90 protein-coding genes and 1 pseudogene (1 of these 91 running past the window's edge) are annotated in these 88,120 nt (G+C 66.2%); 56 read left to right on the top strand and 35 right to left on the bottom strand.

The window, feature by feature from the left end:
- On the top strand, positions 1-210 hold the 3' portion of the coding sequence (locus tag HMPREF2886_RS28735; protein WP_003116310.1) for a DUF488 domain-containing protein. 189 nt of this gene lie to the left of the window's left edge; only the last 210 of its 399 coding nucleotides appear in the window; its start codon lies off the left edge, out of view; the stop codon is at positions 208-210.
- A 10-nt stretch (positions 211-220) separates the two neighbouring features.
- Here HMPREF2886_RS28735 and HMPREF2886_RS28740 read toward each other — a convergent pair whose 3' ends face one another.
- Positions 221-820 (bottom strand): short chain dehydrogenase, encoded by a 600-nt coding sequence (locus tag HMPREF2886_RS28740; RefSeq protein ID WP_033976630.1) that lies wholly within the window; start codon positions 818-820, stop codon positions 221-223.
- 105 nt (positions 821-925) lie between these two features.
- On the opposite strand from HMPREF2886_RS28740, the gene HMPREF2886_RS28745 reads away from it, so the two are divergent.
- The 3 genes from HMPREF2886_RS28745 to HMPREF2886_RS28755 all read left to right on the top strand — a co-directional run bounded on the left by HMPREF2886_RS28745 (position 926) and on the right by HMPREF2886_RS28755 (position 6,180).
- A complete protein-coding gene (locus HMPREF2886_RS28745) occupies positions 926-1,840 on the top strand; it encodes a LysR family transcriptional regulator (RefSeq protein ID WP_003082110.1) in 915 nt (304 codons plus the stop codon).
- 98 nt (positions 1,841-1,938) lie between these two features.
- Positions 1,939-3,849, top strand: coding sequence for an ATP-binding protein (locus HMPREF2886_RS28750; protein WP_073649516.1), 1,911 nt, complete (start codon positions 1,939-1,941; stop codon positions 3,847-3,849).
- Between the two features lie 36 nt (positions 3,850-3,885).
- Positions 3,886-6,180: a tetratricopeptide repeat protein gene (locus HMPREF2886_RS28755; RefSeq protein ID WP_033969375.1), complete on the top strand. Its 2,295-nt coding sequence runs from the start codon at positions 3,886-3,888 to the stop codon at positions 6,178-6,180.
- A 76-nt stretch (positions 6,181-6,256) separates the two neighbouring features.
- On the opposite strand, the gene HMPREF2886_RS28760 is transcribed toward HMPREF2886_RS28755, so the two are convergent.
- The 5 genes from HMPREF2886_RS28760 to HMPREF2886_RS28780 form a co-directional block, all read right to left on the bottom strand.
- On the bottom strand, positions 6,257-6,958 hold the full coding sequence (locus tag HMPREF2886_RS28760; protein ID WP_003086389.1) for an ABC transporter ATP-binding protein: 702 nt from the start codon (positions 6,956-6,958) through the stop codon (positions 6,257-6,259).
- Between the two features lie 2 nt (positions 6,959-6,960).
- Positions 6,961-7,728: a high-affinity branched-chain amino acid ABC transporter ATP-binding protein LivG gene (livG, locus tag HMPREF2886_RS28765; protein ID WP_003082125.1), complete on the bottom strand. Its 768-nt coding sequence runs from the start codon at positions 7,726-7,728 to the stop codon at positions 6,961-6,963.
- Positions 7,725-8,978: a high-affinity branched-chain amino acid ABC transporter permease LivM gene (locus HMPREF2886_RS28770; protein WP_070748843.1), complete on the bottom strand. Its 1,254-nt coding sequence runs from the start codon at positions 8,976-8,978 to the stop codon at positions 7,725-7,727. Before HMPREF2886_RS28770 ends, livG begins: the two co-directional genes overlap by 4 nt.
- Positions 8,975-9,898: a high-affinity branched-chain amino acid ABC transporter permease LivH gene (gene livH / locus HMPREF2886_RS28775; RefSeq protein ID WP_024915109.1), complete on the bottom strand. Its 924-nt coding sequence runs from the start codon at positions 9,896-9,898 to the stop codon at positions 8,975-8,977. Before livH ends, HMPREF2886_RS28770 begins: the two co-directional genes overlap by 4 nt.
- A 260-nt stretch (positions 9,899-10,158) precedes the next feature.
- Positions 10,159-11,280, bottom strand: a complete 1,122-nt coding sequence (locus tag HMPREF2886_RS28780; RefSeq protein WP_033969371.1) for a branched-chain amino acid ABC transporter substrate-binding protein — start codon at positions 11,278-11,280, stop codon at positions 10,159-10,161.
- Between the two features lie 298 nt (positions 11,281-11,578).
- Here HMPREF2886_RS28780 and HMPREF2886_RS28785 point away from each other — a divergent pair, with 298 nt between their 5' ends.
- From HMPREF2886_RS28785 to fliJ, 37 genes are all read left to right on the top strand, one after another.
- Positions 11,579-11,896, top strand: coding sequence for a DUF2288 domain-containing protein (locus tag HMPREF2886_RS28785; protein ID WP_003086400.1), 318 nt, complete (start codon positions 11,579-11,581; stop codon positions 11,894-11,896).
- 66 nt (positions 11,897-11,962) lie between these two features.
- Complete coding sequence (locus HMPREF2886_RS28790; RefSeq protein ID WP_003111391.1) at positions 11,963-12,325, top strand: DUF5064 family protein; 363 nt, start codon at positions 11,963-11,965, stop codon at positions 12,323-12,325.
- A 251-nt stretch (positions 12,326-12,576) separates the two neighbouring features.
- Positions 12,577-12,984, top strand: coding sequence for a flagellar basal body rod protein FlgB (gene flgB, locus HMPREF2886_RS28795; protein ID WP_033969368.1), 408 nt, complete (start codon positions 12,577-12,579; stop codon positions 12,982-12,984).
- A gap of 5 nt (positions 12,985-12,989) precedes the next feature.
- Complete coding sequence (flgC, locus tag HMPREF2886_RS28800; RefSeq protein ID WP_033969366.1) at positions 12,990-13,430, top strand: flagellar basal body rod protein FlgC; 441 nt, start codon at positions 12,990-12,992, stop codon at positions 13,428-13,430.
- Positions 13,431-13,442: 12 nt separating this feature from the next.
- Positions 13,443-14,126, top strand: coding sequence for a flagellar hook assembly protein FlgD (gene flgD / locus HMPREF2886_RS28805; RefSeq protein ID WP_033969364.1), 684 nt, complete (start codon positions 13,443-13,445; stop codon positions 14,124-14,126).
- A gap of 27 nt (positions 14,127-14,153) precedes the next feature.
- Positions 14,154-15,542: a flagellar hook protein FlgE gene (gene flgE, locus HMPREF2886_RS28810; RefSeq protein ID WP_058016932.1), complete on the top strand. Its 1,389-nt coding sequence runs from the start codon at positions 14,154-14,156 to the stop codon at positions 15,540-15,542.
- A 218-nt stretch (positions 15,543-15,760) separates the two neighbouring features.
- Complete coding sequence (flgF, locus tag HMPREF2886_RS28815) at positions 15,761-16,510, top strand: flagellar basal-body rod protein FlgF (RefSeq protein WP_003082159.1); 750 nt, start codon at positions 15,761-15,763, stop codon at positions 16,508-16,510.
- A gap of 46 nt (positions 16,511-16,556) precedes the next feature.
- Positions 16,557-17,342: a flagellar basal-body rod protein FlgG gene (flgG, locus tag HMPREF2886_RS28820; RefSeq protein ID WP_003082164.1), complete on the top strand. Its 786-nt coding sequence runs from the start codon at positions 16,557-16,559 to the stop codon at positions 17,340-17,342.
- Positions 17,343-17,387: 45 nt separating this feature from the next.
- The gene (gene flgH / locus HMPREF2886_RS28825) at positions 17,388-18,083 is read left to right on the top strand and encodes a flagellar basal body L-ring protein FlgH (protein WP_003082166.1); all 696 of its coding nucleotides are present in this window, start codon (positions 17,388-17,390) and stop codon (positions 18,081-18,083) included.
- Between the two features lie 11 nt (positions 18,084-18,094).
- On the top strand, positions 18,095-19,204 hold the full coding sequence (locus HMPREF2886_RS28830; protein WP_003082169.1) for a flagellar basal body P-ring protein FlgI: 1,110 nt from the start codon (positions 18,095-18,097) through the stop codon (positions 19,202-19,204).
- A 10-nt stretch (positions 19,205-19,214) separates the two neighbouring features.
- On the top strand, positions 19,215-20,417 hold the full coding sequence (flgJ, locus tag HMPREF2886_RS28835; protein ID WP_070748845.1) for a flagellar assembly peptidoglycan hydrolase FlgJ: 1,203 nt from the start codon (positions 19,215-19,217) through the stop codon (positions 20,415-20,417).
- A gap of 18 nt (positions 20,418-20,435) precedes the next feature.
- The gene (gene flgK / locus HMPREF2886_RS28840) at positions 20,436-22,484 is read left to right on the top strand and encodes a flagellar hook-associated protein FlgK (protein WP_033969358.1); all 2,049 of its coding nucleotides are present in this window, start codon (positions 20,436-20,438) and stop codon (positions 22,482-22,484) included.
- Positions 22,485-22,522: 38 nt separating this feature from the next.
- Entirely contained in the window at positions 22,523-23,824 is a 1,302-nt protein-coding gene (flgL, locus tag HMPREF2886_RS28845; RefSeq protein ID WP_033969356.1) for a flagellar hook-associated protein FlgL, read from the top strand.
- A gap of 288 nt (positions 23,825-24,112) precedes the next feature.
- Positions 24,113-25,249 carry a DegT/DnrJ/EryC1/StrS family aminotransferase gene (locus HMPREF2886_RS28850; protein WP_033976638.1) on the top strand — a complete coding sequence of 379 codons (1,137 nt, stop codon included), beginning with the start codon at positions 24,113-24,115 and terminating at the stop codon, positions 25,247-25,249.
- Positions 25,250-25,303: 54 nt separating this feature from the next.
- The gene (locus HMPREF2886_RS28855) at positions 25,304-25,528 is read left to right on the top strand and encodes an acyl carrier protein (RefSeq protein ID WP_003086419.1); all 225 of its coding nucleotides are present in this window, start codon (positions 25,304-25,306) and stop codon (positions 25,526-25,528) included.
- Positions 25,529-25,530: 2 nt separating this feature from the next.
- Positions 25,531-26,571, top strand: coding sequence for a ketoacyl-ACP synthase III (locus HMPREF2886_RS28860; RefSeq protein WP_033969351.1), 1,041 nt, complete (start codon positions 25,531-25,533; stop codon positions 26,569-26,571).
- 25 nt (positions 26,572-26,596) lie between these two features.
- Positions 26,597-27,364, top strand: coding sequence for an SDR family NAD(P)-dependent oxidoreductase (locus tag HMPREF2886_RS28865; RefSeq protein ID WP_070748847.1), 768 nt, complete (start codon positions 26,597-26,599; stop codon positions 27,362-27,364).
- A 10-nt stretch (positions 27,365-27,374) separates the two neighbouring features.
- Complete coding sequence (locus tag HMPREF2886_RS28870) at positions 27,375-28,007, top strand: acetyltransferase (RefSeq protein ID WP_003120609.1); 633 nt, start codon at positions 27,375-27,377, stop codon at positions 28,005-28,007.
- Positions 28,008-28,024: 17 nt separating this feature from the next.
- Positions 28,025-29,155: an aromatic ring-hydroxylating oxygenase subunit alpha gene (locus tag HMPREF2886_RS28875; RefSeq protein ID WP_033969348.1), complete on the top strand. Its 1,131-nt coding sequence runs from the start codon at positions 28,025-28,027 to the stop codon at positions 29,153-29,155.
- Positions 29,152-29,766 (top strand): LbetaH domain-containing protein, encoded by a 615-nt coding sequence (locus HMPREF2886_RS28880; protein WP_070748849.1) that lies wholly within the window; start codon positions 29,152-29,154, stop codon positions 29,764-29,766. The genes HMPREF2886_RS28875 and HMPREF2886_RS28880 overlap by 4 nt, the downstream gene beginning before the upstream one ends.
- Positions 29,763-30,929, top strand: coding sequence for an FkbM family methyltransferase (locus HMPREF2886_RS28885; protein WP_083318636.1), 1,167 nt, complete (start codon positions 29,763-29,765; stop codon positions 30,927-30,929). The genes HMPREF2886_RS28880 and HMPREF2886_RS28885 overlap by 4 nt, the downstream gene beginning before the upstream one ends.
- A gap of 120 nt (positions 30,930-31,049) precedes the next feature.
- The gene (locus HMPREF2886_RS28890; RefSeq protein WP_070748851.1) at positions 31,050-34,556 is read left to right on the top strand and encodes a glycosyltransferase; all 3,507 of its coding nucleotides are present in this window, start codon (positions 31,050-31,052) and stop codon (positions 34,554-34,556) included.
- Positions 34,557-34,782: 226 nt separating this feature from the next.
- Complete coding sequence (locus HMPREF2886_RS28895; RefSeq protein WP_033969337.1) at positions 34,783-35,967, top strand: flagellin; 1,185 nt, start codon at positions 34,783-34,785, stop codon at positions 35,965-35,967.
- A 79-nt stretch (positions 35,968-36,046) separates the two neighbouring features.
- The gene (locus tag HMPREF2886_RS28900; protein ID WP_033969334.1) at positions 36,047-36,433 is read left to right on the top strand and encodes a flagellar protein FlaG; all 387 of its coding nucleotides are present in this window, start codon (positions 36,047-36,049) and stop codon (positions 36,431-36,433) included.
- 77 nt (positions 36,434-36,510) lie between these two features.
- Positions 36,511-37,947, top strand: coding sequence for a flagellar filament capping protein FliD (gene fliD / locus HMPREF2886_RS28905; protein ID WP_033969333.1), 1,437 nt, complete (start codon positions 36,511-36,513; stop codon positions 37,945-37,947).
- Positions 37,947-38,345 (top strand): flagellar export chaperone FliS, encoded by a 399-nt coding sequence (fliS, locus tag HMPREF2886_RS28910; RefSeq protein WP_033969331.1) that lies wholly within the window; start codon positions 37,947-37,949, stop codon positions 38,343-38,345. Before fliD ends, fliS (HMPREF2886_RS28910) begins: the two co-directional genes overlap by 1 nt.
- 58 nt (positions 38,346-38,403) lie before the next feature.
- On the top strand, positions 38,404-38,784 hold the full coding sequence (fliS, locus tag HMPREF2886_RS28915; RefSeq protein ID WP_003158217.1) for a flagellar export chaperone FliS: 381 nt from the start codon (positions 38,404-38,406) through the stop codon (positions 38,782-38,784).
- A gap of 25 nt (positions 38,785-38,809) precedes the next feature.
- Positions 38,810-39,103 (top strand): flagellar protein FliT, encoded by a 294-nt coding sequence (locus tag HMPREF2886_RS28920; RefSeq protein ID WP_003086445.1) that lies wholly within the window; start codon positions 38,810-38,812, stop codon positions 39,101-39,103.
- Positions 39,104-39,384: 281 nt separating this feature from the next.
- Positions 39,385-40,857: a transcriptional regulator FleQ gene (fleQ, locus tag HMPREF2886_RS28925; RefSeq protein ID WP_003086448.1), complete on the top strand. Its 1,473-nt coding sequence runs from the start codon at positions 39,385-39,387 to the stop codon at positions 40,855-40,857.
- Positions 40,858-40,969: 112 nt separating this feature from the next.
- The gene (gene fleS / locus HMPREF2886_RS28930; RefSeq protein ID WP_003109120.1) at positions 40,970-42,178 is read left to right on the top strand and encodes a sensor histidine kinase FleS; all 1,209 of its coding nucleotides are present in this window, start codon (positions 40,970-40,972) and stop codon (positions 42,176-42,178) included.
- 4 nt (positions 42,179-42,182) lie between these two features.
- Positions 42,183-43,607, top strand: a complete 1,425-nt coding sequence (fleR, locus tag HMPREF2886_RS28935) for a sigma-54-dependent response regulator transcription factor FleR (protein ID WP_033969326.1) — start codon at positions 42,183-42,185, stop codon at positions 43,605-43,607.
- A 246-nt stretch (positions 43,608-43,853) separates the two neighbouring features.
- Entirely contained in the window at positions 43,854-44,183 is a 330-nt protein-coding gene (gene fliE, locus HMPREF2886_RS28940) for a flagellar hook-basal body complex protein FliE (RefSeq protein WP_003140591.1), read from the top strand.
- A gap of 22 nt (positions 44,184-44,205) precedes the next feature.
- Entirely contained in the window at positions 44,206-46,002 is a 1,797-nt protein-coding gene (gene fliF / locus HMPREF2886_RS28945) for a flagellar basal-body MS-ring/collar protein FliF (protein ID WP_033969318.1), read from the top strand.
- Between the two features lie 5 nt (positions 46,003-46,007).
- Positions 46,008-47,024, top strand: a complete 1,017-nt coding sequence (gene fliG / locus HMPREF2886_RS28950; RefSeq protein WP_003082212.1) for a flagellar motor switch protein FliG — start codon at positions 46,008-46,010, stop codon at positions 47,022-47,024.
- 1 nt (position 47,025) lies between these two features.
- Positions 47,026-47,832, top strand: a complete 807-nt coding sequence (gene fliH, locus HMPREF2886_RS28955; protein WP_033969317.1) for a flagellar assembly protein FliH — start codon at positions 47,026-47,028, stop codon at positions 47,830-47,832.
- Positions 47,822-49,177, top strand: a complete 1,356-nt coding sequence (gene fliI / locus HMPREF2886_RS28960; RefSeq protein ID WP_033969315.1) for a flagellar protein export ATPase FliI — start codon at positions 47,822-47,824, stop codon at positions 49,175-49,177. The genes fliH and fliI overlap by 11 nt, the downstream gene beginning before the upstream one ends.
- 13 nt (positions 49,178-49,190) lie before the next feature.
- On the top strand, positions 49,191-49,634 hold the full coding sequence (fliJ, locus tag HMPREF2886_RS28965) for a flagellar export protein FliJ (protein WP_003086459.1): 444 nt from the start codon (positions 49,191-49,193) through the stop codon (positions 49,632-49,634).
- A gap of 4 nt (positions 49,635-49,638) precedes the next feature.
- Here fliJ and HMPREF2886_RS28970 read toward each other — a convergent pair whose 3' ends face one another.
- The 3 genes from HMPREF2886_RS28970 to HMPREF2886_RS28980 form a co-directional block, all read right to left on the bottom strand.
- A complete protein-coding gene (locus HMPREF2886_RS28970) occupies positions 49,639-50,352 on the bottom strand; it encodes a TorF family putative porin (RefSeq protein ID WP_003086461.1) in 714 nt (237 codons plus the stop codon).
- Between the two features lie 198 nt (positions 50,353-50,550).
- Positions 50,551-51,747 carry a diguanylate cyclase RoeA gene (roeA, locus tag HMPREF2886_RS28975; protein ID WP_070748853.1) on the bottom strand — a complete coding sequence of 399 codons (1,197 nt, stop codon included), beginning with the start codon at positions 51,745-51,747 and terminating at the stop codon, positions 50,551-50,553.
- 116 nt (positions 51,748-51,863) lie between these two features.
- Complete coding sequence (locus HMPREF2886_RS28980) at positions 51,864-53,021, bottom strand: multidrug effflux MFS transporter (protein ID WP_070748855.1); 1,158 nt, start codon at positions 53,019-53,021, stop codon at positions 51,864-51,866.
- An 89-nt stretch (positions 53,022-53,110) separates the two neighbouring features.
- On the opposite strand from HMPREF2886_RS28980, the gene HMPREF2886_RS28985 reads away from it, so the two are divergent.
- Entirely contained in the window at positions 53,111-53,890 is a 780-nt protein-coding gene (locus tag HMPREF2886_RS28985) for an AraC family transcriptional regulator (protein WP_033969454.1), read from the top strand.
- Between the two features lie 4 nt (positions 53,891-53,894).
- On the opposite strand, the gene HMPREF2886_RS28990 is transcribed toward HMPREF2886_RS28985, so the two are convergent.
- Positions 53,895-54,605 carry an rRNA pseudouridine synthase gene (locus HMPREF2886_RS28990; protein ID WP_070748857.1) on the bottom strand — a complete coding sequence of 237 codons (711 nt, stop codon included), beginning with the start codon at positions 54,603-54,605 and terminating at the stop codon, positions 53,895-53,897.
- 112 nt (positions 54,606-54,717) lie between these two features.
- Between HMPREF2886_RS28990 and hcuA the strand changes: the two genes are divergently transcribed.
- Complete coding sequence (gene hcuA / locus HMPREF2886_RS28995; RefSeq protein WP_057388870.1) at positions 54,718-55,341, top strand: hydrophobic compound transporter HcuA; 624 nt, start codon at positions 54,718-54,720, stop codon at positions 55,339-55,341.
- 92 nt (positions 55,342-55,433) lie between these two features.
- Positions 55,434-56,582, top strand: coding sequence for a hydrophobic compound transporter HcuB (gene hcuB, locus HMPREF2886_RS29000; protein ID WP_033969310.1), 1,149 nt, complete (start codon positions 55,434-55,436; stop codon positions 56,580-56,582).
- A 3-nt stretch (positions 56,583-56,585) separates the two neighbouring features.
- Here hcuB and HMPREF2886_RS29005 read toward each other — a convergent pair whose 3' ends face one another.
- Entirely contained in the window at positions 56,586-56,807 is a 222-nt protein-coding gene (locus HMPREF2886_RS29005) for a VF530 family protein (protein WP_003082243.1), read from the bottom strand.
- Positions 56,808-56,907: 100 nt separating this feature from the next.
- A complete protein-coding gene (locus HMPREF2886_RS29010; RefSeq protein ID WP_003109112.1) occupies positions 56,908-57,099 on the bottom strand; it encodes a hypothetical protein in 192 nt (63 codons plus the stop codon).
- 471 nt (positions 57,100-57,570) lie between these two features.
- Between HMPREF2886_RS29010 and hcuC the strand changes: the two genes are divergently transcribed.
- Positions 57,571-59,337: a hydrophobic compound transporter HcuC gene (gene hcuC / locus HMPREF2886_RS29015; RefSeq protein WP_070748859.1), complete on the top strand. Its 1,767-nt coding sequence runs from the start codon at positions 57,571-57,573 to the stop codon at positions 59,335-59,337.
- 2 nt (positions 59,338-59,339) lie between these two features.
- On the opposite strand, the gene HMPREF2886_RS29020 is transcribed toward hcuC, so the two are convergent.
- A complete protein-coding gene (locus HMPREF2886_RS29020; protein ID WP_033969303.1) occupies positions 59,340-59,675 on the bottom strand; it encodes a lysozyme inhibitor LprI family protein in 336 nt (111 codons plus the stop codon).
- A gap of 104 nt (positions 59,676-59,779) precedes the next feature.
- Positions 59,780-62,104 (bottom strand): LTA synthase family protein, encoded by a 2,325-nt coding sequence (locus tag HMPREF2886_RS29025; protein WP_070748861.1) that lies wholly within the window; start codon positions 62,102-62,104, stop codon positions 59,780-59,782.
- Between the two features lie 254 nt (positions 62,105-62,358).
- Here HMPREF2886_RS29025 and HMPREF2886_RS29030 point away from each other — a divergent pair, with 254 nt between their 5' ends.
- On the top strand, positions 62,359-63,198 hold the full coding sequence (locus HMPREF2886_RS29030) for a CvfB family protein (RefSeq protein WP_003082250.1): 840 nt from the start codon (positions 62,359-62,361) through the stop codon (positions 63,196-63,198).
- Between the two features lie 9 nt (positions 63,199-63,207).
- On the opposite strand, the gene HMPREF2886_RS29035 is transcribed toward HMPREF2886_RS29030, so the two are convergent.
- The 5 genes from HMPREF2886_RS29035 to yfiR all read right to left on the bottom strand — a co-directional run bounded on the left by HMPREF2886_RS29035 (position 63,208) and on the right by yfiR (position 66,884).
- Entirely contained in the window at positions 63,208-63,582 is a 375-nt protein-coding gene (locus tag HMPREF2886_RS29035) for a hypothetical protein (protein WP_057388873.1), read from the bottom strand.
- A gap of 106 nt (positions 63,583-63,688) precedes the next feature.
- On the bottom strand, positions 63,689-64,243 hold the full coding sequence (locus HMPREF2886_RS29040; protein ID WP_033969298.1) for a magnesium transporter: 555 nt from the start codon (positions 64,241-64,243) through the stop codon (positions 63,689-63,691).
- A gap of 274 nt (positions 64,244-64,517) precedes the next feature.
- Positions 64,518-65,027 (bottom strand): outer membrane lipoprotein YfiB, encoded by a 510-nt coding sequence (locus tag HMPREF2886_RS29045; protein WP_033969297.1) that lies wholly within the window; start codon positions 65,025-65,027, stop codon positions 64,518-64,520.
- Complete coding sequence (gene tpbB / locus HMPREF2886_RS29050; protein WP_039027140.1) at positions 65,002-66,306, bottom strand: small colony variant regulatory network diguanylate cyclase TpbB; 1,305 nt, start codon at positions 66,304-66,306, stop codon at positions 65,002-65,004. The genes HMPREF2886_RS29045 and tpbB overlap by 26 nt, the downstream gene beginning before the upstream one ends.
- Complete coding sequence (gene yfiR, locus HMPREF2886_RS29055) at positions 66,306-66,884, bottom strand: small colony variant regulatory diguanylate cyclase inhibitor YfiR (RefSeq protein ID WP_033969295.1); 579 nt, start codon at positions 66,882-66,884, stop codon at positions 66,306-66,308. The genes tpbB and yfiR overlap by 1 nt, the downstream gene beginning before the upstream one ends.
- Before the next feature lie 212 nt (positions 66,885-67,096).
- On the opposite strand from yfiR, the gene def reads away from it, so the two are divergent.
- Positions 67,097-67,636 (top strand): peptide deformylase, encoded by a 540-nt coding sequence (gene def / locus HMPREF2886_RS29060; RefSeq protein WP_033969294.1) that lies wholly within the window; start codon positions 67,097-67,099, stop codon positions 67,634-67,636.
- Between the two features lie 44 nt (positions 67,637-67,680).
- On the opposite strand, the gene HMPREF2886_RS35115 is transcribed toward def, so the two are convergent.
- Both HMPREF2886_RS35115 and HMPREF2886_RS29065 read right to left on the bottom strand, forming a co-directional pair.
- The gene (locus tag HMPREF2886_RS35115) at positions 67,681-67,812 is read right to left on the bottom strand and encodes a hypothetical protein (RefSeq protein ID WP_256562607.1); all 132 of its coding nucleotides are present in this window, start codon (positions 67,810-67,812) and stop codon (positions 67,681-67,683) included.
- A 108-nt stretch (positions 67,813-67,920) separates the two neighbouring features.
- On the bottom strand, positions 67,921-68,241 hold the full coding sequence (locus HMPREF2886_RS29065; protein WP_033969292.1) for a DUF2025 family protein: 321 nt from the start codon (positions 68,239-68,241) through the stop codon (positions 67,921-67,923).
- 230 nt (positions 68,242-68,471) lie between these two features.
- On the opposite strand from HMPREF2886_RS29065, the gene dgt reads away from it, so the two are divergent.
- Together dgt and HMPREF2886_RS29075 are read left to right on the top strand one after the other, a co-directional pair.
- Positions 68,472-69,968, top strand: a complete 1,497-nt coding sequence (dgt, locus tag HMPREF2886_RS29070) for a dGTPase (protein ID WP_033969291.1) — start codon at positions 68,472-68,474, stop codon at positions 69,966-69,968.
- Between the two features lie 13 nt (positions 69,969-69,981).
- The gene (locus tag HMPREF2886_RS29075; protein WP_033969290.1) at positions 69,982-70,734 is read left to right on the top strand and encodes an SIR2 family NAD-dependent protein deacylase; all 753 of its coding nucleotides are present in this window, start codon (positions 69,982-69,984) and stop codon (positions 70,732-70,734) included.
- Between the two features lie 6 nt (positions 70,735-70,740).
- Here the strand turns inward: HMPREF2886_RS29075 and HMPREF2886_RS29080 are convergent, their stop codons facing one another.
- Entirely contained in the window at positions 70,741-71,328 is a 588-nt protein-coding gene (locus HMPREF2886_RS29080) for a DUF4234 domain-containing protein (protein WP_070748863.1), read from the bottom strand.
- A gap of 93 nt (positions 71,329-71,421) precedes the next feature.
- Positions 71,422-72,411 (bottom strand): aldo/keto reductase, encoded by a 990-nt coding sequence (locus HMPREF2886_RS29085; protein ID WP_033969286.1) that lies wholly within the window; start codon positions 72,409-72,411, stop codon positions 71,422-71,424.
- Positions 72,412-72,545: 134 nt separating this feature from the next.
- On the opposite strand from HMPREF2886_RS29085, the gene HMPREF2886_RS29090 reads away from it, so the two are divergent.
- Together HMPREF2886_RS29090 and HMPREF2886_RS29095 are read left to right on the top strand one after the other, a co-directional pair.
- On the top strand, positions 72,546-73,457 hold the full coding sequence (locus HMPREF2886_RS29090; protein WP_003086503.1) for a LysR family transcriptional regulator: 912 nt from the start codon (positions 72,546-72,548) through the stop codon (positions 73,455-73,457).
- A 34-nt stretch (positions 73,458-73,491) separates the two neighbouring features.
- Positions 73,492-73,899 carry a FosA family fosfomycin resistance glutathione transferase gene (locus HMPREF2886_RS29095; RefSeq protein WP_033976670.1) on the top strand — a complete coding sequence of 136 codons (408 nt, stop codon included), beginning with the start codon at positions 73,492-73,494 and terminating at the stop codon, positions 73,897-73,899.
- Here the strand turns inward: HMPREF2886_RS29095 and HMPREF2886_RS35120 are convergent.
- Positions 73,896-73,988: pseudogene (locus HMPREF2886_RS35120) on the bottom strand (hypothetical protein); the annotation flags it as partial. The gene HMPREF2886_RS29095 and the pseudogene HMPREF2886_RS35120 overlap by 4 nt on opposite strands.
- A 452-nt stretch (positions 73,989-74,440) precedes the next feature.
- Here HMPREF2886_RS35120 and HMPREF2886_RS29105 point away from each other — a divergent pair.
- Complete coding sequence (locus HMPREF2886_RS29105; RefSeq protein WP_083318643.1) at positions 74,441-75,130, top strand: hypothetical protein; 690 nt, start codon at positions 74,441-74,443, stop codon at positions 75,128-75,130.
- A 9-nt stretch (positions 75,131-75,139) separates the two neighbouring features.
- On the opposite strand, the gene HMPREF2886_RS29110 is transcribed toward HMPREF2886_RS29105, so the two are convergent.
- From HMPREF2886_RS29110 to hchA, 3 genes are all read right to left on the bottom strand, one after another.
- A complete protein-coding gene (locus tag HMPREF2886_RS29110) occupies positions 75,140-75,490 on the bottom strand; it encodes a DUF7079 family protein (protein WP_003133878.1) in 351 nt (116 codons plus the stop codon).
- Positions 75,491-75,556: 66 nt separating this feature from the next.
- Complete coding sequence (locus HMPREF2886_RS29115; protein WP_070748867.1) at positions 75,557-75,970, bottom strand: thiol-disulfide oxidoreductase DCC family protein; 414 nt, start codon at positions 75,968-75,970, stop codon at positions 75,557-75,559.
- Between the two features lie 254 nt (positions 75,971-76,224).
- Positions 76,225-77,100, bottom strand: a complete 876-nt coding sequence (hchA, locus tag HMPREF2886_RS29120) for a glyoxalase III HchA (RefSeq protein ID WP_070748869.1) — start codon at positions 77,098-77,100, stop codon at positions 76,225-76,227.
- Between the two features lie 171 nt (positions 77,101-77,271).
- Here hchA and HMPREF2886_RS29125 point away from each other — a divergent pair, with 171 nt between their 5' ends.
- Positions 77,272-78,003, top strand: coding sequence for a PA1136 family autoinducer-binding transcriptional regulator (locus HMPREF2886_RS29125; protein ID WP_033969277.1), 732 nt, complete (start codon positions 77,272-77,274; stop codon positions 78,001-78,003).
- A 6-nt stretch (positions 78,004-78,009) separates the two neighbouring features.
- On the opposite strand, the gene HMPREF2886_RS29130 is transcribed toward HMPREF2886_RS29125, so the two are convergent.
- Positions 78,010-78,996: an NAD(P)H-quinone oxidoreductase gene (locus tag HMPREF2886_RS29130; RefSeq protein ID WP_070749012.1), complete on the bottom strand. Its 987-nt coding sequence runs from the start codon at positions 78,994-78,996 to the stop codon at positions 78,010-78,012.
- A 145-nt stretch (positions 78,997-79,141) separates the two neighbouring features.
- Here HMPREF2886_RS29130 and HMPREF2886_RS29135 point away from each other — a divergent pair, with 145 nt between their 5' ends.
- The 3 genes from HMPREF2886_RS29135 to HMPREF2886_RS29145 all read left to right on the top strand — a co-directional run bounded on the left by HMPREF2886_RS29135 (position 79,142) and on the right by HMPREF2886_RS29145 (position 81,335).
- On the top strand, positions 79,142-80,017 hold the full coding sequence (locus HMPREF2886_RS29135) for a LysR family transcriptional regulator (RefSeq protein WP_024915162.1): 876 nt from the start codon (positions 79,142-79,144) through the stop codon (positions 80,015-80,017).
- A gap of 90 nt (positions 80,018-80,107) precedes the next feature.
- A complete protein-coding gene (locus HMPREF2886_RS29140; protein WP_042167548.1) occupies positions 80,108-80,956 on the top strand; it encodes a CAP domain-containing protein in 849 nt (282 codons plus the stop codon).
- A 16-nt stretch (positions 80,957-80,972) separates the two neighbouring features.
- Positions 80,973-81,335 carry a VOC family protein gene (locus HMPREF2886_RS29145; protein WP_033976683.1) on the top strand — a complete coding sequence of 121 codons (363 nt, stop codon included), beginning with the start codon at positions 80,973-80,975 and terminating at the stop codon, positions 81,333-81,335.
- Between the two features lie 82 nt (positions 81,336-81,417).
- On the opposite strand, the gene HMPREF2886_RS29150 is transcribed toward HMPREF2886_RS29145, so the two are convergent.
- From HMPREF2886_RS29150 to HMPREF2886_RS29180, 7 genes are all read right to left on the bottom strand, one after another.
- Positions 81,418-82,254 carry a bifunctional allantoicase/(S)-ureidoglycine aminohydrolase gene (locus HMPREF2886_RS29150; RefSeq protein WP_003086528.1) on the bottom strand — a complete coding sequence of 279 codons (837 nt, stop codon included), beginning with the start codon at positions 82,252-82,254 and terminating at the stop codon, positions 81,418-81,420.
- A 136-nt stretch (positions 82,255-82,390) separates the two neighbouring features.
- A complete protein-coding gene (locus HMPREF2886_RS29155) occupies positions 82,391-83,293 on the bottom strand; it encodes a LysR family transcriptional regulator (protein WP_042167551.1) in 903 nt (300 codons plus the stop codon).
- A gap of 151 nt (positions 83,294-83,444) precedes the next feature.
- A complete protein-coding gene (locus HMPREF2886_RS29160; protein ID WP_070749013.1) occupies positions 83,445-84,272 on the bottom strand; it encodes a phytanoyl-CoA dioxygenase family protein in 828 nt (275 codons plus the stop codon).
- 81 nt (positions 84,273-84,353) lie between these two features.
- Positions 84,354-85,736 carry an amino acid permease gene (locus HMPREF2886_RS29165; protein ID WP_039027125.1) on the bottom strand — a complete coding sequence of 461 codons (1,383 nt, stop codon included), beginning with the start codon at positions 85,734-85,736 and terminating at the stop codon, positions 84,354-84,356.
- A gap of 273 nt (positions 85,737-86,009) precedes the next feature.
- On the bottom strand, positions 86,010-86,726 hold the full coding sequence (locus tag HMPREF2886_RS29170) for a UTRA domain-containing protein (RefSeq protein ID WP_003082314.1): 717 nt from the start codon (positions 86,724-86,726) through the stop codon (positions 86,010-86,012).
- 80 nt (positions 86,727-86,806) lie between these two features.
- A complete protein-coding gene (locus HMPREF2886_RS29175) occupies positions 86,807-87,460 on the bottom strand; it encodes an HAD family hydrolase (protein WP_070748871.1) in 654 nt (217 codons plus the stop codon).
- A 67-nt stretch (positions 87,461-87,527) separates the two neighbouring features.
- Positions 87,528-88,120, bottom strand: a 593-nt coding sequence (locus HMPREF2886_RS29180; protein WP_139148432.1) for an MFS transporter, incomplete at its 5' end; no start/stop codon positions are given.

Below are 88,120 nucleotides of genomic sequence, written 5' to 3' on the forward strand. Positions count from 1 at the left end.
CGCGAACACTACCGCGCCGAGTTGCAGGCGCACCCGGAACATTGGTGGGGCCTGCTCGACAGCGCTCGGGAGGGCACCTTGACGCTGCTCTATGGCGCCCACGACCAGCAGCACAACAATGCCGTGGTGCTGGCCGAGTTCCTCGAGGAAGAGCTGGACCGCCAGCAGCCCGGCAGTTCGCCGACCTGCTACGCCGACCGCCTCTCCTGAGAAATATCGCTTACCAGATGCGATACACCTGGCCGGTCTGCGCGCCTTCCACGCTGCGTGCGTAACCCAGCGCGGCGTCCGCCACCGGAACCGGCTTGAAGCCACGGAAGTAGGGCGCGTAGCCGGGCAGCGCCTCGCTGACCACGGTCGGGCTGACGGCGTTGATGCGCAGGCCGCGCGGCAACTCCAGGGCTGCGCCGCGGACGAAGCCCTCGACGGCGCAGTTGACCATGCTCGCCGAACTGCCGAAGCGGATCGGCTGCTCGGCGAGCACGCCGCTGGTGAGGGTGAAGGAGCCACCGTCGTTGGCGTACTCGCGGCCGAGCAGTACCAGGTTGACCTGGCCCATCAGCTTGTCGCGCAGGCCGAGCTGGTATTGCGCCTCGCCCATTTCCTCCAGGGCGCCGAAGTGTACCTTGCCGACCGCGGCGACCAGCGCATCGAAGCGACCGGTCTTCTCGAACAGGGCGCGAATGGAGTCCGCGTCGCTGATGTCGACCTGGAAGTCGCCGCTGCTGTGGCCTACACGGACGATCTCGTGGCGCTCGCCGAGTTCTTTGTCGATGCCCTTGCCAAGGGTGCCGCTGGCGCCGATCAGGATGATTTTCATACAGGCCTCTCGTTGCGTGAAGGTGAGTGGTTTCCAGTGTAGAGTCGCTTTTGTCATGGATAATCCTGTCAATCGACAACCTACCGTTTTCATAGGGAAACAATCGTGAAGGACCTGGACGATCTCGCCGCCTTCGCCGTACTCCACGACCTGGGCAGTTTCACCCGCGCCGCCGAGCGCCTGGGTTGCAGCAAGGGCCAACTGTCGAAGCGCATTGGCGTCCTCGAGCAGAAGCTCGGCGTGACCCTCTTGCACCGCACCACCCGCCGTCTTTCGCTGACCGCCGCCGGCGCCGCGCTGCTACCCGAGGCGCAGGCCTTGCTGGTGCAGGCCGAGCGCGCGCGGCAGGCTGTGGCGCGCCTGCAGGAGCGAGCGGAAGGACGGGTGCGGGTGACCCTCCCGGTCTCGTTGGGCGAGACCCTGTTCGATGCGCTGCTGGAGGACTTCCAGGAACGCCATCCGCTGCTGCGCGTCGAGCTGGACCTGTACAACGGCCTGCGCGACCTGGTTGGCGAGGGCTTCGACCTGGCGATTCGCTCTGGGGTCGAGCAGGACGCCCGGCTGGTGGCGCGGCCGCTGTTCGTCCTGCAGGAAATCACCTGCGCCAGTCCCGCCTACCTGGCGCGACACGGCGAGCCGCAACGCCCGGCGGAGCTGGCCGAGCGTGAGTGCCTGCTGAACTCGCACTACAGTGGCCACGAGGAGTGGCTCTATCACCGCCACCATCGGCTGGAACGGGTACGGGTTGCCGGCTTTCTCGCCAGCAACCACTACAGCCTGTTGAAGAAGGCCGCGCTGGCCGGCACCGGCATCGCCCGGCTGCCGTCATACATGGTCCACGACGAACTGGGCGACGGCCGCCTGGCCTGGTTGCTGCGCGACTACCAGACGCGCAGCACGCCGATGTTTCTCGTCCATCCGTTCCAAGGCGGCCTGCCGCGGCGCACCCAGGTACTCGCCGATTACCTGCTCGACTGGTTCGAGCGCAGCCGGCGACAATTGATCGGACTGGAGGGTTGAACATTTCGCCGCGACGCGGCTCTATTGCACTCCGGACCGCTTCCATGCGGCCTGAAGCTCATCGCGGGCACGCCGTTGCACAAGGATCGTGGCGGAACGTGGCAGAATCCCGCACCGGACCGCTCGCGAGCGAGCGGACGCCATTCATCGAACGCTTGGATAGGGACATGCAAAGCAGCTTTCCGCAATCGAACACTCCCCAGATCCGTCGCGCCGGAGTCGACCTCAACGGCGTGATGTCGGTGCTCAGCAAGCACCTCTATTCCACGCCCACCGTGGCGTTGCGCGAGCTGGTGCAGAACGCCCACGACTCGATCCTCCGTCGCCGCCTGGAGCAGCCCGACTGGCAAGGGCCGTCGCGAATCGAGGTGATCGGCGACAGCGCCAGCAACACCGTGCGCATCGTCGACACCGGCGCCGGGCTCACCGAGCACGAAATCCACGCCTACCTGGCCACCGTCGGCGTCGGCTACACCCGCGGACTGCGCCAGTCCGGGCACGAGGACAGCGGGCTGATCGGCATGTTCGGCCTGGGCTTCCTCTCCGCCTTCGTCCTGGCCCGCCGGGTCAGCGTGCGGACTACGTCCTACCAGCAGCCGGAACTGGGCTTCTGCTACGTCTCCAGCAACGCCGAGCAATACAGCGTGACGCCGATGCCGGCGCGCCCGGTAGGCACCGAGATCACCCTCGAACTGCAGGACGAATACAGTGCGCTGACCCAGGCCGCGCGCCTGCGCGAGATCCTCGAACGCTACTGCGTGCTGCTGCGCGAGCCGATCCACGTCGGCGGCGACGCCCAGCCGATCAACCCGGAGCCGCCGCCGTGGCGGCTGGCCGCCGACGCGGCACTGCATCCGCTGCAGCAACGGCGCCGCGACCTGGAGTTCGCCGCACGCTTCGAGCACGACTTCGAGCCGATCTGCTGCCTGCCGGTGCGCCCGGACGAGCGGGTCGATGTGCAGGGGCTGCTGTGGATCCAGGACGGCGGCACCTATGGCACCAGCGACAACCGCAATCTCTCGGTATTCCTTCGCGGCATGTTGCTCGACGATGACGCCCGCGACCTGCTGCCGTCCTGGGCCGGGTTCGTCGGCGGGGTGATCGAGTCGAACCGCCTGACGCCCACCGCCAGCCGCGAGGACCTGCAGCGTGACGACCATTACGCGGCGATCCAGCATGCGCTGGCCGAGGCGCTGATCGCCGGGCTCGGCGAGGTGGCCCGGCAGCAGCCGGAGGCCTGGCGACGGGTCCTGCTGCGGCACAACGAGGCCCTGCTGGGGGCGGCGTTGTGCGACGAGCGTCTGTTCGCGCTGATGATGGACAGCCTGCGCGTACCCACCTCCCAGGGCGACCTCCCGGCCTCCGAACTCCTTTCGCGCGGAGCGGTGCATGTGCTGCTGGACAACGACAGCGGCTTCGAGGAAATGCTGTTCCGTGCCATGGGCGTACCGGTGGCCCATGGCAATCGCTATGCGGTGGTACCCTTCCTCCGTCGCTGGGCGCAGGCCAAGGGGATGCGCCTGGTGGAGCTGGGCACCGAGCAGGGCAACCGCCAGTTGTTCCGCCTCGACCGACTGCCCGAGCGCGAGACCGGCTGGCTGGCCGAACACCTGGGCGGCGCCGAGGAGCAACTGGTGATCGCCCGCTTCAGCCCCGAGGAGCTGCCGCTCGTGGTGGTGCCCGACCGCGACGCCGAACTCAAGCGGCGTCTGGAGGACGACGAGGCCGACAAGCGTATTTCCACCGCGGCGTTGCGCCTGGCCCGGCAGTTCACCCGCAAGCTCGACAATCGCCAGCCGAGCCGGCTCTACGTCAACCTCGACAATCCGGCGGTGCAGGCGCTGCTTGCGGCCGTCGGCGAGGAACGCGGCGAAGCGGCCCATGCGGCGCTGCTGCTGCGCTCGTTCAAGGTGATCATCGCCGGACAGGGACGCGGCCAGCCCGCGACCTCGCTGAACCAGGCCCTGGCCGGACTCGCCGATTCGGTGAAGCGCCTGCTGGGGCAATAAGAAAATTCGCAACACGCCTGATGGAGACTGAAGCATATGGATATCTGGAACTGGGTGGAGAAGCTCCGCGCCGACCTGCGTGAGGCCGGCCAGGAGCAGAGTGCGCGGCTGATCGACGAACTCACCGCGTACGTCTGCGACCTCGAGGTGGAGCGCGCCGAGGCGCTGTTGCCGGAGGTCAAGGCGCTGAGCCGGACGTTGAACAACCCGTGGCTGGAAATCTTCGTCCGCCACTGGGAAATGCGTAACCGGGTCGGCAACCAGCTGGAGGGCGAGACCGCCCTGGCCGACGCCGTTTCCCTGTTCGAACTGGCCAATCGCGACGACACCCAGGCCTGCCCGCAGTCGGTCTGCGTGACCCAGGACCTGGCGTCGTGCTACGCCAACGTCGACGGCCCGGGTTGGGTGGAGGAGCGCATCGAGGTATGCGACGAGACCCTGGCGCGGATCGACCCGACCTGGGCCTGCTTCCACTGCCTGAGCAACGAGAAGGCCGAGGCGCTGCTCGACGACGGGCGCGGCGAAGACGCCCTGGCCTTCCTGGCCGAACAGGAGAAGAAGATCCTCGCCGCCGGCGAGGAGGTGTTCGACAGTCTCCTGGAGATGCGCGTGGCGATCCTGCTGAACCTGGGGCGCGCCGAACAGGCGCTGGCCCTGATCGGCGAGATGGAGGAGAAGGTCGAGGGCGCGGAGTGGAACAACATCAGCCAGCCGCGGCGTCTGTACAAGGCCCACGGCCTGGCGTTGCTGGGGCGCGACGAGGAGGCCCTGGAGGCGCTGCTGCCGTTCTCCGAGATTGCCCCGCGCTACCGTACGATCTGGCTGCGCGCCGTCTACCTGCTGCTGCAACGGACCCCGGAGCGCAACACCTGGGACTTCGGCGGGCGCCTGCAGCAAATGCTCGAACACTACTCGCAGAAGGGCGCGCACCGGGTGGTCATCGATGTTGCCAGCCAGGCCGTCCGCCTCGCGTTGCAACGCGGTTCGGTATGGAGCGCCAGGCGCCACCTGGCGCTGGCCGAACAGCATGCTCAACAGTTGCAGCGCGACCGGGGCGCCAGCCAGTTGCTCGCCGGGTTGAGAGAGGAGATCGATGCCGCGCCGCAGCAACAGGAGCTGCCGGTGCCGGCTGCGGAGTTGCTCGACTGGCTGGCTGCGCAGGGCAGCGAAGACGCGCCGCGCAACCCGGAAAAAGAAGTGCAGTGGCTGCTCCAGGCGCTGGCCGAGCGGCCCGACGACACCGCCTTGCGCGAAGTGGCCGCCTCGGCGCTACAGGCCTGCTCCGCTGACGACGAGGCCATCGACCTGCTCTGGGAGTACGTCGAGCGCCACACCGACGAGGAGCAGCAACTGGCCTACTACCTGCTCAATGCCTTGCTGGCGCGCGGCGAGTACGACCAGGTCAAGCGCCTCGGCCGGCTCTACGCCGACAGCGTGCCGCTGATCGCGCTGTGGAGCGAAGTCAAGCTGGCCGAGAAACTCAACGATTGGCCGGAGCTGGAGCGCGCCTGCCAATCGGTGCTGGAAATTTCCCCCGGCTCGCTGGGAGCACACAGCCTGCTGGGTAAGGCGCTGATGGAGCAGGATCGCTTCGCCGAGGCGGCGCTGGCCTACCAGCGTCTGGCCGGCAAGCTGGAGGAGCCGCAGTCGGTGCAGTGGGACCAGATGACGGCCGCCAGCGCCGCGCGCGACTGGACGATGCTGCGCGAGGTCGCTGCCGGCATGGGCATGGAGTTCGCCGCCGGCGACGGACCGATCGAGGAAGACTGGGGCTGGGTGATCGTCCGCTACATCGAGGATGGCGAAGCGCTCGACTACTACGCCCGGCGCACCGGCCCGGTGACCGCGCGGGTCCTCGAGAACGCGCCGGGCAACCGCAGCCAGCGGGTCGGTGACTGGGTGGTGTTCGACGCCGGGCTGATCTATCCGGCTCCGGAAGACGAGGAGGAACGCAAGCGTTTCGTTCCCACCTATGCGGTGGTGCACGTCCTCGAGAGCGGTGGTTACTCGCCGAGCTGGCTGGTGGACGGCGTGTATCCGGGCGACGAGGCCTTCGACGCCTTCCGCGAAAGGCTCGACGCGCGCGGCTGGAAGGTCTGGGTGCACAGCAACCGCGACTACCAGGTCACCGATGCCAGCAGCGGCGAGGAACTGCGGGCGATCTACTTCACCGTTGCGACACCCGCGCAGCAGGCGCCGCGCGACCTGCACCAGGCGTTGCAGGAGGCCACCGGGCAATGGCCGCACCGCATGTGCTGGCTGCGCCTGGCGGAAGCGGCGGAGGTCGACACCCAGCCGCACCTGGACGCTATCGAGCGCTACGGCCTGTAGCCGGTACGCCTCGGCATAAAAAAACGGCCCGTGAGGGCCGTTTTCGTAGGTGCTGAAGTCTCCGGCGGGACGGTGCTCAGCCGCCGAGGTAGGCGTCGCGCACCTTCGGGTTGGTCAGCAGGGCGGCGCCGGTGTCGTGCATGACGATCCGGCCGTTCTCCAGCACGTAGGCGCGATCGGCGAGCTTCAACGCCTGGTTGGCGTTCTGCTCGACGAGGAACACGGTGACGCCTTCGCGACGCAGCTGCTCGATGATCTCGAAGATCTGCTGGATGATGATCGGCGCCAGGCCGAGCGAAGGTTCGTCCAGCAGCAACAGCTTTGGCTTGCTCATCAGCGCGCGGCCGATGGCGAGCATCTGCTGTTCGCCGCCGGACATGGTCCCGGCGCGCTGTTCGTAGCGTTCCTTCAGGCGCGGGAAGAGTTCCAGCACCTTGTCCATCTGCACCTGGTAGTCGTCCTTGTCGGTGAAGAAGCCGCCCATCGCCAGGTTTTCTTCCACCGTCAGGCGGGAGAATACCCGGCGGCCTTCCGGGACCACCGCGATGCTCTTGCGCATGATGGTGGAGGAGGGCAGGCCGACCAGTTCCTCGCCTTCGTAGCGGATGCTGCCGCTGGCCGCCTGCGGCGAGCCGCAGAGCGTCATCAGCAGGGTCGACTTGCCGGCGCCGTTGGCGCCGATCAGGGTGACGATCTCGCCCTTCTTCACTTCCACGCTGACGTCGTGCAGCGCCTGGATCTTGCCGTAGTAGGTGGAAACCTTGTCGAAACTCAGCATGCTCACGCTTCCCCCAGATAAGCCTTGATCACGTCCGGGTTGTCGCGGATCTGCTCCGGCGTCCCGTCGGCCAGGGGGGCGCCCTGGTTGATCACCACGATATGGTCGGAAATGCTCATCACCAGCTTCATGTCGTGCTCGATCAGCAATACCGTCACGTTGTGCTCGCTGCGCAGCTTGGCGATCAGCGCCTTGAGGTCGTCGGTCTCCTTCGGGTTGAGGCCGGCGGCCGGCTCGTCGAGCATGAGGATCCGCGGGCGGGTCATCATGCAGCGGGCGATCTCCAGGCGTCGCTGCTGGCCGTAGGCGAGGGTGCCGGCGCTGCGGTTGGCGAACTCGGTAAGGTTGACTTCCTCCAGCCAGTGCGCGGCGTACTCCATGGCCTCGCGCTCGCTGCGGCGGAACGCCGGGGTCTTGAACAGGCCGGCGAGGAAGTTGGTGTTGAGGTGGCGGTGCTGGGCGACCAGCAGGTTCTCCACCGCGGTCATTTCCTTGAACAGGCGGACGTTCTGGAACGTCCTCACCACGCCCTTGCGAGCGATCTTGTGACCGGGCAGGCCCTGGATCTCCTCGCCATCGAGGCGGATCAGGCCGCCGGTGGGCTGGTAGAAGCCGGTCAGGCAGTTGAATACGGTGGTCTTGCCGGCGCCGTTCGGGCCGATCATCGAGACCACCTGCTTTTCCTCGACCTTCAGGTTGACGCCGTTGACGGCCAGCAGGCCGCCGAAGCGCATGGTCAGGCCGCTCACTTCGAGAATCGGTCGGCTCATGGCTTCAGCTCCAGGTGCGGGCGTTGCATCGGCAGCAGTCCCTGGGGACGCCAGATCATCATCACGATCATGGTCAGGCCGAAGATCAGCATGCGGTATTCGTTGAACCCGCGCATTTCCTGGAGCAGCACCATCACCACCGCGGCGAGGATCACGCCGAGCTGCGAACCCATACCGCCGAGCACGACGATCGCAAGGATCATCGCCGACTCGATGAAGGTGAAGGACTCAGGCGTCACCAGGCCCTGGCGGGCGGCGAAGAAGCTGCCGGCGAAACCGGCGAAGCTGGCGCCGATGGTGAAGGCGGAGAGCTTGACGATGGTCGGGTTGAGACCGAGAGCGCGGCAGGCCACTTCGTCCTCGCGCAGCGCTTCCCAGGCGCGACCGATCGGCATGCGCATCAGCCGGTTGATCACGAACAGGGCCAGCAGCACCAGCAGCAGGGCCACCACGTAGAGCAGGATGACCTTGTAGTTGGTGTTGTAGGCGATGCCGAAGAATTCGTGGAAGGTCTGCATGCCTTCCGGTGCGCGGCGTTCGAAGGTCAGGCCGAACAGGGTCGGCTTGGGGATCGAGCCGATGCCGTTGGGGCCGCCGGTGATCTCGGTCATGTTGCGCAGCAGGATGCGGATGATCTCGCCGAAGCCGAGGGTCACGATCGCCAGGTAGTCGCCGCGCAGGCGCAGCACCGGGAAGCCGAGGAGGAAGCCGAACAGCGCGGCCATCATCCCGGCGATCGGCAGGGCGGTCCAGAAGCCGAACCCGGCGTACTCGGCGAGCAGCGCGTAGGTGTAGGCACCCACCGCGTAGAAGCCGACGTAGCCGAGATCGAGCAGGCCGGCCAGGCCGACCACGATGTTCAGGCCGATGCCGAGCATCACGTAGATCAGGATCAGGGTGGCGATGTCCACCGCCCCGCGCGAGGCGAAGAACGGCCAGACGAAAGCCACCACGACCAGGGCGAGTACCGCCCAGCGCTGGGTCGACGGCAGGCTGAGGAAGTTCTTCAGGCCGCTGCCGTTGACCTTGTAGCCGACGCTGCGACCCAGCTTGAGCGGGATGCGATCGCGGAACAGTTGCCAGACGAACATGGCCAGGGCGGCCGCGGCGATGGTCCAGAGGGTCTGCGCGTCGGCGCCGAGGACCTCGAGCTTGATGCCGACGGTGCGCAGCTTCAGGCCGAGGATCGGATAGGACACCAGGATGACGAGGAGGGCGCTGAACAGAGCGCGCTTGAGAGACTGGCTCATACTTTTTCCACCTCCGGACGACCGAGGATGCCGGTAGGTCGGAACAGCAGCACCAGGATCAGCAGGCCGAAGGCCACCACGTCCTTGTACTGGTCGCCGAATACATCCGCGCCGAACGCTTCGGCGACGCCCAGCAGCAGGCCGCCGAGCATGGCCCCGGGGATGCTGCCGATGCCGCCGAGTACCGCGGCGGTGAACGCCTTGATCCCGGCGAGGAAGCCGATCCCGGGGTTGATCACGCCGTACTGCATGCCCAGCAGCACCGCGGCGACGGCGGCCAGGGCGGCGCCGATGACGAAGGTGAGGGCGATGATGTTGTTGCTGTTGATGCCCAGCAGGTTGGTCATCTTCAGGTCCTCGGCGCAGGCGCGGCAGGCGCGGCCCAGGCGGGAGCGGGAGATGAACAGGGTGAGGCCGAACATCACTAGGAAGGTGACGACGAAGATCAGGATCTGCATATAGGAGATCACCACGCCGTTCATGCTGCTTTCGCCGAGCACGAAGTTGCCGGGCAGCAGGGTCGGGATGGCTTTTTCCTTGGAGTCCTGCGAGAGCATCACGGCGTTCTGCAGGAAGATCGACATGCCGATCGCGGAGATCAGCGGGATCAGGCGGTTGCCGCCGCGCAACGGGCGGTAGGCGACCCGCTCGATGCTGTAGCCGAAGGCACTGGTGACGATGATGCTGGCGGCGAACGCGGCGAGCATCATCAGCGGAACGCTGTCCAGCCCCATCATCGCCAGCAGGGTGATGGCGATGAAGGCGATGTACGAGCCGATCATGTACACCTCGCCGTGGGCGAAGTTGATCATGCCGATGATGCCGTAGACCATGGTGTAGCCGATCGCGATCAGCGCATAGGTGCTGCCGACGGTCAGGCCGTTAACCAATTGTTGTAGGTAATGATAAATCTCGGGCATGGGACTCTCTCGCTAAACGCCCGCCGTTGTACGGCAGGTAGACGTTCGGCTCGCGGGTGTGGGGCCGGAACGCTGCTGAGACCCGTCACGATCCGGCGCGCGGCGGGCCGGCGGGAGGCAGGGGAAAGCCGTGCTCCCGTCCACCAGGAGTGAACGCTGCCGGTCTTCGCCCGCCCTTGCCGGGCCGCCGCTCGCGGAATCATGCGGGTACTAAAACAAAGCCCACGGTGGGTGACGTGGGCCTTGTACTGCAACGATGCTTACTTGACTTCGGTCCGGGTGGCGTCCTTGTGCCACTCGTAGACGGTGAAGTCGAAGTTCTTCAGGTCGCCCTTCTCGTCGAACCCGAGGTTCCCGGTGGGAGTCTCGAAGGTGTTGGCGCGCAGGGCCTCGGCGACCTTCTCCGGATCGGCCTCGCCGGCTTTCTCGATGCCCTTGGCGATCACGGTGACCGCGGAGTAGGCAGGCAGGACGAAGATGCCGCTCGGATCCTGGTTCTTCGCCTTGAAGGCGTCGATCAGGGCCTTGTTCTTGGGATCCTGCTCGAAGGCGCGCGGCAGGGTCGCCAGCATGCCTTCCGAGGCGTCCCCGGCGATCGCGGTGATCTCGCTGTTGCCGACCCCTTCCGGGCCCATGAAGCGCGCGTCCAGCCCGGCCTGCTTGGCCTGGCGCAGCAGCAGACCCATTTCCGGGTGGTAGCCGCCGAAGTAGACGAACTGCACGCCGGCTTTCTTCAGCTTGCTGATCAGTGCGTTGAAGTCCTTGTCGCCAGCGTTCAGGCCTTCGTAGACGGCGACCTTGACGCCGGCGCTTTCCAGGGTCTTCTTCACTTCGCTGGCGATGCCTTCGCCGTACTGCTGCTTGTCGTGCAGTACCGCGATGGTCTTGTCCTTGTAGCGTTCGGCGATGAACTTGCCGGCCACCGGGCCCTGCATGTTGTCCAGGCCGATGGTGCGGAAGATCAGCTTGTAGCCGCGCGAGGTGATTTCCGGAGCGGTGGCCGACGGAGTGATCATCAGCACGCCTTCGTCTTCGTAGATGTCGGTGGCGGGTTGGGTGGAGCTGGAGCAGACATGGCCGACCACGAACTTGACGCCGTCGTTGACCACCTTGTTGGCGACCGCCACGGCCTGCTTGGGATCGCAGGCGTCGTCGTAGATCACGCCTTCGAGTTGCGCGCCGTTCACGCCGCCTGCCTTGTTGATCTGTTCGATTGCCATCAGCGCACCGGCGCGCTGCATGTCGCCATACTGGGCTACCGGACCGGTGACCGGGCCAGCCAGGGCGATCTTGATGGTGTCGGCGGCCATGGAGTAGCTGGCGAACCCGGCAATGGCCATCGCGGCGAACAGGCGGGATAGACGCTGAGTACCCTTCTTCATAGTGCTCCACTCTTCTTGTGTGTTGTCATTGTTGTAGTCTCGCGGCCGCGGGGGCCGGAGGAGACCGGGTGATCGTCATGGACGGACCCCGGGAACTGTACCGGTACAGTGTAGAGCGGCGCTTCGTCGCTTGAAAAGCACGGCACGGCGAGCTCCCGTGAGTCGTGTCGCCTGGTTGACATAAACGTATAGAAAAACGGCGCGGGCCTGCCTCACCTCCCTGGGCCCGGTTTCCCTTCGGCTGTCGTGGGCTACCGGCGGGCGTTATCATGGCGCCCATGCAATCCAGGTAGATCCCATGACAGAACAAACTAGCACCCTCTATGCCAAGCTGCTCGGCGAGACCGCGGTCATTTCCTGGGCCGAGCTGCAACCGTTCTTCGCCCGTGGCGCCTTGCTCCAGGTCGATGCCGCTCTGGACCTGGTGGAAGTCGCCGAGGCCCTGGCCGGGGACGACCGCGAGAAGGTCGCCGCCTGGCTTTCCGGCGGCGGCCTGAGCAAGGTCGGGGAGGATGCGGCCAAGGACTTCCTCGAACGCGACCCGACCCTCTGGGCGGTGGTGGTGGCGCCCTGGGTGGTCATTCAGGAACGCGCGGAAAAAGCGACGTTGCACTGATCCAGGGCGGTTTTCTTTCGCTCGTCCCTGGCTAGACTGATTCCGGTTCCCACCAGGAGATTCGTCATGTTCGAACCAGGCCACCTCCATCTGGTCAGCCTGCCCGGCCTCGACCAGCAGGACATCAACATCCATATCCGCTACGAGGTGCGGCAGAACGCCGAATCCGGCGCCTATGTGCACTTCGACATGGACGGCGAGATCGACGGCAAGTCGTTCAGCGACTCCTTCGAGCTGCCGCGCGATACCGCCTTCAACTTCGCCAGCGATGCCACGCGGGTCGCCCAGAAGCACGGCCTGCACCCGAAGTTCGGCGCGATCACCCGGGTGCACAAGGAATACGATGCGATGTTCGAGGACATTCGCGCCAAGTTGCATGCCCATCCCGGCGAACCGGTGGATCTCGAGCGGATCATTCGCCACGAGTGAGCCGAGTCCCCTGCGGCCGGAAGCATGGGAAAGGCCCGATATCGACGATATCGGGCCTTTTTCGTTTGCCGAAGAAGCCGCTCCAGGGGCTTGCCGCCCTTGCCGGCAAGCGGAAACGGCTTGCCGCTTGCCGCTTCCGGGTTGCCCTGAAATAAACTCAAGTTATTGAATATAAAGGTTTTTAATAATTTGGCACGGGCCTTGCTCAAGTGTTGGCGACGAAAGCCACACCGGCAAACAGGTTCGCAGCCATGAGCATCAGTTTCGACAGAGCACTCGGTATCCACCAGCAAGCCCTCAGCTTCCGCGCCCAGCGCGCCGAAGTGCTGGCCAACAACCTGGCCAACGCCGATACCCCGAACTACAAGGCTCGCGACCTGGACTTCGGCGCGGTTCTCGCCGAGCAGAAGGACAAGGCCGCCAAGGGTACCTTCGCCACCCGCACCACCAACGAGCGGCATATCGCCGCCGAAGGTTTCGGCATGGGCGAGGGCAGCCTGCAGTACCGCATCCCGGTCCAGCCGTCGATCGACCAGAACACCGTCGACGCCCAGATCGAGCAGGCCAACTACGCCGAGAACGCCATGCACTTCCAGGCGTCCTTCACCTTCCTCAACAGCAAATTCAAAGGGCTGGTCAGCGCCCTGCGTGGAGAGTAACCGCCATGTCCCTCGCCAGTGTCTTCAACATTGCCGGTAGCGGCATGAGCGCCCAGAGCACCCGCCTGAACACCGTGGCCAGCAACATCGCCAACGCCGAGACGGTTTCCTCCAGCGTCGACAAGACCTACCGCGCCCGCCATCCGGTGTTCTCCACCCTGTTCCAGCAGGCCCAGGGCGACAGCGGCTCGCTGTTCGCCGACCAGGACAGCTCCGGCGCCGGCGTGCAGGTGCTGGGCATCGTCGAGGACCAGAGTTCGCTGATGCCGCGCTACGAGCCGAACCATCCGGCCGCGGATGCCAACGGCTACGTGTATTACCCCAATGTGAACGTGGTCGAGGAAATGGCCGACATGATTTCCGCCAGCCGTGCCTTCCAGACCAACGCGGAAATGATGAATACCGCCAAACAGATGATGCAGAAGGTCCTGACCCTGGGTCAGTGAGCGGAGTAGAGCATGAGCATCGATAACGTCAGCGGCACCGGCCCTGCCAAAGGCAGCGGCGCCACCGATACCGGGCAGAGCGTCAAGGGTAGCGGCAACCTGGGCAAGGACGAGTTCCTCAAGCTGCTGGTCGCCCAGTTGAAGAACCAGGACCCGATGTCGCCGCAGCAGAACGGCGAGTTCATCGCCCAGCTGGCGCAGTTCAGCACCGTGGAGGGCGTGCAGTCGCTGAACAAGAGCATGGAGAGCATCCTCTCCAACTACCAGTCGTCGCAGGCGTTGCAGGCCTCGTCGCTGGTGGGGCGCAAGGTCATCGTGGCGACCGACAAGGCGGTGGTGGACACCAAGGAGACCTTCAAGGCCTCCCTCAACCTGCCGGTCTCCAGCAGCAATGTCTGGGTCAACGTCTACGACGACAAGGGCACGGTGGTGAACCGCATCAACCTCGGCCAGCAGTCCGCCGGCAGCGTCAGCTTCATGTGGGACGGCAAGGACAGCAGCGGCAAGGTGATGCCGCCGGGCACCTACAAGTTCGAGGCGCAGACCTCGATCGACGGCAAGACCTACGGGCTCCAGACCTACCTGCCGGCCAACGTCGACAGCGTCACCCTGGGGCAGAACGGCGGCGAGCTGATGCTCAACCTCGCCGGCCTGGGCAGCATTCCCCTGTCCAAAGTACAGATCATCGGCCAGTAAGCCGGCGTTTCCGGCAAGGAGCTATCCATGAGTTTCAACATCGGCCTGAGTGGCATCCAGGCGGCCTCCAGCGGCCTGAACGTCACCGGCAACAACATCGCCAACGCCGGTACCGTGGGTTTCAAGCAGTCGCGCGCGGAATTCGCCGACGTCTATGCGGCCTCGGTCCTTGGCTCGGGCAGCAACCCGCAGGGCAGCGGCGTGCTGCTCTCGGATATCTCGCAGATGTTCAAGCAGGGCAACATCGACTCGACCAACAGCGTGCTGGACCTGGCGATCAACGGCAACGGCTTCTTCGTCACCAGCAACAACGGGGCGATCAGCTATACCCGCGCCGGCTATTTCAATCTCGACAAGCAGGACTACATCGTCGACAACAACGGCTACCGCCTGCAGGGCTACGCCGTCGGGCCGAACGGCCAGTTGCAGAACGGCGTGGTCTCCGATCTCAAGGTCGAGCAGGCCAACCAGGCGCCGAAGGCCACTTCGAGCATCCAGCAGTCCTATAACCTGGACTCGACCAAGAAGCCGCCGACCGTCACCCCGTTCGATCCGAGCGACGCCGCCACCTACACCTCGTCGTCCTCGCTGGGCATCTACGACAGCCAGGGCAATGCCCACACCATGAGCCAGTTCTTCATCAAGAACCAGCCGGACCCGAACGCGACCCCGCCGATTCCGGAAAACAGCTGGACCATGAAGGTGCTGATCGACGGGGTGAACCCGCTCGACCCGTCGAACAAGACGCCGATGAGCTTCAACGTCACCTTCGACGCCAGCGGTCAGATGACCTCGGTACGGGCGCCGGACGGCAGCACCAGTGGGCCGGGCTTCAGCATCGACGCGACCACCAACGTGATCCAGTTCAGCGCGGCCACCGGCAATCCGCCGACCCCGGGCTCCGGCTGGATCCCGGCGGCCTCCGACGGCAAGACCCCGCCGACCTACGCGTGGAACGGAGCCACCGGCTCAGACAGCGGCATCACCTTCGACATGCGCAAGACCACTCAGTATTCGACCGCATTCACCCAGAGCAACCCGATCCAGGACGGCTACACCACGGGCAAGCTGGCGGGACTGGAAATCGATGACACCGGGGTGATCTTCGCCCGCTACACCAATGGCCAGTCCAAGGTGCAGGGCCAGGTGGTGCTGGCCAACTTCGCCAACATCCAGGGCCTGACGCCGATCGGCAAGACCTCCTGGGTGCAGTCCGCGGAGTCCGGCGAGCCGGCGGTCGGCGCGCCGCGCTCGGGCACCCTGGGAGCGCTGCAATCCGGCGCGCTGGAAGCGTCCAACGTGGACATCTCCAACGAACTGGTGAACCTCATCGTCCACCAGCGCAACTACCAGGCCAATGCCAAGACCATCCAGACCGAGGATGCGGTGACCCAGACCATCATCAACCTGCGCTGATGACGGCGAGCCGGTGCCGTCCGGGCACCGGCAAGTCCCTTGCCGCCAGCGGCAACCCCGCGGCCAGGGGTTGCCCCCGAAGCCTCCGAAAGGAGGCTTTCTGTTTTATAAAACCCTTTTAAATCAATGTATTAATTGTTTTTTCGAATTCTGGCACGACGCTTGCTGGATAACCTGCAAGAAAGCCCGGCGGATTGTGCCGGTGCCTGGAGGATTCGATGGACAAGATGCTGTACGTCTCCATGAGCGGGGCCAGCCAGAACACCCTGGCGATGCGCGCTCATGCCAACAACCTGGCGAACATCTCGACCAGCGGCTTTCGTCGCGACTTCGAGCAGGCGCGTTCGATGCAGGTGTTCGGCGACAGCTTCCCGGCGCGGGTATTCGCCATGAGCGAGCGGCCCGGTACCGATTTCAGCCATGGCAGCCTCCAGGAAACCGGCAACGAGCTGGACATCGCCATCGACGGCGACGGCTTCGTCGCGGTCCAGGCGCCGGATGGCAGCGAGGCCTACGTGCGTACCGCCGGCATGCATATCGACGCCCTCGGCATGCTGCGCACCGGCGACGGCTTGCCGGTGCTCGGCAACGGCGGACCGATCGCCGTGCCGCCGGAGGAAAAGGTGGAGATCGGCCAGGACGGCACCATCAGCATCCGCGCCCTTGGCGAGAACCCCAACGTGGTCGCCGTGGTGGACCGGATCAAGCTGGTCAACCCGAACCTGAAGCAGATGGAGAAGGGTACCGACGGCCTGCTGCACTACAAGCCGCAGCCGGGCGAGCAGGCGCCGCTGGCCGACGCCAACGTGAAGGTGGTTTCCGGTTTCCTGGAAAGCAGCAACGTGAACGCGGTGGAAGAGATGACCGCGATCCTCTCGCTGTCCCGTCAATTCGAGCTGCACGTGAAGATGATGCGCACCGCCGAGGATGATTCGGCGGCCATGGCGCGGGTTTTGCAAATCAGCTAATCACTTGAGCGTGGTGCCATAAAACCGGCACCCGAGGAGCACGACGATGTTATCGGCACTGTGGGTCAGCAAGACCGGTCTGTCCGCCCAGGACATGAACCTGACCACCATTTCCAACAACCTGGCCAACGTATCCACCACCGGCTTCAAGCGCGACCGCGCGGAGTTCCAGGACCTGCTGTACCAGATCCGGCGCCAGCCGGGCGGCCAGTCGACCCAGGACAGCGAGCTGCCTTCGGGCTTGCAGCTGGGTACCGGTGTGCGCGTCGTCGGCACCCAGAAGATCTTCACCCCGGGCAGCCTGCAGACCACCGAGCAGCCGCTGGACATGGCGGTCAACGGGCGTGGCTTCTTCCAGGTCCTGCTGCCGGATGGCACCGTCTCCTACACCCGCGACGGCAGCTTCCACCTGAACTCCGACGGGCAGATCGTCACCTCCAACGGCTTCGCCCTGGAGCCGGCGATCGTGGTGCCCAACGAGACCCAGACCTTCACCGTCGGCCAGGACGGCACCGTCTCGGTGACCACCACCGGCAACGCCCAGCCGCAGGTGATCGGCAACATCCAGACCGCCGACTTCATCAACCCGGCCGGCCTGCAGGCCATCGGCAACAACCTGTTCCTGGAAACCGGCTCCAGCGGCGCGCCGCAGGTCGGTACGCCGGGTCTCAACGGCCTCGGCACGGTTGCCCAGAACACCCTGGAAAACTCCAACGTCAACGTGGTCGAGGAGTTGGTGAACATGATCACCACCCAGCGCGCCTACGAGATGAACTCCAAGGTCATCTCCACCGCCGACCAGATGTTGTCCTTCGTCACCCAGAATCTTTGACGGGCCCTGACCGGGCCCTGGCTGTACGCCGCGAGGTAGCTTGATATGAACCGGCTGATGATCGTCTCCCTGCTTGGCATCGCCACCGCCCTGGGCGGTTGCGTCAATCCACCGCCGAAGCCGAACGATCCGTACTACGCGCCGGTGCTGCCGCGCACCCCGTTGCCCGCCGCGCAGAACAACGGCGCGATCTACCAGGCCGGTTTCGAGCAGAACCTCTACGACGACCGCAAGGCCTTCCGCGTGGGCGACATCATCACCATCACCCTCAACGAGAAGACCCAGGCGAGCAAGAAAGCCAACTCCGATATCCAGAAGGACAGCAAGACCAAGATGGGGCTGACCTCGCTGTTCGGCAGCGGCATGACCACCAACAACCCGATCGGCGGCGGCGACCTCAGCCTCAGCGCCGAATACGGCGGCTCGCGCGACGCCAAGGGCGACAGCCAGGCGGGGCAGAGCAACAGCCTGACCGGCTCGATCACCGTGACCGTGGCCGAGGTGCTGCCCAACGGCATCCTCTCCGTGCGCGGGGAGAAGTGGATGACCCTGAACACCGGCAACGAGCTGGTGCGCATCGCCGGCCTGGTCCGCGCCGACGATATCGCCACCGACAACACCGTGTCCTCGACCCGCGTGGCCGACGCCCGGATCACCTATTCCGGCACCGGCGCCTTCGCCGATGCCAGTCAGCCGGGCTGGCTGGACCGCTTCTTCCTCAGCCCGCTGTGGCCGTTCTGAGGACGCTCGCGATGACCAAGTTCAAGCACCTGCTGGCCCTCGCCGCGCTGCTCCTGGCCGCCGGCGCGGCCCAGGCCGAGCGGTTGAAGGATATCGCCAGCATCCAGGGCGTGCGGACCAACCAGTTGATCGGCTATGGCCTGGTGGTCGGCCTGAGCGGCAGCGGCGATCAGACCACACAGACACCGTTCACCCTGCAGACCTTCAACAACATGCTGGCGCAGTTCGGCATCAAGGTGCCGGCCAACGTCGGCAACGTGCAGTTGAAGAACGTCGCCGCGGTATCGGTGCATGCCGACCTGCCGCCGTTCGCCAAGCCGGGCCAGCCGATCGACGTCACCGTGTCGTCCATCGGCAACGCCAAGAGCCTGCGCGGCGGCAGCCTGCTGATGACTCCGCTGAAAGGTATCGACGGCCAGGTCTACGCGGTCGCCCAGGGCAACCTGGTGGTCGGCGGCTTCGACGCCGAAGGCCGCGACGGCTCGAAGATCACCGTCAACGTCCCGTCCGCCGGACGTATCCCGGCCGGCGCCACGGTCGAACGCGCGGTGCCGAGCGGCTTCGACCAGGGCAACAGCCTGACGCTGAACCTCAACCGCCCGGACTTCACCACCGCCAAGCGCATCGTCGACCGCATCAACGAACTGCTCGGCCCGGGCGTCGCCCATGCGGTGGACGGCGGCTCGGTGCGGGTCAGCGCGCCGCTCGACCCGAACCAGCGGGTCGACTACCTGTCGATCCTGGAGAACCTCGACGTGCAGCCGGGCGAGGCGGTGGCCAAGGTCATCATCAATTCGCGCACCGGCACCATCGTCATCGGCCAGAACGTCAAGGTATCGCCGGCCGCCGTCACCCACGGCAGCCTGACCGTGAGCATCACCGAGGACCCCATCGTCAGCCAGCCCGGTGCCTTCTCCAACGGTCAGACCGCCGTGGTGCCACGCTCGCGGGTGAATGCCGAGGAGGAGACCAAGCCGATGTTCAAGTTCGGCCCCGGCACCACCCTGGACGACATCGTCCGCGCGGTGAACCAGGTCGGCGCCGCGCCGAGCGACCTGATGGCGATCCTCGAAGCCCTGAAGCAGGCCGGCGCGTTGCAGGCCGACCTGATCGTGATCTGAGGACGACGCCATGGATTCCCGTTTGCTCAGCGGTATCGGCGCAGGCCCCGACAGCGGCTCCTATACCGATCTCAACCGCCTCAACCAGCTCAAGGTCGGCAAGGACCGCGACGGCGAGGCGAACATCCGCAAGGTCGCCCAGGAATTCGAATCGCTGTTCCTCAACGAGATGCTCAAGTCCATGCGTTCGGCCAACGAAGCGCTGGGCGACGGCAATTTCATGAACAGCCAGACCACCAAGCAGTACCAGGACATGTACGACCAGCAGCTGTCGGTGAGCCTGTCGAAGAATGCCGGCGGCATCGGCCTGGCCGATGTGCTGGTGCGCCAGTTGTCGAAGATGAAGCAAGGCTCCAGGGGCAACGGCGAGAACCCGTTCGCCCGGGTCGCCGAGAACGGCGCCGGCCGTTGGCCGAGCAACCCCAATGCGCAGACCGGCAAGGCCCTGCCGATGCCGGAAGCCGGCCGCGACGACTCGAAGCTGCTCAACCAGCGGCGCCTGGCGCTGCCGGGCAAGCTGGCCGAGCGCATGCTTGCCGGCATCGTTCCCTCCGCCTCGCCGGCCGCCAGCCTGGCCCAGGGGCTTGGCCAGGACAATTACCTGCCGGCGCAGAGCTACCCGGCGGCCAGCCGCCGCGGCTTCTCCACCGACGGCGTCGACAGCCAGGGCAGCCGGCGCCTCGCCCAGCCGCCGCTGGCCAGGGGCAAGTCGATGTTCGCCTCGGCCGACGCGTTCGTCGCCACCATGCTGCCGATGGCGCAGAAGGCTGCCGAGCGGATCGGCGTCGATGCCCGCTACCTGGTGGCCCAGGCCGCACTGGAAACCGGCTGGGGCAAATCGATCATCCGCCAGCAGGACGGCGCCAGCAGCCACAACCTGTTCGGCATCAAGACCGGCAGCCGCTGGGATGGTGCCTCGGCGCGCGCCCTCACCACCGAATACGAAGGCGGCAAGGCGGTCAAGGAAGTCGCGGCGTTCCGCTCCTACTCGTCGTTCGAGCAGAGCTTCCACGACTACGTCAGCTTCCTCCAGGGCAACGACCGCTACCAGAACGCCCTGGACAGCGCCGCCAACCCCGAGCGCTTCATGCAGGAACTGCAGCGCGCCGGCTACGCCACCGATCCGCAGTACGCCCGCAAGGTGGCGCAGATCGCCAGACAGATGCAGACCTACCAGGCCGTCGCCGCCGCCGGCACGCCGCCTCTGGGTTGAGCAAGGAGGAACTGACCCATGTCCGACCTACTCTCGATAGGCCTGTCCGGCCTCGGCACCAGCCAGACCTGGCTGACCGTCACCGGGCACAACATCACCAACGTCAAGACCCCCGGGTACAGTCGCCAGTCCGCCATCCAGCAGACCCAGATCCCGCAGTTCAGCGGCGCCGGCTACATGGGCTCGGGCAGCCAGATCGTCGACGTGCGCCGGCTGGCCAGCGACTTCCTCACCGGCCAGTTGCGCAATGCCACCAGCCAGAACAGCGAGTTGAGCGCATTCCGTAGCCAGATCGAGCAGCTCGACGGCCTGTTGTCCAACACCACCACCGGCGTCAGCCCGGCCATGCAGCGCTTCTTCGCCGCACTGCAGACCGCGGCGAACAACCCGTCCTCGACCGAGGCGCGCGAGGCGGTGTTGGCGCAGGCCGAGGGGCTGGGCAAGACCTTCAACACCCTCTACGACCAACTGGACAAGCAGAACAGCCTGATCAACCAGCAGTTGGGCGCGTTGGCCTCGCAGGTCAATCACCTATCGCAGAGCGTGGCCAGCTACAACGACGCGATCGCCAAGGCCAAGTCGGCGGGGGCGGTGCCCAATGACCTGCTGGATGCCCGCGACGAGGCCGTGCGCAAGCTGTCCGAGATGATCGGGGTGACCGCGGTGACCCAGGACGACAACAGCGTCAGCCTGTTCATCGGCAGTGGCCAGCCGCTGGTGGTGGGCAATACCGTGTCGACCCTGAGCGTGGTGCCGGGGCTGGACGACCCGAGCCGGTTCCAGGTGCAACTGAGCAACGGCAACTCCATCCAGAACGTCACCGATCTGGTGTCCGGCGGCGAGATGGGTGGCCTGCTGGCCTACCGCAACAGCGCCCTGGACAGCAGCTACAACAAGCTCGGGCAGTTGGCGATCACCCTCGCCGACACCATCAACAAGCAACTGGGTAAGGGGCTAGACCTGGCCGGCAAGGCCGGCGCCAACCTGTTCGGCGATATCAACGACCCGGACATCACCGCTCTGCGGGTACTGGCGAAGAACGGCAACACCGGCAATGTCCACGCCAATCTGAACATCACCGATACCAGCAAGCTCAACTCCAGCGATTTCCGCCTGGACTTCGATGGCACCAACTTCACCGCGCGGCGTCTGGGCGACGATGCGAACATGCAGGTCACGGTCAGCGGCAGCGGCCCGTACACCCTGTCGTTCAAGGATGCCAACGGCGTCGACCAGGGTTTCAACGTGACCCTGGACAAGCTCCCCGACGCCGGCGACCGCTTCACTCTGCAGCCGACCCGGCGCGGCGCGGCGGACATCGAGGCGACGCTGAAGAACGCCTCGCAGCTAGCCTTCGCCGGTACCGCGCGGGCCGAGTCGAATACCGACAACCGCGGCACCGGCAAGATCGGCGCGCCGACCCTTACCGGCGGCCCGTCGCCGGTGGACCCGGCGGTCCTGCAGAACGCCTTCGGTCCCAACGGCATCAGCCTTGCCGCTACGCTCAGCGCCGACGGCAAGAGCTACACCCTGTCCTCGCCGCTGCCGGCCGGCTGGAGCTATGTCGACAAGGACGGCAACGCCCTGACCGGTAGCCCCACGCTGACCAGCGGCAATACCAATACCGTGCGCATGGCGTTCACCGACCCGAGCGGGCAGAAGTACAGCTACGAATTCGAGCTCAGCGGCGTACCGCAGAACTCCGACAGCTTCAAGGTCGGTTTCAATGACAAGGGCATTTCCGACAACCGCAATGCCCTCGAGCTGCTGGCCCTGCAGACCAAGCCGACGGTCGGCGGTACCGATAGCACCGGTTCCACCTATAACGAAGCCTACGGTGGCCTGGTCGAGCGGGTCGGCACCCTGACCGCCCAGGTGCGCGCCAGCAGCGAGGCCAGCGCCACGGTGCTGAAGCAGGCCCAGGACAGCCGCGACTCGCTGTCCGGCGTGAGCCTCGACGAAGAGGCGGCCAACCTGATCCAGTTCCAGCAGTACTACAGTGCCTCGGCCCAGGTGATTCAAGTTGCCCGCACTCTGTTCGATACCCTGATTGGAGCGTTCCGTTGAGTTCTCTCGACGGGGCCTAAGCCAGCGAGACCGCCACCATGCGCATTTCCACCATCCAGGCCTTCAACAACTCGGTCAACGGGATTTCCCGCAACTACGCGGACCTGAACCGTACCTTCGAGCAGATCAGCACCGGTAAGCGCATCCTGACCCCGGCGGACGACCCGGTCGGTTCGGTACGCCTGTTGCGCCTGGACCAGGAGCAGGGGTTGAACGAGCAGTACAAGACCGGCATGACCGAGGCGAAGAACAGCCTGAGCCAGGAAGAAACCATCCTCCGTTCGGTCGGCAACGTCCTCCAGCGCATCCGCGAGATCGCTGGCCAGGCCGGCGACGGCGCGCTGGACTCCAACGACAAGAAGGCGCTGGCCAGCGAACTGCGCCAGCGCGAGGACGAGTTGCTGAACCTGCTCAACAGCCGGGATGCCAGCGGCAAGTACCTGTTCTCCGGTTCGCAGGGGTCCGTGCAACCGTTCGTGCGCAACGAGGACGGCACCTACAGCTACATGGGCGACGAGAGCCAGCGCGAGGTGCAGATCGCCAGCAGCACGCGGATTCCGGTCAGCGACAGCGGCAAGGTGCTGTTCGAGGACATCGTCAACGCCGCTCGTCTCGATACCAAGGCGGCGGTTGGCAATACCGGCGATGGTCGCATCTCGGTCGGCCTGGTCGAGGACGAGCTGGCCTTCGACAGCCAGTTCCCGGCGAGCAATCCGCCTGCGGCAACCGACGGCTTCAACATCCACTTCGTCAGCGACAAGGAGTACGTGGTCTACGATCCGAAGAGCCTGCCTCCGGGCTATGACTGGACCACCTACGATCCGAATTCGCCGCCGGCCTGGCAATTGTCCAAGGGCGCCATCGACGACGACCCGAAGACCATCGACAAGGTGCTCTACGCCGGCGTCAGCGTGACTATCGATGGCACGCCGAAGGCGGGCGACGAGTTCAACGTCAACTACAAGCCGGGCAGCGAGAAGCGCAGCCTGCTGAACGTGGTGTCGGACCTGCGCAAGGCTCTGGAAAGCTCCACCGACAACCAGGCCGGCAACGACGCCATCCGCGATGCGACGGCGGTGGCCCTGACCAACCTCTCCGCCGTGGCTGCCGCCGTGGATGGCGGCCAGGGCAAGATCGGCGCACGCCTGAATACCGTGGAAAGCACCGAGACTTTCATCGACGATGTGAAGCTGGTGAATGCCTCGGTGATGTCGCAGATCCAGGACCTGGACTACGCCGAGGCGCTGTCGCGGCTGTCGTTGCAGTCCACCATCATGGATGCCGCGCAGCAGAGCTACGTGAAGATCCAGGGGTTGAGCCTGTTCAACTACCTGAAGTGACAGTCCCTCTGTGGAACAGGGCCCATGACTCCGTCATGGGCCTTTTCGTTCGCAGGGACTGGACCTGTGTCGCTGGACGGTATGTCCCGCAAGGTCTACGGAAACACGGGAGAATTTGTCAGAAGTTTGACTGCCGATTCGCGCCGCAGCGCCTGTGGAACAGCCAGGGGCCGCGCGACCAGGGGCTTTGACCTGCATCAGGCTCTCTGGGTACGGGCCTTGCATGGAGTGGCGGGCTCGGGTTTTTCGCCCTTTACTCGCCTGAGTATCCATTCATCAGGGCCCTACATGAACAACAAGACGATCCCGGTCACCAGCCCGCTTCTGCCGCCCCTGGAAGAGTTCATCCCCTACCTGGAAAAGATCTGGGAGAGCCGTTTCCTGACCAACGGGGGCGACATGCACCATGCGTTGGAAGAGGCCCTGTGTGAATACCTGGGGGTGAAGCACATCGTGCTCTTCGCCAACGCCACCCTGGCGCTCATCACCGCGCTGCAGGCATTGCGGGTGACCGGCGAGGTGATCACCACGCCGTACTCCTTCGTCGCCACCAGCCACGCGTTGCTGTGGAACGGGCTCAAGCCGATCTTCGTGGACATCGATCAGGACTCCATGAATCTCGATCCGTCGCGGATCGAGGCGGCGATCACCCCGCAGACCACCGCGATCCTGCCGGTGCATTGCTACGGCAATCCCTGCGATGTCGAGGCGATCCAGCGGATCGCCGATATCCACCACCTGAAGGTCATCTACGACGCCGCGCATGCCTTCGCCGTGCGCGACGCCGGCGGCAGCGTGCTGCGCCACGGCGACCTGAGCATCCTCAGCTTCCATGCCACCAAGGTGTTCAACACCTTCGAGGGCGGTGCGATCATCTGCTCGGATGAAAACACCCGGCAACGCCTCAACCACCTTAAGAATTTCGGCTTCGTCGACGAGGTCACGGTGGTCATGCCGGGTATCAACGGCAAGCTCAACGAAGTCGGTGCTGCCTTCGGGCTGCTGCAACTCAAGCACGTCGACCAGGCCCTGGAGCAGCGCAGGGAGATCGCCGAGCGCTATCGGCTGCTGCTGTCCGGCGTCCCCGGCATCCAGTGCCTCCGGCCTGGTACCCAGACCTTCGCCAACAACGCCTATTTCCCGATCCTGGTGGAAGACGATTTTCCGCTTTCGCGCGACGAGCTGTACCAGCGCCTGCGCGACAGGGATGTGCTGGTGCGGCGCTACTTCTACCCACTCATCAGCGACTTCCCCATGTACCATTCGTTGCCCTCGGCGGCGCCCGCCAATCTTCCGGTGGCGCGGTCGATTTCCTCGCGGGTGCTGTGCCTGCCGATCTATCCCGGGCTGGCCGCCGCGGACGTCGAGTTCGTCGCCGGCCTGATCGCTTCCGCCGCCATGCCGCGGCGGCGAGCATCAAGTTGAGCCCGTCGCGACCGATAACAGAATGAACAACCGCCTCACTCAGGTAGACAAGAAATGAGCCAAGCAAAATTCATCGAAGACTTCCTTTCCGCCACCGATTTCCAGAATCCCGTCGAGGTCAGCATGGACACCCAGCTCGAAGACCTGCCGGAATGGGACTCGCTGGCCGCGCTCGGGGTCATCGTCATGTTCGACATGGAATACGGCAAGACCATCACCGGCGAAGACCTGATCAAGGCCCGCACGGTGGGCGACCTCTACCAGATGCTCGGACTCTGATCATGGCCACCTCCACGCTGAAGAACGTCCGTTTCGCCGGGATGGCGACCTGCGTCCCCAAGCGCGTTATCTCCAACCTGACCGACTGCAAGCCGCAGCTGCGCGCCGAGCGCGAACGCCTGGTGCGCAACATCGGCATCGAGACGCGGCGCATGGCGCAGGAGTGGCAGTGCTTCTCCGACCTGGCCTTCGACGCCGCCGAGCGCCTGCTGGAAAGCCTGGAATGGAAGCGCGAGGAGATCGATGCGCTGATCGTCGTGACCCAGTCTCCCGACTACCTGGCGCCGGCTACCGCGATCATCCTCCAGGACCGCCTGGGGCTGCCGCATTCCACCGTGGCCTTCGACGTCAACCTGGGTTGCTCGGCCTATCCGTTCGCCCTCAACCTGCTGGGTTCGCTGATCGCCGCCGGCGGGGTGAAGAAGGGTCTTGTGCTGGTCGGCGACCGCGGCGCCAGTGTCAACGATCCGATCTTCTCTGACGCGGGCACCGCGACGGCGCTGGAGTTCTGCGAAGGCGCGCCGCCGATGCACTTCGACCTGAACAGCGACGGCAGCGGCTACAAGGCCATCATCCTGCCGGTGGGCGGCCATCGCGAGCCGGTCGGCGTGCAGCACCTGATGCCGTTCCGCGAGGACGAGAACGACCATTGGCACCGCGCCATCGACCTGCAGCTCGACGGCACCGCCGTGCTCAGCTTCTCCACCCAGCGCGTACCGCCGGCGGTGGAAAAGCTGCTCGACTATGCCGGTGCGAGCAAGGACGAGGTGGACTACTTCGTTTTCCACCAGGCCAACCGGATGATCAACGAGACCATCCGCAAGAAGCTCGGCCTGCCGGTAGAGAAGGTGCCTTCGACCCTGCGCGACTTCGGCAACACCAGCGGCGCCTCGCTGCCGGTGACCATGACCGCGCGGCTCAACCGGGAACTCGAGGCCGGCCGCAATCGCGTGTTGCTCTGCGGCTTCGGTATCGGCCTGTCCTGGGGTACCTGCCTGGTGGATATCGAAGGGGCGAAGTTCCCCGACCTGATCGAATCCTGAGTGCCTTGAACGCGGAATCAGCCAAGTGAACGACGAGACTTCCTTCAATCCCTTCAGCCTCTCGGGCAGGCGGATCCTGGTCACCGGCGCCAGCTCCGGCCTGGGTCTGGCCATCGCGCAGAGCTGCGCGCGGATGGGCGCCGAATTGATCGTCAGCGGTCGCGACCCACAGCGCCTGGGCGCCAGCCTGGAAGCGTTGCAGGCGATTTCCGATTTGTCGCACCAGGCGATCCAGGTCGATCTCACGGTCGCCGAGCAGCGTGCCGCCTTGGTCGCGGCGCTCGATGGCGAAATCCATGGGGTAGTGCATAGCGCGGGGATCTCCCGTCTATGTCCGGTCCGTATGATGAGCGAAGCGCACCTGCGCGAGGTTCAGTCGATCAATGTCGACTCGCCGATGCTGCTTACCCAGGCGCTGCTGAAGCGCAACCTGATCGCGGCCGGCGGCTCGATCCTGTTCATCGCTTCCATCGCCGCCCACATCGGGGTTGCCGGAGTGGGGGCATACTCGGGGACCAAGGTCGCTCTGATCGCCATGTCCCGCTGCCTGGCCATGGAAGTGGTGAAACGGCGGATCCGGGTCAATTGCCTGTCGCCGGCGCTGGTGGAAACACCGCTGCTGGAAGCTACGGCCCAGGTCGTGGGCTCCATGGAGACCGAGCGCAACAATTATCCGCTGGGCTTCGGCAAGCCCGAGGATATCGCCAACGCCGCTATCTTCATGCTTTCCGATGCCAGCCGCTGGGTGACCGGCACGACCCTGGTGATGGACGGCGGCCTGACCATCAGTTGAGGACGATGCAATGAAGAGGATCATCATCCTCGGCGCCGGTGGGTTGGGGCGTCAGGTGCTGGCCCAGCTGCAGGTCGACTACAGTCACGGCATCGACTGGGTGATCGGCGGGTTTCTCGACGAGCGTGGCCCCGAAGCGGTCGCGGAGTCGCTCTACTATCCGTGGCTCGGGTATCCGGAGAGCTTCGTCGCGGAGCCTGACCAATTGTTCGTCGCCGCGGTCGGGGATCCGCTCAGTCGCCAGAAGCAGGTCGCATGCCTGCTGGCGAAGGGCGCCGAGTTCGTCGCTATCCGCACCCGCTGCACCCTTGGCGTGCGGACCAGCTACGGCCCGACCTTCTTCGGCTACGACGTGAGCAGCGGCGTGGACTGCCGTATCGGCGCCTACGGTTTCATCGACCAGCAAACCATGCTCGGCCACGACGTGGTCATCGGCGACTATGTACACATCGGCCCGCGCTGCCTGCTGGCAGGCTACGTGAAGGTGGGCGACCGGGCGGTGATCAACTCCGGGGCGATGATCGCGCGTGATGTCAGCATCGGCGAAGACGCCGTGGTGGGCATGGGCGCGGTGGTGTTCAAGGATGTGGCGGCCGGACAGACCGTGGTCGGCAATCCGGCCCGGGTTATTTTCAGCAAGTGAAGGTTGTGGATGTGGACATGACTCGCCATGCGCTGGACGCAGCGCACTACACCGAGCCGCAGACGCTCGCGCTGGAGCGCGAAAGGCTGTTCGGCAGGCTCTGGATCTTCGTCGGCTTCAGTTCGATGGTGCGCGAGCGCAACCAGTTCTTCACCCGCAAGATCGCCGGCGTGCCGGTCGTGGTGCAGCGTACCGAGTCCGGCCTCCGGGCCTTTCTCAACCAGTGTCCGCATCGTCTGTCGGCGATCCAGACCGAATGCACCGGCCAGCGACCGCTGGTCTGCCCGTACCATGCCTGGTCGTTCGGCGCCGAGGGGCAGCTACAGGGCATTCCGAACTCCAGTCTGTACCAATTCAGTGTCGAGGAACGGGCGCGGATCGGCTTGCGCAAGCTGCACCTGGAAGAGGTGGGGCAACTGCTGTTCGTCAACCTGGCGGACGACCCGCTGCCGCTGCGCGAGCAGTTCGACGATGGATTCCTGGAAACCTTGCGGGAGGTCTCCTCGCACCTGGATACGCGGCTGATCTACAGCTGCCACAAGGTGCGCTACAACTGGAAGCTGAACATGGAGAACGTGAAGGACTACAACCACGTTCCTTTCGTCCATCCGAAGACCTTCCTCCCGGTGATGACCGCCCCGGTGCGCGGTCTGGTACGCGAGGCTGCGGTGCCGTCCGAGGTGCTGCGCCTGCTGCAGGAAGGCGAAACGCCGGAGCTGCGTTCGCTGAGCTTCCCCACCAAGGCGCCGATCCAGCCCTACAAGAGCTGGTTCTCCGACCTCTGCGAGGGCTACGGCGACGAGCACGCCTACTACAACTGGTTCATCTACCCGAACGTGAACTTCTGCAGCGTCCGTGGCGAGCACTTCCTGCTCCAGCAGTACGATCCGGTGGCACCCGGCGAGACCGACTACCACCTGTGGATGATGACTGCCCGGCGCAAGGATCCGAAGACCGATTTCAGCGCTTTGCTGAGCACCCTGATTCGCGGCGAGCGTAACGTGATCGGCGAGGACACTCTGGTCCTGGAACGCCTCCAGGAGGGGCTGGGCGCACATTCGCCGCCGTTCATGCACGGCGACTACGAGGTGCAACTGGTGCGCCAGCACCTGTGGTATCGCGCGCAGGTACTGGGGGAGAAGGCATGAAGCAGGCGATCATCGTCGGGGAAGGGCGCGCGCTCGAACGGGCGGACAGTACCGCGCGGGAACGGGGACTGGAACACCGGGTCCTGGAGCTGAATGCTGCGGATCGACACAACTTCGATATTGCGCCTCTGCTCGAACGCTATCCCGCTGCGGAAAGCGAAGTATTCGTAGCGCTGGACGAGCGGGCGGTGAACTACGCCCGCCACAAGCTCATCGCGGATATCCGCCTGGCGGGCTACCGGCTATTCGATATCGTCTCGCCTCGGGCCATCGTCGGCGAAGGCGTGCGACTGCTGGGCAACGTGTTCGTCGGCGCCGGTTGCGTGCTCGCCGGTCCTGCCCGCATCGGCACTGGCAGTTGGCTGGAGCTGCAGGTCCTGGTGGAGGAGGACTGCCGGGTCGGAACCTGTAGCACGCTGCTCGCTGGCGTGCGGTTGGGACGGCGAGTGGAGATCGGCCAGGGCAGCACGCTGGGTGCGGGCAGCGTCGCGCTCGCCGACACCCGGGTGGGGCGACACTGCGAATGGTTGTTGCCGGGCAGGCTTCCCCGGGAACTGCCCAATTACTCCTTTTACGATGAACTCATGCCTGATGGGGCGCGCATCCTATGAGCGGGGAGCTGTCGATGGTGGTGGGAAACGAGGTGACGCAGGCGGACTTCCTTTCGCGATGCGAACGGAGTGGATATCTATTGGTGCTGGTGCCTAGTTCCTACCTAGGAGGGGTGTTCCGCTCACAGGTGGTTGCCGGTTTGTCGCAGCGTCTGCCTGGGGTTCGCCTGATTGCTGTGGACGATGTGCTTTTCGCCAGCAATAGCGTTCCCGATGGTTTCGACCAGGTGATTCCTACCGCCCAGTTGAAGGATCCATGCCACGCAGGGAAACCCGCGGTGAATTGTGCCTATTCGCTGCCTACCTGGCTGGCGCTGGAGCATCTGGCGAAGACTGCGCAATGCATCACTCTCGATCTGCCCGCGCTTCTCTACCTGCTGGATATTCCTTTGGTCTACCAGACCGGCGCGCTGACTCGCGAATTGGCGATGAAGCATCACGCCGAGTTCGTCTCGCTGCGCGAGCGCCTGGCCGACGAGCGAAGCCGGAAGACCCTGGAAGCCATCATGCGTCTGCGTTTGGACGGCAGCCGCGCTGCGTTGCTGGACGTGTTGTGTCCGGGAGAGCAGGAATACTTTTCCCTGTACCGGGGCCCCGAGCACCCGATCGTCCTGCGAAGCGACGAGCATTACGTGGATATCGGCGCTTACGATGGCGATACGGTGAAGAAGTTCATGCTGGCGGCTCGTCATGAATATGCTTCGATCCATGCCTTCGAGCCCGATCCGGCGAATTACCGGCTCATGCATGCGTCACTTGCTGGAAGTGTCGGTCTCCATCTGCATAACCAGGCGGTGTCCGATACCGGCGGTCATCTCGCATTCGCAGCCCACGGCACCATGGGAAGCAGGGTCGAGATAGACGGCACCGTGCAGGTGCCATGCGTGCGGCTCGACGATGTCCTCGATATCATGACCTTGCTGAAAATGGATGTGGAAGGCCATGAGGCACGGGTTCTGCGGGGGGCCGCGCGGCTGATCGACGAGTGTCGGCCGCGCATGGCCATCACCTGTTACCACCATGTGCAGGACCTGCTGGACATCGTCGCCGCGATCGACGGGATCGCTACGGGAGCCCGACTGCGCCTGCGCCATTACTCGCTGTATTTCTACGACACGATCCTCTATGTCGACTGGCCCGATGCTCTTCGTGAAGGGCGCTGACGCGCTCCTCGGAGCAGATGCTCCGCCGCGGGGCGTCGAGTCCGGGAGCGATGACACGAAGGGCCATGGCCCGGCCCTTCCGATCACCATGCTCTGCACCAATTACTCAGGAATGGCTCAATGAGCGCGAATGTTCGTGTCAGCATCGTCATGCCGACCTACAAGCTGGAGTACTTCGAGGACGCCCTCGACAGCGTGCTCGGGCAGACCTATCCGGCCCTGGAGCTGATCATCTGCGACGACAGCAGCGACGAGCGGATTGCCACGCTGGTCGAGCAGAAGCGCGCCTCCGCGGCGTTCCCGATCCGCTACTTCCGCAACGAGACGCGCCTCGGCGAGCTGGGCAGCACGGCGAAAGGCATCCGCCTGGCGGAGGGCGAGTACGTCAAGTTTCTCCACGACGACGACGTGTTGCTTCCCGAATGCGTCGAGGCGCTGGTGGGCGCGATGGAGCGCGAGCCGAACGTGGTCCTGGCCTCGTCGCGGCGGTTGCGTATCGACGAGGAAGGGCAGCCGCTGCCGGACATCCTGGCGACCTGCTTCCCGTTCGCCGGCGACGTCCTGATCGACGGTCGCGAGCTGGTCTCGTTCCTCGCCGATCACACCATCAACTTCATCGGCGAACCCAGTTGCCTGATGGCCCGGCGCGATGCGCTGCTGCAGATCTGCGAGCGCCTGATGATGCTCAACGGCCGGGCCATCGACTGGATCGGCGACCTGGCCATGTGTGCGCAATTGCTGCAGCGTGGCGACCTGGCGTTCCTGTCGCGGCCGCTGACCCGTTTCCGCGTCTCCCGCCAGCAGTTCAGCCAGATCGGGCGCGATCAGCCCGGTATCGGCGAGCAGGGCCATGCCGACTTCCGCCTGGCTATCCGCGAACTGGGTTGGTATCGCCAGGCCGGCGACAACCGCTTCGTCCGGGTGGCACCGATCACCCGCCTGGACGCCCGGGTCTTCAAACCGGTCAACCTGCTCGCCGCGCTGAGGCGGGCGGCGGGCTTCGGTAGCGTCACGCTGTCGACCTGGCTGGAGGCGCGGCGGCCGGATGCGGTGCAGAAGGCGCTGATCGATCGATTCCTGCAGGAGCAGGGCGGTGGGCCGCGCTTCGCGGTGCTGGTGCTCGACGCCCATGGCGATACCGAGGCCGTGGAGCGCACCCTGCAGAGCCTGGAGCACGTCAATTCGTATCCACGTGTCGAGAGCCACCTGTTCGCGCCGCTGGGCACGAGTCCGCGCAACGGAGCGATGTTCTTCGATCCTGAGGCGGGGCCGGTGCCGACGATCAACCAGGCGCTTGCCCGGCTTGATACCGACTGGTTGCTCCTGGTCGAAGCGGGCGTCGAATTCACTGTCAGCGGCCTGCTGGTGGCGGCGTTGGACCTGCTGGCGGCACCGGAAAGCTGCCAGGCGGTGTACGCCGACGAACTCATGCGCCTGGATGACGGCGAGCTGGGCGCGGCGTTGCGCCCGGACCTGAATCTCGACCTCCTGCTCAGTTTCCCCGCCGGCCTGTCCCGGCACTGGTTGTTCCGCCGCGAGCCGCTGCTTGCCACGGGCGGGTTCGACGAGACCGCCGGCGAGGCTTTCGAGCTGGCCTACCAGTTGCGTCTCGTCGAGCAGCAGGGCCTGGGCTGTATCGGGCACATCAGCGAGCCACTGCTGTCTGGCCAAGCGCTGCGCCTGCAGGACAGCGCCGCCGAGCGTGCGGCGATCGAAGGCCACCTGCGCGCCCGTGGCTACGCGCAGGCGACAGTCGGAAGCCGGTTGCCGGGGCGCTACGAGCTGGACTACGGCCATGCCGGTCAACCGCCGGTCAGCATCCTGGTGCTGGCCGGGGAGCGCCTGGCGCAGCTCCAGCGTTGCGTAGAAACCGTGCTGGAGAATACCGCCTATCCCAACTACGAGATCCTTCTGCTGGAACAGGGTGGCGAAGCGGCCGACGTTCGCGAATGGCTGCTCGCCGTCGAGGGCATGGGCGTCGAGCAGGTGCGGGTGCTGCGAGGCGATGGGCAGTTGTCCCGTGGGGCTCTGCGCAACCTGGCGGCGTCCCGGGCGCGCGGCGAATTCCTGCTCTGGCTCGATGCCGGCAGCGGCATCCTCGACAAGGACTGGCTGCAGCAGTTGCTCAACCATGGCCAGCGTCCGGAAGTCGGCGCGGTAGGCGCCAAGCTCCTGGCGGCGGACGGACGGGTCTGCCACGCCGGCTGGCTGCTCGGCTTGAGCGGACCGGCCGGGCGGGCCTTCGAAGGGCGTTCGCACGAGGACGCCGGTTACCTGCAGCGCCTGCAGGTGGACCAGAACTACTCGGCGGTGGGGGGCGAATGCCTGTTGATGCGCCGCGAGTTGTTCCTCGAATTGGGCGGTTTCGACGAGGCGCTGACGCGCTGGGACGATGTCGACCTCTGCCTGCGGGCGGTCCAGGCGGGCTACCTGAACGTATGGACGCCGCGCGTGCGGCTGTTGCTCGATGCGCCTGCCACGACGGCGGCGAGCGTCGAGGAAGAAGATGCGCTGTACGCGCGCTGGCTACCGTTGTTGGCGCGCGATCCCGCCTATAACCCGGGCTTTTCGTTGCAGGCCGAAGGCGGTTTCAAGCTGGCCGACCCGCAACTGGCCTGGCGCCCTTTGCAGGGGTGGCGGCCCTTGCCCACTGTCCTGGCGCACCCCGCCGACCTGTTCGGCTGTGGCCATTACCGGGTGATCCAGCCGTTCAGCGCATTGCGCGAGTCGGCATCCATCGATGGTGCGCTGTCGATCGGCCTGATGCACGTGGCCGATCTGGATCGCTACGACCCGGACGTACTGGTGCTGCAGCGCCAGGTCGGCGAGGAGCGTCTCGAGGCCATGCGGCGGATGCAGGCGTTCTCGCGGGCCTTCAAGGTCTACGAGCTGGACGACTATCTGCCCAACGTGCCTCTCAAGAGCGCCCATCGCCAGCACCTGCCGAAGGACATCCTGCGCACGTTGCGTCGCGGGCTGGGTTACGTCGACCGCTTCGTGGTGTCGACGCCGGCCCTGGCAGAGGCCTTCGCCGGTCTCCACCCGGATATCCGGGTGATCGAGAACCGCCTGCCGGTGGGGTGGTGGCAGGGGCTGCGGGCGCAACGGCGGCGCGGCGAGCGGCCACGTGTCGGTTGGGCGGGCGGCTCGAGCCATACCGGCGACCTGGAACTGATCGCCGACGTGGTCCGGGAACTGGCCGACGAAGTCGACTGGGTGTTCTTCGGCATGTGCCCGCCGTCCATCCGTCCCTTCGTCAGGGAAGTGCATGCGGGGGTGCCTATCGAACGCTATCCGCGGGCATTGGCGGCTCTCGATCTGGACCTGGCGCTGGCGCCGGTGGAGCAGAACCTGTTCAACGAGTGCAAGAGCAACCTGCGCCTGTTGGAATACGGCGCCTGCGGTTTCCCGGTGGTCTGCAGCGACGTGCGCTGCTACCGGGACGATCTGCCGGTGATGCGGGTGAAGAACCGTTTCCGCGACTGGGTGGATGCGATCCGCATGCATACCCGCGACCTGGATGCCGCGGCCAGGGCAGGGGATAACCTGCGCGAACGGGTGCTGGCGGATTGGATGCTCGATGGCGAGCATTTGCGCGCCTGGTATCGCGCCTGGATGCCGGACTGAGCGGTCGGCGGGGCTTTCCGTCGCGCTGTCCGCAGCGCTCGGGAGGCCTTGCGCGAACCCCTCCGACGGGGCCGATGCATGAAAAACGAGGATGGTCAAAAAAAAACCTAAAGCTCCCCAGGGAAGCGCCGATAAAGATCACGAATGCGAACTTTAGGGGTGCCTGGGCGATGCCCACCCGAGGTCGCAAGCTCAGGCAAACATATCGTCCTTGGAGGGCATCAAGATGGCCTTGACCGTCAACACCAACATCGCTTCGCTGAACACTCAGCGGAACCTGAACAACTCTTCCGCGTCGCTGAACACTTCGCTGCAGCGTCTGTCCACCGGTTCGCGCATCAACAGCGCCAAGGACGACGCCGCCGGCCTGCAGATCGCCAACCGTCTGACCAGCCAGGTCAACGGCCTGAACGTGGCTACCAAGAACGCCAACGACGGTATCTCCCTGGCGCAGACCGCTGAAGGCGCCCTGCAGCAGTCGACCAACATCCTGCAGCGTATGCGTGACCTGTCCCTGCAGTCGGCCAACGGCTCCAACAGCGACTCCGAGCGTACCGCTCTGAACGGCGAAGTGAAGCAACTGCAGAAAGAACTGGATCGTATCAGCAACACCACCACCTTCGGTGGTCGCAAGCTGCTCGACGGTTCCTTCGGCGTCGCCAGCTTCCAGGTCGGTTCGGCCGCCAACGAAATCATCAGCGTCGGTATCGACGAGATGAGCGCAGAATCGCTGAACGGCACCTACTTCAAGGCTGACGGCGGCGGCGCGGTCACTGCTGCAACCGCTTCGGGCACCGTCGACATCGCGATCGGCATCACCGGCGGCAGCGCCGTGAACGTCAAGGTCGACATGAAGGGCAACGAAACCGCCGAGCAGGCGGCTGCCAAGATCGCCGCGGCGGTCAACGATGCCAACGTCGGCATCGGTGCCTTCAGCGACGGCGATACCATCAGCTATGTTTCCAAAGCTGGCAAGGATGGCTCCGGTGCGATCACTAGCGCGGTTTCCGGCGTTGTCATCACCGACACCGGCAGCACCGGCGTAGGCACCGCGGCTGGCGTAGCCCCTTCCGCTACCGCTTTCGCCAAGACCAACGACACCGTCGCCAAGATCGACATCTCCACCGCGAAGGGCGCTCAGTCCGCCGTACTGGTGATCGACGAGGCGATCAAGCAGATCGACGCCCAGCGTGCCGACCTCGGTGCGGTGCAGAACCGCTTCGACAACACCATCAACAACCTGAAGAACATCGGTGAGAACGTATCGGCTGCTCGCGGCCGGATCGAAGACACCGACTTCGCAGCCGAAACCGCCAACCTGACCAAGAACCAGGTGCTGCAACAAGCCGGCACCGCGATCCTGGCCCAGGCCAACCAGCTGCCGCAGTCGGTCCTGAGCCTGCTGCGCTAAGCTTCGGCGAGGTCAAGGTGAAGTCACGAGGGGGAGCGCTGGCGCGCTTCCCCTCGTATCTCATTGAGAGGTAGCGACGATGGACGTCAGCAATGTCAACAATTCGACGGCTGCTCCGGTAATCCGGCTGTTCGGCTCGGCGTCTTCTTCCGACGGCGCACGCCCGGCCGGTCAGGCCGGCGAGGTGGCCGCCAGCGCAAGCGCGCAACGGACGGGCGACGTCAGGATGGGCGACAAGGAGCAACGCGCTGCGGTCGAGGAGGCGGTTTCCTCCATCGAGAAGTTCACCCAGAGCATCCGTCGTGATCTGAGTTTCAGCCTGGACGACTCCTCGGGGCGGGTAGTGGTCAAGGTGACCGATTCGACTTCCGGAGAAGTCATCCGGCAAATCCCTTCCGAAGAGGCCCTGCGCCTGGCAGAGCGACTGGACGAGGCGCGCAGCCTGCTGTTCAAGGCGGAAGCCTGAGCGGAATTGGCACGTCTTTTGACTGTCTGTTGGAATTGGAAGGACAAAGCGTCAATGAGCTGACGAGGTGAAGCAAGATGGCGAACAGTACGACGATCAACGGCTACAACTCGGGCCTTGATATCAAGAACATCGTTTCCACCCTGGTGGCGGCCGAGAAGGCGCCGAAGGAGGCGCAGCTCAAGCGCCTGGAAAGCGACACCACCGCCAAGTTCACCGGCATCGGCCAGCTCAAGAGCGCGATCTCCGACCTACAGACCATCCTCAAGGAACTGAACAAGCCCGAGCTGTTCCAGAAGCGCTCGGCGAGTACCAGCGACGAGAAGTTCGCCACCGCCACCGCGACCAAGGACGCCCTGCCGGGTATCTACAAGCTCGAAGTGACCCAGCTGGCCAGCGTCAGCAAGGTGGCCACCGCGTCGTTTGCCGATGGCTACAAGACCACTTCCGGCGGCACCCTGACCATCAAGCAGGGCGCCGACGATGCCGGCGTCACGGTAAACGTCGCGGCGGGCGCGACCCTCGCCGAAGTGCGCGATTCGCTCAACGCGCAGCTGAAGGACAAGGGCATCACCGCCAACATCGTCAACAACCCTGGAGACGGAACCTCGCGACTGGTCTTCACCGGCAAGGATTCCGGCACCGGCAAGGACGTGTTCGTCCAGGGCAGTTCCGGCCTGGAGAACTTCAACATCGGCAGCGTCGGCGCCGATGGCAAGCTGACCCTGTCCCAGTTGGACGGTACCTCCTCCAGCAGCAGCGGCTATATCACCCAGGCGAAGAATGCCAAGTTCAGCATCGACGGCCTGACCCTGGAAAGTCCGACCAATACGGTCGACAAGGTCATCAACGGCGTTACCTTCGAGCTGAAGACGGTCACCGACACCAACAAGCCGATCACCATCTCGGTGGAGCAGGACCGTGGCGGCGTCAAGGACAATATCAAGAAGTTCGTCGAGGCCTACAACAAGCTGGTCGGCGTGACTTCGGAACTGACCGGCGTGACCAAGGTGGGCGACGACAAGGCTCCCGTGGTTGGTGCCTTGGTCGGTGACAGCAGCGTGCGCAACCTGCTCACCACCATGCGCAACGAGATGGTCCAGCCGGGGCAAGGTACCGATGTCCGCATGCTCGCCGACATGGGTATCACCACCAAGAAAGACGGCACCCTGGAAATCGACGACAAGAAACTCGACAAGGTTCTGAAGGACAAGTTCGAGTCGGTTTCCGCTCTGTTCACCGGCGATACCGGCCTGATGAAGCGTCTCGACGACAAGCTCACGCCTTACACCCAGACCGGCGGCGTGCTCCAGCAGCGCCTGGATGGTTTGCAGGACACCATCAAGTCGGTGGATACCCAGCGCGAAGCGCTCAATCGCCGGGTCGAGCAGTTGCAGGATCGTTTGCTCAAGCAGTTCACCGCCATGGACCAGTTGATCGGCCAGCTCAACCAGACCAGCGGACGCATGGCCCAGGCTCTTGGCAGCCTGCCTGGCCTTGTGAAGAAAAGCTGATGTCGCGCCCTATCGATACCTACCGGCAGGTAGGCAGCGCACAGGACGTCCCGCCCTACCAGGTGGTCAAGCTGCTGCTGGACGGCGCGCTCGAGCGCATCGCCCTGGCCCGGCGCGCGGTGCTCGAGCGTAACCCGGCGCTGCGCGGCGAAGCGGTAGGCACCACGTTGTCGATCATCGGCGCCTTGCAGGCTGGCCTCGATCACCAGCAGGGCGGCGAGATAGCCGGCAATCTGGATGCGTTGTACGACTACATGACCCGCCGCCTGGCTGGTGTCGCGCTGGACGACACACCGCGTCCGCTGGACGAGGTCGAGGCTCTGCTGGGCCAGATCAAGCAGGCCTGGGATGCCATTGGCAGCGGCGAAGCGCAGGGCGAAGACAGCGAACGGCGCTAAAGAATCGCGGTAGCCGACCGATATAGAGCGTATCAGTCACCGAACAAGGCAACCGTCGATGAACGCAATGGCAGCCATGCGGCAATACCAGAATGTCAGTACCCAGGCTCAGGCTATCGATGCCAGCCCGCATCGCCTGATCCAGATGCTGATGGAAGGCGGCCTGACCCGGATGGCGCAGGCCCGCGGCGCCCTGGAGCGCGGCGAAGTGGCGCTGAAGGGCGAGCTGATCGGCAAGGCCATCGCCATCGTCGGTGGCCTGCGCGAAGGGCTCGACTTCGAGGCGGGCGGCGAGCTGGCAGCCAACCTCGACCGCCTTTACGCCTACATGTCGATGCGCCTGACGGAAGCCAACTTGAAGAACGACGCGGGCAAGCTCGAGGAAGTTTCCGAGCTGTTGCGCAACATCAAATCCGGTTGGGATGCGATTGCCCCCTGAGAGGCATCCCCAGAGGGACCAAGCAATGAGTGCAGCTGTACAGATCCTTGAAGAAACCGGTAGCGCCCTGCGCGTTGCCCTGGCCAGCCAGAACTGGGAGGCCATCGGTGAACTCGACCAGCGTTGCCGCCAGGCCGTCGACGAGGCGATGCTCGATGTACAGGACGAAGCCACCTTGCGGGCACGGATGGAAGAGCTACTGGCGCTGTATCGCGAGCTGATCGATGTCTGCCAGGGCGAGCAGCGCAAGCTGGCCACCGATCTGATCCAGCTGAACCAGTCGAAGCAAGGCGCCAAGGTCTACCAGATGTTCGGATAAGTTTTTCATGGCTTTGTGCCGTTACTTTGGCGCAAGGCTTTTCGGAAAAATTTACATATCCCCCAAAACCCCTGCCAGTACTGCTTTCCATGCGGTCTGTAGGGGTTTTTTATTGCCTCTCCCTGTCGGAAACAGCAAAAAAAACACGCCATAAAATTGACTAATCGTTCACATTTGACTTAACTAGTGGCCAAATGCTGGCTGCTTATTAGAAATAGGCATTAGTCCCAGCCCTCTTTCGGGTCGAGCGAGACCCATTCGATGCAAGGCAGCTGATCAAAATGTGGCGCGAAACCAAACTCTTGCTGATTGACGACAATCTCGATCGCAGTCGCGACCTGGCAGTCATTCTCAATTTCCTCGGCGAAGATCAGCTGACCTGCAACAGCGAGGACTGGCGAGAGGTAGCGGCGGGCCTGAGCAACAGTCGCGAAGCCCTGTGCGTGTTGCTCGGCAGCGTCGAGTCGAAGGGCGGAGCGGTAGAGCTGCTGAAGCAACTGGCCAGTTGGGACGAGTACCTGCCGATCCTGCTGATCGGCGAGCCGGCCCCGGCCGACTGGCCGGAAGAGCTGCGCCGCCGGGTGCTCGCCAGCCTGGAGATGCCGCCCAGCTACAACAAGCTGCTCGACTCCCTGCATCGCGCCCAGGTCTACCGCGAGATGTACGACCAGGCCCGCGAGCGCGGCCGTTCCCGCGAGCCGAACCTGTTCCGCAGCCTGGTCGGCACCAGCCGGGCGATCCAGCAGGTGCGGCAGATGATGCAGCAGGTCGCCGATACCGATGCCAGCGTGCTGATCCTCGGCGAGTCCGGCACCGGCAAGGAAGTGGTGGCGCGCAACCTGCATTACCATTCCAAGCGCCGCGAGGGTCCCTTCGTCCCGGTGAACTGCGGGGCGATCCCGGCGGAACTGCTGGAAAGCGAACTGTTCGGCCACGAGAAGGGCGCCTTCACCGGTGCCATCACCAGTCGTGCCGGACGTTTCGAACTGGCCAACGGCGGCACCCTGTTCCTCGACGAGATCGGCGACATGCCGCTGCCGATGCAGGTCAAGCTGCTGCGCGTGCTGCAGGAGCGCACCTTCGAAAGGGTCGGCAGCAACAAGACGCAGAACGTCGACGTGCGGATCATCGCCGCGACCCACAAGAACCTCGAGAAGATGATCGAGGACGGCACTTTCCGCGAAGACCTCTACTACCGCCTCAACGTATTCCCCATCGAGATGGCGCCGCTGCGCGAGCGGGTGGAAGACATCGCCCTGCTGCTCAACGAACTGATCTCGCGGATGGAGCATGAGAAGCGCGGGTCGATCCGCTTCAACTCGGCGGCGATCATGTCGCTGTGCCGCCACGACTGGCCGGGCAACGTCCGCGAACTGGCGAACCTGGTGGAGCGGCTGGCGATCATGCATCCCTACGGGGTGATCGGGGTCGGCGAACTGCCGAAGAAATTCCGCCATGTCGACGACGAGGACGAGCAACTCGCCAGCAGCCTGCGCGAAGAGCTGGAAGAGCGCGCGGCGATCAACGCCGGGCTGCCGGGAATGGACGCGCCGGCGATGCTGCCGGCCGAAGGCCTGGACCTCAAGGACTACCTGGCCAACCTCGAGCAGGGCCTGATCCAGCAGGCCCTCGACGATGCCGGCGGAGTGGTCGCGCGGGCCGCCGAACGCCTGCGCATCCGCCGCACCACGCTGGTGGAGAAGATGCGCAAGTACGGCATGAGCCGGCGCGACGACGACCTGTCGGACGATTGACAGGTCGTTTCGCAACGCTTTGATTTTAAAATGAAAAAAATTTAGGCACGGGTATTGCTATATCTCCGTCGACCGACAGAACCATGACGTCGCGCCGACCGAGAGAAACGCAATGCAACCAGCCCTCAACGCCTTCCCCGAGCAGCCAGCCGATACGGCCGAGGCCACCAGCCGCGCCGGCCTCGAGCAGGCCTTCGCGCTGTTCAACCAGATGTCCAGCCAGCTCAGCGAGTCCTACAGCCTGCTGGAGGAGCGCGTTACCGAGCTGAAAGGGCAACTGGCCCTGGTCAGCGCGCAGCGCATGGAGGAGCTGGCGGAAAAGGAGCGCCTGGCCAACCGCTTGCAGAGCCTGCTCGACCTGCTTCCCGGCGGCGTCATCGTCATCGATGCCCATGGCGTGGTCCGCGAGGCCAACCCGGCGGCCCTGGGCCTGCTTGGCGAGCCGTTGGTGGGCATGCTCTGGCGCGAGGTGATCGCCCGCTGCTTCGCTCCGCGCGAGGATGACGGTCACGAGATTTCCCTGCGCGACGGACGACGCCTGTCCATCGCCACCCGCTCGCTGAACGGCGAACCGGGGCAACTGATCCTGCTCAACGACCTTACCGATACCCGCCGTCTCCAGGAGCAACTGGCGCGCCACGAGCGCCTGTCGGCGCTGGGGCGGATGGTCGCCTCGCTGGCCCACCAGATCCGCACGCCGTTGTCGGCGGCGTTGCTCTACGCCGGGCACCTCAGCGAGCAGGCGCTGCCGACCGACCAGCAGCAACGCTTCGCCGGGCGCCTGAAGGAGCGCCTGCACGAACTGGAGCATCAGGTACGCGACATGCTGGTGTTCGCCCGCGGCGAGCTGCCGCTGACCGACCGGGTGGCGCCGAAGGCGCTGTTCGACAGCCTGCGCGCGGCGGCCGAAGTCCATGTCCAGGGGCTCCAGGTGCGTTGGCAGTGCGAGGCGCGCGGCGGCGAGCTGCTGTGCAATCGCGACACCCTGGTGGGCACCGTGCTCAACCTGGTGGAGAACGCGATCCAGGCTTGCGGGCCCGAACTGCGCCTGAAGGTGCATCTCTATGCCCGCGCCGACAGCCTGCGCCTCAGCGTCAGCGACAACGGACCGGGCATGGACCCGGCGACCCTGGCGCGCCTGGGCGAACCCTTCTTCACCACCAAGACCACCGGTACCGGGCTCGGCCTGGCGGTGGTCAAGGCCGTGGCGCGCGCCCACCAGGGGCAATTGCAGTTGCGCTCTCGGCCGGGGCGCGGCACCTGCGCCACCTTGATCCTGCCGCTGATTCCGGCGGCGCCTCTTTCTGCGATTCAGGAGTAACCCCATGGCAGCCAAAGTCCTGCTGGTCGAAGACGACCGCGCACTACGCGAAGCCCTCAGCGACACCCTGCTGCTGGGCGGTCACGAGTTCGTCGCCGTGGACTCGGCGGAGGCGGCGCTGCCGGTCCTGGCCCGCGAAGCCTTCAGCCTGGTGATCAGCGACGTGAACATGCCGGGCATGGACGGACACCAGTTGCTCGGCCTGATCCGTACGCGCTACCCGCACCTGCCGGTGTTGCTGATGACCGCCTACGGCGCGGTCGATCGCGCCGTCGAGGCGATGCGCCAGGGCGCCGCCGACTACCTGGTCAAGCCGTTCGAGGCGCGGGCGCTGCTCGACCTGGTGGCACGCCATGCGCTGGGCCAGTTGCCGGGCAGCGAGGAGGATGGTCCGGTGGCCCTGGAACCGGCCAGCCGGCAGTTGCTGGAACTGGCCGCGCGGGTCGCGCGCAGCGATTCCACCGTGCTGATCTCCGGCGAGTCCGGGACCGGCAAGGAAGTCCTGGCCAACTATATCCACCAGCAATCGCCGCGTGCCGGCAAGCCGTTCATCGCGATCAACTGTGCGGCGATCCCGGACAACATGCTCGAGGCCACCCTGTTCGGCCACGAGAAAGGTTCCTTCACCGGCGCCATTGCCGCCCAGCCCGGCAAGTTCGAGCTGGCCGACGGCGGCACCATTCTTCTCGACGAGATATCGGAAATGCCCCTCGGCCTGCAGGCCAAGCTGCTGCGCGTACTGCAGGAGCGGGAGGTGGAGCGGGTCGGTGCGCGCAAGCCGATCAACCTGGATATCCGCGTGCTTGCCACGACCAACCGCGACCTCGCGGCGGAAGTCGCGGCGGGGCGTTTCCGCGAGGACCTCTACTATCGCCTGTCGGTCTTCCCGCTGGCCTGGCGGCCGCTGCGCGAACGCCCTGCGGACATCCTGCCGCTGGCCGAGCGTCTGCTGCGCAAGCACAGCCGCAAGATGAACCTCGGGGCGGTGGCGCTCGGCCCCGAGGCCGCCCAGTGCCTGGTCCGGCATGCCTGGCCGGGCAACGTAAGGGAACTCGACAACGCCATCCAGCGTGCGTTGATCCTGCAACAGGGCGGCCTGATCCAGCCCGCCGACCTGTGCCTCACCGCGCCGATCGGCATGCCGCTGGCGGCCCCGGCATCGACGCCAATGATGCCGGCAATACCGCCGGCCACTCCGCCGAGCGTCGAGATTCCGTCGCCGGCCGCGGCCCAGGATGCTACCGGTGCGCTGGGCGACGACCTGCGCCGCCGCGAATTCCAGGTGATCATCGATACCCTGCGCACCGAGCGCGGCCGCCGCAAGGAGGCCGCCGAGCGCCTTGGCATCAGCCCGCGGACCCTGCGCTACAAGCTCGCCCAGATGCGCGACGCGGGGATGGACGTGGAGGCCTATCTCTACGCCATCTGAGTGCTCGCCATGTTCCCCAGGCCCGCCTCGTGCGGGCCTTTTGCATCCACCGCCGGTCGTCGCCCGGGGCTGTTCGAGCGTGCGCGCCTGCCGATAACCGGAGCAGGGACGGACCCTGCAGCGGTCGCGGGCATTGGCGGCGAACGCCGACGCCGGGCCTTGGGGTCGACTTGGCACCCTTGTTGCTAACTCCTCTGCAAAGTGCCGGGCGGCGTCAAAAAAGCCGCGGCTGTTGGAGGAAGAGTCATGAGTCAGGGTGTCGAGTTCAATCGTCTGATGCTGGAAATGCGTTCCATGCAAATGGAAGCCATGGCCAAGGCCAAACCGGTTCAGGCGCCGGCCGAAGCGGGGGCGCCGAGCTTTTCGGAAATGCTCTCCCAGGCCGTGGACAAGGTGAACGAGACCCAGCAGGCTTCCACCGCGATGGCCAACGCCTTCGAGGTCGGCCAGAGCGGCGTCGACCTGACCGACGTGATGATCGCCAGCCAGAAGGCCAGCGTGTCGTTCCAGGCCATGACCCAGGTGCGCAACAAACTGGTCCAGGCCTACCAAGACATCATGCAGATGCCGGTCTGAGCGGCGCGAGGATAACTAGTTCATGGCCGATGCACTGATCGACAGCCAGGTTCCCGCCAAGAGCGGCGGTGCCGGGATGCTGAAGAAATCCTTCCCGGGACTGTCGTTCCTCGACAACCTTTCCGAGATGACCATGCTGCGCCAGATCGGCCTGCTGGTCGGTCTCGCCGCCAGCGTGGCGATCGGCTTCGCCGTCGTGCTCTGGTCCCAGCAGCCGGACTACAAGCCGCTCTATGGCAGCCTCAACGGGGTCGACGCGAACCGCGTAGTGGAAGCGCTGACCGCGGCGGACATTCCCTACAAGGTCGAACCCAACTCCGGCGCGCTGCTGGTCAAGGCCGACGACCTCGGCCGGGCACGCATGAAGGTGGCCTCCGCCGGCGTGGCGCCGACCGACAACAACGTCGGTTTCGAGATCCTCGACAAGGAACAGGCGCTGGGCACCAGCCAGTTCATGGAAGCCACCAACTACCGCCGCGGCCTGGAAGGCGAGCTGGCGCGCACCGTGTCAAGCCTGAACAACGTCAAGGCCGCCCGCGTGCACCTGGCGATCCCGAAGAGCTCGGTGTTCGTCCGCGACGACCGCAAGCCCAGCGCCTCGGTGCTGGTCGAGCTGTATCCGGGACGCAGCCTGGAGCCGAGCCAGGTGATGGCGATCGTCAACCTGGTCGCCACCAGTGTGCCGGAACTGGACAAGTCGCAGGTCACCGTGGTCGACCAGAAGGGCAACCTGCTCTCCGACCAGCAGGAACTCTCCGAGCTGACCATGGCCGGCAAGCAGTTCGACTTCACCCGGCGCATGGAAGGCCTGCTCACCCAGCGCGTGCACAATATCCTGCAACCGGTGCTGGGCAACGGTCGCTACAAGGCCGAGGTGTCCGCCGACGTGGACTTCAGCGCGGTCGAGTCGACCTCGGAGATGTACAACCCGGACCAGCCGGCCCTGCGCAGCGAGCAACGCAACAACGAGGAGCGGCAGAATTCGTCCGGCCCGCAGGGCGTGCCGGGGGCGCTGTCGAACCAGCCGCCGGGCCCGGCCACCGCGCCGCAGCAGGCCACCGCCAGCGCGCCGGCCGACTACGTCGCGCCGGGCCAGCCGCTGAAGGACGCCAACGGCCAGACCATCATCGACCCGAAGACCGGCAAGCCGGAGCTGGCGCCGTACCCGACCGACAAGCGTGACCAGACCACCCGCAACTACGAACTGGACCGCTCGATCAGCTACACCAAGCAGCAGCAGGGGCGCTTGCGCCGGCTGTCGGTGGCGGTGGTGCTGGACGACCAGATGAAGGTCGACGCGAAGACCGGCGAGGTCAGCCACCAGCCCTGGAGCGCCGACGAACTGGCGCGCTTCACCCGCCTGGTACAGGATTCGGTGGGCTACGACGCCAGTCGCGGCGACAGCGTCAGCGTGATCAACGCGCCGTTCGCCCCGGCCCAGGCCGAAGAGATCGACAGCATTCCGTTCTACTCGCAACCGTGGTTCTGGGACATCGTCAAGCAGGTGCTCGGCGTGCTGTTCATCCTGGTCCTGGTGTTCGGCGTGCTGCGTCCGGTGCTGAGCAACATCACCGGCGGCGGCAAGGGCAAGTCGCTGGCCGGCGGCGGCGGTCGCGACGGCGACCTGGCGCTGGGCGAGAGTGGCCTGGAAGGCTCGCTGGCCGACGACCGGGTGAGCATCGGCGGGCCGTCGAGCATCCTCCTGCCGAGCCCCACGGAGGGGTATGATGCGCAATTGAACGCGATCAAGAACCTGGTCGCACAGGACCCGGGCCGCGTCGCCCAGGTCGTGAAAGAGTGGATCAACGCCGATGAGTAAGCGCCATGAGTGAGAATCGTCTCGCCGCCAAACTGACCAAGGTCGACAAGGCCGCCATCCTGCTCCTGTCGCTCGGCGAGACCGACGCGGCGCAGGTGCTGCGGCACATGGGGCCGAAAGAGGTGCAGCGGGTCGGCGTGGCCATGGCGTCGATGCGCAACGTGCATCGCGAACAGGTCGAGCAGGTGATGGGCGAGTTCGTCGAGGTGGTCGGCGACCAGACCAGCCTCGGCGTCGGCGCCGACGGCTACATCCGCAAGATGCTCACCCAGGCCCTCGGCGAGGACAAGGCCAACAACCTGATCGACCGCATCCTCCTCGGCGGCAGCACCAGCGGCCTGGACAGCCTGAAGTGGATGGAGCCGCGTGCCGTGGCCGACGTGATCCGTTACGAACACCCGCAGATCCAGGCCATCGTGGTCGCCTACCTCGATCCCGACCAGGCCGCCGAGGTGCTCAGCCATTTCGACCACAAGGTGCGCCTGGATATCGTCCTGCGCGTCTCCTCGCTGAACACCGTGCAACCCTCGGCACTGAAGGAACTCAACCTGATCCTGGAGAAGCAGTTCGCCGGCAATTCCAACGCCACCCGTACCACCATGGGCGGGGTCAAGCGCGCGGCGGACATCATGAACTACCTCGACAGCTCCATCGAAGGCCAACTGATGGATTCGATCCGCGAGGTCGACGAAGACCTGTCCGGACAGATCGAGGACCTGATGTTCGTCTTCGACAACCTCGCCGACGTCGACGACCGCGGCATCCAGGCGCTGCTCCGGGAAGTCTCCTCGGACGTACTGGTGCTGGCGCTCAAGGGCTCCGACGAAGCGATCCGCGAGAAGGTCTTCAAGAACATGTCCAAGCGTGCCGCCGAGCTGTTGCGCGACGACCTGGAGGCCAAGGGGCCGGTACGGGTCAGCGAAGTGGAAGGTGCGCAGAAGGAAATCCTCACCATTGCCCGGCGCATGGCCGAGTCCGGCGATATCGTGCTGGGCGGCAAAGGTGGCGAGGAGATGATCTGAGGTGGTCCCCCACGACAAGGACAAAGACAATCCCAGCGAACTGATCCGCGGCAAGGACGTGGCGGCCTTCGGCCTCTGGTCGTTGCCGAGCTTCGACGAGCCGCGCGACGAGCCGGCCGTTCCCGCGCCGCAGGAGCCCGCGGTTGCCGAACCCGCGCCGGCGTCGCCGACGGTGGAAGAGGTCGAGCTGGAGACCGTCAAGCCGCCGACGCTGGAGGAAATCGAGGCGATTCGCCAGGACGCCTACAACGAAGGCTTCGCCACCGGCGAGCGCGACGGCTTCCACGCCGGCCAGTTGAAGGCGCGGCAGGAAGCCGAGGAAGCGCTGAAGGAGCGCCTGCAAAGTCTCGAGCGCCTGATGACGCAGCTTCTGGAACCCATCGCCGAGCAGGACGCCCTGATCGAGCAGGGCATGGTCAACCTGGTCAACCACGTTGCCCGCCAGGTGATCCAGCGCGAGCTGCACATGGACTCCAGCCATGTCCGGCAGGTCCTGCGCGAAGCTCTGAAGCTGCTGCCGATGGGCGCGGCGAACATCCGTATCCATGTCAACCCGCAGGACTTCGAGCGGGTCAAGGCGCTGCGCGAGCGCCACGAAGAGAGCTGGCGGATTCTCGAGGACGATTCGTTGCTGCCCGGCGGCTGCCGCATCGAGACCGAACACAGTCGCATCGACGCGACCATCGAGACGCGCCTGGCGCAGGCAGTGAAGCAACTGTTCGAGCAACAGCGCGAACAGGCGACCCATCCGCTGGCCAGCGACATCCGGATCGACCTCGACGCTCCCGGAGACGTCGATGCGCCTTGAGCGAACCAGTTTCGCCAGGCGCCTGGAGGGCTACACCGAGGCTGTCTCGCTGCCGGCGCAGCCGGTGGTCGAGGGCCGCCTGCTGCGCATGGTCGGCCTGACCCTCGAAGCCGAAGGCCTGCAGGCCGCGGTCGGCAGCCGCTGCAACGTGATCAACGAAAGCGGCTACCACCCGGTGCGGGTGGAGGCCGAAGTGATGGGCTTCTCCGGTAGCAAGGTGTACCTGATGCCGGTCGGCAGCCTCGCCGGCATCGCGCCCGGCGCTCGGGTCGTGCCGCTGCCGGACACCGGGCGCCTGCCGATGGGCATGTCGATGCTCGGCCGGGTGCTCGACGGCGCCGGCCGCGCCCTCGACGGCAAGGGCGGGATGCGCGCCGAAGACTGGGTGCCGATGGATGGCCCGACGATCAACCCGCTCAAGCGCCACCCGATCAGCGAACCTCTCGACGTCGGCATCCGCTCGATCAATGGCCTGCTCACGGTCGGCCGCGGCCAGCGCCTCGGCCTGTTCGCCGGGACCGGGGTGGGCAAGTCGGTGCTGCTGGGGATGATGACCCGTTTCACCAGGGCCGACATCATCGTCGTCGGTCTGATCGGCGAGCGGGGCCGCGAGGTGAAGGAATTCATCGACGAGATCCTCGGCGAGGAAGGCCTCAAGCGCTCCGTGGTGGTCGCCTCGCCGGCCGACGACGCGCCGCTGATGCGCCTGCGCGCCGCGCAATACTGCACGCGGATCGCCGAGTACTTCCGCGACAAGGGCAAGAACGTATTGCTGCTGATGGACTCGCTGACCCGCTACGCCCAGGCCCAGCGCGAGATCGCCCTGGCCATCGGCGAGCCGCCGGCGACCAAGGGGTATCCGCCATCGGTGTTCGCCAAGCTGCCGAAGCTGGTGGAACGCGCCGGCAATGCCGAGGCCGGTGGCGGCTCGATCACCGCGTTCTACACCGTGCTCTCCGAGGGCGACGACCAGCAGGACCCGATCGCCGACGCCGCTCGCGGCGTGCTCGACGGGCACTTCGTATTGTCCCGGCGGCTGGCCGAGGAAGGCCACTATCCGGCCATCGATATCGAAGCTTCGATCAGCCGGGTGATGCCGCAGGTGGTCGAGGCCGAGCACTTGCGCGACGCCCAGCGCTTCAAGCAGCTCTGGTCGCGCTACCAGCAGAGTCGCGACCTGATCAGCGTCGGTGCCTACGTAGCCGGCGGCGATCCCGAGACCGACCTGGCCATCGCGCGCTTCCCGGTCATGCGCCAGTTCCTGCGCCAGGGCCTCGACGAAAGCGAAAGCCTGGTGGAAAGCCGTGCGCGGCTGGCGAGCCTGCTCGCCGGCGGGCAGGCCTGAGGCGCCCTGAGGCATGGAGAAGCGCGCGGCGCGGCTGGCGCCGGTGGTGGACATGGCCAGCAAGGCCGAGCGGGATGCCGCGACCCAGCTGGGCAGGTGCCAGCAGCAATTGCTCGCGGCACAGCAGAAGCTGGCGGAGCTGGAGCGCTACCGCAACGACTACCAGCAGCAATGGATCAGCCAGGGCCAGAAGGGCGTCAGCGGCCAGTGGCTGATGAACTACCAGCGCTTCCTCTCGCAACTGGAGACCGCCGTTGTCCAGCAGGCCAACAGCGTGACCTGGCACCGCGAGGCGGTGGACAAGGCGCGGCTCAACTGGCAGGAGAGATACGCCCGCCTGGAAGGGCTGCGCAAGCTGGTCGAGCGCTACCTGGAAGAGGCGCGCCAGGCCGAGGACAAGCGCGAGCAGAAACAGCTCGACGAACTCGCCCAGCGTACCCGCCGCCAGGACGACTGACGACTCAGAAGAACGGACGCGACGCCTTCAGCATGAACGTGGTGTCGCAGTAGCTGTTGTGTCCCGAGTAGGCGCTGCAATCGCTGCCGGTCAGGCTGGTGCCGCTGTAGGACAGGTTCAGGTCGATGCCCAGCCAGGGCCGCGAGAGGTTCACCGACCAGTCGTTGAAGACGCTCACATAGCCCCCGCCGCTGAGGCTCGCCGGGTTGTCCAGGCGATGGTTGCCGTACTTCAGGGTGACGTCGAAACCGAACGGCGGGTTGACCCCGAGGTCGGCGAACAGGGTGGTGTCGTTGCGCCCCGGGTCGCTGCTTAGGGCCGCGCCGAGCCGGCTGCCGAAGATCGACAGGCCACCGTAGAGTTCGGCCGCGTCGTTGGCCGGCTGCTCCGGGCGGCTGTAGCGGATCAGGCCCATTTCGTAGCCCAGGCGGTTGTTCAGCGGGCGCTTGAAGCCGGCGTAGGAGTCGATCTCGGTGGGCTTGCCGGGGTCGAGGTTGGAGGTCCAGTTGCCGATGTACCAGCCACTTTCGTGGCTTAGGTCGAGGCCGCCGTGGAAACTGCCGGAGCTGCCCGGGGTGACCAGGCCCTGGGCCATGCTGCGGGTCGGACTGGTGGCCAGCTTGAGTTCGAAATCGCCCAGGTCGCGGGCCATCACCTGGGCCAGGGCCGAGGAACTGGCGAGCAGGGCACAGGTGAGCACGAGCAGGTGCTTGAGCATGGTTCTCCCCTGGTAATGCGGACAACGGCGCTGCGCCGGTCTTCCCGCACGACGCCAACGGCAAGGCCGCGGCATGGGGCCGGGCGAGGTCGGGCAGGTCGGAAGGGCAGGAAGAGCGGCGAGCTAGAGCGCCACGGACCATCTTAACCAAGGTTCGGGCGGCTGACCGACCGCTCGTCAGGGCCGGCCGATCAATTGTTACCGCAGGCTTTCCGCGAGGCTGGCCAGGCGAATCACTTCCACCCGGTTGCGACCGCTGCTCTTGGCCCGGTAGAGAGCCTGGTCGGCGGCGCTGTAGAGCTGCTCGTAGCTGGCCTGGCCGCCTCCGTCGAGGCTGGCCACGCCGAAGCTGGCGGTCAGGCAGAGCACGCCGTCCTGCGTCGCCAGCGGGGTACCTTCGAGGCGTTCGCGGAGTTTTTCCGCAAGGCTGCGAGCCTGCTGCTCGGCGGTGTCGGGCAGGAGCAGGAGGAATTCTTCCCCGCCCAGGCGCGCCACGCTGTCGCTGCTACGGGTATTGCCGCGCAGCAGGTTGGCGGCATGGCGGATGACCTCGTCGCCGAAGGGGTGCCCATAGCGGTCGTTGATGTACTTGAAGTGATCCAGGTCGACCATCAGCAGGCTCAGCGGCTGCGGTTGGCGAGCGATGCGCGCGAGCTCCATGAGCACCAACTGGTCGAACTCGCGACGATTGAACAGGCCGGTCAGGGGGTCGTGACCGGCCAGGTACTCCAACTGGCGATTCTTCTCCTCCAGCTCCTGCCGCTGCAACTCCAGCTTGCGTTGCTGGCGCAGGTTGCGCACGTGGCCGTGCCAGAGGATCAGCGACAGCAGCAGGCCGAGGCCGAACGCGGTGAGGCCGTTGGCCTGGTTCGACAGGCGCAGTTGCGGGTCGGCCTGGGCGTGGTCCATCGCCACCTCGAAGGCCAGCATCGCCAGACCGTAGAAGGGCACCGCGTAGGCCGGGCGGATCAGGATGAACATGGCGCAGGCGAAACAGGCCAGCAGCAGCGGCGTGATGTTGCTGGTGATGCGCTGGTCGATGCAGGCGATGGCGACGCCGAAGCCTATGATCCCTGCGCCGCCCAGCAGGATCAGCAGGCGCATGCGCCACAGCTTGGGTGGCTGGCGGCGCAGCCATAGCGCGAGCAGGCCGATGCCGCCGAAGAGCAGGGCCATGGCGCCATGGGCGTACATGATTTCCTGGCGCCAGAGCTGATGGCCGAGGTCCGGGCGGAAGTCCTTGAGGGAAAACACCAGGATGTGGATCAGGTTGAAGGGGACGGTCAGCAGCGCGAGGTGGGACAGACGCGAGAGATTCTCCTGGGCGATGGGAAGGGCCAGGGACGAATTCACCTCGATGGCGTGCTGGATCGATTCGAGCGTCGTTCTGGCCACGTTCTGCGGGTCCGCGTGGGCGCTGTGCCATCACAGCATAGCAGCGTCGCGACGGCCGCCCTATCCGGCTTTCCGGGCCGGTCGTCCGGTTTGCACGGGCGTACCTGGTACCGCTTTCATTCCGGCAGCCGCCTGGCCAGCAGCAGTGCGACCAGGCCCAGCAGACTCCAGTACGCCGCCAGCGGCCAGGGACGGTCGAACGGTAGCAGGGTGGACGCGCCCAGTCCGAGGCCGATCAGCAGGTAGTAGGCGAGCCCGAACAGGGCTCCGGCGCGTCCCCGGCAATCGTCGTAGGCGTGCAGCGCCGGACCCAGCAGGTTGGGAATCGCCACGCCGAAGCCGATGAAGATCGGCAGGGCTGGCAGCGCCCAGTACAGGCCTTCGGCGTATCCGACGGCGGCCAACAGCGTCTGCGCTGTCGCGCCGGCGGCCGCCAGCGCCAGGCCCAGGCGTACCCGGCGAGCGCTGTTCCAGGTGCGCGGCAGGCGTCGGTTGAGCAAGGAGCCGAGGCTCCCGGCAATGGCGATGGCCAGGCCGATCCAGCCGAAGCCCAGGCCGGGCAGGTCGCCGACCATGAACGGCCCGGCGGCGTAGAAGGAGAACACCAGCACATTGAGCACCGCCACCAGCAGTGCGCGCGTCTGTAGTGGGCGATCGGCGAGGACCCGTCGGAAGATCGCCAGGGTCGCGGGCTCGGGCGTGCCTGCCAGCAGCGGACGGGTTTCCGGCCAGGCCGGGACGACCAGCGCCGCCAGCGAGGCGAGCAGCACCGCCAGGGTGGCGAACACCGCCGGGTGCCCGCCGAGGTCGGCCAGCCACTGGCCGCTGAGGGGACCGACTGCCGGCGACCAGGCCAGCACCGCGCCGAGCGTGACGAAATAGCTCATCAACGCCGGGCCTTGCAGCACATCGCGCAGGCTGGCCTGCACCGTCACCGAGCAGGTCGCCAGGCCGAGGCCTTGGGCCAGGCGACAGGCAAGCAGGTAGGAATAGTCAGTACTGGCCCAGGCACCGAAGGTTGCCAGGGCCGCCAGGCCGAGCCCGCCGAGCAGAGCCGGGCGCCGGCCGAAGCGGTCGGCCAGCCAGCCCCAGAGCCAGATGCCGGGGGCGAAACCGACGAAGAACAGCGCCATGGTCCACTGGCTGGTAGCGTCGTCCAGTCGCCAGTGGCTGGCCAGGGCCGGCAGGGCGGGGGAAAGGATGGTTTCGGCGACTTGCGGCAGGGCTAGCAGGGCGAGCACCAGCAGCAGGGGAGGGCGAGGACGGTCAGGCATGACGGCTCCGGAAAAAAGAGCCAAGCCTAGGTTGCTTGCGCCTGGCAGAATGCTGCGGTCAGGACGGAAAACATCGCGAAGAGGACAAGGTGCCGCGCTATCCCTACGAACGGGTCGAGGATCCCGATCTCGCCCGCTGCCCGGTGGTCGGCCTCGAGGTCGACAGCACCGGCCACCGCAGCGACTGGCATTGCCACCGGCGTGCGCAGTTGCTGTACATGGCGGCCGGTAGCGTTACGCTGTATTTCGCCGAGCGCATTTGCCAATTGACGCCGCTCCAGGCCGCCTGGCTGCCGGCCGGCGTGCCGCATCGCACGGTCCTGCACGGGCGCTTCGCCTACCGCAGCCTGTACTTCGAACCCTCGGCGTTCGCCGAGCTGCCGGACAGCGTCCAGGTCCTCGAGGTCGGGCCGCTAATGCGCGAACTGATCCTGCGCATGACCGGCTGGGCAGCCGACTTGCAATTGGAAGGGCGGCACCTGACGCTGTTGCGCGCACTGTTCGATGAACTGGCGACCGCCCCGGCACACGCCGCGAGCCTGCCGATGCCGCGCGATGCGCGGGCGCTGAAGGTGGCCGAGGCGCTGCTGGCGCAACCCGCGCTGGACTGGAGCATCGAGGCATGGGGACGCGAGGTCGGCGCCAGCGGGCGGACCCTGGCGCGTCTGTTCACCGAGCAGACCGGCCTGGGTTTCTCCCGCTGGCGAACCCAGGCTCGCTTGTTCGAAGCGCGGAGACGTCTGGCCGAAGGCCGCTCGGTGACCGAGGTCGCCCACGCCCTGGGCTACGCCAGCGACAGCGCGTTCATCGCCATGTACCGGCGGGTCTGCGGACAGTCGCCGGGGCGCGCCCTGCGTGGCCTCGAATGAGCGCTCAGAAGCGTTCGTGGAGGCCGAGGTAGCGCCATTCGCCGAGCGGTAGCCTGGCCAGCGACAGCGCGCCGATGCGCAGGCGGCGGATGCTCCGCACTTCCAGCCCCTCGCTTTCGCACATGAAACGCAACTGGCCGGGCAGCACGTCTTTGAGGGCGAAGCGCAGGTGGCTTTCGTTCTGCCAACTGACCTTGCACGGCGATAGCCTACGGCCCTGGTAGGCGAGGCCGTGACGCAGGCGCTCGAGGCCGCCGGCGGCCAGGTCGCCGGCGACCTCGACCAGGTATTCCTGCTCCAGCCGTGCACCGTCGTCCACCAGCTTGCGCAGTACGCCGTGCTGCTGGCTGAACACCACCAGCCCGGAAGCCTCGCTGTCCAGCGCAAGGGTGGGACGCTGGCGGGCGAAGTGTTTTTTCAGCGCTCGCAAGGGACCGGGGTCATCGCTCCAGCGCCGCCCCGCCGCGAGCAGGCCTGCGAAATCGTCGTGGCGCCAGCCGGCCGGCTTGTGCAACAGCAGGGTGGCCGGTTCGATCGTTTCCGCGCGGGCGCCCGGCAGCAGCTCCACGCGTTGGTCGAGCACCTTGAACTGTGGCTCCTCGATCACTTCGCCGTCGACGCTGACCCAGCCGCCCTCGATGTACAGCTCGGCTTCGCGGCGCGAGCAGGCGGTGAGTTCGGCGAGGCGTTTGGACAGGCGGATCGGATCGGTCATGGCGAGGCTACTGGAATGAAAGACCGCCAGTTTACTCGTTGTGGCGAGGGGCGCCGAGGAATGATTCGGCGCCCGCTCGGTCCCAACTTAAGGAACCGGAGAGGAGACCCTCATGCAGTCACGCCTGATCGATGGCCTGGAGTGGGACCTGGACGAGCAGGGCAGCGGCGGCCTGTGCAACGTCCATGGCGACAAGGTCCATCTGCGCCAGGGCGACATGGACGGCGCCTGCGGGCCCTACTGCCTGGTCATGGCGATGCTGGTCCGCGGCCAACTGCGCCGGCGCCAGGCCAAGGGCCTGGAGCGGGTCGACAGTCGCAGTCGCTACGGGCGCCTGATGAAGGCGCTGGGCCAGCACGGCCCGCTGCTGCGCGTCGGCACCACCGGCGTCGACCTGCTGGAGCTGCTGGCCGAGATCAACGATACCGAGCATTTCGCCCTCAAGGGCGAGGGGCGCAGGTTGGTCCGGCACACCCGCGAATACCTGGAGGCCGGCTTTCCGGTAGTGCTCGGTTTCCACGGTCGCAAGGGCAGCGATATCCGCCACTGGGGCCTGGCCATCGGCATGAGCGAGCGCGCCTTCCTGCTCCTCGACCCGGCCCACGACCTGCCGCGCGGGCAGGCCTGGAACGCGGTGATCACCAGCGAGGCGCACGGTTCCCGGTTCGGCTATCGCTATATCAATGCCAAGGGCACCTGGGCGGTGACCCTCAAGGAAATGGTCGCCTTGCTTTGAGGGGCGGGTTTGTTACAGCCCGTGTGCGGACCGCCAGGCGCGGCGGATCTGCGACTAGAGTGGTGTTTTTCGCTTGGGGAAGGAGAGAACGCATGCCGGGCCTGTCTTTGAATGCCATCCTGCTGAGCGCCGTCGCGTTGCTCGCCCCGTCGGCCGAAGCGGTGGACGCCGGTCGCCACGACAGCGAACTGGGCGCCGTCGAGGTTACCCCGGTGGTTGGCGGTCTGGCCTATCCCTGGGCCGTCGCCTTCCTGCCGGACAACCAGGGCATGTTGGTCACCGAGCGGCCCGGCAGCTTGCGTTTCGTCAGTCCCGAGGGACAGTTGTCGGCGCCGCTGGAAGGCGTACCCAGGGTCTTCGCCAGCGGCCAGGGGGGACTGCTCGACGTCGCCTTGTCGCCGGGGTTCGCCGAGGACCGGCTGGTCTACCTGACCTATGCCGAGGCCGGCGAGGACGGCCGCGCCGGAACGGCGGCGGGACGTGGCCGGTTATCGGCGGACAGGCGACGGCTGGAGGGCTTCCACGTGATCTTCCGGCAGTTGCCGAAGCTTTCCAGCGGCCATCACTTCGGCTCGCGCCTGGTCTTCGACGGCAAGGGCCACCTGTTCATCGCCCTCGGCGAGAACAACCAGCGCAGCACCTCGCAGGACCTGGACAAGTTGCAGGGCAAGATCGTCCGCCTGTATCCGGACGGCGGCGTTCCCAAGGACAATCCCTTCGTCGGCCGTGCCGACGCGCGGCCGGAGATCTGGAGCTATGGCCACCGCAACCAGCAGGGCGCCGCGCTGAATCCCTGGACCGGCCGGCTCTGGACCCACGAGCACGGCCCGCGCGGCGGCGACGAGATCAACATACCCCAGGCCGGCGGGAACTACGGCTGGCCGCTGGCGACCCATGGAATCAACTACACCCTGCTGCCGATCCCCGAAGCCAGGGGCAAGGCCGTCGAAGGTACCGAGGCGCCGCACCATGTCTGGGAGAAGTCGCCGGCGATCAGCGGCATGGCGTTCTACGATGCGCAGCGCTTCCCGGCCTGGCAGCATAATTTGTTCATCGGCGCGCTGGCGACGCAGGAACTGATCCGCCTGCAACTGGATGGCGACCGGATCGTCCACGAAGAGCGCCTGCTGGGCGATCTCGGGGTGCGCATCCGCGACGTGCGGCAGGGCCCGGACGGCTATCTCTACCTGCTCACCGACCAGAAGGACGGGCAATTGCTGCGCCTGGGGTTGGCGCGCTAGCCTTCAGCCTTGGTTGCGCTTGAGCTGGACGTAGAGCGCCTCGACCTTTTCCCGGGCCCAGGGCGTCTTGCGCAGGAAGGCGAGGCTAGACTTGATGCTCGGGTCGTTCCTGAAACAACGAATGTCGACCCGTTTGCCAAGCTCCGCCCAGCCGTGGTGGGCGACCAGTTCGGTGAGCAGTTTTTCCAGGGTGACGCCGTGCAGCGGATCGGGATGGCCAGGCATGAAGGACTCGGGATTCAGGCAATGAAAAAGGGGATGGAGCGTGGCACATCTGCGTGCCGGCCTGCCATCCCCTTCGTAGTCCCCGGCGAGGGGCGGGCGATCAGCGCTTCTTGCTGATGGTGATCTGCCGCGACGGGCCGTAGACCTGGCCGCTGACGCCCTTGGCGATCTTCTGGATCTCGCCGCCGGCCTGGAGGAAGGCGGCGACCTGCGCTTCGATGGACTCGCGGGTTTCGACCGCGGGAGCCGGCTTGGCGGCTTTCGGCGCGACGGTTTTCTTCATGATGGCCATATCCGGGGACCTGTCTCTGCATTAAATATGGCCGTTCATTATAACCGAAGCGGCGTTTTATTTCATCTTGAATATTGTCGATCAGATTTCGGACGTAACCTGCTGTTTTCTATAAAGTCCGTTAGGCAATACCCGAGCGAGGCGCTGCGACATTGGCGAGCCGGCGGCGAACTGCTCGAGGCCTCCGCGGCTGGATGTCCCGCCGACCCCGGGCGACGCAGGATACCGCCAGGTAGACAACTCCCTTCGCGCATCCCGGCATGAATTCCAATGTTTGCACTAATTGGGCGAGAAAGTTCTCCGGGGTTCTATCTCGCCTATATCGAGAATAATGAAAAGTTCACGATTAGTTGTCGGCCAAGTTACCCGGATATATACGTCGATATCATCGCGCTGCCGGCCGGGGCATGCATCGCCTCGCTGCGTTCCCGGTGCTAACCTGCGGAACCCCAGCCGCCGAGCGAGCGCCGCATGCCAGCCATTCTCTCCTCCCGCCAACGTATCGCCCTGCGCCTGGCCTGGCGCTTCATGGCGCCTTACCGCTGGCGCATGCTCGGGGCCCTGGTGGCGTTGCTGTTCACCGCGGCGATCACCCTGTCCCTGGGCCAGGGTATCCGCCTGCTGGTGGACCAGGGGTTCCTCACCGCCTCGCCCGAATTGCTCAATCGCTACATCCTGCTGTTCTTCGTGCTGGTGCTCGGCCTGGCCATGGGCACCTTCGTGCGCTTCTACCTGGTGTCCTGGATCGGCGAGCGCTTCGTCGCCGATATCCGCAAGCGCGTGTTCGACCACCTGATCGAGTTGCATCCCGGTTTCTACGAAACCAACCGTAGCTCCGAGATCCAGTCGCGCCTGACCGCCGACACTACGCTGCTGCAGACGGTGATCGGTTCCTCGCTGTCGATGGCCCTGCGCAATGCCCTGATGCTGTTCGGCGGGGTGCTGCTGATGTTCGTCACCAACGCCAAGCTGACCAGCATCGTGGTGCTGGCGTTGCCGCTGGTGATCGCCCCGATCCTGCTGTTCGGCCGCCGCGTGCGCAGCCTGTCGCGGGAAAGCCAGGACCGGGTTGCCGACGTCGGCAGCTACGTCGGTGAAACCCTCGGCCAGATCAAGACCGTGCAGGCCTACAACCACCAGGCGCAGGATCGCCAGCGCTTCGCCGGCACCGTCGAACGCGCCTTCGACACCGCGCGCAAGCGTATCGCCCAGCGCGCCTGGCTGATCACCGTGGTGATCGTGCTGGTGCTCGGCGCGGTCGGCGTCATGCTCTGGGTCGGCGGCCGCGACGTGATCGCCGGCAGCATCTCGGCCGGCGAACTGGCCGCGTTCGTCTTCTACAGCCTGATCGTCGGCATGGCCTTCGGCACCCTCAGCGAGGTGATCGGCGAATTGCAGCGCGCCGCCGGCGCCGCAGAGCGCATCGCCGAGCTGCTCAGGGCGCGCAGCGAAATTCGTCCGCCGGCGCAGCCACGCAAGCTGGCGGCAAGGGTGAGCGGGAGGATCGAATTGCAGGCGGTGCGCTTCGCCTATCCGACCCGTCCCGAACACTGGGCCATCGACGATATCAGCCTGGCCGTCGAACCGGGGGAAACCCTGGCCCTGGTCGGACCTTCCGGTGCCGGCAAGTCGACCCTGTTCGATCTGCTCCTGCGTTTCTTCGATCCGCAGCAGGGGCAGTTGTTGCTGGACGGACAGCCGATCGTCGAACTGGACCCGGCCGACTTGCGCCGCAGCTTTGCCCTGGTGTCGCAGAACCCCGCGCTGTTCTTCGGCAGCGTCGAGGAAAACATCCGCTACGGCCGTCCGCATGCCAGCGCCGCCGAGGTCGAGGCCGCCGCGCGCGCCGCGCATGCCCACGAGTTCATCCTGGGTCTGCCGCAGGGCTACGCCACCCACCTGGGCGAGGGCGGCATCGGCCTGTCCGGCGGCCAGCGCCAGCGCCTGGCGATCGCCCGGGCGTTGCTGGTAGACGCGCCGGTGCTGCTGCTCGACGAGGCGACCAGCGCCCTGGATGCGGAAAGCGAGCACCTGATCCAGCAGGCCCTGCCAGGCCTGATGAGCGGACGTACCACCCTGGTGATCGCCCATCGCCTGGCCACGGTGCAGAGCGCCGACCGCATCGCGGTGATCGACCAGGGGCGGCTGGTGGCCATTGGTAGCCATGCCCGGCTGATCGCCGAGAACCCGCTCTATGCACGGTTGGCGGAACTGCAGTTCGCCGCTGGCGGACGCTAGCTTCAGAGCGGCTTGTCGATGCCCGCGTACTGCTTGTCCAGCTCGTCGATACGCTGCGCGTAGGCGCGGGAGAGGCAGTCGGTGTCGCCACCGCAGCGCCGGCGCTCGCGCAGCCAGTCCTGCTGCCGGTCCTGCATGGCGCCGCGGCCGCCCATGGCGAACAGGCCGCGGAGGAAGCGGTACTTGACGCTCATCTCGACGTCCTTGTCGTTCAGCGCACGGTTCGCGCAGATGGCCTTTTCGTCCGCTCGCGCAGCCTTTTCGCAATCGAAGCTGGCCGCTTCGGCCAGGGGCGCCAGCAGGAGCCCGCCGAGGGCGAGGAATGCCAGGTGCTTCATGCCGTTCTCCGTTTCGCCTGGTTGCTTGCGAATCTTCGACGCCAGCGACGGCGCTGGGTTCAGCGGGGAGCGCGCGGCCGGGTGGGCCAGGCGCTGCGGCGCGGTCAGTGCGAAAGGATCAGGGCCTTCTGCTCGGGGATGACGGTGCGCTCCCGGGGGGCGTCCGCGCGTTCGGTTTCCTCTGCTTCTGGGCGATTGGCGAACAGGCTTTTCAGGGTGCTCAGCAGCGGCTGTTCCTTCGCCGCTTCGGCGACCTGGCTGCGGCTTTCCACGGGTTCCGGGTTGGCCGCCGTGACCACGTGGAAGTCGCTGATCTCGATGATCCCACGACCCTCGGCGAGCAGGTGGAAGGAGAAAGCCTTGCGCGCTTCCGGGTTGTCGAAGGTGAAGCTCATGTCCAGCGGCTTGCCTTTGACCAGGCGCGGGATGTCCGGTACCGGTATGGGAACGTCGCGTTCGAACTCCTTGGTCTTCAGCGTCACCCGGGCGCCGTTGCGGTCCATCTGCAAGGCGCGGATCTTCAGGGTGACCGTGGTCCTGCTGTTCTTCGGCATCTCCAGGTATTGCGCGCCGATCAGGTTGTCGGTCCAGTCGTTGTGGGTTTCCGGCTTCAGGCGGATGCGTTCGTGGGTGGCGAACTGGAACTCCTGGCCCAACTGGCCGGCCTGTTGCACGGAGTGGTCGAGGACGGCGGCGCGCTGGCTGACCAGGCGTGCCTGGCGACCGCTGAAGCGACCGAGGAACTCGGCTTCGTCGGCGATGAAGCCCTCGCTGCGGTAGCGCCGGCAGACCTGCTGGAAATCGCATTCGACGAAGGTGTCCTTGCCGTCGTGGTAGCGCAGCATGCCGTTGGTGTAGGACATCATTTCGCGGCCGCTGGCGTAGTCGCGGAACAGCGAGCGCCCGGAAATCCCCGCCGGCACGCGGTAGCCGAAATAGTCGAGGACGGATGCGGCGAGGTCGACGTGGCCGTAGACCCCGCTCTTGATCGGCGGCAGCGCCGCCTGTTCCGGTGCCAGCACCAGGTTGAAGCCCCAGGCCGAGGCGAGGCGCACCTGGTCGACACCGTGGGACTCGTCGGAAGTGAGCACCACCAGGGTGTCGCGCAACACGCCCTGTTTCTCCAGGTCGGCGAGGAAGGCGTCGATCGCGTCGTCGAGATAGGCCACCGCGGCCCGCTTGGCGTTCGGGTAGCGGGCCAGGTAGTCGGCAGGCGCCGAATAGGGCTGGTGGGTGCCGACGGTGAGCAGGGTCAGCATCCAGGGTTTCTTCTGCTGGCGCAGCTGCTTCACGTAGGTCGCGGCGCCCTCGAAGAAGGCCTTGTCGTCCATGCCCCAGGGAAACTCCAGGTAGGACTTGTTGCGGAACCAGTCGCGCCCGAGGGTCTTGTCGAAGCCCATCTGCGGCATGACCTTGTCCTTGGCCATGAAGCGCAGGCCGGCACCCTGCAGGAAGTGCGTGCTGAAACCGTGCTGGCGCAGCTGGGCGGGCAGGCACTCCCTGGCCCGGGCCGGGTTGTTCAGCAGCTCGACGCCCTTCGGCGTGCCCGAGTCGAGCTTGCTGTAGTCGCCGCAGAGCATGGCGTAGAGGCCGCGGATGGTCTGGTGGCTGTGCAGCACGTAGTCCGGGGTGGTCATCGCCCGTTCGGCCCAGCCACTCAGCCTGGGCATCGGCGCTTCGTGGTAGCTGCTGTTGATGGCGGCGCGGTTGGCGGCGATATATGCGCCGGGGATTCCCTCCATGGCCACGATCAGGACGTTGCGCGCGCGCCCTCCGCCGGCCAGCAGCGGCGTTCCGGAAAGGTCGAGCTGGTTGAGCCCGGCGACGTCCGGCGGGGTGTCCGGACGGTCGCCGGCGAGCCAGTCTTCGACCGCCAGTTGGCCACTGCTGAGCGCGCTGGCCAGCAGTTTGTGCGGCAGGTTGTACTGCTGCCATTGGTCGGCATCGCTCGGACGCAGGTATTGCAGGCCGACATGCGCCGCCAGGAACGCCGCCGGCAGCGCGTAGGCATAGCGCGGCAGGCGCGGACCGCGGCGGCGCCAGAGCAGCACGCAAAGCAATGTCGCGCCGCCGAGGCCGAGCGCCAGTGGCAGGTGGGCGAGGCCACCGCCCTGGGTGGAGCTGCTGACGAACTGCGGATCCAGCAGGTACTTGAGGTCGGAAGGCTCCGGCATGCGCCCGACCGCGCCGACCAGTTCGGCATTGCCGATCAGGAACAGGCACCAGAGCAGCATGACCGGGAGCGCGAACCACAGGGAGCGTCGATGCAGGAGCAGCACCAGCAGGCTGCCGAGGGCCAGGTCCGAGAGATAGCCGAACGGCGCCGACCAGCCGAGCCAGTAGCGGCCGGCGAGGGGAACGGCCAGGAATAGCGCGGCCAGCGCCAGAAGCGAGCCGCAAGATGAGAGCCAACGGCTGAGTGGACGCACGGGAACTCCTGATGAGCGGCAGCGAGAATCCTTGATAAGGATGTTCCAAAAAAGTCTTTAGGGTTCACGATTTTGAAACATCGTTGTGCTTGCTGCCAGTAGACAGTCGGCATTTGGGAAATGTCCGCGTGGTTCAGGATGTTTCGGCGCGAACGGCCGGCAAGGCGATGAGCGGCGTCGGCGTACCGGCAAAAACTTCCGCCCGCATGCGTGGCGCCCGGTAGAATGCCGCCCCTTCGACAGGGGGAGACAACATGGCGGTCATCGGGCGTTTCAATTCACTGCAGGTGGTCAAGCACACGGAGTTCGGGCTCTATCTCGACGGTACCCAGCACGGCGAGATCCTCCTGCCCAAGCGCTATGTGCCGAAGGACCAGCCCAGCGAAGTGGGCGACTGGCTCAACGTGTTCATCTACCTGGATAGCGACGACCGCCTGATCGCCACCACCCAGACGCCCAAGGTCCAGGTCGGCGGTTTCGCCAGCCTGAAGGTCGTGGAGATCAACCGGATCGGCCTGTTCCTCGACTGGGGCCTGCCCAAGGACCTGCTGCTGCCGCATTCGGAAGAAAAGCGTCCGTTGCAGGTCGGCGACTACTGCGTGGTCTACGTCTACCTGGACAAGCGCACCAACCGCATCACCGCCACCGCGCGCCTGGACCGCCAGCTGGACAACCTGCCGCCGCGCTACAGCGTCGGCCAGGCGGTCGACCTGCTGGTGGTGGAGCGTACCGAGATGGGCTTCAAGGCGATCATCGAGGGCAAGCACTGGGGCCTGATCCACAAGAACGAGGCGTTCAAGTTCCTCCGCAGCGGCATGCGCGAACAGGGCTACATCAAGGAATTGCGCGCGGACGGCAAGATCGCCCTGAGCCTGCAACCGGTCGGCGCCGAGGCCGCCGTCGAGCTGAGCCAGCAGATCCTCGCCCGGTTGCTGGAGGCCGGCGGCAGCCTGCCGCTCAGCGACAAGAGCTCGCCGGAAGATATCCACCGGCTCTTCGGGGTCAGCAAGGGGACCTTCAAGAAGGCCATCGGCGGCCTCTACAAGAAAGGCCTGATCCTGATCCACCCGGAACGCATCGAACTGCCGCGCTGAGGTTTTCGCTCAGGTCTGGAGGAACGGGGCGAAGTCCAGGCCAGCGCCGCCGGGGCGGACGTCGCGCAGGCGCTTGCCGGGGTCCGCGCTCAGCTCCAGGCTGAGGGTCGGCCGGCGGGCGTTCTTGTCGCGCAGTTCCAGGCTGTCCTGCTGCTGGCGAAGGAAACCGGTGGGTACCTTCAGGTGCTCCACTGCATCGCCGGCCGGGTTCGCCAGCAGCAGGTTGAGGAACTTGCCGGCCTTCAGTTGGCTGAGCGGAATATCGAACCACCAGACGTTCTTGCTCTTGTTGAAGCGGGCGAGCAGGGTGTTGCCGGCATCCAGCACGGACATGCCCAAGGCCTGGTTGAGCTGTGCGATGGCTGCCGCTTTATCGAGTTTCATGGAGTTTCCTGACGGGCCGCGCCGGCCGGGATGGCGGGCGGGTAGCCGGATATTCTAGCAGCCGGAGGGACGGCACAGGACCTGCGTGGCGCGCAGGCCCCGCCGCTCAGACCATCCGCCGGAACTGCCGCCAGCGTTGCTGCCAGCCCAGCAGTACCGGAGAGACCGCGGGGCCGGTGCCGGCGTCCTGCAGGCGCGGGTGGTGGCTGACCACGTTGACCAGGATCGGCTCCTGGGCGTTCTTCACATCGACGAAGAACAGGTGCTGCCCCTGGTGCAGGCGTTCTTCGAAGGGGCGGAAGGCACGGTTGGTGCGCTGCAGGCCGAAGAAGCTGCCTTCCCACAGGCAGAACGCGCAGAGCACGGCGCCGAGGAAAATCACCGGAATCCAGCCGGCGGCGGTTTCCGTCCAGCCGCTGGCGTAGGCGAAGGCCACGGCGACGATGGCCAGGGCGAGGCCGACCAGCAGGCCGACACGGCCGGAGCGGACCACATCCTTCTTCATGAACGGAGAGACTTCGTGCAAATGGCGCTGGCCGGTCTCCGCGTCCTTTTCGCTGAGGACGTGGATCTGCTCGGTGGCGATGCCGCTGGCTTCCAGTTCGGCTTCGAGCCTTTCCAGCTCGTCGAGGTTGTCGCTGATGTAGTAATGCCGGTTCATGGCATGCCTCCCATCTTCTGACGGCCTGTTCCCTGGGTGAACAGGCAAAGGTCGATACCCCCTGTCGGTGGACCCCGGAGCACCTGCAAGCGGCAGGTCGGCCGGGGTTGTCGGTTTCTTGCGCAGGATTCAGTCTAGCATCCGCGGCAGCGGCGGCCGGTACGCCGGTCTGCTGGCTTCTTCCTTCAACATAGGCCGGAAGCGGGGTGGCGGCGGGGCCGGGCGATGGACGGGCCAGGTACGGGTGGGCCGTACGCGGCCCGCGAGCGCAGGATTACTCGGCGGGAACGATGATGGCGACGCGGCGGTTCTCGCTGCGGCCGGCGCGGGTCTTGTTATCGGCCACCGGCTTGCTCATGCCCAGGCCGCGGACCTCGATGTTGGCCGCCGGCATGCCGGCTTCGCGGAACACCGCGGCCACCGATTCGGCGCGCCGTTCGGAGAGCTTCTGGTTGTAGCCTTCGTCGCCGTAGTTGTCGGTGTGGCCTTCCAGGCGGACCTTGTCGATGTCTACCGCGAGCAGGGCGCGGGCGATCTTGGCCAGGGTGCTGCGGCTGTCGGGGTTCAGGCGGTCGAGGTTGTTGCCGAACAGCACCTTGCTCGACATGCCGAACTCCCAGCCTTCGTCGCGCAGTTCGAAGCCCTGTTCCTGAAGCACGGCGATCTGCTCGGCGCTCAGGCCGGTCTGCGGCTGCGGCGGCTTACTTTGGCAGCCAGCCAGGCCCAGCAATAGGCCGAACAAGGCGAAGACGAGCAGCTTACTTGGGTGGAACTGAGGTAGCACGGTCTATCTCCTTTTCTCGTTGAAGGATACGGGGGTCGTTGAGATCCGCCAGGCGCCGGCTGCCGCGGGCCTGGCGCTTGGCGATGTACATCGCCATGTCGGCGTCGTGGAGCAGCGCCGCCGGGGTATCCGCATGCTCGGGATAGAGGGCGATGCCGATGGTCAGCGAGGTACTCACCGTGCTGCCGTCGCTGAGCCGGATCGGCGCCTGCATGCTGGCGATGATGTTGTCGGCGATACGCAGGGCGTCGGCGCCGGACGCCAGCGGCGCGAGCAGCACGGCGAATTCGTCGCCACCCAGGCGCGCCACCAGGTCGCTTTCGCGCAACTGCCCACGGATGCGCATGGCGATGTTGACCAGCACGGTGTCGCCGGCGGCATGGCCGAGGCGGTCGTTGATCTCCTTGAAGCGGTCGCTGTCGATGAACAGCACCGCCAATTGCTCGCGATGCTCGTTGGCATCGCGCAGCGCCCGGCTCAGGCGGCCTTCGAAGAAGGCGCGGTTGGGCAGGCTGGTCAGGCTGTCGTGGTGGGCCTGGTGCGCCAGCGAGGCGTTCTCGTCCTGCAGGCGCGCCTGCCAGGATTCGAGTTCGTCGAGCAGGGCGTTGAAGTCCTCGCCCAGTTGGCTCAGCTCGGCGATGCCGGCTTCCGGTACGCGCTTCTCGAAATCCCGTTCGCGGCGCACGGTATGCGCGACCTTCGCCAGTTGGTCGAGCGGGCCGACGATACCGCGTACCAGCCGCCGCGACAGGTAGAAGGCGCCCAGGGCGGTAAGCAGCAGGCACAGGACCATGCCGGCGAAACCGGTGAGCAGGAAGCGCAGCAGGCTGCCGCCGGAGCCTTTCACCTCCACCGAACCGATCTTCTGGCCGTCGTGCAGGATCGGTTGTTCGGTCGGCGCGCTGAGCAGCCAGTGCGCCAGTTGCTGTTCCAGCAGGTGCAGCGGCCCGGTGCTTTCCCGATGCCAACTGGCCAGGGTCTGTCCCTGGCGGTCGTAGACGATGGCGCTGGAGACCTCTTCGCTGGAGGCGATCAGCGCGAGGGACTCCTCGGCGGCCTGGGCATCGCCGAAGACCACCGCGGCTTCGACGGTATAGCTGATGGACCGGGCGATCAGTTGCTGGTTGGGGTCGGCATAGGCGCGCAGGGTCAGCAGGCCGACCAGGGTCACCGCCAGCCCGGCGGTGAATACCGCGACCAGTGCCACGCCCAGGTGCGCGCGATAGAGCACCCGGCGCAGCGATGGATTGGAGCCCGTATAGCGACGACGACGGTTCATCACGGGGTAGCCTGCCGCCTTGCCAGTTTCAGTACGCTCGGGTGTACGCGTACGCCGCTGCGGGCGATGGAGTCGAGATTGGCCTCGAAGGTGATGCGCGGGCCGCCGACGTTGAGGCAGAACATGCTGCCGACGCTGCATTCGGTGCCGCGCTCGCTGATGGAGAGCACCGGATGCCCGGCCAGGCTGCGGAACACCTGCCGGCGCTCGCGCTCGTCGACCACTCCGAGGTAGATCACGTTGCAGAGCGTGCCGAGGTCCGGGTTGTCCACCGCGCGGCGTTCCGCATGCACGCGCCTGCCATTGGCCTGCACCATGCCGCGGAGCATGCCGTCGGCGTACTCGGTCGGGCCGACCACGCAGAGTTGCAGGACCGCGGGTTCCTTCGGCCAGCGCACGTAGCTGAATATGCCCAGCAGAACCTGGCTGACCGCGTTGCTGCGTTGCTCGACCGATGTCCGCGCGTCTTCCGCCCACAGGCCTCCGCCGCCCAGGCAGGAAACCGCCAGGACCAGCCAGGCGAGGGCACGCCTGTACGGGGCGAAGGGCTGCGAGGCAGGCGAACCGGACGCAAGCAAAAAGGGTTTCCTCCATGGAAAAAAGCACGGCGGCACGACTGGGCAGTGTAGCGTTATGTGGGGCGAATATTACCGGATATGCCAGGAAAGAAATCCGTTCGGCGTCAATCCAATGGCGCGGCTATTGGGGGATGGAAGGGCCTGGAGCCTTGTCCTGTCTGGTTTTCTAGTGGTGGATGTGGGAAATTTCTTGTTTTATTCAGAGGTGCGGGATGATCCGGGAAATCCTCAGGATGGGCGACGAACGTCTGCTGCGCATGGCGCCGCCGGTACCGTCGAAGCTGTTCGGCAGCCAGGAGCTGCGACAACTGATCGACGACATGTTCGAAACCATGCATCACGTCGGCGGCGTGGGACTGGCCGCTCCGCAGATCGGCGTCGACCTGCAACTGGTGATCTTCGGCTTCGAGCGCAGCGAGCGTTATCCGGACGCCCCGGCCGTGCCGCCGACCATCCTGCTGAATCCGCTGATCACCCCGCTGGACGACGAGATGGAGGAGGGCTGGGAAGGCTGCCTGTCGGTGCCGGGTCTGCGCGGCATGGTGCCGCGCCACCGGCGGATCCGCTACCAGGGCGTGGACCCGCAGGGCCAGCCGATCGACCGCAGCGTCGAGGGCTTCCATGCGCGCGTGGTACAGCATGAGTGCGACCACCTGATCGGACGCCTGTATCCGTCGCGGATCACCGATTTCAGCAAGTTCGGCTTCACCGAGGTGCTGTTCCCTGGCCTTGATCCCGCCGCGGACGATTGAGCGGCAGCACGGCGGGGCGGCCCACAGCCGCTCGCCGGTGTGGTTCAGCCCTGCTGTGGCGTGCCGGGCAGGGCGTATGGTCCGTGCTTCTTCGCGCGTTTCGCCAGACGCTTCTCATGAGCGCTCTTCAGCGGTTTCTTGCGGGTTTCCTTCTTCGCGTTCAGCCCCTTGCTCATGGCGTTCACCTCCTCGCGCAGCGCCTGCGGCGACCGGATGATCAACGGCGGATGCCTTCAGCATAGTGCTGCGCCGCAGCAGGCGGCGCGGGCGGCGATCGACGGCGTTCAGCGCAACTGGCGTTGCGCGGTGATCTCCGGCAGGTCCTGGCGGCGCAGGTAGACCAGCAGCGCTTCGCCGATGTTCAGCCGTTCGTTGATGTTCTGCTCCAGCAGTATCTGCAACTGCTCGCGGCCCAGGCGCATGACGTCGTCGCGTACCGAACTCCAGACGAACTCGCTGGTGGGCGTGATGCTGTCGTCGGCTACGTCCATGCCGAAGGAGTCTTCGCTGAAACGCACGATGTAGCGGCCGGTCTTGCGGTTGAAACCGACGAATCCCTTGAGGGCATCGGCGGCCTGGCAGATGTCGGTGGATGTGATGCTCATGCGGAACCTCCCTGAACGTTCCTGTTTCTATGGGCGCACGCATGATCGGCGGCGCCCTCGTTCTGCGGCGGGGGTCGCTCGTGCCGAGCGGGGTATTCTGCCAGTTGCCGCCGCCCGGGGAAGAGGGCGGGCCGCGAACGGTAGTGGGACGGATTGTCGCGACCTTGGTTAAACCGCCGCCACGCGCTAGGCTCGGGGTTCGCAGCCGACCGAGTGGAGAACAGCGCCAGATGCCAGGGGCCGTGGATTTCAAGGAGCGGATATCCCGCCAGCGTCCGCACGACAGGGAAACCTACGGACATGCCGGGAATACCGATCTGCAGGATATCGTCTACCAGTTGGAAAGCGACCGCGGGCGCATCGTCAATTCCGCCGCCGTGCGTCGCTTGCAGCAGAAGACCCAGGTCTTCCCGCTGGAGCGCAACGCGGCGGTGCGCAGCCGCCTGACCCATTCCCTGGAGGTACAGCAGACCGGACGCTTCATCGTTCGCACGCTGTTCCGCCAACTGGGCCCGCGCGCCGCGGAGGTCGGCCTGGACGGGCTGGAAGGCGCGCTGGAAAGCCTGGTGGAAATGGCCTGCCTGATGCACGACGTCGGCAATCCGCCGTTCGGGCATTTCGGCGAGTACGCCATCAACGACTGGTTCGAACGCAACCTCGACGTCCTGTTCGAGCGTCGCGTACCGCCGGGCCAGGGCGACGGCCCGTTGCAGCAGCGCATGCTCGCCGACCTCAAGCATTTCGAAGGCAACGCCCAGGCCATTCGCCTGGTGGTGAAGCTGCTGCGCCTGAACCTTACCTATACCCAGACCGCCGGCCTGCTCAAATACGTGCGTCCGGCCTACGAGCCGAAGCCGGACAAGGCGGCGGCGAACCACTACCTGAACAAGAAGCCGGGCTTCTATCTTTCCGAGGAAGCCTTCGTCGACGAACTGCGCCAAGTTCTCGGCATGCGCCCGGGCACTCGCCATCCTGTGGCCTACATCATGGAGGCGGCCGACGATATCTCCTATTGCCTTGCCGATATCGAAGACTCGGTGGAAAAAGGCATCCTCGACATCCGTCAATTGGCGGATCTGCTGGTGAAGAAGTTTGCCGTCCACCATTCGCCGGACGCGCCGATTCCCGGCGACGCGGACAACATGAGCTTCCAGCGGATGGTCGACTACTCGCTGGAAAAGGCCGAGCGGGAGCCGATCAACAAGGTCAGCGAATTCTTCATCCGCCTGCGGGTGAAAATGATCCACCCGCTGGTCCAGCACGCCGCCCAGCAGTTCATCGACAACCTCGAAGCGGTTCATGCCGGCACCCTCGGCCGCGCGCTGATGGAGGACGGCAGCCTGCCGCACGCCATCGTCCAGACGTTCAAGGACGTGGCCATGGAATGGGTGTTCTGCCATCCGGAGGTGGAAACCCTGGAATTGCAGGGCTACCGCATCATCCAGGGCCTGCTGGATTTCTACGCGCCGCTGCTGCATCTGCCGGCCGAGGAGTTCCAGGCCCTCGCCGCAGGTCGCCAGGCCGCCGCGCCGCATCCGCAACTGCTGGTTCGGCGCCTGCCGAGCCAGCAGATCAAGGCTTACCTGGAGGCCATGAAGGGGGTGGCGGAAGATCCGTTGCAGCGGCAGTGGGAGTTCTACCACCGCTGCCGCATGCTCCAGGATTTCGTCAGCGGCATGACCGACCAGCATGCCCAGGACGAATACCGCGCGTTGTCCGCGCTGTAGCCGGAGGAGCGAGATGCGCGCTGTCGTCGAGCTGCTCGCCGGGGCCCGCCGCCTGGTGGTCTTCACTGGCGCCGGGGTGTCGGCGGAAAGCGGGATTCCCACCTTCCGCGATGCCCTTGGTGGTCTCTGGGCGCGCTACGATCCGGCGGCCCTGGCCACGCCCGCGGCCTTCGCCGACGATCCCGCGTTGGTCTGGGGCTGGTACGAGTGGCGCCGCCTGAAGGTGCTGGGTGTCCAGCCGAATCCCGCGCACCGGGCGATCGCCGCGTTGAGTGGACGGATCGCCGGCACCCGGCTGGTCACCCAGAACGTCGACGACCTGCATGAACGCGCCGGCAGCCGCGACGTCCTTCACCTGCATGGCAGCCTGCACGCGCCGCGTTGCGCGATCTGCGCGGCAGCCTACCGGGACGCCTTGCCCGATTCGGTCGAGCCGGAAGAGGGACGACGGATCGAGCCGCCGCGTTGTCCGGCGTGCGGCGGACAGGTCCGGCCGGGCGTGGTCTGGTTCGGCGAGGCGCTGCCCGAGGCGGCCCTGCGCGAGGCTTTCGCCGCGGCCTGCGAGTGCGACCTGTTGCTCAGCGTCGGCACTTCCGGCGTGGTGCAGCCGGCGGCGCGGATACCCGGACTGGCGCTGGAACACGGTGCCAGCGTCGTGCATGTGAACCCGCAACCGGTGCGCACCCGCCATCCGCGCGAACACTGTCTCGTCGGTCCGGCCGGCGAGGTGCTGCCCGACCTGTTGCGCCGGTCGTTCCCCGGCTGAGGCGGCTCAGTCCGGGTACGGGCCGAAGAGGATCACCGCGGAACCGATCAGGATCAGCAGCCAGTAGAGCGCGCCGAGCACGATGAACAGCAGGTTGTAGCCCGAATAGCCGGCGTTGCCCGTGCCCTGCGGGTCGCCGCTGGCGAGGTTGGCCTGGCGCTGGATGTTGCGCATCGGGATCAGCGGCGTGAGCAGCAGCAGGAGCGAGGGCAGCGAGTAGGGCTCCAGCGCGGGGACCACGTCGGTGAGGTGGCTGATCAGGTTCGCCGCGACCGTCAGCAGCACCGCCCAGGTCGCATCCTTGCTCGGGCTCCATAGTGCCTGGCGCTCTTCCGGCAGGGCCTGGTGGATCCGCCGGGCGAGGGCGTGGAAAAAGAAGATGCCGAAGATCGCCCGCCATACCGGGCTGATCCGCCGCTCCATCTGCGGTTGCTGGGCCTTCCAGTGCTTGTACATCCAGTACACGCCGTACAGCCCCAGGGTGACGAGGAAGAGCACGCTCATCTTGCCCAGGGAAGTGACGAAGAAATGCGCCCGCTTCGCGCCGCGGGTTTCCACCAGGGGCGCTTCCGGGGTCTTGTAGACGTTTTCCATAACTGATCAGGCAGTCCTTGAGAAAAACCGCCATTTTGCCTTCCGCCGCTCCGTCAGGCCAGCGGCCAGGGGCGTGCCGCCCCGGCCGTCCGATCAGGCGTTGCGGCTGGGCGGCGCCATGAACTCGGGACCGACCGGATCCTGGATGGTCTCGGCGAGGATCCGCTCGATGCGGGCCATGGCCTCGTCGTCCAGGCGCCAGCCGAAGGCGTCGGCGATGCCGTTCAACTGCTCCGGCTTGCGCGCCCCCCACAGCGCCACCGTAGGCCCGCGATCGAGAATCCAGCGGATGGCCAGGGCCAGCACCGACTTGCCATAGCGCTCGCGAGCCAGTTCTTCCAGTTGCGCGACCGCTGCCAGGTACTGGGCGAAGCGGGGCTGCTGGAACTTCGGGTCGGACTTGCGCAGGTCGTCGCCATCGAAGCGGGTCTCGGCGTTCATCCGTCCGGAAAGCAGGCCGCGGCACAGCGCTCCATAGGCCAGCACGACGATGCCGTTACGCTCGGCGTAGGGCAGCACGTCGGCGTCGATGGCGCGCTCGAACAGGTTGTAGGGCGGCTGCACGCTGGCCAGCGGAGCGAACTGGCGGAACCCGTCCATCTGTTCCGGTGAATAGTTGCTCACGCCGATGGCGAGGATCTTGCCGTCGCGGCGCAGGCGCTCCAGTTCGCCGGCGGTTTCCTCGTGCGCCACCAGCGGGTCCGGCCAGTGGATCTGGTACAGGTCGATACGATCGGTTTTCAGCCGCCGCAGCGAGTCCTCGACCTCCCGGCGGATGCGTGCGGCGGAGGCGTTGCGGTAGATGCCCGCGTCGCTCCATTCCAGCGCCGCCTTGGTGGCGATCACCGCCTTGTCGCGCAGACCCTGCAAGGCCTTGCCGACGACCTCCTCGGAATGGCCGAAGCCATAGACCGGCGCGGTGTCGATCAGGTTGATCCCGGATTCCACCGCACGCCGGATGGTTTCCACCGACGTCGCGTCGTCAGCGCCGCCCCACATCCAGCCGCCGATGGCCCAGGTGCCGAGGCCGATGCGCGAGACCGGCGTGTCGATGCCCTCGATGCGAATGCTTTCAACGCTCATGGAAATACTCCTGCAGGTCGGGAAAACGGCTGCCGGCAATGCGCTCGGCGGCACGGAGCGATTACTCTAGATCACCCGAGATTGAATGTGGCTCAATGCCGCATTGACCTCCGAGAACTGCCAGGAGCCCTGGAATGCCGGCTTTCACCCGTTCCGAACTCGCCGACCTGAACGTCTTCATGACCATAGTCCGGCGCCGCAGCTTCCGTCACTCGGCCCAGGAACTGGGTGTCAGTACCTCGGCGCTGAGCCACAGCATGCGCAACCTCGAGGCGCGGCTCGGAGTGAAGCTGCTCAACCGTACCAGCCGTTCGGTGGTGCCGACCGATGCCGGTAGCGCGCTGGCGGCCAAGCTGGAGGATGGTTTCCAGGTGATCGGCGAGGCGCTCGGCGAGCTCGATGCCTATCGCACCTCGCCGGTGGGCCGGCTGCGCCTGAACGTGCCGCGCGATGCCTCGCGGCTGCTGCTGGGGCCGGTCCTCAGGCGCTTCACCGAGGCGTATCCGGACCTGCAACTGGAACTTTCGGTGGAGGACCGCATGGTCGATATCGTCGCCGACGGCTACGACGCCGGCATCCGTTACGGCGGCACGGTGCCCCAGGACATGGTCGCGGTGCCATTGACCGGGGAGCTGCGCTGGGTGGTGGCCGCTTCGCCCGACTACCTGGCCCGCCACGGCGTGCCCCAGCGGCCGGACGACCTGTTGCGGCACGCCTGCATCCGCATGCGCCTGGGCGACAACTCGTTCTACAAGTGGGAACTGGGCGACGGCGAGCGGATGGTCGAGGTCGACGTGCCCGGCCCTTTCAGCGTCAACGAAAGCAATACGGCGGTCGCCGCGGCCCTGGACGGCGTTGGCCTGGCCTACTGCCTGGAAGTGGGAATCGCCGAGGAGCTGCGTAGCGGCCGGCTGCAACTGGTATTGCCCGACTGGACCTCGATGGGCGCGCCGTTCTGCCTCTATTATCCGAGCCGACGCCAGCCGCAACCCGGCTTGCGCCAGCTGATGGAAATGATCCGCGGCGACTGGCTGGGACGTGCCTGAATCGACCTCCCGCCGCACCTTGCAAGGAACCCCCATGCTCACCGGTCTCAATCACCTGACCCTGGCGGTCGCCGACCTGCCGGCCAGCATCGCCTTCTACCGCGATCTTCTCGGCTTTCGCCTGGAAGCGCGCTGGGACCAGGGCGCCTATCTCGAACTGGGTTCGCTGTGGTTGTGCCTGTCCCGGGAGCCGCAATACGGCGGGCCGGCCGCGGACTACACGCACTACGCCTTCGGCATCGCCGCCGCGGACTTCGCCCGGTTCGCCGCGCACCTGCGCGCGCATGGCGTGCGCGAATGGAAGCAGAACCGCAGCGAGGGCGATTCGTTCTACTTCCTCGACCCGGACGGCCATCGCCTGGAGGCCCACGTCGGCGACCTGCGCAGCCGGCTCGCGGCGTGCCGGCAAGCGCCCTATGCGGGAATGCGTTTCGCTGACTAGGCCTTGGCCTTGCCGGGAGCTGTGGGCGCCACCGCCGGACCGGCGAGGCACTTCAGCAGGCGCGGGCGGTTGGTCTCCGGCGCGCCGCCGATCAGCGTCGGCAGCAGGGGCACGATCAGGCCGACGCCAGCGGCATCCAGCAGGCAGGTGAGGAACAGCAGAGGCAGGACGCGTTTCGCGCCGGGACCCTGTTCCCGCGTGGTGGAGGGGCATAGGCTGGTCGTGGACACGCCAGGACCCTCCCGGCGAACACAGGAAGTCCCGATCCTGGTACCCCAGCGGCGCGAGGGGAACTACCGGAATTCACAGGTTCGACGAACGGTCGCGGCAACGCCGGCGGGCGGCGTGATGTCATAATGCTGCGACCTGTGCGCCAGTCGGGTATCCTTGCCGGCCTCCCAACGTTGTTTCCTAACGATATTTTCCTCCTGTCGCGAGCAAAGGGATTTCAATGACGCCCAGAAAAGGAAAGCTAGCTGCCGTGCTCGCCTGCATGGCATCGCTGGCGGGTTGCAACATCAACCCGGCGAACCAGGGCTCGGTGTCGTCCTGGTTCTCCATGCGCGCCGGCGATCCGCCCAGCTTCGTCACCGGCGTGGTCGGCTTCGAGAACACCGGCAGCAACGACCCGTCCACCCGCCTGACCCTGCGTTTCCGCGATCCCACCTCCAAGACCCATGCGGCCCACGTCACCACCTCGTCGTACTCCGAGCTGTTCAGCCTCGCACTGACGCCGCGCTACTACGAGCTTTACGAGTTCGAGGTGAGGTACCTGTCCTATACCGTCACCCGCGAGACCGGTGCGTACGAGGAGCGCTGCGAGGCCAACGGCGAGGCGCTGGAGAAGACGGTTCGGAAAAGGAAGCGCAGCGTCACCCACACGGCGGTAAACGTGGCGTCCAACTGTCGTTCAACGCCGCTGACCAAGACCGACTACTACTACCAGACCTACACCTCCAAGCCGTTCTCCGCGCCGTTCCGTGCCGAGAGCTTCGCCACCAACTACATCGGTGACTTCCGCGTGCAGTGCAGCTACAAGGAGAAGAAGGGCAAGACCCTCGTCGACAGCTGCCGTCTCAACTACGGCGCCGTCAGCCGCGATCGGGTGGACGCCTGGGTGGCGCAGATGAACGAGGCAGACAAGGACAAGCGCGAGCCGCTGCCGCCGGTACGCCAGCAGGCGGTCGACACGAAGAAGGCCGGCAAGCTCATCCATTCGGTATTTCGCTGAGGCGCTCGCTCAAAGAGCGCCGGCGATCGCGCGCCAGGTGTCGGCGTATCGCCATCGCAGCCAGGCGACCAGGCAGCGCTCGTGCCAGCGTCGCAGGGCGCTGCTCCTTTGCCGCGCCAGGCGTCGCTCGATGGCCTCTTCCAGCCAGGCCTCGTCGAAGGCGGTCCATACCGCCGGAGCGGGGCTGAGCAGGTTGCCGTGGCAGACCGGTGCCACTTCCTCGAAGAACAACCGCTCCAGCAACGCCGGGTCGACGCCCTTTATCCGCCGGGCGATATCCTCGGGCTCCAGGAGAGTGTCGACGAAGGCGTCGGATAGCGCGTGGCGCAGTCGTCGGCGTTGGCTCGGGTCAAGGGCCATGGCAGGTATGGGTCCGCAGGCTGGTGCGCAGGCAGCATAACCCGCCACGGCCAGCGCGGAGAGGCGTCAGGCTCGACGGGGATGCCAGGAGCGACGACGAAGGGGTGGGCGCTGGCGGCCGAACCAGCGCCAGCGGTTGCGCCGTAGTGCCTCGTGGCACTCGTCGCGCAGCCAGGCTGGCAGCAGGCGCAGCCAGCGCAGGTGACGCCAGGGGCCCGGCAACAGGCGTAGCACCTCGAGCAGGGCATCGTTGTCGTCGCAGGCGTAGGCGCCGTCGACGAACAGCCAGGTGTCGAAATGATCGGGTGCCAGCCCGAACCAGTCGAGGATCGCCAGGCCTTCGGCGGACTGCGCGGCAAGCAGCTTCAGCCGATGGTCGGCGCGGCGTGCCAGGAAACCGCTCCAGAGCGTGCAGAAGCGGCAGTGCTGGTCGTACAACACGACCGTGTCGCCGGGCTGGAGGTACGGCGGCAGTGACATGAGGGGCCCCCTTGGGTTCGGCTTTGTGCGCAAGCCCGGAACCGTAACGGCGGGAAGGGAGGACGACTAGTCGGTGTGCTGTCAGAGTTTTCTTTCTGTGCGCTCATCGATTCGTCTTTCGCCGGAAGGCGCCGGGCAACGCGCCATTCCTCTTCCTGAAGGACGATGTTGCGCCAGGCCGGTTTAAGTTCGATGACGCCGGGACGAGCGGGAGATGCCCCGTCCGTGGGGCACGGACGGGGCGCGGCGGGGAATCAGCGGGCGAACGCTTCGAGAAGGGTCTTGGCGGCCAGCTTGCCAAGGTTGTTGGAGGCCAGCGGGCTGTCGCCGGTGATCAGCTTGCGGTCGCGGTGGACCTGGCCGGTGATGCCCTTGTTGAGGATCTTCACCCCGAGCTTCTGCAGGTTCTCGCCCACCAGCCAGGGCAGGGGCCCGGGCATGTAGCCGATCTCCAGGTTGGCGCCGGTGTCCAGGGCGTCGGGGAACACGCAGACCTCGTAGCCCTTGAACGGGTAGCCCTCCGGTTTCTCGTCGACCGCCGGTGCCAGCAGGCAGGCCGGACCGTGGCAAAGGGTGATGATGTAGCGGTCCTTGGCGAGGAAGGCATCGAGCAGCCGTTTCACCTCCCGGCTGTGCGGAATGCCCGCCAGCACGCCGTGGCCGCCGGGAACGAACACCGCGGCGTACGGCGAGTCGTCGGCGACGGCCTGTTCCAGGAGGTCGGCGAGCTTCTGCGGCGCTTTCAGCTTGGGCAGGTACTTCGCGTAGATGCTCTTCACCGCCTCGTCCTCGCCGGGCATCGCCCACATCTCCAGCTTCACCGGGTTGCCGGAGAGCGTGGCGACATCGAACTCGAAGCCGGCCTTGTCCAGGTGGTACATCGGCAGGAGCATTTCCACCGGGTGGTTGCCGGTGGAGAACAGGCTGCCGTTCTGCATCAGGATGTAGCGTTCGTCGGTACCGATCATCAGCACCTTCTTGCCGCCCTTGTACGGGGTCGGGTAGTCGGCGCCGTCGAAGTCGGTCTTCGCCGAGGTGTACTGGCTCAGGGAATAGGGCGAGGGAAAGAACGCGTTGTGCTCGGCGTGGTCGGGCGTCGGGGTTCTGCTGGTATCGCGCTCGTTGCTCATGGCTCGTTCCTTTCTGCGTGATGGAGGTCGCACCAAGACGATAGGCGGGGTCGCCGGCCGGCGAAATAGGGGAAATCCCCTAATCCACGGTCGGTCGCCTGAGGGTTTTCCCCTATGGGCTTTTGCCGGCAAGCCGGGGATCATGCGGGAAAAGCCAGGAACGTCCGCTCCATGACCGACTACGCCAGCTTTCTCTTCGACAGCGTCGCCCGGCTGCGCAAGGCCGCTACCACCGAGGCGGTCTGCCGCGAGATGGTGGAGTTCGCCGCACGCCTGGGCTTCGACCGGGTGATCGTCTGCAGCCTGTTCCCCCGCCCCAGCGAGGACGAACTGATCGACGAGCTGTTCTTCGTCCATGGCGACTGGGCCGAAGGGCGCAGCGCCCAGGAGCGCGACGCCTATCTTCTGCACTGTCCGGTCACCCGGCACATCCTCGAACTGGACGAGCCGTTCTTCTGGTCGAAGAGCCCCTCGGAGGATCCCGCGCGCATGACCTACCGCATCGTCCGCGGGGTCCGCGACCTCGGCCAGGTCAATGGCATGCAGGTGCCGGTGTTTGGCCGCAACGGCCTGGAGGGCGCGGTGTCTTTCGCCGGCGAGCGGCTGGACCTGAATGCCGGTTGCAAGCTCGCCGCCCAGGCCTTCTGCCCGATCCTGTTCTTCGCCCTGAAGCGCCTGCGCGGCCCTGTGTCGGCGGGCCATGCGCAAGCGCTCAGCGAGCGCGAGCGGGAAGTCCTGCAATGGATCGCCCTGGGCAAGCAGCAGGCGGAGGTGGCGGCGATCCTGATGATTTCCGAGCGCACCGTGGAGAATCACCTGCGTGCCGCCCGCCGCCGTCTCGGCGCGGCGTCCACCGCCCAGGCGGTGGCGCGGGCGCTGCGTCTGGGCGATATCGAGGTCTGAGCGGCCTCAGGGAGCGGACGCGAGGACGATCTTGCCGATGTGCTGGCCGGAGTCCATCAGTTCGTGGGCCTGGCGCGCCTGCTCCAGGGGGAAGGTGCGGAACACTTGCGGCCTGACAGTGCCGGCGCGCACGTGTGGCCAGACCTGGCGCTCCAGTTCGGCGATGATCGCGCCTTTCTCGTCGTGGCTTCGCGAGCGCAGGGTCGAGCCAAGATGGACCAGGCGCTTGATCAGCATCGGGAACAGGTCGACTTCGGCGGCCTTGCCCTTGATCACGCCGATCTGCACGATCCGTCCGTTCATCGCCGCCGCCTGGTAGTTCCGCGTCACATAGTCGCCGGCAACGATATCGACGATCACATCGACCCCGCGACCTTCGGTGCCGCGCAGCACTTCCTCGACGAAATCCTGCTCGGTGTAGTCGATCGCCACGTCGGCGCCGAGGCGCAGGCTGGCCTCGCGCTGGGCCTCGCTGGAGATCGTGGTGAAGATCTTCGCCGCGCCGAAGGCCTTGCCCAGCATGGTCGCGGCGGTGCCGATGCCGGAGGCGCCACCGTGGACCAGCAGCGTCTCGCCGGCCTTGAAGCCACCGCGCTGGAACAGGTTGACCCAGACGGTCATGAAGGTTTCCGGCAGCGCCGCCGCTTCCTCCATGCCCAGGCCGTCGGGCAGGTGCAGGGTGGTGCGCTCGTCGGCCACGGCGAACTGCGCGTAGCCGCCGCCGGGAATCAACGCCATCACCGCCTCGCCGACGGCGAAGCGGCTGACCTCGCGGCCGACCGCCCGCACCGTGCCGGCGATCTCCAGGCCGGGAATGTCCGAGGCGCCGGGCGGCGGGTCGTACACGCCCTTGCGCTGAAGCACGTCGGGGCCATTGACGCCGGCGGCGCGGACTTCGACCAGGACCTCGCGCGGGCCGGGCGTCGGCAGCGGCCGGCTGGTCGCCACCAGTACCTCGGGGCCGCCGGGCCGGGTGATCTCGATGGCGGTCATTCGTTCGGGAAGTCGGTTCGTGCTGCTCATCGCATGCTCCTGGGAAAGTGGTTCGGACCTGGTTCGCATGGTAATCAGCGAGGATGCCGTGGTCGCGCAGCGCTTTTTCATTAGACTGATGCGAAAATGCATCGGGGAAACCACCATGAATTGGGACGACACCCGCGTCTTCCTCGCGCTCTGTCGCGAGCACACCCTGCGCGGTGCCGCCCGCGCGCTTCACGTCGACCAGGCCACGGTGGGCCGGCGGCTGGCGTCGCTGGAGGCGGCGCTGGGCTCGACCCTGTTCCTGCGCACCTCGTCCGGCTACCTGCTGACCCCGGCCGGCGAGGCGGCCTTCGAGCTGGCCGAGAAGATGGAACGCTCGGCCCTGGAGTTGCTGCGGCGGACCCGCGGGATGGACCACCGACTGTCCGGCGAGGTGCGGTTGTCCACCACCGACTCCCTGGCCGCCGACTTCGTGCTACCCGCCCTGGCTCGCCTGCACCTTGAACACCCGGATATCCGCGTGCTGCTCGACAGCGCTTCGGCTGTGGTCGACCTGCCCAAGCGTGAGACCGACATCGCTATTCGCACCCTGCGGCCGGAAAATCCCGATTTGATCCTGAGAAAACTCGCCAGCTGGCCCATGGGCCTGTTCGCTTCGGCGGACTACCTGCGGCGCAACGGCGTGCCGGTGCCCGGCGAGCGTTTCCGCGGCCACGACCTGGTGATGTACGAACCCTATTGGCGCAGCCAGCGCGAACTGACCCTGGGCGGCGAGCCGATCCGCGACGGCCGGGTGGTCATCGCGGTGAATTCCAACATGATGGTGCGCCAGGCCCTGGCGCGCGGCCTGGGGCTCTGCGAGCTGCCGCTGTACATGGGCGAGCGCGACGGACTGGTGCGGGTCTGGCCGCAGCGCGAGCGACGCCGGCCATACGAAGTGTGGATGGTTACCCACAAGGACCTGCGCCACACCGCGCGGGTCCGCGCGGTGATCGAGCGGCTGGTGGAGGCATTCGCCGAAGCGCCGGCCTGAGCCTGCAACGCCGGCGCCGGGTTCCGGTCGAATGCGGCGGCGCGCCGCGGAATCGCGCATCATAGGCGCCATCAGATCGAGGAGATTTCCATGGCAATCCCAAGCATCCCGCGTTTGGCCGTACTGACGCTCGGGCTGGTGCTCGCAGCGGTCGCCAGCGCCGCCGACGAGGCGCAACTGATCGAGGCGATCAACGCCTACCGCGGTCAGGTGCAGTCCTGCGGCGGGCAGGCCAGCGGCGAACTGCCGCCGCTGGCCGCCGATCCGCGCCTGGCCTTGCCGGTGAATGCCGCCGGCGACCTGCAGCAGGCGATGGCGCAGGCTGCCTACCCGATGGTCAACGTGCAGTCGATCAGCCTTTCCGGGCCGCGCGATGCCGGCGCGGCGATGAAGGCGCTGGAGGAAAGCTTCTGCCGCGTGGTGCTCGACCCGCAGTTCGTCGACGTCGGCGTCAGCCGCCAGGACCGCGACTGGCGCATCGTCCTCGCCCGGCCATTGCTGCGCGGCGGCATGGGCGATTGGCAGGCGGAAGGGCAGAAGCTCCTGGAACGGATCAACGCCGCCCGCGGGCAAGCCCGCCAGTGCGGTGGCAAGCCCTACGCAGCGGCGCAGCCGCTGGCCTGGAACGCCACCCTTGGCGGCGCCGCCGAAGCGCATTCGCGGGCGATGGCCAACGGCAACTTCTTCGACCACCTGGACCGCGACGGCCGCACCCCCGGCGACCGCGCCGAGCTGGCCGGCTACAGCGGCGGGCTGATCGGCGAAAACATCGCCGCCGGCCAGGACGGGGTGGACAAGGTGGTCGACGGCTGGCTGGCCAGCCCGGGCCACTGCGCCAACCTGATGAATCCTGGCTACCGCGAGCTGGGCGCGGCCTACGCCACCGATCCGAAGAGCGACGCGGGAATCTACTGGACGGCGCTGTTCGGCGCCCCATGAGCCAAGGAGGTTGGCGGTGCCCGAGACGCGGATTCTTTCCATCCTGCTGCACGTCGGAGACTGGCGCGCGGCGACCGACTGGTACGCCCGGGCCTTCCCGGCGGCCCGCCGGCTCCGGCCGGCCAGCGACGACTACGGACACCTGGAGATGGACGGCCTGGCGCTGGAGATCGTCGAGGCCGACGAAAAGGTCGCCAGCGGCGCGGCGGGGACGGTGGTGTACTGGCGGGTGGCGGATCTCGCCGTCGAGGTCGAGCGCCTGGGCGGGCTCGGCGCCCGGCTCTATCGCGGGCCGCTGGACATCGGCGGCGGCGAGCTGATCTGCCAGCTGCGCGATCCCTGGGGCAACTGCATCGGCCTGCGCCAGGCGAGGCCCTAGCCGCGGCTCGCTCGAGCCGGACGGGGAAAAGGAAAAACCGGCGATCGCGCGCCGGTTTTCCGTGTCAGCCTAGCCGTCCGCCTCAATGCGGCGCATTGAGGGTCAGGCGCATGTGCCGGTTGACGTCCTTGTACAGCAGGTAGCGGAAGCGCCCCGGGCCGCCCGAATAGCAGGCCTGCGGGCAGAAGGCGCGCAGCCACATGAAGTCGCCGGCCTCCACCTCGACCCAGTCCTGGTTCAGGCGGTACACCGCCTTGCCTTCCAGCACGTACAGGCCGTGCTCCATCACGTGGGTCTCGGCGAAGGGGATCACGCCGCCCGGTTCGAAGTTGACGATGTTGACGTGCATGTCGTGGCGCATGTCGCTCATGTCGACGAAGCGGGTGGTGCTCCAGCGGCCTTCGGTGTCCGGCATCACCAGCGGCTGGATGTCCTGCTCGTTGGTGACGAAGGCTTCCGGCAGCGGTACGCCGTCGACCTTCTGGTAGTGCTTGCGGATCCAGTGGAAGCGGGTGTGCTGGCCGGTGGTATTGCGCACCTTGTAGTCGGCGCCCGGCGGAATGAAGGCGTAGCCGCCCGGCTGCATGGCGTGGACCTGGCCCTGCAGGGTCAGGCTCAGCTCGCCTTCGACGACGAACAGCACGGCCTCGGCGTTGGGGTCCTGCTCCGGTTTGTCGCTGCCGCCGTTGGGCGCCAGTTCGACGATGTACTGCGAGAAGGTCTCGGCGAAGCCGGACAGCGGGCGGGCGATCACCCACATGCGCATGTTGTCCCAGAACGGCAGGTGGCTGGTGACGATATCGCGCATCACCCCCTTGGGAATCACGGCATAGGCTTCGGTGAACATCGCCCGGTCGGTGAGCAGCTCGGTCTGTGCCGGGTGCCCGCCGTGCGGCGCGTAGTAGCTGGACTTGGACATGGAGCGTTTCCTCGTTGTTGTCTTGCTGCCGGCGCACGCGCCGCCGGAGCGAAACGGGCGGGCGCGAGCCGTTGCTGACGGCAACGATATCCAGCGCCTGGCGCATGAACAAATTAAATGTTGGAATCCAGCATATTCATTTTTCGAATGCGGGTCGGCTCCGGGTATCTTCCGCCAGCACCCGCGACAGCACGCGCGCCAGCGCCTTCACCATCGGGTCCGCCGCCGGTCGGTGCAGCAGTGCCACTTCGAACACGTCCACCGCCGGCAGCCCGACGTTCTTCGGCAGCACCGCATGGCCTGCGCTCACCGCGCGCAGCGGCAGCAGACCTATACCCATGCCGTCGGCGATGGCCGATTGCAGGCCGCTAAGGCTGGAACTGGTGAAGCTGATGTGCCAGCGCCGGCCGACCGCTTCCAGGGCGGCGATCATCTCGTCGCGGTAGACCCCGCGCGGCGGGAAGGTGACGATGGGCAGCGGGTCGAGGTCGATGCAGGGGTTCCTGGCGCTGTCCACCCAGCATGTCTTTTCCGGCCAGCAGGCCAGTGCCTCGCGGCTGGCGCGGCGCTGCTTGAGCAGCACCAGGTCCAGTTCGCCGCGGTCGTAGCTGGCGCTGAGGTCGCGGCTCATGCCGCTGGTGACTTCCAGCTTGACCTGTGGATAACGCCGGTTGAAGGCCGCCAGTCGCTCGGTGGTACGGCCGGCGGCGAAGTCGTCCGGCACGCCGATGCGTACCGTCAGCGCCACCGTGGCGCCGGACAGCGCCTCGGCCAGTTCGTCGTTCAGCGCCAGCAGGCGGCGGGCGTAGCCGAGCAGCGTATCGCCGGCGTCGGTCGGCAACACGTCGCGGTTGCCGCGTTCCAGCAGGCGGTGTCCGGCCAGTTCCTCCAGGCGGCGAACCTTCTGGCTGACGGTCGACTGGGTCGAGTGCAGGCGCGTGGCGGCGGTGGTGAAACTGCCGCAATCGGCCACCGTAACGATGGCGCGGAGCAGGTCGAGGTCGAACAGGCGGTTATTCGGTTTTTCACTGTCGCTCATGGCGGTATCGGGTTTTCGAATGACGATTCCGCTTGTAGCAGGTCGCCGCCGTCCGCCGCAATCCCCGGTACCGGCGTGGCGCGCAGGGCAGGTCCGGCCAATCCCTGGCCGCTCGCGCCATCCTGGCGCAGCCCCGTCGTGGAAGCGAGGTCTAGTCGCGCGGCCAGAGGCGTGGGAACAGTGGGTGTTCCAGCGTGGCGCCGGCGGGGAGCTGATCGACCAGCCCGGGGAATTCCGGCGAGGTCTTCCACGGCCTGGGTGCATGACGCATGTCCTCGCCGAGGAAGCGCAGCGAGAACGCCCGTCGGCGCCGGTCGCCGCCGACACCGCCGGAGGCGTGCAGCGTGAGCATGTGGAAGAACACCGCGTCGCCCGGTTGCAGCTCCCAGCCGAGGATGTTCCAGCGCGAGCGGTCGGCGTCGATGTCCGGCAGTTCGGCCAGGCTGCCTTCGGGGAACCATTGCGCCTGGTTGTCGCGGAAGGTGCGCGGCATCAGCCATGGCCCCCGGTGCGAGCCGGCGACGAACTCCAGGGTCGACTCCCGCGCCACCGGGTCGACCGGCATCCACATACTGCAATTCTGTCGGCCTTCGACGTTGTAGTAAGGCTGGTCCTGGTGCCATGGCGTGCGCTGGCGGGTATTGGGCTCCTTCACCAGCAGGTGGTCGTGGTACAGCCGGGCGCTTGCGCAGCCCATCAACTGCGCGGCGACCGATCCGACCCGCGACTCCAGGATGAAGCGCCGGTAGTGCTGGTTGTCGGTCCAGTTGCAGAAGTCCTCGAAGAACCAGCCGGGATCGTCCGGGCTGCTGGCGACCTTCGCCCGTTCGCTGGGCGCGGCCAGGTTGGCCTCGATTCCCGCCTCGAGCAGGCGGACTTCCTCCGTACTGAACAACTGGCAGATGCACACGGCGCCGTCGCGCTGGAAGGCTTCGACGGTGTGCCGGTCGAGTTCGAATTCGAATGCTGCAAGCGTCATGGCTTTCTCCTTGTTGTTGTTGTTGTTGTTGTTGTTGTTGTTGTTCTGCAACGTGCAGTGTCGCCTTGCACTGCCTCGGGTTCAGGCCGCTTCGGCCTGTTCCTGGCGCTGTCCGCGCGGGCGGACCCAGATCAGGTAGGCGAGGCTGAGCAGGAGCAGCCAGGCCAGTCCGACGTACAGCGCCGGGCGGGTATCCGCAAACGCGGCGAGGACGCCGAAGACGAAGAGCATGAAGGCGATGGCGAAGGCCTGGCCGTAGGGCCAGAACGGCACCCGGAAGCTCAGCCGCTCGACCTCCTGCGGGCTGAGCCGACGGCGCATGGCGACCTGCGAAAGCAGGATCGTCAACCAGACCCAGACTACCGAGAAGGTCACGATGAAGGCGAAGGTGAGGAACAGTTCCTTGGGCAGCAGGTAATTCAGCAGCACCCCGAGCAGCAGGACGACACCCATCACCAGTACGGTCATCCACGGCACGCCGACCCGTGACAGGCGCGAGAAAGCGGACGGCGCGAGGCCATCCTCGGCCATGCCGTAGAGCATGCGGCCGGTGCTGAAGATGTCGCTGTTGATGGCGGAGATCGCCGCGGAGATCACCACGATATTCAGCAGCGATGCCGCCGAGCCGATGCCCAGCCCGCTGAATATCTGTACGAAGGGGCTGCCCTGGCTGCCGATCTTCGACCAGGGGTAGATCGTCATCAGCACCAGCAGGGTGAGGACATAGAACAGCAGGATACGTAGCGGGACCGAGTTGATCGCCTTGGGGATCATGCGCCGCGGGTCCTGGGCTTCTCCCGCCGTGATGCCGATCACCTCGATGCCGCCGAAGGCGAACATGACGATGGCGAACGAGGCGAGCATGCCTTCGATGCCGTTGGGAAAGAAGCCGCCGTGCTGCCACAGGTTATCGATGGCCGGGGCGCCGGCGCCGCCCGGTTGGATGCCGAAGAGCAGGATGGTCAGGCCGCCGCCGATCATTGCCAGGATCGCCAGGACCTTGAGCAGCGACAGCCAGAACTCCAGCTCGCCGAAGACCTTCACGTTGCACAGGTTCAGCCCGCCGATCAGCAGCACGATGCCGAGTACCCAGATCCAGCGGGGCGCGTCGGGAAACCAGAAGCCCATGTACACGCCGAAGGCGGTGACGTCGGCCAGGCACACCATCATCATCGAGAAGGCGTAGCTCCAGCCGGTCAGGAAGCCCATGTAGCGACCCAGGTAGGTGCTCGCGTAGTGGCCGAAGGAACCCGGCACCGGGGTGCGCACGGCCATTTCGCCGAGGGCGCGCATGGTCAGGTAGATCGCCAGGCCGCCGATGAGGTAGGCCAGCAGGACCGAGGGCCCGGCGCGCTGGATGGCGGCGGCGGAGCCGTAGAAGAGTCCGGTGCCGATCGCCGAGCCCAGGGCCATGAAACGGATATGCCGCGCCGTCAGGCCTCGGCGCAGTTCGGGGCTTGCCATGCTGTGCGTCCTCTCTTGTCATTGTTATTTCCCTGGTGGTCCGGCGTCTCCGCAGAAGGGGCCGGCCGCGCGGGCGGATGCTTTATTCGTACACGTATTGACTTGTACATACAGGAATAAGCAGATTCGAGGCCAATATGCCATGTCGACCGCTAACTCATTGATTCGCAGGGATGTGACGGAAAAAGACGGGGGCCCGGGGCGAGCAGAGATGTTACCCGCCTGCCCATTCCCGGTACGCAAGACGCTGGCGGGTAACGTATCGGTGGGTTGTCACTCGGGTACTTCGACGTTCACCTGCAGCGCGTCGTGGCGCCAGTACTCCAGGTCGCAGTCGATCAGGCGGCCCGCCTGGTCGCGGTTGATCCGCACGATCTGTAGCGCCGGGCTGCCCACCGAGACCCGCAGCGGTCCGGCGGCCTCCGCCGGGAGGATGGTCGGGACCATTTCGAAGCGCACCCGGCCGTAGCGGATGCCGTAGTGGTTGGCGTAGAGATCGGTCAGCGAGCGAGTCAGGTCGAAGCGCTCGATGCCGGGAAAGTAGGCGGGATTCAGGTAGTGCTCGACGTACAGCACCAGCCGCCCGTCGACCCGCCGCGCCCGGCGGATCTGGAACACCCGCGACAGCGCCGGCAGTTCCAGGCGCTGGCAGATGTCGACGCTGGCCGGGATCATCGCCGCGCCGAGCACCTCGGTCTCCGGCACCCGGCCCTGGTCGGCGACCATCGCGTGGAAGTGGCTGCGCACCAGCGGGTTGTACAGCAGCCGCTGCGGCGAGACGAACCAGCCGCGGCGTTCCTCGCGGTAGATCAGGCCCTGGTCCTCCAACTGGCCGAGCGCCTCGCGCAGGGTGATGCGGGTGGTCGAGAACAGCTCGCTCAACTGCCGTTCGCTGGGCAGCTTGCTGCCGCGCGCGAGCAGGCCGCGTTCGATCTGCTCGCGCAGGGACTGGTAGATCACCGTCAGGGGTCGGGACGGCTCGTCGCGCATATCGACGCTTCTCCGCTGGGCTCCGGGGGGCTACAGGGTAATGCTTCCGGGCCGCCGGCGGTATAGCGCGGCGCGCCTTCTCAGCGCCATTCCAGCACCGGCCAGCCGGCCTCGCGGGCGTGTCCGAGCAGCGCCGGGTCGGGGTTCACCGTGTGCGGCCGGTCGACCCGCGAGAGCAGCGGCAGGTCGTTGCGCGAGTCGGAATAGAAGGTCGCGCCGGCCAGCGTCTCGTCCTCCTGGGCCAGCCAGGCGTCGAGGCGACGGACCTTGCCCTCGCGGTAGGTGAGGGTGCCGCGGGTGCGCCCGGTGTAGAGGCCGTCGCGCTCCTCGATGTCGATCGCCAGCACCTCGTCCACCCCCAGCCGGCGGCCGATGGCGCTGACCAGGAAGTACGCCGAGGCGGAGATGATCAGCAGGCGGTCGCCGGCCTGACGGTGGCGTTCCAGGCAGCGCACGGCGTCGGCGTGGATGCGCGGCGCGATGATCCGCGCGACGAAATCCTCGACGGCGCCGGCGATTTCCGCCGGGGTGCGGCCGGCGATGGGGGCCAGGCTGAAGTCCATGTAGTCCTCCATGGCCAGCCGGCCCTCGGCATAGAGTTCCATGAGGCGGCGTTCCTGGTGCAGGAAGGCGGTCTTTTCGACCCAGCCCAGTTCGGTCATGTAGCGCCCCCAGAGAGTCGCGCAGTCGCCGTCGATCAGGGTGTCGTCGAGGTCGAAGAGGGCAAGTGGCATAGGCGGTTCCTTGTTCGCTAGGGATTGGCCCGGCGCGCCTGGCGCCGGGCGGTGGTTCGGAGAGTTTTCAACGCGGCTTGCCGGCCGCCAGCAGCGGCCCGCCGGCATGCGCCTTCGGTTCGACGCGGCGCGCGCCCGGCCGGCTGTTCCAGAACGGCACCAGCAGCAGGCTGGCGAGCAGCGCGGTGGCGGTGAACACGAAGAACACCGTGAGGGTGTCGAAGTAGCCCGGCAGCAGGCCACCGAGGATCGCCCCGACCGAGCCGCAGCCGTTGACGAAGCCGGTGGCGGTGCCGGCCGCTTCGCTGGTGCCGAAGTCGATGGCGGCGGCGCCGCTGATCATCGAGTCCGGCCCGTAGAGGGTGACGCCCATCATGAACAGCAGGCCCACCACCAGATACAGGCTGCCGCTCTGCATGGCCGGGACGAACAGCGCCAGGCACACGGTCAGCGCCGCCAGGCTGAGCACGCAGGCCGGCATGCGGCGGGCGCCGAACAGCTTGTCCGAGGCCAGGCCGATGAGGATCGGCCCGGCCAGCCCGGCGACCTCGAAGGCCGATGGCACGATGGCCGAGGCGACCTTGCCGATCTCCGGCATGCGTTCGTAGATGATCACCGGGCCCCAGAGGAGGATCGCGTAGCGCGCCGGCTTGAGCAGGA

It is taken from the genome of Pseudomonas sp. HMSC066A08 (assembly GCF_001813025.1).
Taxonomy (GTDB): domain Bacteria; phylum Pseudomonadota; class Gammaproteobacteria; order Pseudomonadales; family Pseudomonadaceae; genus Pseudomonas; species Pseudomonas aeruginosa.

Excerpts from the sequence above, each read along its gene's own strand:
- HMPREF2886_RS28760 (WP_003086389.1), bottom strand. The coding sequence starts at position 6,958 with ATGCTGAGTTTCGACAAGGTTTCCACCTACTACGGCAAGATCCAGGCG.
- HMPREF2886_RS28980 (WP_070748855.1), bottom strand. The coding sequence starts at position 53,021 with ATGCCTGACCGTCCTCGCCCTCCCCTGCTGCTGGTGCTCGCCCTGCTA.
- tpbB (WP_039027140.1), bottom strand. The coding sequence starts at position 66,306 with ATGAACCGTCGTCGTCGCTATACGGGCTCCAATCCATCGCTGCGCCGG.
- HMPREF2886_RS28885 (WP_083318636.1), top strand. The coding sequence starts at position 29,763 with ATGAGCGGGGAGCTGTCGATGGTGGTGGGAAACGAGGTGACGCAGGCG.
- HMPREF2886_RS29170 (WP_003082314.1), bottom strand. The coding sequence starts at position 86,726 with ATGCGCGACGAGCCGTCCCGACCCCTGACGGTGATCTACCAGTCCCTG.
- HMPREF2886_RS28870 (WP_003120609.1), top strand. The coding sequence starts at position 27,375 with ATGAAGAGGATCATCATCCTCGGCGCCGGTGGGTTGGGGCGTCAGGTG.
- HMPREF2886_RS28780 (WP_033969371.1), bottom strand. The coding sequence starts at position 11,280 with ATGAAGAAGGGTACTCAGCGTCTATCCCGCCTGTTCGCCGCGATGGCC.
- fleR (WP_033969326.1), top strand. The coding sequence starts at position 42,183 with ATGGCAGCCAAAGTCCTGCTGGTCGAAGACGACCGCGCACTACGCGAA.
- fliF (WP_033969318.1), top strand. The coding sequence starts at position 44,206 with ATGGCCGATGCACTGATCGACAGCCAGGTTCCCGCCAAGAGCGGCGGT.
- HMPREF2886_RS28890 (WP_070748851.1), top strand. The coding sequence starts at position 31,050 with ATGAGCGCGAATGTTCGTGTCAGCATCGTCATGCCGACCTACAAGCTG.
- flgF (WP_003082159.1), top strand. The coding sequence starts at position 15,761 with ATGGACAAGATGCTGTACGTCTCCATGAGCGGGGCCAGCCAGAACACC.
- HMPREF2886_RS29165 (WP_039027125.1), bottom strand. The coding sequence starts at position 85,736 with ATGGCAAGCCCCGAACTGCGCCGAGGCCTGACGGCGCGGCATATCCGT.
- flgK (WP_033969358.1), top strand. The coding sequence starts at position 20,436 with ATGTCCGACCTACTCTCGATAGGCCTGTCCGGCCTCGGCACCAGCCAG.
- fleQ (WP_003086448.1), top strand. The coding sequence starts at position 39,385 with ATGTGGCGCGAAACCAAACTCTTGCTGATTGACGACAATCTCGATCGC.
- hcuC (WP_070748859.1), top strand. The coding sequence starts at position 57,571 with ATGCCAGCCATTCTCTCCTCCCGCCAACGTATCGCCCTGCGCCTGGCC.
- hcuA (WP_057388870.1), top strand. The coding sequence starts at position 54,718 with ATGCAGTCACGCCTGATCGATGGCCTGGAGTGGGACCTGGACGAGCAG.
- flgG (WP_003082164.1), top strand. The coding sequence starts at position 16,557 with ATGTTATCGGCACTGTGGGTCAGCAAGACCGGTCTGTCCGCCCAGGAC.
- HMPREF2886_RS28740 (WP_033976630.1), bottom strand. The coding sequence starts at position 820 with ATGAAAATCATCCTGATCGGCGCCAGCGGCACCCTTGGCAAGGGCATC.
- HMPREF2886_RS29005 (WP_003082243.1), bottom strand. The coding sequence starts at position 56,807 with ATGCCTGGCCATCCCGATCCGCTGCACGGCGTCACCCTGGAAAAACTG.
- HMPREF2886_RS28920 (WP_003086445.1), top strand. The coding sequence starts at position 38,810 with ATGAGTGCAGCTGTACAGATCCTTGAAGAAACCGGTAGCGCCCTGCGC.
- fliJ (WP_003086459.1), top strand. The coding sequence starts at position 49,191 with ATGGAGAAGCGCGCGGCGCGGCTGGCGCCGGTGGTGGACATGGCCAGC.
- HMPREF2886_RS28755 (WP_033969375.1), top strand. The coding sequence starts at position 3,886 with ATGGATATCTGGAACTGGGTGGAGAAGCTCCGCGCCGACCTGCGTGAG.
- def (WP_033969294.1), top strand. The coding sequence starts at position 67,097 with ATGATCCGGGAAATCCTCAGGATGGGCGACGAACGTCTGCTGCGCATG.
- HMPREF2886_RS28900 (WP_033969334.1), top strand. The coding sequence starts at position 36,047 with ATGGACGTCAGCAATGTCAACAATTCGACGGCTGCTCCGGTAATCCGG.
- hchA (WP_070748869.1), bottom strand. The coding sequence starts at position 77,100 with ATGAGCAACGAGCGCGATACCAGCAGAACCCCGACGCCCGACCACGCC.
- HMPREF2886_RS29175 (WP_070748871.1), bottom strand. The coding sequence starts at position 87,460 with ATGCCACTTGCCCTCTTCGACCTCGACGACACCCTGATCGACGGCGAC.
- HMPREF2886_RS29080 (WP_070748863.1), bottom strand. The coding sequence starts at position 71,328 with ATGGAAAACGTCTACAAGACCCCGGAAGCGCCCCTGGTGGAAACCCGC.
- HMPREF2886_RS35115 (WP_256562607.1), bottom strand. The coding sequence starts at position 67,812 with ATGAGCAAGGGGCTGAACGCGAAGAAGGAAACCCGCAAGAAACCGCTG.
- HMPREF2886_RS29020 (WP_033969303.1), bottom strand. The coding sequence starts at position 59,675 with ATGAAGCACCTGGCATTCCTCGCCCTCGGCGGGCTCCTGCTGGCGCCC.
- HMPREF2886_RS29090 (WP_003086503.1), top strand. The coding sequence starts at position 72,546 with ATGCCGGCTTTCACCCGTTCCGAACTCGCCGACCTGAACGTCTTCATG.
- flgB (WP_033969368.1), top strand. The coding sequence starts at position 12,577 with ATGAGCATCAGTTTCGACAGAGCACTCGGTATCCACCAGCAAGCCCTC.
- flgL (WP_033969356.1), top strand. The coding sequence starts at position 22,523 with ATGCGCATTTCCACCATCCAGGCCTTCAACAACTCGGTCAACGGGATT.
- fliI (WP_033969315.1), top strand. The coding sequence starts at position 47,822 with ATGCGCCTTGAGCGAACCAGTTTCGCCAGGCGCCTGGAGGGCTACACC.
- HMPREF2886_RS29040 (WP_033969298.1), bottom strand. The coding sequence starts at position 64,243 with ATGAACCGGCATTACTACATCAGCGACAACCTCGACGAGCTGGAAAGG.
- livH (WP_024915109.1), bottom strand. The coding sequence starts at position 9,898 with ATGCCCGAGATTTATCATTACCTACAACAATTGGTTAACGGCCTGACC.
- HMPREF2886_RS28785 (WP_003086400.1), top strand. The coding sequence starts at position 11,579 with ATGACAGAACAAACTAGCACCCTCTATGCCAAGCTGCTCGGCGAGACC.
- flgC (WP_033969366.1), top strand. The coding sequence starts at position 12,990 with ATGTCCCTCGCCAGTGTCTTCAACATTGCCGGTAGCGGCATGAGCGCC.
- HMPREF2886_RS29085 (WP_033969286.1), bottom strand. The coding sequence starts at position 72,411 with ATGAGCGTTGAAAGCATTCGCATCGAGGGCATCGACACGCCGGTCTCG.
- HMPREF2886_RS28970 (WP_003086461.1), bottom strand. The coding sequence starts at position 50,352 with ATGCTCAAGCACCTGCTCGTGCTCACCTGTGCCCTGCTCGCCAGTTCC.
- HMPREF2886_RS29155 (WP_042167551.1), bottom strand. The coding sequence starts at position 83,293 with ATGAGCGACAGTGAAAAACCGAATAACCGCCTGTTCGACCTCGACCTG.
- HMPREF2886_RS29095 (WP_033976670.1), top strand. The coding sequence starts at position 73,492 with ATGCTCACCGGTCTCAATCACCTGACCCTGGCGGTCGCCGACCTGCCG.
- HMPREF2886_RS28860 (WP_033969351.1), top strand. The coding sequence starts at position 25,531 with ATGGCCACCTCCACGCTGAAGAACGTCCGTTTCGCCGGGATGGCGACC.
- HMPREF2886_RS29140 (WP_042167548.1), top strand. The coding sequence starts at position 80,108 with ATGGCAATCCCAAGCATCCCGCGTTTGGCCGTACTGACGCTCGGGCTG.
- dgt (WP_033969291.1), top strand. The coding sequence starts at position 68,472 with ATGCCAGGGGCCGTGGATTTCAAGGAGCGGATATCCCGCCAGCGTCCG.
- HMPREF2886_RS29135 (WP_024915162.1), top strand. The coding sequence starts at position 79,142 with ATGAATTGGGACGACACCCGCGTCTTCCTCGCGCTCTGTCGCGAGCAC.
- fliE (WP_003140591.1), top strand. The coding sequence starts at position 43,854 with ATGAGTCAGGGTGTCGAGTTCAATCGTCTGATGCTGGAAATGCGTTCC.
- HMPREF2886_RS29125 (WP_033969277.1), top strand. The coding sequence starts at position 77,272 with ATGACCGACTACGCCAGCTTTCTCTTCGACAGCGTCGCCCGGCTGCGC.
- fliG (WP_003082212.1), top strand. The coding sequence starts at position 46,008 with ATGAGTGAGAATCGTCTCGCCGCCAAACTGACCAAGGTCGACAAGGCC.
- fliS (WP_033969331.1), top strand. The coding sequence starts at position 37,947 with ATGTCGCGCCCTATCGATACCTACCGGCAGGTAGGCAGCGCACAGGAC.
- HMPREF2886_RS28830 (WP_003082169.1), top strand. The coding sequence starts at position 18,095 with ATGACCAAGTTCAAGCACCTGCTGGCCCTCGCCGCGCTGCTCCTGGCC.
- HMPREF2886_RS29010 (WP_003109112.1), bottom strand. The coding sequence starts at position 57,099 with ATGGCCATCATGAAGAAAACCGTCGCGCCGAAAGCCGCCAAGCCGGCT.
- HMPREF2886_RS29115 (WP_070748867.1), bottom strand. The coding sequence starts at position 75,970 with ATGTCACTGCCGCCGTACCTCCAGCCCGGCGACACGGTCGTGTTGTAC.
- HMPREF2886_RS29110 (WP_003133878.1), bottom strand. The coding sequence starts at position 75,490 with ATGGCCCTTGACCCGAGCCAACGCCGACGACTGCGCCACGCGCTATCC.
- HMPREF2886_RS28855 (WP_003086419.1), top strand. The coding sequence starts at position 25,304 with ATGAGCCAAGCAAAATTCATCGAAGACTTCCTTTCCGCCACCGATTTC.
- HMPREF2886_RS28770 (WP_070748843.1), bottom strand. The coding sequence starts at position 8,978 with ATGAGCCAGTCTCTCAAGCGCGCTCTGTTCAGCGCCCTCCTCGTCATC.
- flgH (WP_003082166.1), top strand. The coding sequence starts at position 17,388 with ATGAACCGGCTGATGATCGTCTCCCTGCTTGGCATCGCCACCGCCCTG.
- HMPREF2886_RS29065 (WP_033969292.1), bottom strand. The coding sequence starts at position 68,241 with ATGAGCATCACATCCACCGACATCTGCCAGGCCGCCGATGCCCTCAAG.
- fleS (WP_003109120.1), top strand. The coding sequence starts at position 40,970 with ATGCAACCAGCCCTCAACGCCTTCCCCGAGCAGCCAGCCGATACGGCC.
- flgJ (WP_070748845.1), top strand. The coding sequence starts at position 19,215 with ATGGATTCCCGTTTGCTCAGCGGTATCGGCGCAGGCCCCGACAGCGGC.
- HMPREF2886_RS29160 (WP_070749013.1), bottom strand. The coding sequence starts at position 84,272 with ATGACGCTTGCAGCATTCGAATTCGAACTCGACCGGCACACCGTCGAA.
- HMPREF2886_RS28895 (WP_033969337.1), top strand. The coding sequence starts at position 34,783 with ATGGCCTTGACCGTCAACACCAACATCGCTTCGCTGAACACTCAGCGG.
- HMPREF2886_RS29075 (WP_033969290.1), top strand. The coding sequence starts at position 69,982 with ATGCGCGCTGTCGTCGAGCTGCTCGCCGGGGCCCGCCGCCTGGTGGTC.
- HMPREF2886_RS28990 (WP_070748857.1), bottom strand. The coding sequence starts at position 54,605 with ATGACCGATCCGATCCGCCTGTCCAAACGCCTCGCCGAACTCACCGCC.
- fliD (WP_033969333.1), top strand. The coding sequence starts at position 36,511 with ATGGCGAACAGTACGACGATCAACGGCTACAACTCGGGCCTTGATATC.
- HMPREF2886_RS28875 (WP_033969348.1), top strand. The coding sequence starts at position 28,025 with ATGACTCGCCATGCGCTGGACGCAGCGCACTACACCGAGCCGCAGACG.
- hcuB (WP_033969310.1), top strand. The coding sequence starts at position 55,434 with ATGCCGGGCCTGTCTTTGAATGCCATCCTGCTGAGCGCCGTCGCGTTG.
- HMPREF2886_RS29130 (WP_070749012.1), bottom strand. The coding sequence starts at position 78,996 with ATGACCGCCATCGAGATCACCCGGCCCGGCGGCCCCGAGGTACTGGTG.
- flgE (WP_058016932.1), top strand. The coding sequence starts at position 14,154 with ATGAGTTTCAACATCGGCCTGAGTGGCATCCAGGCGGCCTCCAGCGGC.
- flgD (WP_033969364.1), top strand. The coding sequence starts at position 13,443 with ATGAGCATCGATAACGTCAGCGGCACCGGCCCTGCCAAAGGCAGCGGC.
- HMPREF2886_RS29035 (WP_057388873.1), bottom strand. The coding sequence starts at position 63,582 with ATGAAACTCGATAAAGCGGCAGCCATCGCACAGCTCAACCAGGCCTTG.
- HMPREF2886_RS28850 (WP_033976638.1), top strand. The coding sequence starts at position 24,113 with ATGAACAACAAGACGATCCCGGTCACCAGCCCGCTTCTGCCGCCCCTG.
- fliS (WP_003158217.1), top strand. The coding sequence starts at position 38,404 with ATGAACGCAATGGCAGCCATGCGGCAATACCAGAATGTCAGTACCCAG.
- livG (WP_003082125.1), bottom strand. The coding sequence starts at position 7,728 with ATGAGCCGACCGATTCTCGAAGTGAGCGGCCTGACCATGCGCTTCGGC.
- HMPREF2886_RS28790 (WP_003111391.1), top strand. The coding sequence starts at position 11,963 with ATGTTCGAACCAGGCCACCTCCATCTGGTCAGCCTGCCCGGCCTCGAC.
- HMPREF2886_RS29030 (WP_003082250.1), top strand. The coding sequence starts at position 62,359 with ATGGCGGTCATCGGGCGTTTCAATTCACTGCAGGTGGTCAAGCACACG.
- HMPREF2886_RS29150 (WP_003086528.1), bottom strand. The coding sequence starts at position 82,254 with ATGTCCAAGTCCAGCTACTACGCGCCGCACGGCGGGCACCCGGCACAG.
- HMPREF2886_RS28880 (WP_070748849.1), top strand. The coding sequence starts at position 29,152 with ATGAAGCAGGCGATCATCGTCGGGGAAGGGCGCGCGCTCGAACGGGCG.